Source organism: Fibrobacter succinogenes (assembly GCF_902779965.1).
Classification (GTDB): domain Bacteria; phylum Fibrobacterota; class Fibrobacteria; order Fibrobacterales; family Fibrobacteraceae; genus Fibrobacter; species Fibrobacter succinogenes_F.
On sequence record NZ_CACZDK010000002.1, the window covers coordinates 57672 to 173014 of the forward strand.

93 protein-coding genes and 2 tRNA genes (2 of these 95 cut by a window edge) are annotated in these 115343 nt (G+C 46.1%); 62 read left to right on the top strand and 33 right to left on the bottom strand.

The genetic code is table 11. From position 1 onward, the window contains the following. From HUF13_RS01145 to rpmB, 3 genes are all read left to right on the top strand, one after another. Positions 1 to 947: the 3' portion of a glycosyltransferase N-terminal domain-containing protein gene (locus HUF13_RS01145; protein WP_173473426.1), read on the top strand. It extends 232 nt beyond the left edge of the window; 947 of the gene's 1179 nt are visible here — the last part of the coding sequence; its start codon lies off the left edge, out of view; its stop codon occupies positions 945 to 947. Positions 948 to 959: 12 nt separating this feature from the next. Then, positions 960 to 1892 (top strand): 4-hydroxy-3-methylbut-2-enyl diphosphate reductase, encoded by a 933-nt coding sequence (gene ispH / locus HUF13_RS01150; protein ID WP_173473427.1) that lies wholly within the window; start codon positions 960 to 962, stop codon positions 1890 to 1892. Between the two features lie 67 nt (positions 1893 to 1959). Next, positions 1960 to 2181 carry a 50S ribosomal protein L28 gene (gene rpmB, locus HUF13_RS01155; RefSeq protein WP_072830039.1) on the top strand — a complete coding sequence of 74 codons (222 nt, stop codon included), beginning with the start codon at positions 1960 to 1962 and terminating at the stop codon, positions 2179 to 2181. Positions 2182 to 2450: 269 nt separating this feature from the next. Here rpmB and HUF13_RS01160 read toward each other — a convergent pair whose 3' ends face one another. Both HUF13_RS01160 and HUF13_RS01165 read right to left on the bottom strand, forming a co-directional pair. Continuing rightward, the gene (locus HUF13_RS01160) at positions 2451 to 3098 is read right to left on the bottom strand and encodes a PolC-type DNA polymerase III (RefSeq protein WP_173473428.1); all 648 of its coding nucleotides are present in this window, start codon (positions 3096 to 3098) and stop codon (positions 2451 to 2453) included. 12 nt (positions 3099 to 3110) lie between these two features. Beyond that, complete coding sequence (locus HUF13_RS01165) at positions 3111 to 3587, bottom strand: lysophospholipid acyltransferase family protein (protein ID WP_304038683.1); 477 nt, start codon at positions 3585 to 3587, stop codon at positions 3111 to 3113. 171 nt (positions 3588 to 3758) lie between these two features. Here HUF13_RS01165 and HUF13_RS01170 point away from each other — a divergent pair. Beyond that, positions 3759 to 3831: transfer RNA gene (locus HUF13_RS01170), tRNA-Cys, on the top strand. 294 nt (positions 3832 to 4125) lie between these two features. Here the strand turns inward: HUF13_RS01170 and HUF13_RS01175 are convergent. Further along, entirely contained in the window at positions 4126 to 4779 is a 654-nt protein-coding gene (locus HUF13_RS01175; protein ID WP_173473429.1) for a hypothetical protein, read from the bottom strand. 149 nt (positions 4780 to 4928) lie between these two features. On the opposite strand from HUF13_RS01175, the gene HUF13_RS01180 reads away from it, so the two are divergent. Next, positions 4929 to 5591 carry a DNA alkylation repair protein gene (locus tag HUF13_RS01180; RefSeq protein WP_072830045.1) on the top strand — a complete coding sequence of 221 codons (663 nt, stop codon included), beginning with the start codon at positions 4929 to 4931 and terminating at the stop codon, positions 5589 to 5591. Between the two features lie 83 nt (positions 5592 to 5674). Here the strand turns inward: HUF13_RS01180 and HUF13_RS01185 are convergent, their stop codons facing one another. Both HUF13_RS01185 and HUF13_RS01190 read right to left on the bottom strand, forming a co-directional pair. Then, complete coding sequence (locus HUF13_RS01185; protein ID WP_173473430.1) at positions 5675 to 5818, bottom strand: hypothetical protein; 144 nt, start codon at positions 5816 to 5818, stop codon at positions 5675 to 5677. 383 nt (positions 5819 to 6201) lie between these two features. Beyond that, positions 6202 to 7236 carry a CofH family radical SAM protein gene (locus tag HUF13_RS01190; RefSeq protein ID WP_173473431.1) on the bottom strand — a complete coding sequence of 345 codons (1035 nt, stop codon included), beginning with the start codon at positions 7234 to 7236 and terminating at the stop codon, positions 6202 to 6204. Between the two features lie 363 nt (positions 7237 to 7599). On the opposite strand from HUF13_RS01190, the gene HUF13_RS01195 reads away from it, so the two are divergent. From HUF13_RS01195 to HUF13_RS01255, 13 genes are all read left to right on the top strand, one after another. Continuing rightward, positions 7600 to 9045: an esterase gene (locus tag HUF13_RS01195; protein ID WP_173473432.1), complete on the top strand. Its 1446-nt coding sequence runs from the start codon at positions 7600 to 7602 to the stop codon at positions 9043 to 9045. Between the two features lie 421 nt (positions 9046 to 9466). Further along, positions 9467 to 10882, top strand: coding sequence for a hypothetical protein (locus tag HUF13_RS01200; protein WP_173473433.1), 1416 nt, complete (start codon positions 9467 to 9469; stop codon positions 10880 to 10882). Positions 10883 to 10922: 40 nt separating this feature from the next. After that, positions 10923 to 12323, top strand: coding sequence for an ATP-binding cassette domain-containing protein (locus tag HUF13_RS01205; RefSeq protein WP_173473434.1), 1401 nt, complete (start codon positions 10923 to 10925; stop codon positions 12321 to 12323). 42 nt (positions 12324 to 12365) lie between these two features. Next, entirely contained in the window at positions 12366 to 12746 is a 381-nt protein-coding gene (gene crcB / locus HUF13_RS01210) for a fluoride efflux transporter CrcB (protein ID WP_173473435.1), read from the top strand. Between the two features lie 130 nt (positions 12747 to 12876). Continuing rightward, on the top strand, positions 12877 to 13455 hold the full coding sequence (locus tag HUF13_RS01215; RefSeq protein WP_173473436.1) for a DJ-1/PfpI family protein: 579 nt from the start codon (positions 12877 to 12879) through the stop codon (positions 13453 to 13455). A gap of 283 nt (positions 13456 to 13738) precedes the next feature. After that, a complete protein-coding gene (locus tag HUF13_RS01220; RefSeq protein ID WP_173473437.1) occupies positions 13739 to 14866 on the top strand; it encodes an Mrp/NBP35 family ATP-binding protein in 1128 nt (375 codons plus the stop codon). After that, entirely contained in the window at positions 14863 to 15159 is a 297-nt protein-coding gene (locus HUF13_RS01225; RefSeq protein WP_173473438.1) for a DUF971 domain-containing protein, read from the top strand. Before HUF13_RS01220 ends, HUF13_RS01225 begins: the two co-directional genes overlap by 4 nt. Before the next feature lie 57 nt (positions 15160 to 15216). Further along, positions 15217 to 16065 (top strand): RNA polymerase sigma factor RpoD/SigA, encoded by an 849-nt coding sequence (locus tag HUF13_RS01230; RefSeq protein WP_072830344.1) that lies wholly within the window; start codon positions 15217 to 15219, stop codon positions 16063 to 16065. A gap of 24 nt (positions 16066 to 16089) precedes the next feature. Then, positions 16090 to 17811, top strand: a complete 1722-nt coding sequence (locus HUF13_RS01235) for a lipopolysaccharide assembly protein LapB (protein WP_173473439.1) — start codon at positions 16090 to 16092, stop codon at positions 17809 to 17811. 26 nt (positions 17812 to 17837) lie between these two features. After that, complete coding sequence (locus tag HUF13_RS01240; protein WP_173473440.1) at positions 17838 to 19754, top strand: tetratricopeptide repeat protein; 1917 nt, start codon at positions 17838 to 17840, stop codon at positions 19752 to 19754. 3 nt (positions 19755 to 19757) lie between these two features. Further along, the gene (locus HUF13_RS01245) at positions 19758 to 20183 is read left to right on the top strand and encodes a septal ring lytic transglycosylase RlpA family protein (protein ID WP_173473441.1); all 426 of its coding nucleotides are present in this window, start codon (positions 19758 to 19760) and stop codon (positions 20181 to 20183) included. A gap of 217 nt (positions 20184 to 20400) precedes the next feature. Next, positions 20401 to 20637: a hypothetical protein gene (locus HUF13_RS01250; protein WP_173473442.1), complete on the top strand. Its 237-nt coding sequence runs from the start codon at positions 20401 to 20403 to the stop codon at positions 20635 to 20637. A 142-nt stretch (positions 20638 to 20779) separates the two neighbouring features. Then, positions 20780 to 21067, top strand: coding sequence for a GIY-YIG nuclease family protein (locus HUF13_RS01255; protein WP_173473443.1), 288 nt, complete (start codon positions 20780 to 20782; stop codon positions 21065 to 21067). A 222-nt stretch (positions 21068 to 21289) separates the two neighbouring features. Here the strand turns inward: HUF13_RS01255 and prmC are convergent, their stop codons facing one another. From prmC to HUF13_RS01270, 3 genes are all read right to left on the bottom strand, one after another. Next, positions 21290 to 22270: a peptide chain release factor N(5)-glutamine methyltransferase gene (gene prmC / locus HUF13_RS01260; protein ID WP_173473444.1), complete on the bottom strand. Its 981-nt coding sequence runs from the start codon at positions 22268 to 22270 to the stop codon at positions 21290 to 21292. A gap of 60 nt (positions 22271 to 22330) precedes the next feature. Beyond that, the gene (gene prfA, locus HUF13_RS01265; protein ID WP_173473445.1) at positions 22331 to 23398 is read right to left on the bottom strand and encodes a peptide chain release factor 1; all 1068 of its coding nucleotides are present in this window, start codon (positions 23396 to 23398) and stop codon (positions 22331 to 22333) included. Between the two features lie 225 nt (positions 23399 to 23623). Beyond that, positions 23624 to 23971 carry a hypothetical protein gene (locus HUF13_RS01270; protein WP_173388611.1) on the bottom strand — a complete coding sequence of 116 codons (348 nt, stop codon included), beginning with the start codon at positions 23969 to 23971 and terminating at the stop codon, positions 23624 to 23626. A 181-nt stretch (positions 23972 to 24152) separates the two neighbouring features. On the opposite strand from HUF13_RS01270, the gene HUF13_RS01275 reads away from it, so the two are divergent. The 6 genes from HUF13_RS01275 (at position 24153) to HUF13_RS01300 (ending at position 31084) form a co-directional block, all read left to right on the top strand. After that, entirely contained in the window at positions 24153 to 25220 is a 1068-nt protein-coding gene (locus tag HUF13_RS01275) for a hypothetical protein (RefSeq protein ID WP_173473446.1), read from the top strand. A gap of 2 nt (positions 25221 to 25222) precedes the next feature. Next, positions 25223 to 26023, top strand: coding sequence for a tRNA (N6-threonylcarbamoyladenosine(37)-N6)-methyltransferase TrmO (tsaA, locus tag HUF13_RS01280; protein WP_173473447.1), 801 nt, complete (start codon positions 25223 to 25225; stop codon positions 26021 to 26023). Between the two features lie 225 nt (positions 26024 to 26248). Continuing rightward, a complete protein-coding gene (locus HUF13_RS01285) occupies positions 26249 to 28699 on the top strand; it encodes an HD domain-containing phosphohydrolase (RefSeq protein ID WP_173473448.1) in 2451 nt (816 codons plus the stop codon). Positions 28700 to 28772: 73 nt separating this feature from the next. Continuing rightward, complete coding sequence (locus HUF13_RS01290) at positions 28773 to 29516, top strand: hypothetical protein (protein ID WP_173473449.1); 744 nt, start codon at positions 28773 to 28775, stop codon at positions 29514 to 29516. Positions 29517 to 29533: 17 nt separating this feature from the next. Then, positions 29534 to 30265: a hypothetical protein gene (locus HUF13_RS01295; RefSeq protein ID WP_173473450.1), complete on the top strand. Its 732-nt coding sequence runs from the start codon at positions 29534 to 29536 to the stop codon at positions 30263 to 30265. Positions 30266 to 30271: 6 nt separating this feature from the next. Further along, complete coding sequence (locus HUF13_RS01300; protein WP_173473451.1) at positions 30272 to 31084, top strand: hypothetical protein; 813 nt, start codon at positions 30272 to 30274, stop codon at positions 31082 to 31084. Positions 31085 to 31086: 2 nt separating this feature from the next. Here HUF13_RS01300 and HUF13_RS01305 read toward each other — a convergent pair whose 3' ends face one another. Both HUF13_RS01305 and HUF13_RS17205 read right to left on the bottom strand, forming a co-directional pair. Then, entirely contained in the window at positions 31087 to 32202 is a 1116-nt protein-coding gene (locus tag HUF13_RS01305) for a sugar nucleotide-binding protein (RefSeq protein ID WP_304038685.1), read from the bottom strand. After that, positions 32181 to 33044: an NUDIX hydrolase gene (locus HUF13_RS17205; protein WP_304038687.1), complete on the bottom strand. Its 864-nt coding sequence runs from the start codon at positions 33042 to 33044 to the stop codon at positions 32181 to 32183. Before HUF13_RS17205 ends, HUF13_RS01305 begins: the two co-directional genes overlap by 22 nt. A gap of 355 nt (positions 33045 to 33399) precedes the next feature. On the opposite strand from HUF13_RS17205, the gene HUF13_RS01320 reads away from it, so the two are divergent. The 4 genes from HUF13_RS01320 (at position 33400) to HUF13_RS01335 (ending at position 36055) form a co-directional block, all read left to right on the top strand. Then, on the top strand, positions 33400 to 33738 hold the full coding sequence (locus HUF13_RS01320; RefSeq protein ID WP_173473452.1) for a TIGR02147 family protein: 339 nt from the start codon (positions 33400 to 33402) through the stop codon (positions 33736 to 33738). Positions 33739 to 33746: 8 nt separating this feature from the next. After that, positions 33747 to 34562 carry a TIGR02147 family protein gene (locus HUF13_RS01325; protein WP_173473453.1) on the top strand — a complete coding sequence of 272 codons (816 nt, stop codon included), beginning with the start codon at positions 33747 to 33749 and terminating at the stop codon, positions 34560 to 34562. A gap of 12 nt (positions 34563 to 34574) precedes the next feature. After that, complete coding sequence (locus HUF13_RS01330) at positions 34575 to 35423, top strand: hypothetical protein (RefSeq protein WP_173473454.1); 849 nt, start codon at positions 34575 to 34577, stop codon at positions 35421 to 35423. Positions 35424 to 35554: 131 nt separating this feature from the next. Further along, positions 35555 to 36055, top strand: a complete 501-nt coding sequence (locus HUF13_RS01335; protein ID WP_173473455.1) for a hypothetical protein — start codon at positions 35555 to 35557, stop codon at positions 36053 to 36055. Between the two features lie 280 nt (positions 36056 to 36335). Here HUF13_RS01335 and HUF13_RS01340 read toward each other — a convergent pair whose 3' ends face one another. After that, positions 36336 to 37640: a polysaccharide deacetylase family protein gene (locus tag HUF13_RS01340; protein WP_173473456.1), complete on the bottom strand. Its 1305-nt coding sequence runs from the start codon at positions 37638 to 37640 to the stop codon at positions 36336 to 36338. 430 nt (positions 37641 to 38070) lie between these two features. On the opposite strand from HUF13_RS01340, the gene HUF13_RS01345 reads away from it, so the two are divergent. After that, positions 38071 to 39378 carry an adenosylhomocysteinase gene (locus HUF13_RS01345; protein ID WP_173473457.1) on the top strand — a complete coding sequence of 436 codons (1308 nt, stop codon included), beginning with the start codon at positions 38071 to 38073 and terminating at the stop codon, positions 39376 to 39378. 8 nt (positions 39379 to 39386) lie between these two features. Beyond that, positions 39387 to 40202, top strand: a complete 816-nt coding sequence (locus HUF13_RS01350; protein WP_173473458.1) for a hypothetical protein — start codon at positions 39387 to 39389, stop codon at positions 40200 to 40202. 416 nt (positions 40203 to 40618) lie between these two features. Here HUF13_RS01350 and HUF13_RS01355 read toward each other — a convergent pair whose 3' ends face one another. Both HUF13_RS01355 and HUF13_RS01360 read right to left on the bottom strand, forming a co-directional pair. Further along, complete coding sequence (locus tag HUF13_RS01355) at positions 40619 to 42004, bottom strand: MATE family efflux transporter (protein ID WP_173473459.1); 1386 nt, start codon at positions 42002 to 42004, stop codon at positions 40619 to 40621. Positions 42005 to 42182: 178 nt separating this feature from the next. Next, the gene (locus HUF13_RS01360; protein ID WP_173473460.1) at positions 42183 to 43061 is read right to left on the bottom strand and encodes a GGDEF domain-containing protein; all 879 of its coding nucleotides are present in this window, start codon (positions 43059 to 43061) and stop codon (positions 42183 to 42185) included. A gap of 356 nt (positions 43062 to 43417) precedes the next feature. Between HUF13_RS01360 and HUF13_RS01365 the strand changes: the two genes are divergently transcribed. Further along, the gene (locus HUF13_RS01365) at positions 43418 to 48181 is read left to right on the top strand and encodes a fibro-slime domain-containing protein (protein WP_173473461.1); all 4764 of its coding nucleotides are present in this window, start codon (positions 43418 to 43420) and stop codon (positions 48179 to 48181) included. Positions 48182 to 48323: 142 nt separating this feature from the next. Next, entirely contained in the window at positions 48324 to 48686 is a 363-nt protein-coding gene (locus tag HUF13_RS01370) for an SPOR domain-containing protein (protein WP_304038688.1), read from the top strand. 270 nt (positions 48687 to 48956) lie between these two features. On the opposite strand, the gene HUF13_RS01375 is transcribed toward HUF13_RS01370, so the two are convergent. Beyond that, on the bottom strand, positions 48957 to 53039 hold the full coding sequence (locus tag HUF13_RS01375) for a hypothetical protein (RefSeq protein WP_173473463.1): 4083 nt from the start codon (positions 53037 to 53039) through the stop codon (positions 48957 to 48959). Between the two features lie 34 nt (positions 53040 to 53073). Continuing rightward, positions 53074 to 53958, bottom strand: coding sequence for a glutamate--tRNA ligase family protein (locus HUF13_RS01380; protein ID WP_173473464.1), 885 nt, complete (start codon positions 53956 to 53958; stop codon positions 53074 to 53076). Between the two features lie 164 nt (positions 53959 to 54122). On the opposite strand from HUF13_RS01380, the gene HUF13_RS01385 reads away from it, so the two are divergent. Both HUF13_RS01385 and HUF13_RS01390 read left to right on the top strand, forming a co-directional pair. Continuing rightward, entirely contained in the window at positions 54123 to 54710 is a 588-nt protein-coding gene (locus tag HUF13_RS01385; protein ID WP_173388593.1) for a hypothetical protein, read from the top strand. Positions 54711 to 54716: 6 nt separating this feature from the next. After that, complete coding sequence (locus HUF13_RS01390) at positions 54717 to 55301, top strand: PolC-type DNA polymerase III (protein WP_173473465.1); 585 nt, start codon at positions 54717 to 54719, stop codon at positions 55299 to 55301. Between the two features lie 171 nt (positions 55302 to 55472). On the opposite strand, the gene HUF13_RS01395 is transcribed toward HUF13_RS01390, so the two are convergent. From HUF13_RS01395 to HUF13_RS01405, 3 genes are all read right to left on the bottom strand, one after another. Beyond that, positions 55473 to 57008: a glycoside hydrolase family 3 protein gene (locus tag HUF13_RS01395; RefSeq protein ID WP_173473466.1), complete on the bottom strand. Its 1536-nt coding sequence runs from the start codon at positions 57006 to 57008 to the stop codon at positions 55473 to 55475. A 134-nt stretch (positions 57009 to 57142) separates the two neighbouring features. Beyond that, positions 57143 to 59671, bottom strand: a complete 2529-nt coding sequence (locus HUF13_RS01400) for a DNA topoisomerase III (RefSeq protein WP_173473467.1) — start codon at positions 59669 to 59671, stop codon at positions 57143 to 57145. A 2-nt stretch (positions 59672 to 59673) separates the two neighbouring features. Then, positions 59674 to 60804, bottom strand: coding sequence for a glycosyltransferase (locus HUF13_RS01405; protein ID WP_173473468.1), 1131 nt, complete (start codon positions 60802 to 60804; stop codon positions 59674 to 59676). Between the two features lie 452 nt (positions 60805 to 61256). Between HUF13_RS01405 and HUF13_RS01410 the strand changes: the two genes are divergently transcribed. The 8 genes from HUF13_RS01410 to HUF13_RS01445 all read left to right on the top strand — a co-directional run bounded on the left by HUF13_RS01410 (position 61257) and on the right by HUF13_RS01445 (position 69940). Next, positions 61257 to 63068, top strand: coding sequence for a GGDEF domain-containing protein (locus HUF13_RS01410; protein WP_304038690.1), 1812 nt, complete (start codon positions 61257 to 61259; stop codon positions 63066 to 63068). Between the two features lie 133 nt (positions 63069 to 63201). After that, the gene (locus HUF13_RS01415; RefSeq protein ID WP_173473469.1) at positions 63202 to 63729 is read left to right on the top strand and encodes a DUF177 domain-containing protein; all 528 of its coding nucleotides are present in this window, start codon (positions 63202 to 63204) and stop codon (positions 63727 to 63729) included. 2 nt (positions 63730 to 63731) lie between these two features. Further along, complete coding sequence (gene rpmF / locus HUF13_RS01420) at positions 63732 to 63920, top strand: 50S ribosomal protein L32 (protein WP_014546669.1); 189 nt, start codon at positions 63732 to 63734, stop codon at positions 63918 to 63920. Between the two features lie 14 nt (positions 63921 to 63934). Beyond that, positions 63935 to 64918 (top strand): phosphate acyltransferase PlsX, encoded by a 984-nt coding sequence (gene plsX / locus HUF13_RS01425; protein WP_173473470.1) that lies wholly within the window; start codon positions 63935 to 63937, stop codon positions 64916 to 64918. A gap of 821 nt (positions 64919 to 65739) precedes the next feature. Next, the gene (fabG, locus tag HUF13_RS01430) at positions 65740 to 66468 is read left to right on the top strand and encodes a 3-oxoacyl-[acyl-carrier-protein] reductase (RefSeq protein ID WP_085491094.1); all 729 of its coding nucleotides are present in this window, start codon (positions 65740 to 65742) and stop codon (positions 66466 to 66468) included. Positions 66469 to 66515: 47 nt separating this feature from the next. Further along, positions 66516 to 66755, top strand: coding sequence for an acyl carrier protein (gene acpP / locus HUF13_RS01435; protein WP_014546672.1), 240 nt, complete (start codon positions 66516 to 66518; stop codon positions 66753 to 66755). 420 nt (positions 66756 to 67175) lie between these two features. Next, positions 67176 to 67988 carry a ribonuclease III gene (gene rnc, locus HUF13_RS01440; protein ID WP_173473471.1) on the top strand — a complete coding sequence of 271 codons (813 nt, stop codon included), beginning with the start codon at positions 67176 to 67178 and terminating at the stop codon, positions 67986 to 67988. Positions 67989 to 68119: 131 nt separating this feature from the next. Beyond that, positions 68120 to 69940, top strand: coding sequence for an extracellular solute-binding protein (locus HUF13_RS01445; RefSeq protein ID WP_173473472.1), 1821 nt, complete (start codon positions 68120 to 68122; stop codon positions 69938 to 69940). 203 nt (positions 69941 to 70143) lie between these two features. On the opposite strand, the gene HUF13_RS01450 is transcribed toward HUF13_RS01445, so the two are convergent. Then, positions 70144 to 70935: a transporter gene (locus HUF13_RS01450; protein ID WP_173473473.1), complete on the bottom strand. Its 792-nt coding sequence runs from the start codon at positions 70933 to 70935 to the stop codon at positions 70144 to 70146. Between the two features lie 153 nt (positions 70936 to 71088). Next, positions 71089 to 71910, bottom strand: coding sequence for a hypothetical protein (locus HUF13_RS01455; protein WP_173473474.1), 822 nt, complete (start codon positions 71908 to 71910; stop codon positions 71089 to 71091). A gap of 192 nt (positions 71911 to 72102) precedes the next feature. Here HUF13_RS01455 and HUF13_RS01460 point away from each other — a divergent pair, with 192 nt between their 5' ends. From HUF13_RS01460 to HUF13_RS01470, 3 genes are all read left to right on the top strand, one after another. Then, positions 72103 to 77364, top strand: coding sequence for an InlB B-repeat-containing protein (locus HUF13_RS01460; RefSeq protein WP_173473475.1), 5262 nt, complete (start codon positions 72103 to 72105; stop codon positions 77362 to 77364). A 45-nt stretch (positions 77365 to 77409) separates the two neighbouring features. Then, the gene (locus HUF13_RS01465) at positions 77410 to 79002 is read left to right on the top strand and encodes a DASS family sodium-coupled anion symporter (protein WP_173473476.1); all 1593 of its coding nucleotides are present in this window, start codon (positions 77410 to 77412) and stop codon (positions 79000 to 79002) included. Positions 79003 to 79277: 275 nt separating this feature from the next. After that, on the top strand, positions 79278 to 80318 hold the full coding sequence (locus HUF13_RS01470) for a hypothetical protein (RefSeq protein WP_173473477.1): 1041 nt from the start codon (positions 79278 to 79280) through the stop codon (positions 80316 to 80318). Between the two features lie 86 nt (positions 80319 to 80404). Here HUF13_RS01470 and HUF13_RS01475 read toward each other — a convergent pair. The 3 genes from HUF13_RS01475 to HUF13_RS01485 form a co-directional block, all read right to left on the bottom strand. Further along, positions 80405 to 80478: transfer RNA gene (locus tag HUF13_RS01475), tRNA-Val, on the bottom strand. A gap of 88 nt (positions 80479 to 80566) precedes the next feature. Further along, on the bottom strand, positions 80567 to 81070 hold the full coding sequence (locus tag HUF13_RS01480; RefSeq protein ID WP_173473478.1) for a hypothetical protein: 504 nt from the start codon (positions 81068 to 81070) through the stop codon (positions 80567 to 80569). A 165-nt stretch (positions 81071 to 81235) separates the two neighbouring features. Next, positions 81236 to 81694: a hypothetical protein gene (locus tag HUF13_RS01485; protein WP_173473479.1), complete on the bottom strand. Its 459-nt coding sequence runs from the start codon at positions 81692 to 81694 to the stop codon at positions 81236 to 81238. A 71-nt stretch (positions 81695 to 81765) separates the two neighbouring features. Here HUF13_RS01485 and HUF13_RS01490 point away from each other — a divergent pair, with 71 nt between their 5' ends. Continuing rightward, a complete protein-coding gene (locus HUF13_RS01490) occupies positions 81766 to 82662 on the top strand; it encodes an A24 family peptidase (RefSeq protein WP_173473480.1) in 897 nt (298 codons plus the stop codon). A gap of 224 nt (positions 82663 to 82886) precedes the next feature. On the opposite strand, the gene HUF13_RS01495 is transcribed toward HUF13_RS01490, so the two are convergent. Next, positions 82887 to 84182: an efflux RND transporter periplasmic adaptor subunit gene (locus HUF13_RS01495; RefSeq protein ID WP_173473481.1), complete on the bottom strand. Its 1296-nt coding sequence runs from the start codon at positions 84180 to 84182 to the stop codon at positions 82887 to 82889. 93 nt (positions 84183 to 84275) lie between these two features. Here HUF13_RS01495 and HUF13_RS01500 point away from each other — a divergent pair, with 93 nt between their 5' ends. The 4 genes from HUF13_RS01500 to HUF13_RS01515 all read left to right on the top strand — a co-directional run bounded on the left by HUF13_RS01500 (position 84276) and on the right by HUF13_RS01515 (position 89287). Beyond that, positions 84276 to 85205: a cation diffusion facilitator family transporter gene (locus HUF13_RS01500; RefSeq protein ID WP_173473482.1), complete on the top strand. Its 930-nt coding sequence runs from the start codon at positions 84276 to 84278 to the stop codon at positions 85203 to 85205. A 294-nt stretch (positions 85206 to 85499) separates the two neighbouring features. Next, positions 85500 to 86333: an aldo/keto reductase gene (locus tag HUF13_RS01505; RefSeq protein WP_173473483.1), complete on the top strand. Its 834-nt coding sequence runs from the start codon at positions 85500 to 85502 to the stop codon at positions 86331 to 86333. A 191-nt stretch (positions 86334 to 86524) separates the two neighbouring features. Further along, complete coding sequence (locus tag HUF13_RS01510) at positions 86525 to 87991, top strand: hypothetical protein (protein WP_173473484.1); 1467 nt, start codon at positions 86525 to 86527, stop codon at positions 87989 to 87991. Positions 87992 to 88219: 228 nt separating this feature from the next. Then, positions 88220 to 89287, top strand: a complete 1068-nt coding sequence (locus HUF13_RS01515) for a hypothetical protein (protein ID WP_173473485.1) — start codon at positions 88220 to 88222, stop codon at positions 89285 to 89287. Positions 89288 to 89366: 79 nt separating this feature from the next. On the opposite strand, the gene HUF13_RS01520 is transcribed toward HUF13_RS01515, so the two are convergent. Together HUF13_RS01520 and HUF13_RS01525 are read right to left on the bottom strand one after the other, a co-directional pair. After that, positions 89367 to 91595, bottom strand: coding sequence for a fibro-slime domain-containing protein (locus HUF13_RS01520; protein ID WP_173473486.1), 2229 nt, complete (start codon positions 91593 to 91595; stop codon positions 89367 to 89369). A gap of 175 nt (positions 91596 to 91770) precedes the next feature. After that, entirely contained in the window at positions 91771 to 92712 is a 942-nt protein-coding gene (locus tag HUF13_RS01525) for an aldolase catalytic domain-containing protein (RefSeq protein ID WP_173473487.1), read from the bottom strand. A gap of 511 nt (positions 92713 to 93223) precedes the next feature. Here HUF13_RS01525 and HUF13_RS01530 point away from each other — a divergent pair. Next, positions 93224 to 95371 (top strand): glycoside hydrolase family 9 protein, encoded by a 2148-nt coding sequence (locus HUF13_RS01530; RefSeq protein WP_173473488.1) that lies wholly within the window; start codon positions 93224 to 93226, stop codon positions 95369 to 95371. Between the two features lie 103 nt (positions 95372 to 95474). Here HUF13_RS01530 and HUF13_RS01535 read toward each other — a convergent pair whose 3' ends face one another. The 3 genes from HUF13_RS01535 to HUF13_RS01545 are packed head-to-tail and all read right to left on the bottom strand — an operon-like array spanning position 95475 to position 99071. Beyond that, entirely contained in the window at positions 95475 to 96962 is a 1488-nt protein-coding gene (locus HUF13_RS01535) for a hypothetical protein (protein ID WP_304038692.1), read from the bottom strand. A 48-nt stretch (positions 96963 to 97010) separates the two neighbouring features. Continuing rightward, positions 97011 to 98186 carry a protein kinase gene (locus HUF13_RS01540; protein WP_304038694.1) on the bottom strand — a complete coding sequence of 392 codons (1176 nt, stop codon included), beginning with the start codon at positions 98184 to 98186 and terminating at the stop codon, positions 97011 to 97013. A 51-nt stretch (positions 98187 to 98237) separates the two neighbouring features. Continuing rightward, entirely contained in the window at positions 98238 to 99071 is an 834-nt protein-coding gene (locus tag HUF13_RS01545) for an LOG family protein (protein WP_173473490.1), read from the bottom strand. 130 nt (positions 99072 to 99201) lie between these two features. Between HUF13_RS01545 and HUF13_RS01550 the strand changes: the two genes are divergently transcribed. Then, positions 99202 to 99402 (top strand): hypothetical protein, encoded by a 201-nt coding sequence (locus HUF13_RS01550; RefSeq protein WP_072830187.1) that lies wholly within the window; start codon positions 99202 to 99204, stop codon positions 99400 to 99402. A gap of 103 nt (positions 99403 to 99505) precedes the next feature. Here the strand turns inward: HUF13_RS01550 and HUF13_RS01555 are convergent, their stop codons facing one another. Both HUF13_RS01555 and HUF13_RS01560 read right to left on the bottom strand, forming a co-directional pair. After that, on the bottom strand, positions 99506 to 100099 hold the full coding sequence (locus tag HUF13_RS01555) for a hypothetical protein (RefSeq protein ID WP_173473491.1): 594 nt from the start codon (positions 100097 to 100099) through the stop codon (positions 99506 to 99508). 123 nt (positions 100100 to 100222) lie between these two features. Then, entirely contained in the window at positions 100223 to 102796 is a 2574-nt protein-coding gene (locus HUF13_RS01560) for a TIGR03960 family B12-binding radical SAM protein (protein ID WP_173473492.1), read from the bottom strand. A gap of 91 nt (positions 102797 to 102887) precedes the next feature. Here HUF13_RS01560 and HUF13_RS01565 point away from each other — a divergent pair, with 91 nt between their 5' ends. The 10 genes from HUF13_RS01565 to HUF13_RS01610 all read left to right on the top strand — a co-directional run bounded on the left by HUF13_RS01565 (position 102888) and on the right by HUF13_RS01610 (position 113375). Next, positions 102888 to 103121 (top strand): hypothetical protein, encoded by a 234-nt coding sequence (locus tag HUF13_RS01565; protein ID WP_173473493.1) that lies wholly within the window; start codon positions 102888 to 102890, stop codon positions 103119 to 103121. Next, positions 103114 to 103530, top strand: a complete 417-nt coding sequence (locus HUF13_RS01570) for a putative toxin-antitoxin system toxin component, PIN family (RefSeq protein ID WP_173473494.1) — start codon at positions 103114 to 103116, stop codon at positions 103528 to 103530. Before HUF13_RS01565 ends, HUF13_RS01570 begins: the two co-directional genes overlap by 8 nt. 101 nt (positions 103531 to 103631) lie before the next feature. After that, entirely contained in the window at positions 103632 to 104987 is a 1356-nt protein-coding gene (locus HUF13_RS01575) for a GGDEF domain-containing protein (protein WP_173473495.1), read from the top strand. A gap of 496 nt (positions 104988 to 105483) precedes the next feature. Beyond that, entirely contained in the window at positions 105484 to 105972 is a 489-nt protein-coding gene (locus tag HUF13_RS01580) for a type IV pilin protein (RefSeq protein WP_173473496.1), read from the top strand. A 106-nt stretch (positions 105973 to 106078) separates the two neighbouring features. Then, entirely contained in the window at positions 106079 to 107875 is a 1797-nt protein-coding gene (locus HUF13_RS01585; RefSeq protein ID WP_173473497.1) for a sulfatase-like hydrolase/transferase, read from the top strand. Then, complete coding sequence (locus HUF13_RS01590) at positions 107872 to 109551, top strand: hypothetical protein (protein ID WP_173473498.1); 1680 nt, start codon at positions 107872 to 107874, stop codon at positions 109549 to 109551. The genes HUF13_RS01585 and HUF13_RS01590 overlap by 4 nt, the downstream gene beginning before the upstream one ends. Beyond that, positions 109538 to 110185, top strand: a complete 648-nt coding sequence (locus HUF13_RS01595) for a hypothetical protein (RefSeq protein WP_173473499.1) — start codon at positions 109538 to 109540, stop codon at positions 110183 to 110185. Before HUF13_RS01590 ends, HUF13_RS01595 begins: the two co-directional genes overlap by 14 nt. Before the next feature lie 158 nt (positions 110186 to 110343). Then, complete coding sequence (locus tag HUF13_RS01600; RefSeq protein WP_304038698.1) at positions 110344 to 111291, top strand: Rpn family recombination-promoting nuclease/putative transposase; 948 nt, start codon at positions 110344 to 110346, stop codon at positions 111289 to 111291. A 68-nt stretch (positions 111292 to 111359) separates the two neighbouring features. Beyond that, positions 111360 to 112508, top strand: coding sequence for a glycosyltransferase (locus tag HUF13_RS01605; protein WP_173473500.1), 1149 nt, complete (start codon positions 111360 to 111362; stop codon positions 112506 to 112508). After that, complete coding sequence (locus tag HUF13_RS01610; RefSeq protein ID WP_173473501.1) at positions 112509 to 113375, top strand: glycosyltransferase family 2 protein; 867 nt, start codon at positions 112509 to 112511, stop codon at positions 113373 to 113375. Here the strand turns inward: HUF13_RS01610 and HUF13_RS01615 are convergent. Next, positions 113352 to 114302 (bottom strand): glycosyltransferase family 2 protein, encoded by a 951-nt coding sequence (locus HUF13_RS01615; RefSeq protein WP_173473502.1) that lies wholly within the window; start codon positions 114300 to 114302, stop codon positions 113352 to 113354. The genes HUF13_RS01610 and HUF13_RS01615 overlap by 24 nt on opposite strands. A gap of 2 nt (positions 114303 to 114304) precedes the next feature. Next, positions 114305 to 115343: the 3' portion of a glycosyltransferase gene (locus HUF13_RS01620; RefSeq protein WP_173473503.1), read on the bottom strand. Its footprint extends 104 nt past the window's final position; 1039 of the gene's 1143 nt are visible here — the last part of the coding sequence; the start codon falls outside the window, past its right edge — the gene reads right to left on this strand; the stop codon is at positions 114305 to 114307.

The window sequence follows — 115343 nt, forward strand, 5'->3', positions numbered from 1 at the left end:
CAACGCAAAAAGTCGAAGTGCTCTCGTATATCAAGGATTCCGGAGTCGATGTAGCTGCGTGTATTGCGCCTGCCGATACGCCTGCGACGATGAAAGGTTTTATTTCGGCGGTGAGGCCGCTCGGGCTTGTTCTTGCTGAAAATGAACTTTGGCCGGGGTATCTTTCTTCGATGTTGCGGATTTCAATGCGTCCATCCGTGGCTGTTATTTCGGGACGTTTCCATAGGGCGATTCCTGGAATGGATTATTCGGCGATTGGTTTTGCGAGTATGCAGACTGGGTCGGATCTTTCTCGATTTTTTAGCGTCTCTGCGCGGTCGAACAATTCCCGGATGATGATTGGCGGCGACTGGAAGCTTTTGCCGTGGGTGCGCTCGGGCGAGGCAATTGTAGCTCCAGAAAACCCGACTGTCGATACTTCGTTTATCTCGATGCACATTCAGGAATGGCCGAGCCTTGGTCGCATGGTTGATTCTTCGGTCAAGCGCGATGAAGCTGTGGTGCTTGTGCCGCGTCGTCTCTCGGAAGTGGCTGGTTTCCGCAAAGTGCTGCGTGAACAGAATGTTGCAGTGGTCGATTGGCCTAAAGTGCAGAAAGGCGCTGTTTCTATTGTTTCGCAGTTTGGCGTGACGAAGGATGTTTTTGCGATTTCGAAATCGGCGGTTGTGGGGGGTTCGTTTGCTCGTGGCCTTGGCGTCCATGATTTTTGGGAACCTCTCCAGCGGGGTGTTGCGACTTGTGTTGGACCGTTTGCCGAAGGGCAAAAGGAAACGGTAACGACACTTGTTCGTGAAGGTGTTATCGCTCAGTTGCAATCGGTGGATGATTTTTCTCAGCGGAGCAGGCCCGATGTTCGCTTGGTGCAGACATTCCTGGCTCATGAAAGTGCTAAGATTAGCGATTCGTACCAGCAATTGATTGAATTTTTGAAAAATTTGTTAAAGTAAATTAGGTGAATTATGAAAAAACTCATTTTGGCTACACCTCGTGGATTCTGTGCCGGCGTTGATCGCGCTATTCATGTTGTCGAAAAAGCTGTCGAAAAATTCGGTACGCCGATATATGTCCGTCATGAAATTGTGCATAATAAGTTTGTGGTGGAAACGCTTAAGAGCAAGGGCGTTGTTTTTGTCGATGAACTGAACCAGGTGCCGGAAGGTTCCGTTGTGATTTTCTCGGCTCATGGTGTCGCTGAAAGCATTTATGAAGAAGCTGAGTCTCGTCATTTGAAGGTTCTTGATGCGAGTTGCCCGCTGGTGCTCAAGGTTCACTTTAGTGCAAAAAGACATTTCAATGCTGGTCGCCATATCATTTTGATTGGGCATGCGGGGCATGCCGAGGTGATTGGAACGCTTGGACAGCTCCCGGAAGGTGCGATTACGCTCATTCGTAACGAGGCCGATGCTGAAATGGTGCAAGTTCCAGAAGATAAGGAGCTTGCCTATATCACGCAGACGACGCTTTCTGTAGCCGAAACGCGCAAGATTATTGATGCGCTTAAAAAGCGCTTTCCGCATATTATTGGTCCTGAAGCGGGCGACCTTTGCTATGCGACGGGGAACCGTCAGGCGGCAGTTCTTGAACTTTGTTCCAAAGTCGATATGCTCTTGGTCGTCGGTGCGAAGAATTCGTCAAATTCGTCGCGTTTGATGGAGTTGGGGCTTGAACAGGGACTTCCGAGCCACCTCATTGCCGATGTGAACGATCTTGACATGTCTTGGTTTAATGGTGTCGAAACGGTCGGACTTTCGAGCGGAGCGAGCGCACCTGAAGTGCTGGTTCAGGGCGTTGTCGACTTCTTGAAGGCTAAAGTTAAGGGCCTTCAGGTCGAAAATCTTGTAAAATTAGTGGAAAATACCAAGTTTAACTTGCCAAAGACATTGCAAGATTAAACTTTAGCCTTGACAATTTTGAAATTTTTAGCTAAAATTGCTGCCTGTAAAAACAACGGAGTTTAATATGAGCCGCATTTGTGAAGTCACCGGCAAGGCCGGTCTCGTGGGTAACATGGTTTCCCACTCTAATCGTAAGAAGTTGATCAAGCAGCTTCCGAACCTCCAGAAGAAGCGCTTCTACATTCCTGAAGAAGACCGCTGGGTGACCCTCCGCGTTAGCGCCGCTGGTCTCCGCACCATCAGCAAGCTTGGCATCCAGGCTGTTGCTCAGGAACTCGGAATCTAATTTTTTAGATTAAAGGTTTAACAAAAGCCGCTATGCAACGCATAGCGGTGTTTTGTGTATTCTGGGAAAGGTGAATGCGCGGCCAAAATGCGGCGTTGGGGCGCATTTCTCACTACAAAAAAGACCCTCGATTGCTCGAGGGTGACGATTATGCTTTGTCACTTTTTCTCGTTATCTTCGCAGAGACGAGTTTTTTTAGATCTTTCGACTTCGGTGCATGCACCTTCGCTCAGAATGACGTTTCCGCGTCACATCCTACTGTCTACTTCCTACTTCCTAATGAACTGCGGGACGCCTTTGTACTTGGCCATGGATTGCATGATGCTCCCCATTTCCCATTCCTTCTCTTTGAGACGGCGGCGGAGGAGGGCGACGAACACTTCCATGAGCATTTCGCAGTCGTACACGGAGCGGTGCATCTTTTCTTCGTCGATGGTCATCGAGATTTCACCGCGTTTCATGAACATGTTGGCCATGAAGCCGAGCTTGTGGTTCGCGAGTTCCGGCATGATGGTTTTGGAAATGGCGAGGCTGTCGATAACGGGGTTGCCCGGTGTGAACTGCGGGTTCTGTTCGTAGGCGGTGCGCAAGAAGCTCGCATCGAAGTTTGCGTTGTGGGCGAGCAAAATGGAGCCCGGGCCGCAGAATGCGGTGAACTGCTTGAGGGCTTCGCCGACTGGCGGTGCGTTTTCGACCATCTTGTCGGTAATGTGGTTCACGTTGGTGGCTTCGGCGGGAATGAGCATGTTGGGCTTTACGAGCGTGTCAAATTCCGAGATAAGTTTCGGCACGACGCGTCCGTTTTTCACCTCTACAGTGAACTTTACGGCGCCAATTTCAATGATTTCGTCTTTGCGGTTAACAAGACCAGTCGTTTCTAAGTCGAATGCGACGAATTTTGGAGGTAATGCGATCACGGCTGTGTTTCCTTATTTTGAATAATTTTCGGGCAAAAGATACTTAATTTCGATGTCAATAGCTGTCAAAGGGAGAGGAATAATGAAATTATCCCATCCGTTTAAGCGAAAATGCTTGCCATACTTGATGCAAAAAAGCCAAATGGGGCGGCCGCTTGCCTTAGAAAGCCAAAGTGAGCCCGGTTTTACCTGGAGAGCGGGGCCGTGCGGACCGTCGAGTGCCATGCCGACAAAGCGGCCTTCTTTGAGCGATTTGAGCAGGTGGCGCACGTTTGTTGCCCCGTGCGTGTCGGAACCGCGGGTGACTTCGTAATGGAGTTGCTTGGCGGCTTGGGCGAAAAATTCCCCGTCGCTTGATTCCGAGACGAGAATGTGTACGTTCTTGTCCTTGAAGGCTGCGCAACTTGCGAGCAGGTCCTTGTGCCACAGTCCGAGGATGCCCGGATGGAAATCCTCGGGCACGCGAAGGCGGATGCGGAGACTTCTCATCCAGAGGGCGCCGAGCGCGGCGAGTAATTTGGTCTTAATCGAGGACTGTTTCACGCGTAAAAAATAGGTAATGGAGGGGGTCTAGACAATAAAAATGAATTTTTTTTGACTTTTTTTACTTTGAACCCTTGTATAAGTTCAAATAAATACTTATATTGCGTCTGCAATTATGGCGACGTACCCAAGTTGGTAAGGGGCGAGTCTGCAAAACTCTTATTCGGCGGTTCGAGTCCGCCCGTTGCCTCTGAAAAGACCTTCTGTGAAAGCAGAAGGTCTTTTTGTTTGTTTTTGCGGCGCCGCATTGGCAATGCCGCGCACTCAATAAAAAATGCCCGCATGAAGCGAGCATGTCTTTTTATGAATTATCTTGCCCATACCTCAAAGCTATACGAAACTTAGAACTTTAGTTCTCTAGTTGAGTTATGCTCTTTGAGTAGAAGCGACCCCAGAGCGCGGACCGCGACCTCACTGCCATCTAAATTTTTGTTTTTCAGAACCGCAGCGAAGCCACAACTTCTTACTTCCTACCGTCTACTTCCTACTCCGCCGTAGGCGGCGGAAGCGGATTCTTGCGGGGGCGGCCACGGGGACGCTTGACCGGGATTTCGGCTGCGGCTTCCGGGTGCAGTGCTTTGTTCTTTGCCATCAGCGCTTCGCGGATCTTTTTCGCGCGTTCTTCGATGCGCTGGCGGGCGAGGTCGGCCGCCGATACGATCACGGTCTTTGGCTTGTCGCCGGGCTTTACCCCGAACGAGCCCTTGAGGACGCGGCCAGAAGGCGGCTTAGGCGGTTCCGAAAGGACGCTCTTGAGCACGCGTTTTGGGGTTCCTTCGGGCGCTGCTTGTGCAATAATCTTCTTGACTTCGGCGTCTTCGGCCTTTGGTGCGCTTGCGTTTGTGGCGATTTTCTTCAAGATGCTGTTGATTTCGGCGTCTTTTTCGGCTTCGCGCGATTCGGCTGTTTCCGGTTTGTTGTACTTGGCTACGAGCGAATTGAACTTGGCGTTTTCGTTTTTTTCCTTGAGCGCCATACGCTCACGCTTGGACGGACGCCTTGCTCCGTTGTGCCTTTTGCCAACAAACTTTTTCTCTTTGCTTTCCGAGTTTCGGATAATTTCTTCGTCGGAAAGACCACGCAATTCGGGCGGAACTTCAGTGATTTGAAGAGCCTCTTTTTTAGTGGAATCAGTCATGATTTATGGGTCTTTTAACTGTTTTTTGGCTTTGTCAAGTTTTTTTTGCATTTTTTTTGCAAAAAATCTGAGAAAAATTTAAAAAAAATTGAAAAAAATGCTTGTCAAGGTCTAGAAAAAAAATTCTTTATGGACTATTTTTGGTGTACATGCTTCGGTTTACACAAGAAATATCTCTCGCTTTGCGCTCTATCGCTAATGAAGAAGAGTCGCATGAAATGTCTAAGAAGGCTAGGGAGCAATTTGAATTTCTCGGAATCAGATTGGTTCCCCGCCGTGAAGTCACGTACCCAATTTTCGACAAGTACCCGCCAAAGGACGGGGATGAACTTGTTTCGAGAGTTGAGGATATGTGGGCACAGCCGTATAGGGAATTCCAGTACGCGGCCTGTGACTACTTGTTCCGTCATCGTGTGCTTCTCGGTGGCCAGCACCTTAATTTTTTGAAAAAGCTCATTAAGACCAGAGCTTGGCGCGACACGGTCGATACCCTCGCTTCTTGCGTGTTGGGGGATTTGGCGCTCCGCTTGCCGGCTTTGCGTACAAAGATTGCGTCATGGATTCGCGATCCGAACATCTGGGTTCGTCGTAGTGCAATTATCTTCCAAGTGCAGTACAAGGACCGCACGGACTGGCCGCTCTTGCGTCAGTTCTGCCTCACTTGCGCCAAGGACGATGATTACTACATCCGCAATGGCATTGGTCGTGCACTTTCGGAATACGCACGAATTAATCCGACGGAAGTACGCCGCTTTGTTCAAGACAACGCGTTTGCCGAACAAACTGCTCAGGAAATCCTGCGTTTAATCTAGTTTTGGTTCTATATCAGCAACTTTTAAAGACTCTCGAAAGGGAGTCTTTTTTTTGTCATCCTCCGAAGGAGGATCCGTAAAGGCTATTTCTTTTCGGCTTTTTTCGCCTTTTCCTTTAGCGGAAAGGCGAACTTGCCTTGAAGAACGCAACCTTTGGCACCGGGGTCGCATTCCTGTTTGCGTTTTTCGCAAAACGTTTCGTTGAGGTATTTACATTCCCAGCTCATAAGCACTCCTTCTTAAAGTGGCTTGTCGCGCTCCATTTGATGTGGCATCTCTTTTAATTTAATCAAAAAGTAGGGGAATATCTTAATTTTTTTCATCGCTATCCTCGCGAATGCGAGGATTCATAGCATTTGCCGCGGTATCTGTTTGTGGACGCTGCGACACTCGTTTGGGAGGAATGTTGGGCCATCTTGAGGTGGTTTGCGATTCTCGCCTTAATCAAAGTTGCGCTCCTGCGTAGCGCGTTTTGTGGCGGCTCGGTCATGGCAAATTGAGCAAGCTCATCTGCCGCGACGCTCGCCTTAATCAAAATGGCGCTCCTACGTAGCGCGTTTTGGTCGGCTCGATCATGAAAACAAGCAAGCTTGTTTTCGCGATTCTCGCCTTAATCAAAATTTAGACTTCTGCGATATGGTGTAAATCCGGCGTTTTTGATGAATGCTTCGGCTTGCTCGATGGTCGTGAGGCCGTGATTCTTAAGCACGTTCTCTTCGATGACTATGCTGTTGATATCGTCGGCGCCGGCGTGCAACCCGAGTTCGCCGAGCGAAAGTCCCATGCCGAGGAGCGACACTTCGATGTGCGGGATGTTGTCGAGGTACAGGCGGCTGAGCGCAAGTAGCTTGAGGTATTCGTCGCCGCGCACATGGCGAATGGGGAATTTGTCGGTTTGCGGTTGAAACGTCCAGACGACAAAGCTCTTGAAGCCGCCTGCGATATCTTGCGTTTTTCGAACGTATTCCAAATGCTCAATGACTTCTTCAGCGGTTTCGGCGCTGCCAATGACGATGTTTGCGCTGCCGGGGAGGCCCTTCTTGTGGCAGGCGGCAAGCGTATCGCACCACTGCTGCGCGGGGAGCTTCTTTGGACTCAAAATTTGACGCATGCGATCGGAGAGAATTTCGGCGCCTGCGCCCGGGACAGAGCTGAGGCCAGCTTCTTTCAAAATGTCGAGCAGATCATCGAGCGCCATGCTGTTGAATTCGGCTATGCGTACAAGTTCTACCGGCGAAAAACCGCGCACCTTGACGCCCAATTCCTGAGTGAGCATTTTCAGAACATCGGTGTAATAGCTAAGAGGAATTTCCTTGTTGACGCCACCTTGCAGAAAAATTTGGTCGGCGCCTTTGGCTTTTGCCTCACACGTTTTTTGGCGGATTTCGTCTAAACTCAAAACGTATGCTTCGGGGCTGTGGACGCTGCGGCAAAAACTGCAAAAACTACAAGTCACTTCGCAGACGTTCGTGTAGTTCACGATGCGGAATGCGGTGTAACCCACGCGGTTCCCGGGAAGTTTAGCATGACGCACTGAGTCTGCCGCCTCGACGACTTCTGTCCACGGCACGTTTCTCAAAATTTCGAGACCTTCCGCTGGTGTCAATCGTTCTTGAGCAATAGCTTTTTTTAGCAAAGAATTCATTGGTTAAATAATAGAAAAGGTTTTAGGTTACAGGTGTCAGGTATTAGGAAAAAAACATGCACTTTGTGCATCTGTATAAGGCTGTTTCGCCACGAATAATAATCTAACTCCTAACCCCTAAAACCTAATACCTAATGCCCCATTGACTAATTATCCATGATACCGTGTTCGCGCCTTGTGACTTGGCGCACGGATGAAGATATATTACAAGTAGGTTTAGTTAGGTAGAACACTGATGTGTTCATGCTTGGTTTTGCATAGCCACGCTGTTGTGTGGCGTATCTCCTTGCGTGTTTCAAATCAGTTTGGAGGACTTATCCCATCGGGAAAAGAGTTAGGAATGATACAAAAGGAGAACAGGGTATGAAACACCTCGGTTTAAAATGTGCTGCTATGGCTATCGCTATGGTGGCTTCGGCTCAAGCTTTTACTCTTACGGGTAAAGTAAGTGATGAAAGCGGCAAGGCTATTGATAAAGCCTCTGTTGAACTTTTAAAAAACGCTCTCAAGACAACGACTGATTCCAAAGGCGAATTCAAAATCGTCAAGGAAGATTCTACAATCGGTATTCGCACTGTCCGTCCGAGGCTCGGTTACGTGAGCGTGATGAATGGAGTTTTGTCGTATTCGCAGAGCACAAATGAACCTGTCCGCGTGCAGATCTTTGATGCCGTGGGTACTCGTGTCTTGAACGAAACTGTTTACGGCTCGGGCACTTTAGATATGCAGTCTGTCGTGCGTTCGCAGGGGGCGTATTTTGCCCGCGTGAGCGTTGGCAGTGCACAGAGCAACTTCCGTTTCACATCTAATGGTAATTACAAAGCCTCATTCGGTGAAGCTGTTGCTCGTGGTCTTGCGAAAGAAGGCGAAGGCGACGAACTTCGCGTGATTGCTACGGATTATGATACGTTGACAGTTGCTCTTTCTAATTTGGATACAAACGTTACGCTCAAGCTCAAAAAAACGGTCAAGCAGCCGGAATACGCTTACGGTTGGGGCCTCAAGAACGATCCGGTTCCTACACGCGGTTGCGGCAAGGATACCAAGCTTGATTACAAGTATCGTGGCGATAAGCCTTACATTGAATTCAAGTGGAGCAAGGGCACTCGTACCGTGCGTATTGATATCCCGAAGAGCTATGACAAGAATAAACCGTACAAACTCATTTTCGGTATGCAGTGCATGGGAGGCTGGGCCGGTGGCGTGCAAGACGAAGGCTACTATGGCTTGAAACCGCTTGACAAGAACGAAACTGCAATCTTCGTTGCTCCGGAAGGTAACGGAAACCAAGCTCCGTGGGACCAAAACGACTACATTCTCTTTGATGAACTTTTGGCCATGCTCGAAGACAGCTTCTGCATTGACTCTTCCCGCGTGTTCTCGACGGGCTTTAGCTATGGCTCCATGTTCAGTAACGGACTTTCTTGGAACCATCAGGATGTGCTCCGCGCTGTTGCCGTGTACGAAACTGCCGAACGCAACATTTGGCTTCCGCAGCGTAAGCAGATGGGCATTGGCTGGATGGGCGTGCTTGGCCTCGATGATAACCTCTGCACTCCGGAAATGGGACGCAATGCCCGCGACATTATCTTGACGCTCAACTCCGAAGGCGGTAAGGCAAAGAATGAGCGCGCCGAAGAAGCTCAGCGCAATGCCGCTCACAAGTGCTATGACTACACGACTGTCGAAGAACGTTTCCCAGTTCGTTGGTGCACTCAGTCCGGTGGCCACATCTGGGACCACAAGGACCCGGGCCAGCAAAAATCTTGGGTGCCTGAAACCACTTGGGATTTCTTCAGCAAGTTCTAAAAAATTCCTCCTCACTAAGCTCCCGGTATAACAGCCGGGAGTTTTTTTTTGTTGAATTGTCCCTCAAAAAAAGCCGCGAAAAAGCAAAAAATTGAAAAAACGGCGTTTTTTACGTAAAATTTTGGCTTTTGGGGCACTTTTTTACGTAAAATTTTAACGTTGTCTGTATTTATTTGGCTGGTTTCATAATTTTTGCGCTGTATAACGCCCGAAAAATGACGTTAAAATGCTTTTTGAGTGGAAAAATGGGGGCGAAAAATGAAAAATGGTCATTGAAATTCAAGAATTTACTTACTTTGTACGAAAAATTACGTAAGATTTGGGCTGAAATTAACGTTTCTTACGTAAAAAAAGAGCAAAAAATCATTTTTTCGAAAATGTAAGGCTGTTTTTCTTTTGTTTGAATTGTAATTTGGGGAATATGAAAAAAATTTTGAAAATGCTGCTGGTCGTTGCCGCACCGCTTTTGCTTGTGGCTGCGTTTTACGGGTATCATTTTTATTGTGCAAAATCGTTAGAAAAAATGAGATATTCGGATGCGGATGTCTCTGCAGTCGATGCGGAACGTGCCGTAAGTATACTTATCTATTCAATGGGTTTGGATAAGGGCATAAAATGCGAACCTACAGGATTAATTGAAGAAAATGTGAATGATTATTTGGAAGCAGGGATGACTGCAGATGTATATGAGTTGGACACTATTATGGATCGCCGTATCGAAAAGGAACATGATGATTTAGGTAGAACGTCAATTGCTGTGTATAAGAAAAAACGTGATACTGGGTGCTTTGATAAAGTGAATTCTGTTATACTAAATGAAAATGCAGATTCCTTGTTTGGTGTGACTTGTAGTCTTTTTCCGGATAAAAATGTGCGACAGAAATTTTATGTTGGAAAGCGTCGTAATGGTATTGTGACAGAATGTGAAATTTATTATCGATATGAGCCTAGTTTTAGTATGCCATTGAATTTGAACAGTGTGCAGCGGATGGAACTAGATTCTGTTTCTGGAAGAATAACCAAGTTTATTTCAAAAAAAGGAGAACGTATCCCTTATAAAATAAGGAAACTTTACGACTGGTTCTATTACGATTCGTTCATGTATGATGATTTGCTTCTAGACGCTAAGATGATTTTTGATAGCTTGGGGCGCCTTGTAAAATCAAATATGAAAGGAAAAGTTTTTCGTTATGAGCATTTGACGAATGATACCGCAAATCATAATGTGAAAATTTATAGTGAGTCTGGGAAAAATATCGGTTTTTACAAGAGGTCCTTTGATTACAATGGAAACCTGCAGACTGTACGGTATGGAACAAATTTTTATGAAGTGAATGAAAAGCGCTATTATGAAAATGGCAAGTTAATCAAAGAAACATCGAACGAAAATCGTTTTTATTTTAGCTTGCGTTCTCGGGTGAGACTTTTTGATTCTATGGAAAATGAAATTTTGGATTCCTCTTTTTATGAGCATACTTTTTTGCCGGGAACAAGATTTGGGGCTCGCTCGTATGTGGTCAAACGTGAATATGAAAATGGAAAATTAAAAAAGGACGAACGCTACGAGGAAATGTTTAGAAGGCCGTTGTCTTTTATATTTTCTTCAATGAAATCAAAGCAAATCAAAGAAGTCAAAAATTTGAGATTTGAGTATGATCAAATGGGAACGTTGATGTCTATGGTTGATGTTTTGCATGGGAAAAAAGTTCTCTTTTCGAAAGAAATGCAAGATAGTCTTCCGATGTGTTCTGATGATTTTTTTCGGTATTGGGGAATGAAAAAGTGCGAAAAAGGAATGGAAAATTCGATTCAAATGAAACCGTGGATGCCGAAATAAAATTCGCCGAACTGCAATCCTTTTTTCTACATTTGCGGCCATGGAATTCAAACGTTTTGAAGCTCTTATCGAGATGTTCCCGCAGGTGCAGATTTTCAGCACCGAAGGCGAGGACTTGGACCGAGTCATCACTCATTTCTTGAACCAACGTGAAAAAGTCTCCACGATGTCGGAGGCCTTGCAGCGCAAAATCCAGCACGCTCTTGCTCCGTTCTTCCAGCAGCGTTTTATCAGCTTGCACGATGCGGAAGCCCCGCTGGTGCGCAATCTGCTGTTGGATAAGAAGTTCTTTTTGCAGACGGACCGCTATATTGACGATATGGCGTGGCCGCTGACCGACCCGGAAAAGCTCGGCGAAGCTTTGAACATTGCTGACCTTGCCGAAGGGATTCTCGACCGCAAACTCTTGAGCCTTTCGAACGGTGAACTCCGCCGAGTGCTCCTCGCTCGCATGTGGATGGAAAAGCCGGAATGGGTTTACTTCAATGACTTGTTCGGCGGGCTTGATCCGGAGTACCGTGCACATTTGGCGGGCTCTGTGGCTGACCTTGCAAAACGTCCGGGCTTGAAAGTCGTGGTGCGCCTCGCTCGCGAAGATGAACTGCTCCCGGAAATACCGGCGTTTGTTTATGCGGACAAGACGTTCACGCAGTACGCGGGTGAACTCCCGAAAACCGCTGGAACCCCGAAGTTCAAGAAAGCCGAACTCAAGGATTATGAGATTGTTTCGCTCATACCTCAAAGCGAGCTTGCGAGCGACCCCATAGCCCATACCTCTTCAGAAATTCTCTTTGACCTGAAGCATGTGAATGTTCGCTTCGGCGATACGGATGTGCTCAAGGATTTGAACTGGACGGTTCGCAAGGGTGAACATTGGGCGGTGATGGGTGAGAATGGTGCAGGCAAGAGTACGCTTCTTGGCATGCTTACTGCTGACCATCCGCAGATTTACAACAACGACATTACGCTCCTCGGTGAACGCCCAGGGCATGGCCTCAACATTTGGGACCACAAGGCAAAACTCGGATTCTTTTCGCCGGAAATGGCACTCCAGTACCGTGAAGATTTGAGCCTTCTGGATGTGCTTTGCACGGGATTCACACCGAACCTCTGCCGTGCCGAAAACATTACGTGGGAAGAGAAGGCAAAAGCCCGCGAATGGCTGAACTACCTGGGTTTTGAAGATACCTCGATTTCAATCCGCAAGATTTCGCCCATTGATAAGCGCTTGGTGCTCATGGCGCGAGCCGCCATCCGCCCGCCGAAAGTGCTTTTGCTCGACGAACCGACGCAAGGCCTCAAGGGCGAGTATCGCGAAAAGTTGTTCCACCTGTTGCAACTGCTTTCGAAGGAAACAACGATCATCTTGGTCAGCCACTACGAAGAAGAATGGCCACCTTGCATGACGCACCTCCTTAGAATGCCGAAGTTCTCGCTGTAGTAATTTCACTTCTAACTTCCTACTTCCTACCGTCTACTATTTATGTCCTATCTATGCGTTGCTCTTGGCGGTGCTCTCGGTAGCGTGCTGCGCTACTTCCTTTCGGTTGTGATTCCGAAGTCATCGGGAATTGCGGCTGGTTTCCCGTGGCCGACGTTTGTGGTGAACGTTCTCGGTTGCCTTTGCATCGGGATTTTCTCGGGACTGTTCCTCAAGTGCGGATCGCTTTCGCCGAACCTCAAGCTGTTTTTGGTGACGGGCTTCTGCGGTGGCTTTACCACGTTCAGCACCTTCGCGAACGAGAACCTCGCACTGCTGCAATCTGGAAAAATCGGAATGTTCGCGGTCTACGCGCTTGCTAGCTTTGTGCTTGGTGTAGCGGCCTGCGCCGCCGGCCTTTACCTCATGGGTCTCAACCGTTAAATTTATTTGTTAAAATTTGTATACAAACGTGCACTCTTGTAACGTTGGATGTATTTTGTAGCATTGGTCCTATGCTGTTTATAGGAGACAAAATAACATTCTTAAAATAACGTTTCTTAAGGAGTGCGTAATGGCAAAGAAAGTCTTGCTTCTCTGTGGCGATTTTACCGAAGACTACGAAACCATGGTCCCGTTCCAGTCGATGTCTATGCTTGGCTATCAGGTGGATGCTGTGTGCCCCGATAAAAAGGCCGGCGAAACTGTGGCTACTGCAATTCACGATTTCTTGGGTGAACAGACTTATTCTGAATCCCGTGGTCATAACTTTGCCCTTACGGCGGATTTTGATGCGGTGAAGGTCAAGGATTACGAAGGTTTGTTCATTACGGGCGGTCGTGCTCCGGAATACATCCGTTTGAATCCGCAGGTCATCAAGATCGTGAAGGAATTTTTCAAGGCTAAAAAGCCTGTGGCGGCTATTTGCCATGGTCCGCAGGTGCTTGCTGCGGCTGGCGTGCTGAAAGGTTACAAGGCAACGGCTTATCCTGCTGTTGGCCCGGATATCACTCTTGCCGGTGGTAAGTATGTGGCTGTGAACGCCGACGAAGCCGTTGTGGACCGCAACTTGGTTACAGCTCCGGCATGGCCTGGCGACACTGCTATTGTTCGCGAATTCGTGAAACTCATGGGTGCAAAAATCAAGATTTAATTTTCGCGCGCTTTTGCATTTTTAAGGCGCTAAGAAATTGCTTTCTCCAAAAAGACAAGTACCATTGGTATCTGTCTTTTTTTTGTCATTCGGAATCCGAAAAATTCAGTCATAAAAAGTCTTGGATCTTTCGCGTTGCTCAGGATAACGGACTGCGATTTGTTAAATTAAAGCAAAAACATTTTTTATCCCATACCTCAAAGGTGTAGCCTCCTAACCACTGTTTACTAACCACTAACCACTTCTTACTTCCTACTGTCTACTTCCTACTTCTAACTAGCCTATGCAACTGAACGAACAAAATATTTTAAGTGCTTTGCGAGCGGTCCAAGATCCTGACTTGCACAAGAATATTGTAGAACTAAACTTTGTTCAAAACCTGAAAATTGAAGGCACTAAGGTTTCTTTTGATTTGCGCCTTACGACTCCAGCATGCCCGATTCGCGACCGTTTCAAGGACCAGTGCGTTGCTATTGTGAAAAGCCTTGGTGCAACCGAAGTCGAAGTGACGCTCACTTCTACGCAGGGCCGCGTGGGCGATGACAATTCCGCAGCTAAGGCTCCGCAGAATTCCCATATTGGCGAAGTGGCGCATGTGGTTGCTGTGGCGAGTGGCAAGGGCGGTGTTGGCAAATCAACCGTGACGGCGAACCTCGCCATGGCGCTCAGCCTTTCTGGAGCCCGCGTGGGTATTCTCGATGCAGACATTTACGGCCCTTCCATGGGCCTCATGTTCGGGATTGATAAAGCGCCTGAAGTTTTCGAAGACAATACGATTGCTCCGGTCGAAGCAAAGGGCGGCATCAGCATCGTCTCCATGTGCATGTTCGCGGATTCTGACAAGGCGACCATTTGGCGTGGACCGATGGTATCGCAGATGATCCAGCATTTTATCCATCATGTGCGCTGGGGCAAACTCGATTACCTTCTCGTGGATTTTCCTCCTGGAACAGGTGACATCCAGCTCACGCTTACGCAGAACTGCCCGATGGCTGGCGCTGTTGTTGTGACGACTCCGCAAGAGGTGGCTCTTGCCGACTGCCGCAAGGGGCTTGCCATGTTCGATAACGTTGGCGTGCCTGTAATCGGCGTTGTCGAGAACATGAGCTATTTCATTTGCGATGAGTGCGGAAAGCACCACAACATTTTCCCTGCCGGTGGTGGTCAGAAAATTGCTGAAAAGTGGGGCGTGCCGCTCATTGGCAAGGTCCCGCTAGAACCTGCCGTTGCGGGTTGCGGCGATGAAGGTACTCCTGCTGTGCTCCGTTATCCGAACTCCGAATCGGCGAAGGTCTTTATGGATACAGCAGAAACGGTGGTCCGTACGCTTGCCGTTTTTGAATCCGAGGGCGATGGAGTTCTCAAAAACTTCAATTACGATTTCGAACAGCTACCCGTGGAGGAAGTATGATCCAGCCAAAGAAAGTTTTCAGAACAAAAGACGGTAAACTTGGCTTTGAATGGAATGATGGAACTCGCACCGCATGCAGTGTCCGCAAACTCCGCTTAGCTTGTCCGTGTGCGCTCTGTGTCGATGAACATACTGGTGAAAAACTCTTGGACGATTCGACCGTTCCCTTGGATGTAAAGCTTGAACATATCCAGTCGATTGGTCGCTATGCAGTAGGTCTTTCTTTTAGCGATGGGCATCGTTCGGGAATTTACCCATACGATAAACTCAAGGAATTGACGGAAACTGCATAAAAAACCATATTTTAAACTGTCAATGGCGGTCTGTCCAAGACAAAAGGTGTTGTTTTTATGAGTGATTTTAACGAAGCTCTTTATTTTCGTGACTTGAATAGGTATCCTACGCTGACTCCGCAGGAGGAATCGGCGCTGTTGAAAATCATCAAGAACGGTGAAACCGAAGAAATTCGAAAGTCTGCCTTGCAGCGCCTTATCCGCGGTAACTTGCGATTTGTGGTGAGTGTCGCCCGCAAGTACCAGGGCCGCGGTCTCTCGCTTTTGGACCTGATCAACGAAGGTAACCTTGGTCTATTCAAGGCTGCTAAGCGCTTTGACATGGACAAGGACGTGAAGTTCATCAGCTACGCCGTGTGGTGGATCCGCCAGTCCATCCAGAAGGCTTTGTTCGAACAGGTGGGCGCAGTCCGCATTCCGCCTAACAAGCTCGCTCTTGTGAACCGCTTCAAGCGCGCCTTGATGCAGAACGGCGGTGACTACGATAAGACCATTTCGATGGAAGAATTTGCACCGTACGAACGCGATATCGTCGAAGTCATGGAAAAGATTGTGGATATCTCGCTCGACGCTCCGATTGGCGATGATGCCGGTGTTTCCAGTGCTGACTCCGTGAGTACGCTTATGGACGTGCTCGGCAGCGACGGCAACCAGGACGAAGACATGGAACGCGAAGAGCGCAAAAAGCTCATCCAGGAAACGCTTTCGTCACTTCCGCAGCGCGAAGAAGAAATTCTCCGCATGTTCTACGGCCTCGATACCGTCGAAGACACTACGTTAAAAGACATTGGCGAAGATTTGAAACTCAGCCGTGAACGCGTTCGTCAGATTAAGAACAAGACTTTGCGCCGCTTGCAGAAGAGCAAGGAACACAAAGAAAAACTGGCTGACTTTTTGGAAATTTAATTGGAACTCTAAATAGGGATTCTGATGTCGAACACCTCATCTGCTTCTCGCACTGCTGCGTACCTGTTTCTGTTTTTTTTCTTTGGTGCGTTGATTGCATATGGTGGGTACAAGCTTTACAATAAATATGGTCCTTCGAAAGTTGTAGTGGGGGAAATCCCGTTTGGGCTTAAGGCTGGCTCGTCTATTTTGAACGGTGATGCTCCGGATTTCAAGGCGGATGTCGAACGACTTCCTGTGCAGGCTCAGGCTGAATTTCGCCGTGCGGGGGAACTTTCTCGGAGCGGAGCGACCAAGGCCGCTTACGAAATTTACGATGCGCTTGTGCTTTTATACCCGAATGTCGATGCGGCTGTTTGGGGCGAAGTCAATACGTTATTCCACATGGACTCCGTAACGGAATCCATGCGCGACCGCGCCGATCTTTTGATTGGACGCTTGATGTCGCGTTACCCGAGTACGGGAATCAGTTTTTATCTCGATAGCCGTAAGTCGTTGTTGGCTGGGAACTTGACTGTAGCACTTGAACTTGCCAAAATGGCAAGCAACCGCTCTCCGTCCATTTACGAAATCAGATTGTGGTATGCAGAGCTTTTGCTCAAGAATGGAAACATGAGCGAAGCGGCAAGCGAATGCCGTGCGGCCATCAGCCTTTCTTCGGGCGACTCGCAGCGTGCCTTTGAACTTTTGGCAAAAATCTATCACGACGAAGGGGTACTGGACAGTGCGTCTCTCGTGATCGATTATGCATTGACGCAGTTCCCGCTTTCTTCGGATTTGCTCCTTTTGCGTGGATACCTCGCCGAATACAATGGCAAGTTTGACGAGGCTGAAAAAACGTACCAGCGCATAATTGCGTTCCGTCCCGATTACGAAAAGGCCCGCCGTGCAATGGCGACTATTGGTGAAAAGACCGCTCCAGGGAAGAATGGTTCTTATGCCGGGTCCTCCAGGGACCGTGCACAGGTGGCATGCGACATTCTTGCACCGCTGGTAGAACGTTATCCCGAGAATTTGCCGCTCCGCGAAGCCCTGGGTATTGCTTATACGAAAGCTCACATGTTCGACATGGCCCGCCGCGAGTTCAACTACATCCTCAAGAACGACCCGGAATACCCGGATATCAAGTCTCGGATAAGTGAACTTGAACAAGTCCGTAAAGTTGCTATTGAGGAATACAATAACGGGCTTACCGCCAACTTGAACCGCGCCATTGATAGCCTCCGTGAATCGATGGCTCCCGAAAAGAAACATGATTTCTCGACGAAACTTGGACATTATCTTGTTCGTTACGGTGCTTCTTCGCAGGAATTCTTTAGAAAGTACTCCCCAGCGAATTTTAAACAAGTGAAACGCTTTGTTTGGCAGGAATCTTTCTTTGAAAATCCTTACCACCACACTTATACGGTCGTTTTTGATTCGCAGAACCGCTTTAAAGAAGTTCATGTGGTTGTTTATGATTCCGCTTCGAGCTCGAATCATTTGGGCGTCGCTCCAGAAATTTTCTCGCGCTTGCTCAAGCAAAATTCTAGAATCTCGGGTATCAGCAACAACACTGGCGAAACCGATTGCGGCAACGGGGTTGTCTTGGATGCTGCCGTTTGGGAAACTCGCGATAACTTCGAAATCCTTGCCCGTATCGTCGGAAAACCGGCCGAAGTGCGCATGGTTCGCCTTGATCGCAAAACTTTGCCCCCGTCAGGCATGAAACTTTGCGATTATCTGCCGCTTCTTATGGAATTTTAGCTCGCAATTATCTATTTTGTAGCTATATGTTCCGTGCTCGTTTTTTAGCTCTTATTTTTTTCGCTGCGTTGTTGGATGGCTGCACTTGCTGCGCCTACTTGAATCACATGTTCAATGCAGAACGGCTTTATGAAGAAGCGACGGAACTGCGTACCGCCCGTTTGGATAGTGTTCCCGACGAAACCCAGTCCTACCCGGGTGGCGATGAATCTCAAAAGTACGAAAAAATTATTGAAAAAGGCTCCCGCGTGCTGGAGCGTTTCCCCAAAAATAAGAAGCGTACTGCCGAAGCCGTTTTCCTCATTGCTGAATCTTACAGGCATAAAGCCGATTGGCCCAAGGCTATTACTAAGTACGACGAATACGAACGCTATTTTGCCGATAACGATTCCATGCGTGCCGTGGAATACCAGCGTGCCTACTGCCTTTATCGCAACCAGGAGTTCAATATTAGCCGCTTTGCGCTAGAACCCGTAGTGGCCGATAAAAATCACCCGTATTATTTCCAGGGCTTGAACCTCCTTTCGCTTTTGGATGAAAAATCCGAAGCTCCGGAGCAGGCGATTGCCGCTTTGGAAGCTGTGCTTGCCGATACGAGCGGAACCCCTTACATGAAGGGCAAGGCTCATTTCCGTTTGGCAGGGCTTTACTTCAAGATGGAAAACTGGGAAAAGGCGCACCATCACTATAACGCCAAGGAAATCGAAAACTTGAACGATCGCGAACGCCAGACGGCGGGCGAGCAGTCGGCAGAATGCCTTGTGAACAGCAAGGAATACCTCAAGGCCGCTGATGAATTTAAGCAGCTTTACAAGAACGAAGCTTATGCAGATAAGCGCTCGACATATTTAGTCCGCATCGGTGAAACGACGCTTTTGGCCGGGCGCAATGCCGATGCTTATGTGATTTTCAATAAGGTCAATACTGAGTATCCCAAGACAGAACCGTCTTCGCGCAGTTACTTTAACATGGGCGATTATGAACAGACCAAGACGCTGAATTACGACCTTGCCATGTCTTATTACGACAGCAGTTATATTGCAAGATCGATTAGCGAATATGGTAGAAAGTCCCGTGAACGCCGTAACGCATTGAGAAACCTCGTTTCTATGCGTGACCGCAACGAGGAAATTCTTCAAAGCAAAGATTCTGTCCCCAATATGAAGTCGTTCTTCAAGAACGAGTTTATGATTGCGGAACTCTTTTTGCTCAAGCTTTCCGAGGCGGATAGCGCCCTTGCAAGGCTTACGAATGTGATTGAAAAGTCCGACGACACGGCAAGCGTGATGCGTGCTTCTTATGCACGAGCTTTTATCTATGATGAATTTTTGCATGATCCGGATACGGCCGAAGAACTGTACAAGGAAATTATCGAGAAGTATCCGAATACCGAATATGCCAAACAAGCTCAGGCAAATATTGGCATGCGCGTGACGATGAAAACGCGTGAAGACGAAGCTCGTGATCGTTACATGGAGGCAGAAAGCCTGTGGACTGTGGCTTCGGAAATGCCGGTGAACAAGATGGAGTTGGTGGACTCCGCTTATGCCTCTGCGTTTAATGCTTTCGATAATGTCTATAAAGATTATCCGCAGACGCAGTCCGGTGTGCAGGCTCTTTACATGAAGGCCATTTATTTCCAGATGAACCCGGAACGGTTGGACAGCGCTGTCGCCATTTATCGGCAGCTCCGTGATTACCATGGCCAGACTGCATGGGGGCAACGTGCTGCTTATGTGCTGAATACGCGCCTTACTACAACGGATGATGACCTCGCCAAGTTGCGCAAGCGTACAGCAAAAACGATCGAGAATTTGGAAAAGAATTCTGCAAAATATTACGAAGATTTGAAAGCCAAGCCCGAAGAAAAGAAAGCTGAAATCATAAACAAAGAAGACGAAATCCTCGAAAATACGTATAACAGCATGTACGATTTTGAGTAGGCTATGGTTTCCCGCGGTTTTCTTGTAGTTCTTTTGTGCTTGCTGTTCGCCTTTTCGGGGTGCAGTGGCGCCTCGCACCGCAAAGGCTATGTTCGCGTGACAAAATCGTCTCGTGTTCAGAAAAAGGCTGAAATCGGTTACACTTTTTCGGGTGATGCCAGTTATTATGGCAAGGGTTTTGATGGAAAGAAAACTGCAAGCGGTGAAATCTTTGACCGAGATGATTTTACATGCGCGCATCGTTCGCTCCCGTTCGGGACAAAGTTAAAGGTGACTCGCATAAAGACGGGCGCTTCTGTTGTTGTGCGTGTCAATGACCGTGGACCTTATGCTAAAAAGCGTGTCTTGGATTTGAGCGAAGCCGCGGGGAAAGTTCTCGGTTTGGATAAGGCTGGCCACGCGCAGGTCACTGCGACTGTGATAGAATAGTTGTTGCGAGTGTAAATACCGCGCCCACCGTCATCCTCCGTTAGGAGGATCCATACAGTTCTGAATACGCTTGTATATTCTTTGAATCCAGCCAAGGAGTTGGGGCTTTAGCCTCGTCCTGTCAAATTTTTTTATAAAATATGAAAATGTCATCTTCTGACATCTTGTGATTCTATATTAGTGCACGTAATAACACTAAATGCCAAAAGGTGAAAAAATGAATCGCAAAGTAGTTAAAGTAAATAAGCATGTAGTCGAAATCCCTGAACAAAACCTTTGGGATATGCCTTCGCGAGATTCCGGCTTTTCCATTTTCAAACGCCGCATTGGGGAACTGATGCAATTGAACGGTAACGACGATACCGCAATAGACGACGATGACTTGATTTCGTTTTACCGTATGGGTGAAAGCGAAACATTCGTTCTCTCAGCTCTCGGCTGCACTGGATATTGATATTGTGCCGTCATCCTCCGCTAGGAGACTCCCTTCAAGGCGAGCGTCGCGGTCATACTTGTATGGACATGACCGAGCCTAAGGGGAGGGGCTTTTTGCCCCATCCATACAGTCCTTATTAAATTTCAAAAAAAGAGTGTATATGAAAAAGGGGTATGCATATATTTTATTCAGTCATCGCAAAGGAACATTGTATGTAGGTGTGACTTCTGATTTAAAAAGACGCGTGTCTGAACACAAAGGAAAAGTAAAGCCTGGTTTTACCGAAAAATATGATGTTGATAAATTAGGTTACTACGAAGAATATCCTTCGATAAGGGATGCTATAGAACGAGAAAAGAAATTAAAACATCTTTATCGTTCAGAAAAACTGAAATTGATTGAGTCTAGCAATCCTAATTGGGGGGATTTGTTTTATAATCTTTTTTAGCGCAATATGAACATTATGGATTCTCCTTCGGAGAATGACATATTCGCCGTCATCTATGCATTGAAAGAGTCCAAACGGAATGCAAACCGTCATTCTCGAAGCGGAATTCCTCGACCTGTCATCCTTCGTTAGGAGACTCCCTTCAAGGCGGGCGTCGCGGTCATACTTGTATGGACATGACCGAGCCTAAGGGGAGGGGCTTTTTGCCCCATCCATACAGTCCTACTTCGCCTTGTAGCTTACAAAGCGTACGTTGTTGCAAAAGTCTTTGTGAATGCCTGTAAATTCCAACCACGGATATTTTTCGGCTTCGGCTTTGAGCATTTCGCCCTGTTCCGATCCGATTTCAAGCAAGATTGAAGCGCTGGGCTTGAGTTTGCCTTCGGTCTGTTGCAAAAGCTTGCGAACAAGGTCAAGGCCATCGGCTCCGCCGAACAAGGCAAGTGCTGGGTCGTACTTTGCGACTTCGGGTTGGAGTTTGTCCTTTTCGCCGTCCGGAATGTAGGGGAGGTTGGCGATAAGGCAATCGATTTTTGGTAAGGTCGCTGAGCTGGTATGCTGAGCCTGCCGAAGCACTGCCGAAGCGCCGGTGGCGTTTGCGATAACGTCTGCGGTCACGGCGTCCAGCAAGTCTCCCTGTGCGAAGGTCAATGTGCTTGCGGCGGTTTGCGAATCCGCGCTTTCTGCGTCAGAATTGCCCGCGAGGCCGTTCGCTTCAGCATTTGTACGTGCGAGCGTCAAAGCGTCTTCGGAAACGTCTGTTGCAAGAACGCGCGCGCCCTTGATTTCCTTGGCGCAAGCAATCGAGATTGCGCCTGTGCCCGTACCGATTTCAACGATGAATGGATTCTCGATGCCTTTCAAGCAGTCTGCCGCCATGTCCACAAGCGATTCTGTTTCCGGGCGCGGGATAAGCGCACGGCGGTCGCACTTGATAATGAACCCGCGGAAGCTTGTATCGCCGATGATATGCTGCAGCGGCTCACGCGTTGCCCTGCGGGCAACCATCGTGCGAAGCACGTCCAGCTCTGCTGGCGTGAGCGGCTTCTCGAAGTTCAGGTACAAGTCCATGCGGTTCTTCATCTTGAGACCGTAGCTGATGATGTACTCGGCATCGAGACGTGCATCAGGAATGCCCTTCTTTTCAAAGAAGACTTTGGTGCGGTTCAAAATTTCAAGAACTGTCATCTGCGGCTGTGGCATTGGACTTTCCTTATGGACGGGGCTTTGTCATTCCCGCCTCCGAGCGGGAATCTCCCTTACTTATGCGTTGAACTTTCCGAGCTTTTCCTGGGCGTTCGCCATCTGGAGGCCGTTGATGATTTCATCAAGTTCGCCTGTGACAACCTTGTCCAAGTTGTAAACGGTGAGGCCAATGCGATGGTCCGTCACGCGGTTCTGCGGATAGTTGTAAGTGCGGATCTTGGCAGAACGGTCGCCAGTACCCACCAAAGCCTTACGGTTTGCTGCTTCTTCCTTTTCCTTCTTCGCGATGACCGCGTCAAGAATCTTGGAACGCAACATTTCCATAGCGTGCAAGCGGTTTTGCAACTGGCTACGTTCGGTCTGGCAGCTCACCACCACACCTGTCGGGATATGCGTCAAACGCACGGCGGAGTCCGTCTTGTTGATGTACTGACCGCCTGCACCCGAAGAACGGTAGGTATCCATGTGGATGTCGGCTTCGCGGATTTCCACGTCGACTTCTTCAGCTTCCGGGAGGATTGCCACCGTTGCCGCAGATGTATGCACACGGCCCTGCGTTTCCGTTTCCGGCACGCGCTGCACGCGGTGAACACCACTTTCGAACTTGAGCGTTCCATAGACGCTGTCGCCTTCGATGAATACGCGGATTTCCTTGTAGCCACCCACCGTGCCTTCGCTCAAGTCCTGGATGGTCATCTTCCAGCCCATCTTGTCGCAGTAGCCGCGGTACATGCGGAACAGGTCGCCTGCGAAAAGTGCGGATTCGTCACCGCCCGTACCGCCACGAATTTCGAGCGTTGCGTTGCGGAAGTCCCACGGATCCTTCGGCACCATCAAAATTTGCAATTCGTCTGTCACTTCGGGGAGCTTCTTTTCGATTTCCGAAATTTCAGCCTTTGCCATTGCGACCATTTCTGGGTCGGAATCGCCGAGGGCGGCCTTGTATTCGTCAAGGTCGTCCATCATCTGCAGGTATTCCTTGGCCTTCAAAACAGCCTTTTCGATACCCTTGTATTGCTTGTGGATCTTGTTGTAACGAGCCTGATCTCCGAGAACATCCGGATTTCCGAGTTCCGATTCCAGTTCTTCGTACTTTTCAATGAGTTTTTTTGCCTTTTCTTTCATCGTGCCCAAAGATAGAAAAAGTGCGCAAGGCGAGTGAAGCGGGGTTGCTTGCAAACCCATTTTCGAGCCGTAGCCACGGACGCCAAGGGCGTCAAAAAGTGAGCAAGGCGAGTGAAGCGGGGTTGCTTGCAAACCCATTTTCGAGCCGTAGCCACGGACGCCCAAGGCGTCAAAAGTGAGCAAGGCGAGAGATGCGGGGCTGGCTTTTTTACTTCCTCTAGCCGCTTAAATCCCGTCGAGCAAACTTCCGACGATTGACCCGGCGACATCGACGGCGGCGCTTGCAGCAGCCCCCGCGGCATCAGCAGCTGCACTCGCGGCAGAACCGGCTACATCAGCGGCAGCGCTTGCCGCGGAACCTGCGACATCCATGACCGTATCGACGGCGGCTCCGGCATTGTCGATGACCGAATTCGCGATAGGCTTGGCGACATTGATGACTTTGTCGAATGCGGATTCAAAGACTTCGTCTATAGCGTGATCCGCTACGGATTCAAAAAACTGCCCCACAATAGATTGATCGTTAGAGGCGGTTTGCGTCTGATTTTGAATTTCAATAGGATCGTTTTGCATATAATTTGAAATTACGAAATTTTGATTGTTAAGTTGTATTTCTCCCTGTAATTTTATGTAAATCAAACCCTTCAGTACATCCTCGCTGATGCCGTTTATAGGTACAAAACTTCGCATCCATGGTTTGCTTTGCTGTAACGTTTTTGTATATTTCTGACAGCACCGTTAAATTGGAGTTTAAATGCACAAGTTAGGAGTTCTTGCCGGAGTCTTTTCTATTTTGAGTTTTGGTGTGTTGGGGTGCAGCGAAAATCCGGCAAACATAATAGATACAGAAGGTGGGGTGAAAGGCGAAATTTCTTCGTCCTCGGTCCAGGATTCCTTGGACTCCGGCGAAAATTTGAATTCCCTCACCGAAAAAAATTCTTCCAGTTCCGTAAAGAACACTTCAAGTGAAGTTGGACAAACCTCTAGTTCGGTTAGTTCCTCTTCTTCCGAAGCCGTAAGTTCTTCTTCTCGTCCTTTTGTAAGGACTTTTATACCTGAATCCTCAAGTTCCGATGCTCCTGTCGAAACAAAAAGTTGGTATGGCCATACAACATACACAACTGCAAAAGTTGTTGCCGCCAATGCAGATGAACTCGAATGCAACGAGTCTACTGTTGCTGACAATTTGAATGGCTATGACGTGGCGTATGAATTTAATTTACAGCGCGATTTAGGGCGAGATTCTTTTGGCAAACATCCTGCGTATATCGACAATACGGTTAATCCGGTATCGGCTGAATGCGGAAGCATTATTTTTGACGGCTTGAACGGACTGATAATTCCTTTGGATGAAATTTTTAAGAGCAGAGGCTTTGTTGCCGAAGTTCGCTTTATGCCTACAAAAGAAGGCAATATGGCGAATATATTTGTGGCAGAACCTCCTGGATCTGGCAAAACAGGGTGGCAAATACGATTGGATGGCACGGACGTGGTGTTCCATATGCGAGACCCGGAAGTTCGTAAGCAAAAAAATTGGGAATCCATTACCTTGGGCGAAGTTTCACTGAATGAGTGGCATGTTGTCCGTATTAAAATATTCCCGAAAAAATCGGAATTAACAGGGAAAATCGCCTATACATTCAATGCGTTTTTGGATGGAAAAATGCGACGCTCGTCGGAATATAATGCCGATGTTTCTAACATCGAGTATGGCTTAGGAATAGGCTATGATTCGATGTATCAAACCCTCCATAACGACCGTTACTTTACGGGTAAAATCGATTATATCCGCTACGGAAAAATCACCGAAGACGGTCTGTAAAAATGATTCCCATCGGTACATTTTTTGGTGATGCCGTTTACAAGTATGACGCTCCTCGACAGGGGCGCCTTTTTGCCGGACATCCGGGCCGAATTGTGCTGAATCCGGGGCAGAATTTTGAGATGGCGCTTCGCGATCTCGACGGCTTCGAACGCATTTGGGTGATTTTCCTGTTTCACGAAAACGCTGGTTGGCGACCGACAACGCGCCCGCCGGTGCCGCCGAAAGGCAAAGACCGCGTAGGCACTTTTGCAAGCCGCAGCCCTTACCGCCCGAATCCGATTGGGCTTTCCTGCGTTCGCTTGTTGAAAATTGATGGACTTACGTTGTACGTAGACGAAGCGGACCTCTTGAACGAAACGCCGATTCTCGATATCAAACCGTACGTCCCGATGGCCGATGCATTCCCGAATGCAAAAGCGGGCTGGGTCGAAGAACAAGTGGGCGACCTGTGGACAATCGAAGAATCCGAAGATTTTGCCGCACAAAATCACTGGATTGCCGAACGCAGCGCTTTTGACTTGCTCAGTTTTGCCCAAGTGCAACTTTCTCGCGGAAATTTTTCGAAGGATGTTTTCGACAGTTCGCGCCGTCGCTTGACGCTGGATGAAAATGTAAAAACAGGAATCCTTGCTTACCGCACGTTCCGCATCCATTTTTGCTATGACGAATCTTCGCGCACGGTCTGTTTGCAAAAAATCGCAAGCGGCTACACTGCCGAAGACCTCAAAGAAAATTCCGAAGATAAGTACGGCGACAAGCAACTTCACCGCGATTTCGTGAAAATTTTTGCGATTCCTTAAGTTCATGGGTTGTGTGTGCTGTAATCCAAATCAGAATATTACTTGTGAATACGCCACGCGAAAACATCTCTTGTGGGTGGTTTTTCCTTTAAAAAACGTATTTTTGAATGCTTTTTGCGGGTGATTCAGCGCACAGATACCATTCTGTGAATTTTCGTTTTTCCTATTGGGCAAAAAAAGATTAATTTTCTAATACAATGACTTAATAATGTTCGGGAGCGCATTATGGAAAATGGAAGTCTGATTACTTTTATTTCAATATCGATTGTTGTTGTTGCGGCTGCACTGTATGTTGGGGTAGCTTCGATTAAATCCAAAAAAAGTGAATTTAAATGGATTGCAACCAGTGCTGGCTTGGGTGTTTTGTCGGTTGTATTTTACATCTGCCGGATTTTTGTCGAAGAACGCGGTTTGTTTATGGCGTTTTCGTCACTTTGCTTTATTTGCATCCCGTTGTCGTTGTATTTCTATATGCGATTCGTGAATGTTTACGCCCTCACGTCAGATGTTTATTGGATCCGTTTGCTGCTTCGAGTCTCTTTTATTGCAGTGCTTTTTGATGTAGTTGTCTGGCTTGTGAATCCGTTTTATGCTTGGGTTTTGGAGTGCGAATTGGAAACGGGCTTCATGAATTATCAAATAGTTTACAAGGGCGTCCTTTATTATTACCACCATTTGATATGCCGGTTGATTTTCCTTTTTTCGATGGGACTTTTATTTTACCGATTCTTACAAGCCCCGAGGGTTTTTCGCAAGCGTTATCAAGGTGTAATCATCTCGGTGGCGTTTTTCATTATGTTGAATTACTTGCTTGACAAGTTTATTGCCGTCAAACTTGAATATTCGATTCATTTCTATTGTTGGCTTCCCGTTTGCACGTATTTGTCTTGCCGGTATGCGGTAATGGACATGTTGAATTACTTTAAGGACAATGTGTTTGAAAATATTGAACAGGGAATTGTTCTGTTTGATTTCAAGGGTTCGCTGATTTTCCACAATCTAAAAGCCGAAAAACTCCTTGTCGGTATGAAGTTCCGCGAATCGCTTCACCAAGACGATTTTTTAAAAATGCTCGACTTAAATCTTGTGGATTCTGGCGATGCCTGTTCGATGCCTTGTTACGTTGCGCAAAGTGGAAAAATAATGCGCTGTGATTTTCGCAAGATTAAAGAGAAAAAGGGACAAACAATAGGTATTTTGTTTGTATTCTCTGATACGGTGATGAAGACGGACTTGTTGACTGGCTTCCGTAGTTGGGATAGTTTCGTGGTTTTTGCGACAAAGGATTCAGCAGAATTCTCGTACCCAATGACTGTGGTCCTTTGTGACCTCAATAACCTTTCTAGCTTGAACAGTGCTAAGGGGCGCAATGTTGGTGATGGCTTGTTGCGCGATTTTGCTACGGCTCTAAAAAATAATTTCCCAGAAGATTCTTATTTTGTTCGTGGTGAAGATGCAAAGCTTATCGTTCTCTGCGCCCGCATGGAACTTAGCAAGATCGATAAAATCATGAAGCAAATAAAACCTTTGATTAACTGCAAGTTCCAATATGCCGTTGACGAGGTCTTGTCGCAGAATTCGAGTATTATTGATGCTATAACCTCTGCAAGACAAACGCTAAACCAGAAAAAGTTGATGGATAAGGGCTCTGCGCATTCCGAACTTTTGACTTCGCTCGAAAGGGCCTTGCAAGAATGCGATAGCGATACCGAAGCGCATGTCCGCCGTACCCAGCGCATGGGAGCGGCCCTCGGAAAACGCATTGGACTCACCGATAAACAACAGAGTAGCCTTTCGCTCCTTTGCTTGCTGCACGATATCGGTAAAATTGGTGTGCCGCTCGATATCTTGAACAAGCCGGGTAAGCTAACTGACGAAGAATGGAACTACATCAAGACTCACGTGCACAAGGGCTACCAGATTGCAAAGAGTTCCAAGGGCCTGAACGAAATTTCCGATATGATTTTGCACCATCATGAACGTTGGGATGGCAAGGGCTACCCGGATGGACTCAAGCAAGAAGAAATCCCGCTGCTTTCTAGAATTATTAGCGTTGTCGATGCGTTCGATGCGATGGTGAGCAATCGTTCTTACAGGGCCGCAAAGTCTGTAGACGAGGCCGTAGCCGAGTTGGAACGTTGTTCTGGAACGCAGTTTGACCCGATGCTAGTCAAGGAGTTTGTGCCGATTTGCCGCAACATGGTCGGGAATGTTATCCCTGACGAAGACAAGGTGAGGATGCCGGCAGACGTTGTGGCCGAAAAGAGCAGGGCCATGAAGTCTAAATTTAACGGGACTGAGCATAATGTCCATCCGGTGATGTATAGCCATTATGTATTGAACTCGCGCAATGAAATTATCAAGATCGATGATAATTTTGAAACGATGACAGGCTATTCTTGGGATGATATCAAGGACAAAACAATGGAACAGCAAGATTTGATTCCCGATGAAGACGTGACGGAATACCTTTGCTTTGTCTCGGAAGCTTTGGCGAAAAAGCCCATTGCGTATTGCGAACATCGCCTCAAACGCAAGGACGGTAAGATTATTAACGTGATTTGCTTGGGCAAGGTCGTTTACGATTCTGCAAGCCACGAAACTCGTTCCGAAATTATTGTTTCGAATAGTCCGGAATCTTCAGCTAAGCCTAAGCTTCGAAATAAAGCCGTTTGATGCTTGAACGTCAAATCGTTACAAATGATTTTTTATATTATGCAGCGAAATCATTTGTAATGGATTTGAGTTTATGAAAAATATAATCGCAATTCTCGTTCTTTGTGTCGCAGGAATTGCTTCTGCTGATTCCCCTTCTGTTGGCAAGACTGTTGCTCACGAACACCGTGGCTTTTATAGCAATATGTCGTTCGCTTTTGCTCATAATTGGTACAAAAATAGCCGTGAAGATTTTGGCCGCCGTTATGATTTTGATGGAACGCTTAAATATGTAGACTATTATGATTACAGTGGTTATACCTTTCCGATGTCGGAATTTAAGTTCGGTGTCGGTATAGGGAACCTTGCTGCAATTCATTTTGTATTCAATATTGGATTTATCTCCGGTACAATGGACTATAAGTATGAGGTGTACCAAAGGCCGTGCCCTCTAGGGGTTAAATGTGCAGAAATCTTGGACGAGTCCCGCAATATCGACGAAAAATCGAAGGATGCATATAGCTTTAGGACATTCTTTGGTCTGGGATCGACCTTCTATCCTATTCAAGATAAAACATCGCCTTTGAACGGACTTTTTGTAGGCGCTTCTGTTGGATATACGCTTTTCGCTACCATGATAAATGCGTGTAACGAAGAGGCTACAGGGAATGGTGGCGTGAGTTTTCAATTGGAACTTGGCAAGGAATGGTGGATAAGCGACCATGTTTCTATGGGCTTTGGTTTGGGCTTCGCTCATACCGGGTTAATTTGGCAAACTGTTGATTCGCATAGTTCCGATAACGTGTTATCACTTTCGTTCCGTTTAACGCATGGCTAGTATCTGGGGATGAATTTATGAAAAAAGTATTTGCAATTCTTGTTTTGTGTGCTGTAGGCCTTACGTTTGCTCAGTCCCCCTCTTTAGCGGAGCCCGCTCCGCGAGAACATCGTGGCTTTTACAACAGCATGTCTTTTGGCTTTGCTATGAATTGGTTCGATAATAGCATGGAAGACCTTGACAAAGATGGTGACAAGATAAACTATCGCGATATTCATTTTTATGAGTATTTCGGCACCACCAGTATGCTGGGTGAATTTAAGTTTGGTTATGCTCTCGGTAATTTGGTGGCGCTTCATACAGTCTTTAACATAGCCCTTTATAATGGAACGGTCGATCATTATGAGGAACATTATCGTTCTGTTTGTAATAGTGAGGGAATGTGCATTGAAATTCCTAATCCAGATAGGCGTGATGACGAAGTAACTTCTAGCGATGGATATAACATTAGGACTTATTTGGGCTTTGGTGCGACTTTCTACCCGTTCCGCGACAAGAACTCTCCGCTCAATGGAGCTTTTGTAGGCGGCTCTGTCGGATCCATACTTTTTGTTGAGGTTGGCTCTAGAGAATCTGGAAATGGCGGTGTCGGCTTTGAATTGGAATTAGGTAAGGAATGGTGGTTGAACAATCGTCTCTCTATCGGATTTGGGCTTGGCTTTGCTCATTTCGGTCTTGTGTGGAGCACCGTCGAATCTCATCGTTCCGACAATGTTTTGTCTCTTTCGTTTCGTTTAACGCGTGGGTAATTGACTATGAAAATTTTTAGTAAATTTATCTGTATTTTTGCTTTTGCTGCTGTTGCTCTTGTGCATGCTGATGTCGTTGAAAATAAAATGGCGTCAAGTGCGGGAAAGTCTATTTTCCCGAGAGAACATCGCAGCTCCTATTTTAGCGTTAATTGGGGGCTTTCGTATTTGAGTTCCGAAAGAATATCTTCCGATTTTGGTTTCTCTTCTTCTATAGGATCTACCAGGCTTGATGGGCGATATGAACGTTTAGAACAATACGGACAACATGACGAACAAGAGAGTTTTAGCGCTTGGGGATTTCCTACTTTAGACATTCGCTTTGGAAGGGCTTTTGGAAACATGGTCGCGGTGCATTTCTCCTTTGGTGGTGGATTGTTCAGTGGCGAAGGAAAAAGGCATAAGCAAGACTATGCTGTGCACAGAAGTGTTGTAGATAATGTTATCGAGTCCGAAGAAAAGGAACTTAATGGAATCATGGATGAAACAATTGATTCCTATGGAATCTATGGCTCGCTTGGATTTGGTTTTACCGTTTATCCGATCCGTAACCCAGCTTCTCTATTGAATGGGCTTTTTGTGGGACTTGCGGGTGGTATTCAAGGCTCTTTGGCAAGAGATGATGTTTATGCTACGGATTATTGTACGGTAGGTGGCGTTTTTACCCGCTATGAACTTGGCAAGGATTGGTGGGTAAGCGATACCTGGTCTGTCGGTGTCGGATTATCTTTTTCTAAAGTTGTATATACCTTCGTGGATGAAGGTGAAAATTCAAAACATCATGTTGTAAGTCTTTTCTTCCGACTGACTCGCGGATAACGCTATAGTTTTGTATCAATCCCGTTGACAAGTAAATTGGTGATGGCTTCGTCGCTTCCCATTTTGCTCTTGTCCGTAATGTTGCGACCAAAGGTTTTGTGCCAGTCGAAACTATCGGGCACAAGCCAATCGAATACCGGCCATGGCTTGATAAAGCCGGGCGGCAATAATTTGTAAAGCTTTTCGGAATTAATCGTCAAGTCGCCGACACGTGGAGGCATTGGGCCGCCTTCGATGCGCGGCACGCCATGTAGGAGCTCGGCGGGGTAGCCGCCGACCGCGTTTACGATTTGCCCTACGTTGTACAGCGAAACGCTACGCGGGCCGCCGCAGTTGTAAATGCCTGCGGGAAATTCATGCTCCAAGATGTATTGTACGGTGCGGCAAAGGTCCGGGCCCGAGAGCGGGTTTCGATATTCGTCCGTGAACAAGGTCGCTGGGCGACCGGGGCGGAACCGGTATGTAATCCAGTCGATTGCGCCGGCGCATCCGCCGGGCGCATAGTCCATCGGGAGCGGCACGCGCAAAATCACGGCGTCGGGCTTGATGGCGCTGATGGCATCTTCGGCTTCGGCCTGGTGCTTGCCGTAATTGTGGATCGGATCTTTCGGGTCGGTTTCGATGTAAGGGCGGTTTGGCTTTGTCTTTTCGTTGCCGCTAAAGACCATGTCGGCGGAAATGCGGATGAGTGTTGCGTTGTAGCGGGCGGCGAATGTGGCGGCATCGACACCTTGGCTTACGTTTAAAAGCCTGCTTCGGGCGGGGTCGCATTCGCAAGCCTTGAGCGCGCAGTTTCCGCTCGCGTCTATGACCGTGCCAAAGCGAAAACGTTCAAAGAGTTCGCCCAAGCGTTCTGTTTCTTCGGCGTCAATTCCAAAAACGTTGTCGCCAAAAACGCAAGGATGTTTGATCGGGCGTATGCCGATAACGCCCGGCACTTTTTCGTGCGCAAATCCCTGGGTCGATGCGGAGTCTGGAACTACCGCGCACGCCCCGTATAGTTTATTGAAGTGCCTGAACAGCGCAAAACCGGGAACGCCGTTCAACCCGAGAATCAAAATCGGGAGTCGAATCGCCCGCATCTTGAGCGGGTATTTTACTTCTGAGTCAGTTTCCACTTGAAGTAGCCTGCAATTTGAAGCGGATGGTCGAATGTGCCGTCTGCAATCTTTGCCTGAAATTCTTCGTCCGTGTACAAGAACGTCTCGATGTCTTCAGTTTCGTCAAAATGCGTTTTGCCCAGGCGTTCTACGCCATCGATAAACACCACATGGAACCTTCCGCGATGCCTATCCGGATTCACCGGAAAATTCCCGACATACATCACTCCGTTATTGTCATTCTTGGCTAAGGTCGCTGCCTGTGCTGAGCAAGGCTGAAGCGAGCCAGCCGAAGCGTCGGCATCGCTTTCAGACGTCATCCTGAGTGGCGAAGCCACGAAGGATCCAGTCATTTTCTTTATCAAGACTTTACTGGATGCATCGGCTGTGCCTCTGCATGACGATGAAGAAACCGTTTCACATCTCTCGTCTCTCGTCTTTGGATTATCGCTTCGCTCTAATCCCAAATGCTGAGCCTCGGTCTTGTCAAAGCTTGCTTTGCCGCGACTCTCGGCTTTTGCATTTGTCGTCTGTAGCCGCGTTGCGGCGTTCTCTCGTCTTACTCCGTACCCGCATTCTTCTTGCAATTCTCTGACGGCCGCTTCTTCTGGCGTTTCGCCTTTATCGATAATTCCGGCTGGGAATTCGAGCGCAATCTTTCCTGTTCCGTGGCGGTACTGTTCTGTCATGACCCATTTGCCTTCTTTTGTGCGGGCGAGAATCAGCACCCAATTCGGTTGCCATAACGTATAAAAGTCGTCGATGACTTTGCCGTTTGGCAATTCGCACTTTTCCTTGGCGACTTTCAGCCACGGTGCGTCTACCAAAAATTCCGAATCCAACAATTTCCACGGTTTCATGTCCAAAATTTAGAAAAAGCATTGTCTCCCTCGGTCTCGTCATCCTCGAAGCGAAGCGTAGGGGATCCATACAGTTCTAATCTTGTCATTCCCCACTTGATGGGGAATCCCCCTCTCGTATTACGTCAAAGAATCTCTCTAAGTTCTAAGCTCTAAGTTCTGCCAGCTAGAATCTTGCAACAGTAGTGATCACTCCCTGATTCATTTATACTTTCTACTGATTCATTAAATTTTAAAAATTTTCGAAATTTTAAAAATTTGCGTATTTCTGCAAAAAATTACAAACTTTGTATCATTTTATCTATTGCGAGATATTTGCGAATGAGGTATATTTGGGTTCTTAAGGAGGTCATAAATGAAACCGATAACCGAATATCAAGATTACCGAAGGTACATGCTTGATTACTTCGAATGGCGAAAGAGGAATTCTGCGTTCTCATGGCGTAAATTCTCCAAGCAAGCCGGGTTCGCATCACCGTCATATTTAAAACTTGTATGTGACGGCAAAGGAGTTCTGAGTCGTGTGGGTGTTCCGCAAGTGGCACGAGCCATGGATCTTTGCGAATACGAATGTGAGTACTTCAAGTACATGGTTGATTTCACAAATGTAACGGACAACGGCCAGAAAAAAGAAGCCTTCCGCAAAATGGAAATGTTGCGTGAGCCGTTCCGTAGAGGTCTTGTTTTATGGTAGGGGGAAGTATGAAACCAATAACCGAATATCAAGATTACCGAAAGTACATGCTTGATTATTTTGACTGGCGAAAGAAAAGTTCTGCGTTCTCATGGCGCGAATTTTCCAAGCTTGCCGGATTCTCATCGCCATCGTACTTGAAACTTGTATGCGATGGCAAAAGCTCGCTGAGCCGCGTTGGCGTCCCGCTTGTGGCTGCTGCGATAGGTCTGAATGAATTTGAACAGGAGTATTTCAAGCTCATGGTCGAATTCACGAATGCCAAAGACGATGACAAGAAAAAAGAAGTGTTCCTCAAAATGAAGGGCCTTGCAAATGAACAGCGTGCTCGAGTGTTGGAAGCTGATGCGTTTGACTACTACGAATCGGCAGTAAATTCCGTTGTTCGTGAACTTGCACCGTTGATGCCTGGCGCACTTCCGGGTGAAATTGCCAAGAAAATCAAGCACACCTTCACGGCACAGCAAGTCCGTGATTCGTTAAAACTCTTGGTAAAACTCGATTTGCTCAAGATACTTGGCGAAAACGTCTACGAGCAAACAGACAAAGTCATTACAGGTTCGGGCGAAGCGCTTAAGCTTGCACTCCGCTCCATGAACGGTCAGATGATTGACCTTGCCCGCGAAGCCATCGAAAAAATTGTTCCGGGTGAACGCAACATCTCGGGCGTAACAATCGGTGTCGAAGATTCGGCCGTGCAACGCATCTCCGAAGAGGTGAACCGTTTCCGCAAACAAGTTATTGCCATCGCCGGCGAATCCAAGAAAATCAACCAAGTTTATCGTTTAAATTTACAGCTTTTCCCACTAACGGAAAAAGTGTAAGGAGGAATACCTATGAATACAAAAAAAATCATTCCGCTTTCGTTCGCGATCATGAGCGTGATGGGCGCCTTTACCGCTTGTTCCGATAATAAGGTGGTGGGGGCTGATGAACAGCCTAGTACCGTGGCGGTGTCGCTGCCGTTAGATGCGACTTCAGCAGAAAAGAGCGCTGCTCTTATGGCTAAGATGAACGAAGTGTCTAGGCCAAATAGGGCGACGGCTGTTTTCCTGACAAGCGCTATTGCTGGGGTTCAAGGGGGACAGTATGTTTTGACTTATGACACGGTTAATGCTCGCCAGACTTATGAAGATGCGATGCAAACTCTGATCAATAATGATGTTATTGATACTTCATACCTAAATGGTAATGGTTGGATATGCTCGAAGACTGAAGATGGAACTTGCGGTAGTTCTTATCGTAAGTTTGGTGACGTATATACAATGCAAGATGAAAATGGTGCCCTGTATGGGGAAATCTTTGTGGATGAGGCTGCTTGGGGAAGCCGGTCTCAGCTGAAAACGATCTATTGTTTTAACGAAGTTCATTGGCTTACTGTAGAGAATGAACTATTCCAATTCGATGAACATTTCCGAATTTCGATTGACAAGAAATATGTTGAGATGGAATTTGAAACACGGGATTCCTTGATTACGGAACAGTTTATTCAAGATTGTGCTGCTGAAAATGGACAAATTTCAAATATGGCAGGAGCTAGGATTACTATTAATGGTGTTACTCAAAAAGATCCTGTAGTGAAGTGTAGTATTTCTAGGGAACAGTATAGATATTCCAATCCTTACCAAAATCCCTATTGGAAAAAATACGCCGCGTATGTTGTCAATAATTGTAAATCGAATTAGAACTAATCCAAGAACTCCTTAAATAAAGCAGGCTCCCGCTCAGTTCAACACCGAGCGGGAGTTTTTAACCCCTATCAACCGAACAAGAAGCCTGCTCCGATCGTTGTGGGCTTTCTTTGAATACAAATTTTATGAATCAGTCCAAACGCATTCTTCTTTTGATTGTAGTGTTGAGTGTTGTTGCGGTATTCTGTGCTTGTTCCGATCAGGGAAATACAGCTCCAGAAATGCTGAATGATATTTATAAAGCTCAATCTGGTAAAGCCTATACTCAGGGATGCATAGGCAGTCAGAAATTTATTGATTCTGCTAATGCTCAAGAATCCTATAATAGATTGATTCAGTCGTTTTTGGAAAATGGTTTTGTCGATTCTTGTATGTCTTGCGAACCGAGTCCGGTTGATAACCCTGATTTTGATCCGCTGTATTACTTTTCTTTTGTCGCGATGAAGGAAGAATCTGGTGTTGTTCATTTGCCAGTGGAAATGACAAGTTTTGCATCATTAAAAGAATTTAGATGTAGTCTGAAATTTGAGCTTGAAAAAAAAACAGCCAAAATCGTATCGGCTTGGTACGATCGCTACAACGGATGGAGTCGTCTTTTACAAGTCGTTGTATACTTACGATTTTGACGATGAAACGGAATTCAAGGCGGATTGTATTATCGAAAACGGCTCTTATTCAGAATCTACAGTAGGGCGGGTTGATCTTGATGATGGAACCTTTAGAGCGAATGCTGTTTGCAAAGTTTTAGCGAAAACGAATGTCTATTATGACCCTTATTGGAAAAAATGGGTTTCAAAGATTATTGATCATTGTAAAACCGAAGAGGAAACCCTCTAAGAATTCCTTGAAAACAAAGAAGCCCGCTCCGATTGGAGCGGGCTTTCCCTAAACCACAATTTTTTTGAATTACTTGATATTCAAGGTCCAAGCCTTGCTGCCGACTTTCACGACATACATGCCCTTGGCGCCAGAGAATACCTTCTGTTCGCAACCGATGCCCTTGGTGGAGCGGACAACGTTACCGAGGCTGTTGAACACGGTGATGTTCAAGCCCTGGGCGTTCTGAACGGTGATGTAGCCGCTTGCATCCACGTATGCTGAGGTATGGCGGTCGTCAAGTGCAACCGAGTGGATTGCGCTTGTGCCGCTGGAGCTCGATTCCTCAATGGCGCTAGAGCTGGAACTTTCCGGTTCTGCACTGGAGCTAGATTCCGGAGCCGGAGCGTCTGCGTTCTTCACGACAATCTTGCCTGCGTTCGGAACTGCATCGAAGTAGATGTAGCCACCATCAATCTTGGATTCGAGGGCAGCACCGTCCTGCGTGACTTCGACCTTCTTCCAATCGCTCTTCACGCGGATAGAAAGCGGATAGTCGTACTTGGAAATGTTGTCTGCAATCGAGTGCTTGAGCTCAAACGTCATCGTTCCTTCTGCACCGCCGTCCACAGCTTCGATCTTGGAGGCCTTGCGTTCCTTGATGTACATGGTTGCGCTGCGGAACGTGGTTACCCAGATATCCTTGTCGTTCTGGTTAGCCCATTTGAGTGCGCCCTTGATTGCATTGAGGTCCGTTGGAGAATAGTTGGCGTTGCCGTTGTTACCTGCGTTTGAAAATCCATGCGTGAGGAACATGACCCAGCCGCCCTTCTGGATGGCTTGCTGCATGGCGCCGGTGAATGCGTTCGTGTTGTTGAAACTGCCGGTACTTCCGGTCATGTGAGCAGGCACTCTGAACCAGTCGCTCGGACCGTCCTTGCCCATGACTTCTTGACCATTTCCGCAAATACGGCCTGCGATGTAGTTTGCTTTCAAGGCGTCCATGCCAGGAACGTTGCAGTTCGGGTAGGCAACCGTGATGGTTCCGTATTTCTGCTTGATTTTGCCTTCGATGCTCTTCTTGGAAGAAGCTTCTTCGCCACTCATGTTCTGACCGTGGGTATTGCTGTGGCTTGCAATTTCATGGCCATTGTCGGCCATCTTCTGGAAACCGCTCCAGTCGGGGTTCCAGTTCACCACCAGGTTGAATGTTGCCTTGTAGCCGTATTCGTCAAAAGCCGGCGCGGCGTGAGTCACATGGTTCGGAGCGTTGTCATCGAACGTGAATGACGTGGCGGCCTTGCGGAAACCAGCCCATGTGCCAATTTCGGCGGTTTGGGCCCAACCCATTGTGCTGCCAAGTGCCAGCGCGAGTGAAATTTTTGTATAGTTCATATCCACACCTTATTTAGATATATTATGTAACTCTAATCTACCATTATCCATTTATAATGGGCATTGTAAATTTTCTTTTTGTTGTATTCTGTTGTAACAGCGACTGCGTCATCCTCGCGAAGCCGAGACAACCATGCAAGGCGGGCGTTGCAGACCGTCATCCTCGCGAAGCGAGAATCCATGATTTCTTAAAAATAACGCAACTCTGCAACAGACCGTCATCCTCGCGAAGCGAGGATCCATACAATTCGTATAACAATGTTTTGTCGAGATATAACCGAGCTGCCTAGGTTGGGGCTTCGCTTGCGGTATTGTATGGAATTTCCTTCGGAGAATGACCGCCAGCTAACCTCAACTCACTCCGAAATATCTAGTAACTAGTGGCTATTAACTAGTAACTAAAAGTACCCAACTAACTATATTTAGCCTCATGGATTTACAGTCGATTCTTTCTTCCGTTCTAGACGAAGTTTACGAAAAAAATGAGTATCCGGCACTTGCCGCGCTCGAAAGCGAATGGGCGTACTCGCGACCGTTTGATGGCCTCCGTGTGCTTGTGGCGACTCCGATTTACCGCAATACGATGACGCAGTATCGTGCCCTTTTGGCGGGTGGTGCTTCAATTTTGGTCGGATTTTCGGGGATGAATGACCCTGAAGTTGTCGAATTTTTAAAAGATTGGGGCATTTCAGTCGTGACTCCGGCGGAAATGCTCGAAGCGGAGTCTCGTGGAGAATTTGTGGACTTGGTGCTCGACTGTGCGGGCCCTTTTGCTGAATTACACCCGAAAATTGGCTTTGTGGAACTCACGCGTTCGGGCGTTCAGTACTACAAAAACGCAAAAAAGCCGGTTTATGTCGCCGATAGCGGGATTGTGAAACGGATCGAAACGTCCCTGGGCACGGGGGACGGCTATTTCAGGGCGCTCGAAAAGCTTGGCTTTGGTAAAAATGCGCCCGATGCAGGCGAAAATGCGTCCGGTGCCGGTTTCGAAGGCGAAATGTTGGTTGTTTTTGGTAGTGGCAAGGTTGGTTCAGGAATTGCGCTTCAGGGCGTGCGTCGCGGTTGTGCAGTTTCTGTTGTGACGGACTTGAAACGTTTCGCGCAGTCTGAAAATGCGGCGGGCTCCGCGCTGTCTTCGGCTGGTTCTGCGGCTGGGGGCGAGTGTGCTGCAAATTCGATGCCAGCGGGTGATTTTTCGGCGGTTCTGGAGCAAAATGGTGTAAATGTTGTCGATTGCCATGACTATGCGGCCGTATCTGCCTTGATTGAAAACGCTGATTTTGTGGTGACCGCAACGGGTGTGAAAAATGCTTTGGCCGCTCCGGAATTGACGGCGGCGCTTCTCTCGACCAAGGCAATTCTTGCTAACATGGGCGTTGAAGATGAATACGGAGAGGCTATCCCTGCCGAAAAAGTGCTCAATGCTAAGGGACCTTTGAATTTTATTCTCGAAGAGCCGACGCATCTCAAGTACATCGATACTTCGCTTGCGCTTCATGCCGCGCTTGCCGAACTCCTTGTGCAAGAAAAATCGTTGGCAGAGCGCGCGAATCTCAAAGGGCGTGCGACTCTTGACGATTGTGAAAATGTCGAAGAGGCTGCGGCAACTTCGGTTGGCCTTCGTTTCCCGCCGCAAGAACTCGAACAGCGTTTGCTCTCCATCGCGATTCAAAATGGCGTTATCGGCCCAGAAATTTGCAGCATGCTCGGCGGCCTTCCCGCCGAAATGGACTAGGTGCGCCGATGACTCCCGAAAACATGAAAAAGGTCGTAGACCTCTGCAATCAAATCTCGAATATCACCTACGAGAATTTGACGAAAATCATCCGTCTGGAACAGACGGGGAGTGCGACCGGCGCCCGCAAACTCGACGACAGCGACCAGAACGATATCGATTCTTGGATGGGCGGGGGCACCTGCTTTAGCATGACGTGGCACCTCTATCAGACGCTCACCGACATGGGCTTTAAACCGCGGCTGGTCATGGGCCACAAGCGCAAAGAAAGGAACATCCACTGCGCGCTCATCTTGCCCGATTCCGATGCAGAAAACAATGTCACTCCTCTTTCGTCTTTCGTCTCTCGTCTTTCGTCTAATGAGTACCTCCTAGATCCCGGTTACCTGATTTTCGACCCGCTCCCGATGCCGCTTCCGCAGCCATTTGGCACTGGCGAAGCCTTTTTCCCGCTTTCCCCGAATTGTGTTCGGCTCGTGCGTCCGACCATGGAATCCATGGAACTCTGGACGGGTGGCGCAGGCGCGCCCATGAAGCTTCGCTTCGAATATCCCGTCGAAGGCGTTTCCGTCGAAGAATTCAAACACCACTGGAACGAAAGTTTCTACCGCGAAATGATGACTTACCCGGTATTGAATCGCCTCGACCGCGAAAAGGGCGTTCAGTATTATTATCAGAAGGGCAACCTCGTCGTCCGTAACGCAACAGGCTCGAAAATGACTAAAATCGAGCCGGCCGACCGCGTTCAAACCCTCAGCGATATCTTCAAACTGTCGCCAGATATCATTGAACGTGCGCTGAATATCTTGGAAAAACGAAAATAAACAAAATTTAATTTGTTTGCACTGTTCTAAAAAGTCCTGATTTTCAAAAAATGACGAATTTTACGTAAAAATCAAAAAATAGCGGCTGTTTTTACGTAAAATTTTAATGTTGTCTGTAAAAAGTTCTGAAAAATGCAAGTTTTGATGGCGGTGGCGTTCGTTTTTTCCCGGATAATCCGCTTTTGGTCTGGAAAACGTCCAAAAACCAGATGGGAAAACTTGATTTTTTAGAAAATTTGGTTAGTTTATATGAAAATTTACGTAAGAAAACGAATTTTTCCTCAATTTCTTACGTAAAAATCGAGCAAAAACTCGCAACAACTCATAAAATCGAGCAAAACCGCTCAAAAGCCGAGCGACAATTCGCGCAACCGCACGAAAACTTGCTGCAATTCGCGCAACCGCGCGAAAACAGTTTATTTCAGCTTCTTGAGTTCGTGCATCATCATCGCCATACCAATGACGGCGGCGCCTGTATCGGCAATGGGCTGTGCCAAGAACACGCCTTTCAGTTCAAAGTAGTGCGGCAAAACGAGCAGGAACGGAATCAACAGGATCACTTGACGGCACGCGTTCAAGAACATGGCTCTGAGCGCCTTTCCTGTTCCCTGGAAAAAGTTTCCCGACACCATGCCGAAGGGGATCATGAAAAATGCGGCGGTAAAGATTCGCATGGCCCAAGCGGAGACCTGTTGCAATTCGAGATCGTTCGGGGCGAACGGGGCCACAAACGCTTCAGCCTTCCACATCACGGCAGCCCAGCAAATGAACATGAACGCGCCCGCATAAATGAACGAGAACTTGAGCGTTTCCTTGACGCGACCGTTGAGCCTTGCGCCGTAATTGTAGCCGATAATCGGTTGCGTTCCGTGGACAAAACCCAAAAGCGGAAGCACGATAATCGAAACCACGCTGTTGATAATGCCGAATGCCGAAATCGCCAAATCGCCACCCGAAAGAACCCCGCTTGGCTTGATGCTGATGTTGCCGTAAGTCGTGAGGCTCCAGGCTAAAATCGCGTTCATAAGGCTGTTGCAAATCTGCATCACCGAAGGCGGCAATCCCAAAATGTAAATCTTGCGCACATAAGCGGCATGCAATTTCATGTGACGCCAGCGGATCTTGATCGGCGAAGACTTTTTCACGAAGAATTGCGTAATCAAGCTGCTGGCGACCAACTGCGAACAAATGGTAGCCCAAGCGGCGCCTTCGATTCCCCAATGGAACTTCATAATGAACAGCCAGTCCAAAATAATGTTGGTCACGGCGCCTGCGATTTCGCGGAACATGGCCGTTTTGGGGTGGCCCATCGAGCGGATAAAGTGGTTCATGCCGGGCGCAATCGTCTGGAATACGGCGCCGCACAGCAAAATGCGCATGTAGCTTTCGGCAACGGGGAGCGTCTGCTCACTCGCTCCGAACAACTTCAGGAGCGGTGTCATGAAAACCTCGCCAAAAGTAAAAGCGAGAATCGCCATGATAATCAAAAGCGAAAACGAGTTGTTTAAAATGATGCTCGCTTGGATGTACTTCTTTTGCCCAAGGCGAATGGCAAAGAGCGTGTTGCCGCCCACGCCGACCATCATCGATAATGCCATGATGAAAAGGCAAATCGGGAAGCAGAGCGTAATGCCTGCAATACCCAAGCTTCCGACGCCCTGCCCCACAAAAAAACGGTCTACAATATTGTAGAGGGCATTCACGCACATGCTGATGATGGCGGGAACTGAAAACTGCAAGACAAGCTTCGGGATGCTTGCCGTGCCAAAGGAATTCAGGCGTTCGGAGTAAAATTCACTCATTGCGCCCAAATATAGCAAAAGGCGAGTGTAGCGCCAATACTTGTATTGGCATTACCGAGCCGAGCTATATGCGTTCCGAAGGAACGCTCAATTAGTAATTTTTTACCATTTTCGGTAGAGCGGATTATGCGTCCGCCGTGACTCCTGTCACCCTTACATTGTCAGGTTTTGCCAGCTTTTAGTCTGTTGCTACTTGATTCTTGCCGCAGTTCTTGGCCACATACAGCAAACGGTCGCTTTCGGCAATAAGCTCGTTTATTTGCGTCACGTTGCTACCTTCTTGCGATACAAGCCCAAGGGAAATCGTCACCGGGATAATCGTATCCATCCACGAGAAAATGTGGCGTTCAATCGTCGAACGCAATTTTTCGGCGCGTTTCTTTGCGTCTTCGGGCGAGATTCCACTCATGAGCAGCAGAAATTCTTCGCCGCCGTAGCGGCAAAGCAAGTCGGAATCGCGCTTTTCATCGTTCAACTGTCGGGCGACTTCTTTTAGAATAAGATCACCGCATTGGTGCCCCCAAGAGTCATTGACTCGCTTAAAGTCATCGACGTCGATCATTATGATGTGGATAAAAGAATTGTTGCGGCGCGCGAATACAAGTTCGCCAGCGGAGCGGTCCATGAACGCCTTGCGGTTTAAAATGCCTGTCAGCGAGTCCATCGTGGCAGCCTCGTAAAGCTCGCGGCTAAACGCCTCTTCGCTCGGGTCCTTGTAGGCGACCTTTAGCACCATCTTGCCGATTTGGAGCCTGTTGTCGGAATCAAGAATTTGTTTGTGAACAAAATTCCCGTCGACGAAGGTGCCGTTTGTACTGCCGAGGTCTTCTACGGTAACGTTCTGGCCGTCAAAAGAAAGGGCGCAATGCCTGCGGCTCACCAGCTCGTCATCGAAACGGATGTCGGCTCCTTGGCCACGTCCGAGAATTATGGTTCCTTTTTCGAGCGGAATCTGCGTGAACTCGCTTTGTGGGTACAGGACTATCAAGTACGGATGAATGACCATTTGGTTGAACCTGATGACGTTGTCGTTGTTGATGATGGTTTCATCTTCCATAATAATCCCTCGCGTTAACGCTTACCCAACACCAAATATAGGATAGTTTCTGGTTTGACGTTCCTGTAACCATTAAGTTCAGTCAACGAAGCTCTGCCAATTAAAACCTATATAATACAATTATGATACACCTTGTCTGTAAGTAAAAATTTACACTGCGCGGGCTGAATTTTAAAACGTAAATTATTTGTTGAAATAATGTGAATAAATACGTTGATTTACAAACATAAATTTTTTTTCACATTTCTTTAATAGAAAAAATTTCCTTTTTTCAATTAAAAAAGTAGATTTCATGCGGTGTAGTATATCGAGGAGGATTGTCTTCTTGATGTTCTGCGTGGTCAGAGAGAACCAAAATGGATAGAAATACAATGAAGAACACAATGAAATCCTTAAAATTATGGGTATTGGGCTGTGTTATGCTCTTTGCTGGTGTCCAAAGTGCATCAGCAGCACTTAAAGGGTGTGAGGGCACCGTTTATCTTAAACTTCCGGATGGCTGGACTACCGCTTTTACAGCTGCCGGTGGCAACTTTAATCCCTTTAAGAAGAGTACTACGTACCCCAGCTGGTATGAAATTTCTACGGCACAAATTGGTGGTACCAATAATCCGGATTTTTTCCACATCTCCGTTGCTAGAGATGACTATGGTCAGGCGGGTGGTATTACTCGTACCCAGATTGGCAAGAACGTCCAGTTTCAGGAAGCAAGTGGTTTTACCTGCAAGGATTTTGGAAGTAAAAACGAACTTTGGATTCAGCCAAGTTTTGATGATCCTACCAAAACCTTCTTCAAGGGCGATGCTCCTCAAGTAAAGTATTTCTATGTCTTCTTGCCGGACAATGGTATTTGGAAGAGTGCTACGCCGGTGATTAATGAAGATGGCAAAGAAAGCCCAATGGATATCGACAACGATCACTGTGGCTGGTATTACAAACGCTATGTTGATGTTAAAGAGCTTCCGACAAAGGTCTTTATCCGTAGGGATGATGATGAAGATATGAAGGAGGCTATCGGTTTCGGTGGCGAAAAAGCTGCCAAAGAAGGTAAAGCTCCTGAAGCAATTGACTTAGAAAAGATGTTTAAAATTTATGACAATCAGTTAGGTACTGATGAAAAAATTCTATACTTTGTTGCTGATGAAAAGCAGGCCGCTGCACTTGATGGTGTTGATTTTGGTTGGTATGTAGCTGACCCTGGAATTTCGGGGACATGCACGTATAGTATTGCTGCTGTTATTTATGATACCGATGCTCAATTGCACCCGGCATTCTCTTGCTATGGTGGAAATGGTGATCCCCAACCGCACGATCCGAATCCAAGTCATGATGAATGCCAAAAGGTGAATCAGACAAACGCTACTAAAGGGGTTGACGAGAAAACGGCTCTTAGGGCTATTTATGAATGTATTGGCGTGACTCCGGGTGTTGTTGAAAAAACTTTGGATAGGGCTACTCAAAAACCGAAACTTTCGGCTGCCGGTAAAAAATGCTTTATTGATGAAAAGTATTTCAATATGCTCTTCAATTATACTGAAGGTGTGAATGAAATGAGTTGCTTTGATTTACCGTTTAATCGTGCTGACGATGGCAAGTGGGAATTTAATTCTGATACCTATACGAGTGGACGTCTTAAGAACCCGACTGTGGGTGGTTTTTATCCTGTAGAAGATACGCAACCAACTGATCTTGAAGAGGCTTTGCCGGGGCAGACTCCTGCTCCGTTAGCTCGAACCAAAAGAAAGGCTGAGGGGCCTGTCCACTATGGTCCTGTTTTCCGTGAAATTGATTCTAAAGAAAACGCTCCTTTAATTGATATTATGTGTAATGGACCCGGTTGGAATAAAGGTATCAAGTGTGATAATCTCTTTGTTGGTAATAACGATGATGAGACAATGGTTGATATGCTGAAACTCCCTACCGGTACGTGCATGTACGGTTGGAGTTGTCCGGATAAGGCTCCTGCGGATTGGACTTTCTTCAAGGACGGTACGGATACTGTTTCTACAGCAGCTAGCGCAAGTTATCGTTGGACTTCTGACCCTGCTACAGATACTAAGGGTAATGGCGGTCGTAACCAGCATTTCTGCTTTGAATCTAAAGGTCAATTCCGCTTTAAGAAGGGCCTCAAGTTCAGCTTCCGTGGTGATGACGATATTTGGGTTTATATTGACTATAAGCTTGCTGTGGACCTTGGTGGTACCCACCTTGCAGCTCCGGGCTATGTTGATTTGGATACGTTTATGCCTGATGCAAAGCTTGATTCGATGTATGATATTCATATCTTCTTCTGTGACCGTCGTACGACGATGAGTAACGTCCGTATCAAGACGAACATGTTCATCGATCAAAATACATCTGCTGACGCAGATCGTGTAGGTAATACTATGAAAGATGGGTATATTCAGTATGAACTTATCTATCGTGAATCAGGCGGTAAAGGCTGTGCTTCTTTAATGAAGAAAGATTCTATAATACGTGGTGATGAAATTCTTAAGAAGAATCACAAGGTTTCTTACATCTTTGCGCACGATAAGGCTGGTACAGACGTTATTTGTTCTGAAGAAATGTTTGCTGCACAAAAGGGTTGTGTGGAACAAAATGGTAAATACCTGATTGATATTTCTGACCTAACTCATCCGATTGTATATGGAGACAAGCTTTTGAATGGAGCTCTTCTCCCAGGTAATTACTATTTAATTTATAAGATTGACGATGATAAGGAAATCTTGTGGGATACCCAGATCAAGGGATCTGTCGGTGTGGTTACTCGTAATGCTGTTATTATTGATGGTAGTACTACGAGCTCAGAAATTAAGTTCAAGTCTTCTGCAATGGGGTCTGCAAACGTTCCGACTATAGAGCAGATGATTCCTATCTATATCGGTGCTATTAATGATGAGTGTGGTTCTGATGAAGCTTGTAAGGCTACGAAACCGCTCCAGTTGTTGCCTTCTCCTAATGATAAATATTCCTTGGAGGTTACTGATTCCACTGGTGCTGATGTTTCAAAGATTGTTAATTTCTATCAATTGAGTAAAGGTCAACTCTCTATGGTTAATCCGAAGAATCTCACAATTGGTCCTGGTGGTATTGATACCCTTTATGTTACGATTCCGTTATCTCTATTCCGCAGTGCGAACAGGGAAAATATTGTTGTCAATGTTGCTAAGAGTGGTTTCAAGGCTAAACTTAACTTCTTTATTCCTACACTTGTCTTTGTAGAATCTGATTCTACTTTTGTCACAAAAAGTTCTGATTCTGACGATCAAAAGCCTCACATGATGAATTCTGAAGTTGTTAAGTTCTACCTGGTCGCTCTTGATGGAAATACTCCGTGTGGCTCCAGATGTAATTTTAATGTGACCGCTAATGGTTCTAAGACTTCTGCGGGTTTGATTGTGGATTATGGTGAAAGTACGGATAGCACCATCAAGGTTGTTGATGGCCGTGCTACGATTTCTATCATTTCGACGAAAAAGTTCGAATCAACGATGCCGTATGCTCAATGTGGCACGCCCAGCTGTAATGGTACGGCGACAGTCCATGTGAAGGGTCCGAACTTATATATGGAGGCTCTTTATGTCAACTTGCAGTTTGAAGAACCGCCGGTTCCGACCCCGATTATGGCTGACATCTTTGACGTTCATGGAGAACTCCCGACTTCCAAGATGAATATTGGTAAGGAAGGTGATGGTTACTTTAGCATGCAGACGGAATACCTTGATGGTATCGGTGACTCACTTGCTGTTTACTACTATCGTAAGTTCCATAAAGACTCCCTCCCGGAAAAGATTGCGGTCTTCTGGGATGAAGATGAAAAGGACTCTGTGGTGTTTGAAAAGGCCGAAGTTGCAGCCGGTGCTACTTGTGGTGCAGCCGCTGGCCTTGCCGACTCGCTTTGCTCTCCTGTAATCACGTTGGGTGGTAAGAAACTGTCGAAGAACGTGAAAACAGCGGGTACTGGAAAATTCAAGTCTTGGGCAACGTATAAATATAAAGGAAAGACTGTCACAGAGCCTTTCACATGTAACTACGTTCTAGACCGAATTGCTCCAGTTATTATCTCTGCTAGAGCTTCGTCAGATGAATCTTCTGCTAAACTTAAGATTGAGTTCTCTGAACCTGTTCAGAAGACTACGGATGGTATCAGTAAGGGTGATGCAGTGCTTTCGTTCTACATCAATAATGGCAAGAATCCGCAGTTTACTGAATATATTCCGTTGAAAACGGGTGCTTCGATTCCGGCTGAAGCTCGTACGGGTGTCATGAACTTGTTCTATAACCCGGATGGCTTGTTCCCGCAATCTGGTGACTATATCCACTTCGGTAGTATTGCTGGTGTTGGATTCTTTACGGATTCGTCTAACTATGCGAAAGTAATTCCTGGTTCTGATACTCTTCGTCCGGCGGACGATGCTGATTACAAGTGGAATGTGGCTCCTGGCTATAACGCTACAGAGCGTCGCCCGTCACCGTGGGTTTTGATTTCTGGTGAAGTTAGCTCTTACGCTGTCAGAATTATTCCTTCTGCAGTGGGTGGCATTCCGAGAACTCCGAGTGAATCTGCTGATTTGGATCCGTTTGATATCTTTACTTATGACGCTACCAAGGATGAAACTGACTTTAGAAATGATATCCGTGGTGGTCAGGGCGAATTTACTAAATACGGTTTCGTTCCTCAGGGCTGGTTTGTCAAGAGCGATATGGGTGCCTTGATTGAATCTAAGGAAGAGTATGTTGACGTCGATAAGAAGAATGTGTTCTTTAACTATGAATTCTCCTTGTATACGAACTTGGGTACTCATGTCGGTACAAAGAAGGGACGCATCTACTGCGATGACGACAAAAACAAAGAAGTCAATAATAGATACTTCTTTGGTGGTGCTGGTCAAGACTGCGTTGGCAAGCGCATGAACTTCTTTGTCCTGTGGAACATGAAGTCTGGCAAGAAGCGCTTGGTGGGTTCTGGTGCCTATGTTTCGAAGCTTAAGACTTACGTGCAGCTTGACAACTTCGGTAAGAAGAACAAGTTCGACAAGAGCGAAATGTGGGGCGTCCGCCATAACGCAAAGGTGCTTGGCAGCTACTTCCCGATTATCAAGACTAATAATCCGTAATAGCGCTCTTTAATGATTTTTTAAAGTCTCCCTTCGGGGAGGCTTTTTTTATCTACCGTCTCAGTTTTAAAGTCTATATTTGCACTTTATTTCTATATTTAAAGACATGCGAAAGTTTATAATTGCAGCTTCTTTATGCGCTATGGCTTGGGCCGGATCGCCAACTGATATGGATTCTCTTTTCCGTGGTAACGAGTACAAGCCGACGCTTAGTGCATCGCTTCGCGATACGACGAGTTCTGTAGTGCCTGCCAAGGTCACTGGCAAGAATGACAAGGGGGATGGTTTCTACATGCTTCAGTTCGAAGCTGTTGGCGATTTTGACGCCGCTCAAAGGCGCAAGGCCCAGCTCTCTGCAAGCACCGGCTATACCATCCAGGTTGTGTTCGATACGCCGTTCTACAAACTTCGCGGTGGTGGATGGAACAAGCGCAAGGTCGCCGAAGACAAGGCTCGTGAGCTCTCTGCGTATAACATCAACGCTTTTGTCGTGAAGATTCGATAGCGCTAGTCTGAGCGCTTAATGCACAAAGAGCAGGTTCTTGACCTGCTCTTGTTGTATTTGTTCTCCCTTGTCATTCCCGCCTCCGAACGGGAATCTCCCTTCTATAAAAGAAAATGCCCGCTTTTGCAGGCATGACATAGGAAAAAAGCATCCTTATTACATAGTCTACTGTCTACTTCCCACTGTCTACTTCCTACTTCCTACTTCCTACCGCCTACTTCCTACTGCCTACTTCCTACTGCCTACTTCCTACTTCCCACTTCCCACTATTTACATCACGCCGAGTATTTGCTTCATGCTGTGGTCGTCGAGCTTGATGAGGGCGCGTTCTTCTGGTGGCACGTAAGCCATCTTGCGCTCGTTGTCGGGCCTCTTGGAGCGGTCGCGGAGCACAATTTCTTTGTTCGTGCGCGAATAGAAGAATGGCCCTGTCTTGATGAACTGTTTTTGGTGCAGAGCCTGCTTAATGGCTTCGTTCAAGGCGGCGGTCATCTTGGGTGTTGGATGGTCTATGTGGTGCAGTTCCAGAAGTCTCAGCACCAACAATTCCCCATGGATAGGCGATTCGCTATCGACGTAGAACTTTAGCTGCTTGATGAGCTTGTCTATCGGCTGTTCTTGAATGTCCGAAGAATCATCGCCAGCATAATGGACTACTTTATAGGGCTCTGCTTGAACTCTGCTATTTTGTTCCGCCTCATCGAGAGAATCGTCTTCTTGTGGTGGCGGTGCGACGCTTTGCTCAATCGCTATCGTTGCGATGAGGTTTTCTCTTTCATCGGCATTTGAAATGTTCCAAAGCGGGAGCCACATGTTCAAAACGGTCCAACCGAACCTCGAAAGCATGGTCGGGCGAATGTATTCGCGGTCTTCGATGGATTCGTTGTAGGTGCCATAGTTACAGTCACTTTCAATAACAGCGAGATAGTGCTTGGGATTGTTGGCGTCAATGACAACCGGCCCCACTGGAATGTTGCCCGGTGCAATATAATCTTTAAACGCAATAGATTCTTTTTTGAGCGCTTCTTTAATTTGTTCGTTGAATGTGGATTCTTGCGCGGTTAAATCTATTGGCGCGTTGTCAAAAGATGGTTTTGTTTTGAGCGACTGGACCCATTCCTGGAATAGGCTTGGCTTTGCGTTTGTTAGTTTTTCGGCTTCATCGTTCGTCATGAACAAGCAAAGGCTTTGCTTTGCAAGAGTTGTGCAAATGGCAAGCTTGCTGATTTCGCTAGCGCCTTTTTCGCTATTGGCGTCTGCACATACGAATATGACGTCTCGGTATAAATCAACGGCGCGTTCAACGGTCTTGATGTAGAATTTGTTTTGCAAATTCCCTTGAGTAAAGAACCTTTGGGCGTTCTGATTTTTTTCGAAAAGCTTTTGCAGCGCCGCTTCAATTTCTTTGCATTGCGATTGGTTCGATGCGACAATGCCGAGAGTTTGGCCCGGATTCTTTGTGGCGTGTTGTACCGCTTTTTCCGCAATGGCCGCAATCTTATCTTGCGCCAATTTGAGCGTTTGCAGCTTGTTTGTTGTGTGTACCGAATTCGGGAATTGTGCTATTTCGTTGTAGTAAATTCGATTATTCGCGAAACTGAATAGCGTTGGATTTGCGTACTGCGCTGTGTACCCGATAACGCGTGTGGGAACACCTTTTCGGAGCGATGCCGAAAGTACGTTGTCCTTAAAGAAAATGGAAGGCGACGAAATTTCCATGTTGCAGGCGTCTATTGAGAGTGCTTCCAACATGGGTGCATATGGATTTCCTAAAAGAATAACTTTTTTCGAATGATAAATTCCAGGCATGACTTCGGCAATGGTCATGCAGTCGGCATCCAAGAATAATGTTACATCGAAGGTTTCAAAATTTGAATCGTAGGATTGAGCTAAAGTAATGTTCTGGAACGAAGCGGGATTTTTTTCGGCGACTTCGTGTGCGGCACGGAAGTTCGCGTTGCAGAATTGATCCAGCAAGGTCCTGTATTGCTTGCTCTTCTGTTTTCGATTTTTCGAAGATTGGCTGAACAACTCCGGACATCTTGTGCTTGCGGCCTGCATTTGGCCATTTGTCCAAGCGCGGATAAATGCCAAGGGAAGATCCTTGTTCGCGTTGTTTGAATCTTCCACAAATTCTGCGAGATTTTCACATGGCGAGTCGTTGATGTTTTCCATGTGTTCGCGAAGTTGCAGATAAACGTTTTGCTTGTTCCATTGCGTTGCCAAACGTTCTATTTGGCCAAACCACAAATCTACACTCGGAATTTCCAAGGATTCGGTTAAAATAAGTGATTTGCTGATGCTTTGGATTTTATGTTGTAGTTCCTTAACTCGTAACCGGATGTTGTCAAAGTCTTCGAAGAAAGGCTTGAACAAATACCATTTTTCAAGTAGCTGCATCAGGTAATCGTATTGATCGCTGTTCTTGATGCGTGCGCGGAAGACGTAGTATTGTCTGATTTTATCAGCTAGATCGTTCCAGTCTGTTTTTTCAAATTTCCAGTCTTTACCCAGCAAGCGTGCGGCAAGTACAGAAGAATCCTTGTATTTGCGCTTGTATTCCTGAATTTCGATAAGCTTGTTTATTTCCTCAATGAGCATGTCATCGGAGGTGATGCTCTTGGGATTCTTGAATACGCTGAGCAGAAGGCGCTTGGGTCTGCGGTAGTGGTCCGAAAGCGATTTGAGAGTGGAATTGAGACTTTCGGCAAATTCGTCACGAGCCGCAATAACGTTCTTGTCCACGGCATCGTCGGTGAATACGTCAGAACCTTTACGTCGGTAATCGGTCCAGCGAGCGCCTGCACTGGGAAACTCGTTCAGATCGTCTTGATAGGCGACCCATCCGCTTGAATGCAAGTTCCATTCTTCAAAAGCGGGAGTGCCGTTGTCGAAATATTTCTTAAGTACTTCTATCAATCCCAGAATGTCGGCAAGCCTTGTTCCTGATGGATAGAGATTTGATTTGATAATGTTATCCGAGAACGGCTTGATGGCTTCGATTAAAAGTTTAGCTTGTTCAAGTTCCTTGCCGATAGCGTTTTTGCGTTCTTTCGAAACGGCGGGCAACATGATTCCTTGGAACGCATTGTAGATTTCTATTCCGTTTTCGCTGAAGAATAGTTCCTCTATCTTTTCAAGGCTCGAAAGCATGGACTTGAATTTGTCGTAGCGGACATTTTCGATGCCCGTGAAAAGTTCGCTTTCGAATTTTGTTTTAAACGGTTTTAAATTCGAAATCTTGTCAAAAAGCTCCGAGAGCTTTATTCCGCTTGGCTTGAGCGGAAAGTTGACGGAGTCGTAGTAGGTGCGTAGCTTTGAACGGATCTCGATGAGCGAGTTCTTGAGTGTGCTGCGCTCGGGGCCCTGGAATGAACGATATGGCGGTTTCCAGGTGTTATCAAAATTGAATTTTGTGATGGCCCTGCGGCTTATAACGCAAACTTTTTTCTTTTTCAGTAAACAATCTGCGGCGATGTTTACTGCCACTTTCGCTTTTTCTGCACCGGGAAGCGTTTGTATGGCAAAGGCAAAGTTTTCGTCGTTAAGTGCGTCGATGACGGCCTTGTTTGTTTGCGAATCTGTTATGTAAGGAAAGTAATGATCGACTGGATTGAAAATGTGATCGTAGGGAACGTTGTCGAATAGTGAAGGATGTGGCAAGAATCCTTCGTTCCCGATAGTCGCTATGAAAAATGCGTTGTTTGCTGCTTTCGATGTTGTCCAACAGTCGTCTATGAGTCTCTTCTTGAGAAGCAGGCTGTTGGTGCTGTAGAACGTGATGCAGAAACCATTGCGTGTAAATTGCCAATCGTTTCTGGGGGCAATCCTTTTTTCGAGTGTGTCAAAAAATTTTTGAAGATCAAATGTTCCGTTTTTGTAAAAGTCTTCTGCAAGCGGATACTTGATTCTTTTGTCGAGGGCTTGGAGCGCAATGTTTTCGACGGGCGCACGAGCCGAAATGGCTACGGTATCGTGTCCAGCGTCGTAGGTCAGTGGAACCAAGAGCGCAGGGGCGAGCATTTTATCACCATGCTTGATAAATCCCTTGGCCATGAACAAGTCTTGGTTGCAGAAATCTTCAGTTTTTGATTTTAATATTTTGCGGAACGCTTCGAGGTCGGCGGTTTGTTTTTCTTGATTGTATTTTGTGGAAATAGGAAAGAACTGCGCCAGCGCACGAGGCTTTTGTTCTTTTTGCCAAGCTTCGAAAAAATCGTCTCCGTTGTCTAAAAGTAACGGGGATTGAATATGGTTCTTTTGCGTAAAACAGAGTAGGCGGTCTTTGCTGTCAAAGGCGGCCGCTTCTTCGCGAATATTTTCTATAGTAGTAGACACAGACGTTGCAGTCATACCACGAATATAAATTTTTTTTTGCAATTTGCGGTTATAGCCGCTCCATAATTATAGACATTGCGTCAACGAGTGTGATGGGTTTATCACTTTCGGTCATACGAGCCTTGTAACAGACGCGTCCGAAAAGCATTTCGGGAGTGATTCCCGCCTCCTTGTCTTGCCTTAGGCTGTGGGCGAGTTCCCGCTTGGAAAGCTTCTTGTTGTTCTCGTCGACGATTAACGGGTGGTGCAGGTAAATCGGGCGTTCTGTGCGGCCTAGAGCTTCCATCAAAGCGATTTGTCGGGCCGTAGAATTGCGGATATCTTCGCCACGTACGATATGTGTAATATTTTCGTCAATATCATCGACGCACACGGCAAATTGGTAGGTCCATTGGTTGTCGCGATCGCGGATAGGGAAATCCCCGCATTGGAGTTTAGGGTTCTCGTGGAAGTCTCCCAAACGGAGGTCGTGCCAGTCGATGAATTTATCAGGAACGATAAAGCGCAAATTGTGCGGCACAGTATCGATACTTCCGACTTCCGACTTCCGACTTCCTACTACATTAAAGCACTTTCCCTGATAAACTATCTCACCAGTTTCGCTTTGAGGATTCTCGGCGAGGAGTTGCTTGCGACTGCAATAGCATGGATAAACTAACGACTTTTCTTCGAGTTTTTGCAGCGCTGCCTTATAAATCTCGTTTCGCGCACTTTGTATGCTTTCGGAATCATAATGAAATCCCAACCAGGCTAAATCTTCGCGGATGCCCTCGATATAAGCGGGACGCGCTCGGCTCTGGTCGTGGTCTTCTATTCTCAAGTGGATCTTTAAGTTCCATTTTTTTGCCGCTGCCCACACATAAAGTGCCGAAAGCAAATGGCCTTCGTGGAGGTAGCCTGTGGGGCTTGGAGCAAATCGAATTTTTCCTGACATGTTGCATTTGTAAGACACATCACAAATATAAGTTGTAAAATTGTTACTAAAGTCACATATTTTCAATGAAAAAACGTAAATATTTTGTTTTTTTCGAAAAAAACGATTTTGTTATGTATATTATTGCAGTAAAAAGGGATGTCTCCCTGGAATACGGAGTAATTATGGGTGGAATGAAACTTCTTTCTAGAGCCTGCACGGCTCTTGTCTTTGCGTTTGCAGTTGATGCGTTCGCAGCGGATGTCGTAGCGACAGCTTCTAATGGAGCGATGGTCGTTTTACATGACAACGGTCGATGGGAATATCATCAGAACAACAGTAAAATTCGCGACGTGCGTGAAAGTGCTATCCCCGAAGATGCTAAATTCAATGTCATGGTTGAATACGAGACTCCGGAACGTGCGCGCAGAAATGTACGACTTGCAATGGAAGCGGAATTCGCTACGGAAGAAGAAATCAGGGATAGCCTGAGAAATGTGCCGAAGGGCGGCTACATTTATTTTCAGGTGAAGACTTCCCAAATCAAGAAGGGCATGCCTCGCAAGTTGACATATAGCTTGTACGATGGCAGTAAAAAGCCTATATTCAAGAAAACAGCTTTTGATACCGAAGCAGTCCCGAGCGAACAGAGAGGTGTTTCTAATTTGCTCGTTGTTCCTGTTTATGGCCACCCCAAGTCCAATGTTATGTTGGCTCGTGTCGAGGCTCGTGACGGGATGGAAACGCTGGATATCGATATCCCCGTTAGGTAATTTGCATTGCTAAAATTTGCGGTAGTCGATCTGGAAACGACCGGCGGACATGGTGAAGATAATCGGATAATGGAAATCGGAATCGCCCTGATGGACGGTTCCAAAGTTGTTGGTACGTATCACTCGCTTGTGGACCCTGGGCAACCGATTTCGCCGTTTGTCCGAGAACTGACGGGGATTACCGACGAGATGGTCGAAGGCCAACCGCAATTTGGCGCCATTGCAGAACATGTGGCGGAACTTTTGCGGGACCGCATTTTTGTGGCGCACAATGTTCTGTTCGATAACAAGTTCATGACAGCGGAATTGAAGCGCTGTTGCATCAAGTTTAACCCGCCGAGACTTTGTACGGTGAAGCTTGCGAGAAAAGTGTTCCCCGGGCAACCGAGCTATAGTTTACACAAACTAACAGAATCGTTGGGCTTGCCTGATTTTAATCACCACCGTGCACTTGACGATACGATGGCTGCGGCTGCTATTTTGAAAGCTGCACTTGAAAAAGTAGGTGAGGCTGGCGTTATGAAAAATGTGGTGAACTTGTCGAATGCGAAAAAGCAAGCCGTCGGCGCCGCAAGTGTGTCGTCATGCTGAGCTGTGAGGTTGCTCGCAAGTTCGCTTTGAGTCGTGAGTAACAATGTCACCCTGGAGCACCGCGATAGGGTCTATTATTTCTTGTCTGCATGGATCCTATCAGTCGCCTATGGCTCCTTCCAGGATGACAATGCAATCGTCATTCTGAACCCCGAAGGGGTGAAGAATCCATTATTTCTTCAACAGACCCATTTTATACTTGAGCTTTAAAATGCGGGCGGCGGATTCTTCGATGTGGCGCTTGTATTTGGAATTCTTTTCGGAAAGCTCCATCATGATGTCTAACATGTCTTTTGCTTTGGACGTGTAAGAAATCATGAGCATATCGTTACCTGCGTCAATGAGAGCAGAGACGAGGCGCTTGAAATCTTTATCTGGGTAGGCTTTGCGCGGTGAAATTTGCGTTTTGCCACTGGCCCAGGTGCGAAGCGAAGTGCCCCAGATGTCGTCGGTAAGCGTGACCATGTCCGGGAATCCGCGACGGGCCATTTTTACAATGTTGGCGTCAAAGACGGCGGGACGGCTGGAAATGCGCAAGAAGTGAACGCTTGACACCATCGTGACGGGGATGTCTTTGGATAGCGTTCTGAAAAAGCTTATGTTCTTGTCAATGGTTTCTTTGGGCGAGGCGCTGATAGCGATTTGCGAGTCACTGTTGGTCCAGGAGTCGTAACCGGGGAAGTGCTTTGAAACGCAGACGATGCCGTTGTCGCGCATGCCGTTGACAAATGCTCTTACTTTATATGCGTTTGATGTGTCGTTGCCCCACGAGCGGCGGCCCTCTTCCATGAAAGAATTGGATCCGCGGTGGTCCTTGGACGGGTCCAAAACAGGCGCTAGATTCATATTGATCTTGATGCTTTTTAGGGTTTGTCCGATTTTTGTAGAAATCTTGCGGATTTTTACGGAATCCATATAGCGCATTTCGCGGGCGCTTGGGGTGTTTCGCCAATGGTCGGAATACGATGACAATCGGTTGACGAGACCGCCTTCTTGGTCGGTGGCGACTAACAGTGGAATTTTAATGTTGCTGTCGATGTGGTTCATTCGCTCCATGTAACTGTCAACACTGCGGAGGTGCTTGCCAGTGATGAGTACGCCGCCGAGCTCGTTTTCAATGACGAATTGGGACGAGGTGAGGAACACCATAATCATTTGCCCCGCTTTTTGGCGGAGATTCATGGATTCCCATAAAGGCATAAGTGCGTTTGGCAAACCGTAAGGATTTTTGCCTTTGTAGGCGGCGCTTGACGACGATGTTGCTGCTGAAGATGAGCTAAACTGCGCGGCACTTGACTGCGCTGGGCTAGATAACTGCGAAGCGCTTGATTGCGCTATTGTTGTGGAGGACCGCGTCGCACTTGAGGATTGCACAGAACTTGAAGACGGCGCGCTTTCGGCGGAAGATTGCGCGATGGATGAAGAAGACTGTGTGGTTGCCGAAGATGAACTAAATGGCGCGGCACTTGATAACTGCGCTTTGGCCGATGAATACTGCGCAATGGCAGATGAAGACTGTGCTATTGCCGATGAAGACTGAGCAAAACTTGCAGAGTCTTTGATGGCGCGGATTGGCGAAGTGGCTTGTTGTTTGACGGAATCTGCTAATGGATTTATGAGGGTAAAGCGGCTTTCGGGCAAACCGTCAGAATGGGCTATCGAAAAAGCTCCCAAAAACGCAATGATAAATAAAATCCTTAGGTACATGCTTTAGAGGTATGAGGTATGGGGTCGCGACTTTGTCGCTTTGAGGTGAGAGATGTTTAAAAGTCTTGTGAATTTTGCCTTTGACTCAGAGTGCGAAGCACGACCTCATTCCTCAAAGGCTCGTAGAGCCGACCTCACTCCTCTTTTTTCTTCACGAATCGGCGCGGTTTGAATTCTCGTGGCGGGAACTCAAATTTGAGCTTGCCTTTGACAAGTGTGAGGTAAGCATCAAACAGGCGGCGAGTCTTGTTGCTGCGGAAACCCTTGATAAGCGAAGTCTTTTCGCCGGCGAGCAATTTCTTGATTTCGTCCAGCGGGAGTTCCTTGCCCAAAAGAATTTTTGGGAGCGTGATGCCGCTCGGTTCCTTTTTTACGTAGCTTTCGGAGACATAACCCGTGAGCGTTTCGTAGACGTCGGAACCGTCAACAGGTGACTTGCCGATAACTTCACCGAGTTCAATTTCTTCGGGCTTTTCGTCAAAGACGAATTCGATTTTGTTTTCGTCGTTGATGGTCAGCACTGCAGAAAATTCGGCGCCCTTCTTACTGCGGAATCCGGTAAGCGGTCCGATTTTGCGCTTGGTCAAAAGCTCGATGATTTCGCTTTCGCTAAGGTGCTTGCCGCCGACAATCTTTCGGATCACGATGCCATCTTCTGTCCTGTAGCGGCTCACTGTTTCGAAGACTTTTTTGCCGTTCACGGGGCTAAAGCTTGCTTCGTTTTCGGTATCGTCTTCCTTGAATCCTTTGATGTTTTTCACCATGGTCTTGGTCATTTCGACGATGCCGTTCATGAACGCTTCGCGCGATTCCTTGCCCTTGCTGATGAGGTCCATCTTGTATTCCCATTCGCCGGTGAGTTCTGGGCTGGTGAGGGCTTCGCAGTTCATGGCAGAAAGGACTTTGATGAGGTCGAATGCCTTTGCGGTCGGGATCATTTCCTTGCCGTCGCGGATAACGTACTTGTCGCTCACGAGCTTTTCGATAATGGCGGCTCGTGTGGCCGGCGTTCCAAGGCCGCGTTCCTTCATGGCGTCGCGCAGTTCGTCATCTTCGACGAGCTTACCGGCGCTTTCCATCATCGACAAAAGCGTGCTTTCGGTGTAGTGTGCAGGCGGCTTGGTGAAGTCTTCCTTGGCGTCAATTTCGAGCGTCTTGGCGGTGTTGCCGTTCAGCTTCGGGATGTTGGAATCTTCGTCGGATTCCTTGCCGTATATCGCTTTGAATCCCGGATCCACGAGAATCTTGCCTTCGGTAATGAACGTTTCATTTTCGACGGTTGTGATGCGGGTTGTGTTCAAGTACTGTGCCGGCGGGAAGAATACAGCGATAAAGCGCTGGCAAATCATCGTGTAGATTTTTTCTTCGGCTTCGCTTAAGCCCTTTGGTGCAACACCTGTCGGGATAATGGCAAAGTGGTCCGAAATTTTGGAATTGTCAAAGACCTTTGGCGTGCGCTTCACGTAGTTCTTGTCGAGCGCTTCCTGGGCGAACTTGGCGAGCGGGCCTTCGATTTTTCCGAGTGTTGCCTTCACTGGTGCCACGTAGTCTTCGGGCAGGCAGCGGCTGTCGGTACGCGGGTATGTGGTCGCTTTGTAATGTTCGTAAAGCGATTGCGCAATCGAGAGCGTCGTCTTGGCGCTGAATCCAAAGCGATTGTTTGCTTCGCGCTGGAGCGTGGTGAGGTCGTAAAGCTGTCCGCATTTTTGCTGGCTCGGGGCGGTGGTCTCTTCGATGGAGCCAGTCTTCCCCTTGCACTTCGCGAGGATTTCTTGAGCGCGGGTCTCGTCAAAAATCTGCTTGATGCGATCCTTGCCGTTTTCTTTATCGGTGGCGAACCACTTGCCTTGGTAACCGGCGCCTGCGTTGTCGAATTCGGCTTCGATGGTCCAGAACTTTTGCGGTTTAAAGCGGTTGCGTTCTTCTTCGCGCTTTACGATGATGGCTAGTGTCGGCGTCTGCACGCGGCCGCACGGCGTAATCTGGAACCCGCCCATGGAACTATTGTAGGCGGTGAGGCCGCGACTTCCGTTCATGCCTACAAGCCAGTCGGCTTCGCTGCGGCAAAGGGCGGCGTTGCGCAAGTTCACCATGTCTTCTTCGGTGCGCAGGTGCTCGAATGCATCCTGGATGGCTGCTGGCGTCATGCTCTGCATCCAAAGTCTCTTGAACGTCTTGCCCTTGAAGTTCCCCTTGAGGATGTAATCCACAATGTAGTAGAAAATCAGTTCACCTTCGCGGCCCGCATCGCACGCGTTAATAATAGTCGTCACGTCCTTGCGCTTGATGAGTTTTCCTAAAGCGCTGAGGTGCGCCTTGGTGGTGGGGAGGGCTACAAGCGGGAATTTTTCGGGGAGCATGGGGAGCGTTTTCATGTCCCATGCTTTGTAGCGTTCGTCAATATCTTTGGGATCGGCAATTCCAACAAGATGGCCAATCGCATGGCTAACGATGGTCGAATCACTTTCGTAGTAGGCGGTTTCTTTCTTGAATGTCTTGGCGCCGAGTACTTTGACCAAGTCTGCTGCTACGCTTGGTTTTTCTGCGATAATAAGGGTCTTGCCTTCAGCAGCTGGTTTTGCAACTCTTGTTGCTGTCTTGGTGGCGGTCTTCTTTGTAGTGGTCTTGGTTGTCGCCTTTGTTGTCGTTTTAGTCGTTGCCATTTTTATTTCCACTTGAATCGTCCGAACAGTCCGAACAGTACGGCCAGTACGGTAAAGGGGGCGTGTATGAATTCAACTGGGATGCACCACTTGAGGAGGTGTTCTTGCTTGAATATTTTGAGCCCGCGAATAATGAGTACCATGTCGCCGATGCATTTGCAAATTATCGCAATCAATGTGGCGACGAATATTTTAAAGCTGAATATCGAAAGCACCGCAGTTAAGCAGAGCATTACGAGGAACATGAATACCATCGAAAGTACAAAGACGATTTTCGGGGTATAGTAGATAGTCTTTGATGCCCAGCGTTTGCGTTGTTCCCAAAGAGCCTTGAGCGTTTCCTTGCCGCTTGTGGTGACGAACGTGGTGGGTGTGATGCAGTAGCGCATGGCCCAAGGGCGGTCAGCGGCGAGTTTTTGCATCAACAGGTCGTCGTCTCCGCTTTGGATTTTGATGACGCCTGTGAATCCATTCACGCTCTTGAAAAAGCTTTTGCGGTAGGCGAGGTTATTGCCTGTACTTGTGAGCGGGAGGTGCATGGCGAGGCCTGCGGTCCCTGCGATGCGGTAGATGAGCGTTTCCACTGCCTGCATGCAAATAATGAACGGCGATTTGCTGTCGGTTGGGATGTAGGAATGCCCTGCGACAAGTTCAATGCCAGGCTCGAATTCCTTGACGATGCCCTTAATCCAAGAAGGCTGCACGATGCAGTCCGCATCCGTAAGACAAAGAATTTCTCCATCGCATGCGTCGATGAGTTTGGAGAGCGCTTGCTTTTTCGGGCTCACGCCTTCGGGGAGGGAATCAATTGTTAGGACATGCAGTTTGTCGAACTTAGCTTCATATTCGGCGAGAATCTTCGGGGTGTCGTCCGTCGAGCGGTCGTCTGCCACCCAGACCTCCCATTCGCCTGCGTAATCTTGCGCCAAAACGGAGTTGAGCGTTTCGCGGATGCCCTCGGATTCGTTGCGGGCTGCAATCAAAACGCTCACCTTCGGCTGCGGTTCTGCATCGGCATAGCCTTCGCGCACTTGCCCGAGTGCACGATAAAAGCGCACTTCTAACCCGAGATAGAAGAGGGCAAGGGCTGCCAAAAGCCCGATAATCACGTATGTCAAAACCGTAAGGAACATTTTTCTTCGGCAAAATGTAATAACGTTTTTTTGAAAGTCAAAATCTGAGTGTGCGTTTGGTCGCAGATTTTTGCACCCGTAATATAATGGTAAGAATTTTTGTGTTTTACTCTATAAATATATAGATAAGTGAACAAATGTTCATTTTCCAGTAGAAAACGGACATCGATACCTCTTTGTACGTCTGAATGTGCTACTTTCAATGGCTCCAAGACTCGTTCAATTTTGATCACGTTTTGGAATCTGAAAAATGGATGTCGCGTAGTCCTTTGAAAAAAAAACATATGTGATGATTCTCACATCGTAATTTCAAAGTTCCATATATATGGAATATCACCCAAAAAACTGCGTTTTTGTTTACGTTTTTCCAACTTTTTACGAACTTTTCTCCATTTTGGTTTTAAAATGTTAGTTTTCATCTTCAAATAAAAATTCGGAGTCTGGGGTGACTTATGGAGATGCTTCTTAACTTTGATGATGCCGCAGCAGCGCTTTCACTCGATTACGTGTGCGTGTTTTATGTCGATGTCAAGACAAGTGACTACGTCATGCTTGATTTTTACGGAAAGCTTGCTAAACTGAATTTACAGCATACCCATAATTTTTGGGCCGATATTTCAGCCATTTCGGATGTCCTTGTGTATTCCGAAGATAAAAATTCCTTTATGGAATTGGTCAAAAGGGCTTCGGTCGGGAATTCTGGTCAAAATGACCAAGTCATTAACTATAAGGGTCGCCTTATGGTCGAGGGCGAAGCCGTATGGTTCATGATCAGGGCTGCTATTACGCATTCTCGTGGCCGTGACTTTTTCTTTATCGGTGTAGGTAACATCGATAAGCAGGAACGTGAGCAGATTGAACTGAAAAGTAAAGCATCGAAAAGCGAAACTTATAGCCAGATAGCAATGGCTCTTTCATCTCGATTTGATGCCTTGTACATGGTGAATTTAAAAACAAATCATTTTGCGATGTACAAGTATGAACGTACGTTCAGTGAATTGAAGGTTGGACTAGAAGGTAATGATTTCTTCAGCAGGATGATTAACGATGCCGCTAAGTTTGTTTATAAGGATGATTACGCGTTGGTGGCGGAATCCCTTAAAGAGGAACGCTTGTTGAAGGAACTGGACGAATATGGCACTTTTACGTTGACATTCCGTTCGAATTCTGCAAAAGGGCCGGTTTATGTAAAATTGATTGCTGCATATACCGACAAAGAGCATGTTGCCATAAGCATTACCGATGTGGATGCGCAAGTTCGTCGTGAACAGAGCCTTAGAACCACGATTTCTCAGAATGAAGTCTATGGACAAATCGTAATGGCTCTCGCAGAACGCTACGATGCTTTGTACATGTTGGACTTGGATACGGATCACTATTCGCTGTACAGGTCTGAACGCATGTTCAGTAAGGTGGATGTTGCCGATGAAGGTGAAGACTTCTTTAATCAGTTGCAGAAAGATGCTGAGCAAGTTGTCTATGCCGAAGATGTTCATCTGGTACAGTCCGCTCTTTTAAAGGAATCTTTCTTAAAGGAACTCGATGAAAACGGCATGTTCATGCTGAAGTATAGGCTGAATTCGCCAACAGGACCAATCTATGTGAGCTTGGAAGCTGTTTATTCAGACAAGAAGCATGTTGTGATCAGTGTGACCAATGTCGATGCTCAGGTGCGCCGCGAACAACGAATCAGGGCCGAAGCCGAAGAAGCTCATCAGAAAGCCTGTCGAGATGATTTGACGGGAATCAAGAATAAGAATGCTTATGGCGAGTTTGAACGCCGGATGAATAGTCAGATTATGTCTGGTCAAATCGGACCTTTTGCTATAGCAGTTTGTGATGTGAACGGACTCAAGACCGTGAACGACACGCTTGGGCATAAAGCCGGCGATGAATATATCAAGGCCGCTTCGAAGATTGTTTGCGATACGTTCAAACACAGTCCTGTGTTCCGCGTCGGTGGCGATGAATTTGTAGCTATCTTGAAGGGCGATGATTTTGAATCTCGCGATGACCTCGCCAAAACGTTTATGAATATCGCAAAACACAATGCCGAAGAAGAAAAGGTGGTTGTCGCTTGTGGCATTTCCGTTTTCGATAAAATGCATGACAATAGCGTTTCGGTGGTGTTCGAACGTGCTGATGCCCTCATGTACAAGAACAAAATTGCGCTGAAGAGCTGCCGTGAAGAAATCCTGAATGCGGCAAACCGCGCCCGCGCCATTGATACCCAAATGACGGCCGAGTTTAGTATAGTTTCTTGAGTTGCTAGGGCTGCTTCGCGGCAGTTGTGAGTTTCAACTAGTAACTATCAACTATTAACTAGTAACTCATAACTAGTAACTTATAAACACTAACCTTGACCCAATTTCCCCATTTTACTACATTTGTGCCACTTTGAGAATAGATATCGCACAAAAACTTACTGATTCCGAAGACCAACGAGTGGTCTGGTCCCATGCCGACGCTCCTGAAATCTTCGACGAACTGCACCTCAAGGGCGATCTGGTAGCCGAGGTGCTGGTTAGCCCCGAAGGCAACGGCAAGTGCCTTGTGACTGGTACCCTCTCTGGAGTGCAAACACTCACCTGTGTCCGTAGCCTGGACCTTTTTGACCGTCCGTTCAAAACCGAGATTGTTGTCGAGGTGGAACGCGGTGCATGCGCCCAGCAGGAACTCCATGACGACGACGATGACGTTTTCGCCTACACGATTCCGCAGACACAGGACTTCGTAGATGTTTCCGAGTGCGTCCGACAGCTGGTGACCCTACAGGAACCCATTGCGCCCGTGAAAAATCCTGACGAAGATTTTATCTTTGTAACAAACAATCAAGCTGGCGATGGTGCCGAAGCTGAAAAGCCTCTCGACCCCCGCTGGGAAAAACTCAAAGCTCTTAAGAGCAAAATGGAAAACAGGAGTTAAAAATGGCAGTACCTAAAAGAAAAACCTCGACCGCCCGTCGTGACAAGCGCCGCACCCACTGGAAGATGGAAGTGCCGGCTATGGCTACCTGCGATCATTGCGGTTCCGTAAAGCGTCCGCATCGCGTGTGCCCGGTTTGCGGCTTCTACAACGGTGTGGAAGTTGTTGATATGAAGGGTGCCGAAGCTTAATCTAGGAGGAATCCGTGATCAAAGTTGCACTGGATGCCATGGGTGGCGATTACGCCCCGAGTGTTTGTATTGAAGGCGCTGTTAACGCAGTCAAGAAAAACCCCAATATTCATGTGGTTCTCTGCGGACCGGAGGCCGAGGTCAAGGCTTCTCTCGAGAAGCTTGGCTATGCCGGCAACCAGATTTCCGTGGTAGATGCCCCGGATCCCGTGGCGATGGATGAACATCCTGTCATGGTGGTCAAGAAGAAGCAACATTCTGGCTTGGTGACTTGCGTTGCCTTGCAGAAGAAAGGTCTTGTCGATGCTTCCGTCAGTGCCGGTAACTCTGGCGCTATGATGGCGAGCTGCCTCATGATTCTCGGTAAGTCTTGCGACGAGTTCTCTCGTCCGCCTATCGGGGTTGCACTTCCGACAAAGGATCGCCGCATTGTGTTGGTCGATGGCGGTGCTAACGTTGATGAACGCGCTTCTACTCTTGTTGACTTCGCTATTGCAGGTTCTGCATTCGCCGAAGCTTTCCTCGGAATCGAAAATCCGAAGGTTGGGCTCTTGAACATGGGCGAAGAAGAACACAAGGGCCCGGCAGTTCTTCAGGAAACATACCAGCTCCTCAAGTCTGCTCCGGTTAACTTTATGGGCAACATCGAAGGCCGCGACCTCATCGCAGGCAAGGCTGACGTTGTTGCAACTTCTGGCTATACGGGTAACGTCGTGCTCAAGCTCCTGGAAGGCTTCTTTGAAATGCACCAGGAAATGTTTGGCACGATCGATACTCCGGCTGGCAAGCGCTTTGCCGAAATGTGGGACTATCGTGCCACGGGTGGCGCTTTGTTGCTCGGCCTCAATGGTATTGGTATCATCGCTCATGGCCGTTCCGATGCTATTGCAATCGAAAAGGCTGTGGATGCAGCAGCCAAGTATGCCGAAGCTGACGTTGCTAACAAGGTTAACGCACGCCTCGCTGCAATCAAGTCCGAGGAAGCTCCTAAAGCATAGCTTTTGTCTGCATTAAGACTTTAGTTGCAATTAGACGGATCTAGTGAACGCTAGGTCCGTTTTTTTTAGACGAAAGAACGCCCTTTGGGCTACAGACGAGAGAGTAGTGATTTAGCACTGTCATCCTGAACGTAGTGAAGGATCCAGTGAAATGGGCTATGGGCACGGACCTACGGTCTTTTGACGTCTTCGGCGTCTGCGGCTGCACTCGGTCATATCGTCAAGCAAGCTTGACGCTGCGACGCTCGTTTTTGCACGCTTCTGAGGTATGAGGTTTAGAATCGCACCATTGGTGCCTAACTTCATCCCCAAAAGGCTTGTGAAACAAACCGAACTCATAGCTCAAAGCCTTGCAAAGCAAGGCGACCCCACCGCCTACTTCCTACTTCTAACTTCCTACTAAGTTCTACCAACTAAGTTCTGCCTACCATTAATCACTATTAGAAATCACTGGATTCTTCACTCCACTTTGTTCCGTTCAGAATGACGCGTCCTTTCTACTGCTTACTGTCTACTTCCTACTTCTAACTTCCTACTAAGTTCTACCAACTAAGTTCTGCCAACCATTAATCACTATTAGAAATCACTGGATTCTTCACTCCACTTCGTTTCGTTCAGAATGACGCATCCTTCTTACTGCCTACTAACCCCTAACCACTGTCTACTTCCTACTTCCTACTTCCTACTAATTTATTATCTTGAATAACAAATAAATATGCTTTGGACGAACCGTCTGGCACCGGTGGTGTGACGGCTATTCTAAGCTTAAATCATTTGTATTCACCCATGACAGTTAATGTCATACAGGAGGTCAATTTATAATGCCTACGAAGTCTATTGTGACTGGCGCATCTCGCGGTATCGGTCTTGCCATTGCAAGAGAACTTGCGGCTCGCGGTTCTGATGTTGTGCTTATTTCCCGCGGCGGCTGCCCGGAACAGGCCGAAGCGATTGCAAAGGAATTCGGCGTCAAGACGTTCACATTCGCATGCGACGTGAGCAACTCCGAATCCGTGAAGGACGCTTTCAAACAAGCTATCGACGCACTGGGTGGCGTGGACTGCCTCGTGAACAACGCTGGCATCACCCGTGACGGTCTCGTACTTCGCATGAAGGACGAAGATTTCGATAACGTTATCGCAACGGACCTCCGCTCGACGTTCCTTTGCACCAGAGCCGTCCTCAGAACTATGATGGGCGCCCGCAAAGGTAGCATCGTGAATATCGCAAGTTTGAACGGTATCAGAACTCAGGCTGGCCAGGCCAACTACGCAGCTGCTAAGGCAGGCGTTATCGGCATGACCAAGTCCAACTCCATGGAATTCGGCTCTCGCGGCATTACTGTGAATGCTGTTGCTCCGGGATTCATCGATACGGACATGACGGCTGCCATGAGCGAAGAAACCCGCGCAAAATATGCCGCCCAGATTCCGCTTGGTCGTCTCGGTCAGCCGGAAGATGTCGCTAAGGCTGTAGCATTTTTAGCTTCCGACGATGCCAAATACATTACCGGACAGGTAATTGGTGTCGATGGGGGCTTGAACGCTTAAAAACATTTTATTAAATTTGGACAAAACTTTTTCCCATGGAGAAAAAAATGAACGAAGAAATTTTCAAGAAGGTCACTGACGTGATCGTTGCTAAGTTGGAAGTCAAGGCTGAAGATGTCAAGCCCGAATCTGAATTCGGTAATGACCTCGGTGCAGACTCCCTGGACCGTGTTGAACTCGTTATGGCTCTCGAAGACGAATTCGATGTCGAAATCCTCGATTCCGACGCTGAAAAGTTCCAGAAGGTTTCTGACGTTGTTGCTTTCCTCGAAGCACACAAGAAGTAATCTAGTTTTACTTTAGCCCGCAACAGTTGGGCAAAGATTGAGCTTTGGGTCCCCGGTTCCGCCGGGGATTCTTTTTTTACCGTCATCCTCGGAGCCTGTCATCCTAGAACTGTCATCCTCGGAGCGAAGCGTAGGGACAACTTCAAAAGGCGAGCGTTGCAGCTATGCTTGCATAGATATAACCGAGCCTAAGAGGTTGGGGCTTGCCCCCATCCATTATTTCTTGAACTCGCTTTTATTCCGGCATCGCCTTCTCGTTTATGAAAAGGAGGTGCTCGTTCTATGACGGATCGATTGGTGACTGTTGGCAAAAGACCTTGACCACAGACCAAAATCAGTTTATCTAGTAACTCAGAACTGGTAATTAGGAACTAGATTTTTTAATTTATGTCTGCATTTTAACCATATAAGGAGAATCTGTTGGAAGATCAAAATCTGCTCCACAAAATCCTAAAACTCTGGTTTCGCCAGAAGTCCGGTGACGGGCTTGAGGCTAAGCTTGGGTATAGGTTCCGCGATCCTGAACTGCTGGCTCATGCTCTTGTGCACCGCTCGTTTCTTGTCGGCAAGGATGTGCCTTACGCAAGCAATAACGAACGTTTGGAATTTTTAGGTGATTCTGTGCTCAACATGCTCACGACGGAATACTTGTACAAGACATATCCGTTGGATCCGGAAGGCGAGCTTTCAAAGCGCAAGAGCGCGATTGTTTCTGGACATGCCTGTGCTCAGTCATCCAAGGAATGGAATCTCAGCGAGTATGTGAAAATCGGAAAGTCCGAAGCCAAGATGGGCGGTCGCGGTAAGGAAAGCATTCTTGCAGATGCCTACGAAGCTGTGCTTGGCGCCGTGTATCTCGATGGTGGCCTCGAAGAAGTCCGTGCTATTTTGAACAAGTTTCATTTTCCGCGCGTACAAGAAATCATCAGCGCGACCGATTTTGTGAATTACAAGAGCGAACTTCTGGAATTTTGCCAGGGCAAGCTGCGCTGTTCTCCGGAGTACGTGATTGTCGGCGAAGAAGGCCCGGAACACCAAAAAGTGTTTACGGTCGAAGTGGTCGTGAACGGCAAGACTTATGCTCGCGGTCAAGGCCCGAACAAGAAGAAGGCCGAACAAGAAGCGTCTCGCTTATCGCTCGAAACGCTCAAGGCTGAAGCCGCCGAAGCAGAACAGAAAAAAGCCGAAACCCCGAAAATCAAGCAGCCCGCACACCACGTTGGATTGCCGTGATTTTAGTAGACTGTAGGAAGTAGACCGTAGGAAGTGGTTCGTATGTAGAGCCTGCGTTGTCACCCCGGCTAGAGCCTATGTTGTCATGCCCGCCTCCGAGCGGGCATCTCCTTTTTATTATCTTATCCTGCATGAAAACTTTCTCCCTCCGTACTTTACTTGCACTGCCGATGGCGGCGGCTCTCGCTTTTGCTCTTTCCGCCTGCAATGAATCCGGCGATTCTAAATCCGGCCAATCTTCGAAAAAAGGTACCGCCGTTTCCGAAGCGGATTGCCCGATTCTCCCGCTCGATTCTACTGCGACTGGCGAATTCGACCCGATTGCTTCCAAGGATGCCCGTGCTTGCGGCTCCATTACGCTTTGGGGCTCCGCCATGCCGAAGTCCTTCAATATGTGGGAAGACTACAACAGCTTTTCTGCCGAACTCATGAACATGATGTTCGAACCGCTCGTGAGCTTGCACAGTACCGAAGATAAGGAAGTCGGGATTCTCGCCGACAAGTGGGAAGTCTCTGAAGACGGCAAGACGTTCACGTTCCATGTCGATCCGCGCGCCAAATGGAGTGACGGCAAAGCTATTACCGCTGAAGACGTGCAGTTCTATTACGACGTCATCATGGACGAGAAAAACCTCACGCCGATTTTCAAGGTGGGCCTCAGCCGCTTTGACCGCCCCGAAGTCGTCGATAGCTTGACCGTCAAGATGACTGCGAAGGAATCGCACTGGGGTAACTTCTGGGAAGCGGCCGGCATGCTCGCATTCCCGAAGCACGTTTGGGGAGGCAAGGACTTCAACAAGATCCGCTACGAATTCCCGGTTGTGTCTGGCCCGTATATCATCAAGACGTTCCGCGAAGACCGCTTTGTTGAACTCCAGCGCCGTAGCGATTGGTGGGGCTTCAAGAAGAACTGGAACCACGGCAAGTACAATTTCCAGAAAATCCGCTACCGCTTTATGAACGACCAGACGAAGGCGCTCGAAGCGTTCAAGAAGCAGGACTTTAACGCCTATGCCATCTATACGAGCAGCATCTGGATGAAACAGACAGACTTTGATGCTGTCAAAAAAGGCTGGGCAGTCAAGCAGCGCATTTACAACAAGGAACCGATTGGTTTCCAGGGCATGGCCATCAACCTCCGTAAGCCGCAGTTCCAGGATGTACGCGTCCGCCGTGCACTCTCGTACCTCTTGAATCGCGAAGCGATGAATGAAAAGTACATGTACGGTCAATACTTCCTTTTGAATAGCTACTATCCGGACCTTTGGGCCAATAACCAGAACCCGACGGCGCCTGTCTATAGCTACAATCCTGAAAAGGCTCGTGCGCTTTTTGCCGAAGCGGGTTACAAGGTGAACGCTCAGGGCGTGCTCGAAAAAGACGGCAAACCATTTGCCATCAACTTCATCACGAGTCAGGAAGATTTGCGACACCTCACGCTGTTCCAGGAAGACCTCAAGAAGGTGGGCGTTGTGGCGACCATCGAACAGATGTCGCAGAGCACACTCCGTAAGCGCTTGGACGATGCGGACTTTGACCTTTACTGGGTGAACTGGGGCGCAGGCCGCCTCCGCGACCCCGAAGCAAGCTGGATTTCTACAACCGCATTGCAAAAGGGAACGAACAATCTCGCTGGTGTTCAGGACGCGATTGTCGATAGCCTCATCAATTTGCAGAAGACGGAATTCGACCTCGCGAAGCGCAATGAAATCCTTAAGGCGCTCGATAACCGTCTTGCAGAAATCGTTCCGTATGTGCTGATGTGGCAATGCGACCACCACCGCATCCTCTACTGGAATCGCTACGGCATGCCCGAAAAGGTGCTCGACCAGTTCAACCGCGAAGACGCAATTCCGGTTTACTGGTGGGTCGATCCGGTCAAGTCTGCCGCTCTCGATGCTGCGATGAAATCCGGCGAAAGCCTCCCCATCCCGCCGTTCGATATTAGATAGTAGGACAAATGCATAAGGTGAGCGCCGCGGTCAAGCTTGCTTGGACATGGTCGAACCGAGCATTTGGTACTTGAGCGAAGTGAAAGTGCAAGTAGACAGTAGGCAGTAGGATGTTGCGCTTCGCGCGCAGTTCTCAAATCTTGAAATGCAAAAGTCCCGGCTTGGCCGGGACTCTTTGTGTTTAAGAAACAATTTTAATCAGATTAGAAACTTGCCGCGATTGTTGCTTCAAGCGTAACCGGTATTTTGTCGTTGCCGTTGAAATATGCTAGGTAGTCTTTGCCAAAACCCAAAGAAACGTTCAAATCGAGTGAAAGTATATTGTTAATGGCGTAGGTTGCACCGATGTACGGGAAAATACCTATGTCACCGCTTGTCTTTGACGTTTCTATTTCTATGTCTGTGTTTTCATCTACTTTTACATTATTTTTCGGGTTACCCAAAGCAACCTTGAGCGAAAAGCCAACGTAAGGAGCTATTATTTCAGATACATTCGGGTCTAATTCTGCAATGAATTTCATTTGCATAGGAGGTCTAATCTTGTCTTTACCCTCAGTTGACATAGAAAGACCAAGTTCTGTTCCGAGAGCTACTTTCCCGAAATCTTGGGAGTACTGACCACCGAAATAGAACTCAAAACCGTCATTGTCCGAATATTTACCCGTTGGGAAGCTGACATCGAGGAATGCTGCGACGGTCGGAATAATTTGGTAACGTGCGCCATACGTCAAGTTCATCATGCGTTCTTGGTCTGCATCTTTGCCGTCCAAACGAGTCACGACGGCGAATGGGAGGTCTAGCCAAAGTTCCAAGTTCTGAATAGGAACATAACGACCTCTAACGGATACGTCTAGCTCTTTCCATTTGTCCTGAATCGTGAAGTCGTGGACTAGCTTGGCTTCGCCGCTATTTGCTTTCGGAACCGGGAATTGGCTGAATGTCGCAAAACTGGATGTGGCGAGCATGGCTGCGCCCAGCAAGATTTGTTTTAACATATTGACTCTCCTTGTTTCATTTGATTTTAATATAACAAAATATTACAAAAAGATTACGAAAATGTTTGATGGAATTTTTCGAAAAAAATAAAGCTAGCCCTTGATGTGGGCTAGCTCACAGAATTTTTTCAGCCGATTGCGGCAAAGTCTCTGTTAGAATTTGAATTCAAAATCCATGGTAAATCCGATGGCATCGCCTTCCATTGCAATTGAGGGGAGTTTGAGTTCTTCGCTGTTTTTCCGATGATTTAAATCTTGGGAGCGGACGATAACACTGCCATTAACAGAAATGTTTTGGGTGATGGCAAAGTTTGCTCCAACCCAAAATTTCCATTGATCCGACCAGTCATCGCGTAGGTCTTTGTCGTTATATTCGGATTCAAAAAGGCGTAACCAGAATTGTGTGCCGACTAAAAGAGTTAATGGAGCGGATGGTAACTTGTAGTCGAATTCGCCACCCAAGCGGAGTTCAAGGCCTCTTTCTAGATCGTCGTGTTCAAAACCCCAAAATAAGCCTGCTTCAGCACCGTATGAAGCGCCATTGATGGCTTGGATTTCTTTATGGTGTTGGGCGCCAAAGTAAAGAGATATTTCTCCTCTGCTGGGGGGCGTTCCCTTGCCTTTTTCACGTCCGATAGGTAGATTGAAGTCCAAGAAGAAGTACAGTTCCGGATCCAATGCGTAGCGTGCACCGATGACCAAGTCTCGAAGACCGTAACCGCCTTCCTCGCAGCTGTCGCATTCCCATTCTCCCCAGAACTGGAATCCGAAACTCTGTAGAGATAACTCAAATTTAGGTGCTACAGTCATTCGTGCGCCGACCTTGAGGCCCATTTGGGACCAATCATCGTCCCAGTCGTAATAAAGCCCTGCTTTGGCAGAACCCCGCCCCTCTTCCAGAAGTCCAAAATAATCCCAAGTGGCAAAGCTGGATGTAACAATCGCAGCGGCGAGAAGAATAACCTTTTTTATCATTATAACTCCTATGAAATGCCCAGAAGGCTATTATCAATTTAGTAAACCTATAGCCTTGGAGCAATTAAATATTTGTAAGCAAATCAACATAACCGTGTTCGGGCTCACAAATGTTATTTTTTTATTGCGTCACGGTTGCGAATTTCGCCACAAAAATTATTTTTACCATAGAAAATTTTCTAGAAGGTCGATATGGAGAATCTAAAACGTTTGCTAGTTCTCGCTGCTATGTTTCTTCCGATGTCCGCTTGGGCAGCGCCGTTTGATTCTGGTTCTGAAAAAAAACATATAAATCTTTACTATAAAAGTGAGGCCCTTTATATTGCTCAGGAAGATAAAGCTTGCACTGTCGGAAGTTCTACAGTCGACGACGGTACTTGTGTCAAAACCGCTGAAATAAAATCAATGCTTCCTGTTCGTGGTGCATTTAATAATGTGGTTTCCGGGAAATGGGTGTTGGGGACAGCGAACACAGACCAATACCAATCGAATGAGCTCAATCTTAAGACAGACATTGACTTTGGTCAGACTCTTGATGCGGATGGAAAATGTTCGGAAAACCATAATTTTTTGTCTTTTGGGGGCCTTACCTTTAATGGACGGAACCACACGATTTCGAACCTTTGCCGTGTTGATAATGGGGCCATGGACCAGTATGTTGGATTATTTGGGGAAATAAATGGAAAAACTGTAAAAAATCTAAAAATCTCAAATGTCCATTTTGTCAATACAAGCGAGGATCCTAAAAAAACGGAAAAAGGTGAATATCTGGCTTCTGGCGCTCTCGCTTATAAAATTTCCAATAATAGTACTGTGACCAATGTAGAATTAGAAAATGTAGATATTCAAGCACCGCTTGCTGGTGGTTTAGCTGGGTATATTGAAGGCTCTACGATTAAAGGGGTTAAGACTGGTAGCCCGTTTATTAAAGCAACTCAAGCGGCTGGCGCTCTCGCTTATAAAATTTCCAATGGTACTGTGACCGATGTAGAATTAGAAAATGTAGATGTTCAAGCACCACTTGCTGGTGGTTTAGCTGGGTATATTGAAGGCTCGACTATTTCGAGTATAAAAATGGTGGATGAAGGTTCTGTTATCAAGGTAACGAATGTACGTCAAATTGAAACCGGTTATGTCGGAAGTTCAGTTAATGGCAGTGATATAAGAGTATTTAGTCCATACAAGGTGCTGTTGGGCGGCCTTGCGGGTGCAGCCTTTTTTACAAATTTCAAGAATATCGATATTGCAGTCCAAGTGGAAAATAAAGCTGTTGTAGATTTGTCTGCTTTGGGTGGCCTTGTTGGTAATTATGTTTATGCGCCTTTAAACAATCAATTTTCTCAGGTTTCTGATAGGAATTCGGCGATTACTAATGTGAATATTCACGGATACGCCAATGGTGATGATTATATCAAGCCTGTGGTTTCTGGTGGTATCATTATGGGCGGTATATTGGGAGCTACCAAAAGACTTGATGAAAATAATTCCCCGATTGTAGAATTAGCTGTTAGTAAATCCTCTGTGACGAACTTGGATATCACGCAAAGTAAGATTAAAATCAATGATGCTGATGTATCGCAACAACTTTATTTTGGCGGCATTGTCGGGAATGCCAATCTTTGTAGTGGTGGTATTTTGCTGGTTAAGGAATCGAATGTTAAGAATGTAAACATTGAAGAATCGATACAGGGTAATGCTCCATTCCAATATTATATGGGTGGAATTGCTGGTTATGCATCTTGTTATCATATAAGTAATTCCGTTGACCAAGATGACTTGTATTTGACGCTTCAGAAAGATACAGCTTCGGGTAACATTAAGTTGTCTGGGGGCTATAGTAAAACTGGAAAAACCGTCTCGAAAGTTCGTGCTTCTGCTGCTATTGGTGGCCTTGTTGGTAATGCCATTCTTTCTCTTAAAGAAAATGGAATATCAGAAAACGAGTCCAAGGTTTCGATTGCTTATGATGCCAAAAGAACTGCAAATGAGAACTTGGATTCGGTGCTTGTAGGGGGCATTTTTGGTGTTGCCTCAATTTCTGAAGGTTCTACGGTCCGTTTGTCTAAACTATCTTATCAAGGCTCGATTGATATTGATGATGATGGTATTTCGGCTCGTGTGGGCGGCATTGTGGGTAAATTCCCGTTGCTTCAGTCTGGTATTCCTAAGATTGATTTCCACGATGTTCATGTGGAGGGCGCTTCTGGGAAAGCGGTTGTGGCGTATAGTGGTGAAAGTACAGCTTCTAGTATAAACTCATCGTCGGTTGGTGGTATTTGTGGTGCATGTCAATCGCCCAGAGAAATAAGCAAGAGCTCTGTCAACGGGGATTTTGTGGGTACTTCTGGAAATCAGGCACCGCCTAAAAAAGCTTTCCATATTGGTGGCTTGATTGGTTCAGCTTTTGTTAATGAACCTTTAATCGTGAAAAATAATTACTTTATGGGTTCTATTGAAAATAAATTCAATAAGAGCGGAGGCGAGGGTAAGGTCGGTTATCTTTTTGGTTATCTGACCGGTGATGGCTTGGGCGTCAAACCTCAAGTAACTTCGAATTTCCATTATGGTGATGATAATGTTGGCGCCATTGGTTATTTTGAAAATTATGGTGAATTTGCCAATTCCGTGTATTTGGATGAATTGGAAAAATTCGAAGCAAAAAGCAATGTTCGCAATGGTAATAAAGTTGATTTGAACGATGATGGAAATGGTTATGTTACAGAAGCTTATATGAAGTCCAAAAATTTGGCTATTCTTTTGAATAGCCCTTGGTCAGATGAAGAAGATCAAGTTTGGACGTTTGGAACTACAAATGATTTCCCGTTTTGGGGAACTCCTGCCATGTCGACTTATACCGTTCGCTTCTTGGATGCTGATGGGAATCAGATCGGGGAGTCGCAAGAGGTGCATTTTGGCGCTGCCGCTGTAGCTCCGGAAGCCCCGAAAATTGTCGGTAAATGCTTTGATGGCTGGAGTACGTCATTCAATAAGGTGATGGCGTCGATGGATGTTGTGGCTACATATAAAAATGGAGCTTGCAAGTATCCTGTTGCGTTCTATGACTTGGAGGGGAACCTCTTGGAAGTGAAGGCCGAAGACGGAACTACATTGTCTAATCCTCAGGAAGTGGAAGAAGGTAAGTCCGCTATTGTTCCGACGAATAATCCTAAACCGACGGCTGATGGTAAATGCTTTGATGGTTGGAAACAAGATTTTAGCAATATTACCGGTGAATTGAACGTTTATCCGGAATTTAAGACTTGCGAATATACCGTAAAGTTTACCTATTTTAAAGTGGATGGGTCTGGAGAGAAAATAACACAAACTGTTAAGTACAATGAGAGCGCAACGCCTCCGAGTTCCGATGATTTCCCGCAAAAAACAAACAATGGTAGATGCTTTACTGAATGGGATCCTACAGTAGACTTTACTCATGTGAAAGACAATTTGACTGTTACTGCCCAATATGAAATTTGCAAATATACAGTCAAGTTTATGTACACTGATAATCATGGCGTATCCCAGATTCTAAAGACGGAAACCGTTGAACATGGTAGTAGTGCCGCCGCACCTAAAGATGACGAATTCCCGCAGAAAATCGATGACCAATGCTTTGCAGGATGGAAACCTGATTTTAGTCATGTGACTAATCCGCTGAATGTTACGGCTCAATATAAGACTTGCGAGTCTTCTAGCAGCTCTAGCCAGCAACCGTCTGGTTCCAGCTCTAGTAGCGCCACGAGCAGTTCTTCTTCCGATCAGAAGAGTAGCAGTTCAGGCACTCCTACGCCGAATTCTAGCTCTAGCGTAAGCTATATCGCTACAATAACAAAGCCTTCGGCAACGCAACAAGACAATGCTCTCCGCATGACGTTCAATGATTTGCAGGCTGACAAGCATACCAAGGTGGACTATCACATCGTTGTTGAATCGAAAACGGGTACATATCTTGATACGGTTGTTAGTGGTAAGGATATCGAAAGCATAAAGAACGGCACCTGGCGACTTTCTCCGGCTCCAGCTGGCGAATATACGGTTATTGTTGTTCTTACGGATGGTCGCGATTCTGTCCGCTATGACGACTTCCTCTTCGAAGGTGAAGACGAATTTCATGTGGATTTGCTTCCGAACACTTGGCAGACTTATTCGCTGAGCGCCTTCTGCCAAGATAAAGGTGACGATTGCAAGAACAAATTGAAGGAACACTTTGCTCGTAAGGCCGAATTTGAGGATAGCGAAGAATGCCGTCACAAGAGGGAAGAGCTCGCGCAAACTCCGGATGACGAAGATTTCCGTGAATATGTAGAAGAAAATTGTCCAGAAGCAATGGAATCGCAAGACGATGCTACAACCACTGCGTTCTGGTGGGATGAATCGAGCCCTGTTGGCGATTACTGGCAATATCGCAAGTTTAATGTAGATCAAGACTTTGATTCTACACGTGGTTATTGGTACGGACCCATTGTCAGGGAACCGCTCAAGCTCAGCTTGCAGACGCCAAACATGAAAGATGAAATCGTCTGGAAATTGGAAAACAAGTATTCTGGCTGGAACTTGGTGGCTAACCCCTATGGTTGGTATGTCAAGCTCCCACAAGAAGAAGGCGTGACTTTTGCGAAGTGGTATCCGGATGTGAGCGGATACGATACGATCAGTGTGCTTGGTCCTTACGAAGCTGTTTGGGTCAAGACCGAAAAATCTAGGGAATTGCGCATTCCTTTGAAGGCTGCGATTGTCTTCGAAGATGAATGGAAGTCTCCGCCGCTCCTCAAAAGTGCAACGTCTGAAAGCTGGAATTTCCGTGTAGAGCTTACGGATAAGAATGGCAAGCGCGATGCTTGGAACGAACTGGCTGCGGGTGATGTGGCTTCTTCCTTGAGCGAACCGCCTGCAGGCATGGGCGACCACGTGAATCTCTCCATTGTCGAGGGCAAGCAGCGCTTGGCCAAGAGCGTCAAGAAGAATGGCGAAGATTTCGAATGGAATCTCGAAGTTAGCGCTACGACAACTCGTGATGGTAAATTGAACTTTGTCGGGCTCGAAAAAGTTTGGGCAAAGGGCTTGCATGTTTATGCAACGATTGACGATGAAACTGTCGAAGTCGTAAAAGATAGCCCGGTGAATGTTAAACTTTCGTCGAAGGCGAAGAGTGTTTCTGTTCGAGTAACCAAGAGTGCAGTAGCTGCGCAAGTGGCTAAGAATCAAATTTCGGGCTTCCGCGTGAACCAGATGCAAAATGCCTTGAACGTGGGCTTTGATGCTGTTTCGAAACTTGCTGGTGCTAAAGTCAAGGTAAGTGTCGTGGGTGTTGATGGCCGTGTGGTCGCAACGAGTGGACTTGTTGCTCATGAGGGCACGAACTCTATTTCGATGAAAAAGCCGAAACAGGGCCTTTATTTCGTCCGCCTCAAGGTCGGAAGTCAGAGTGCCGTCTCGAGAATCATGGTGCGATGATTCAGTCTAGCCGAACGGCGCGATAATTACTAAATTTGCGCCGTTATGACAAAAGCAAAACTCATCAAACTCATTATTGCATCGGTGCTCGCCATCGCTGCCCTCTTCGTCCCGTACGAAGCCCTTGGCTTCGTGGGTGACCACGCGTTGAACCCTCTCGAAATCCGCGTCATCGCAATCTTTGTGATGGCTGCTCTTTTCTGGATCCTTCAACCGTTCCCAATCTGGTCCACCTCCATGTTCGTCATCGTGCTGATGATCCTCACGCTTTCTAACTCGGCTCTTATCCCGTTCCGCGTGGAAGGTGTTGAACCGCTCAAGTTCAAGGCAATCATGGCTACGTTTGCCGACCCGATCATCATGCTCTTCTTGGGTGGCTTCTTCCTTGCTTCTGCCGCTTGCAAGTACAACATGGACAAGAACCTTGCCCGTGTGCTCCTCAAGCCGTTCGGAAAGGATCCGAAGTGGGTGCTCCTTGGCCTCATGATCATCACTGCCGTGTTCTCCATGTTCATGAGCAACACCGCAACTGCTGCCATGATGCTTGCTATCCTTGGCCCGGTGCTCAAGTTGTTCGATGCCAATGACCGTGGTAAAGCCGCTTTTGCCCTTGCCATCCCGCTCGGTGCAAACATCGGTGGTATGGGTACTCCGATTGGAACGCCTCCTAACGCTATTGCCCTTGGCGCTCTCCAGTCCAGCGGCTTCAACATCTCGTTTGGCCAGTGGATGGAATTTGGCGTTCCGTATGTGATTGTCATGATGGTTATTGCTTGGATTTTGCTCCTCAAGCTTTATCCGATCAAGATGAAGGAAATGAACCTCGATATTGAAGGTGCCAATGGCTTTGACAAGAGCCCGCGTGCTATTATCGTTTACGTTACCTTCGCAGTGTGCGTACTTTTGTGGGTGACCGGTAAGAATGTCCATGGTCTTAACGACAACGTGATTGCTATGATCCCGATGGCTGTGTTTGCATTGACGGGCGTGATTACCAAGAAAGACCTCAACGAAATGAGCTGGGACGTTCTTTGGCTCGTGGCTGGTGGCTTTGCTCTTGGCCTCGGCTTGCAGCAGACTGGCCTTGCAAAGGATCTCATCAACGCTATTCCGTTCAACACTTGGTCTCCGTTCGTCCTCATGGTCGGTTGTGGATTCATTTGCCTCTTCATGGCTAACTTCATGAGCCACACTTCTACCGCAAGCTTGCTCGTGCCGATTTTCATCGTCGTTGCCATGAGCTGCAAGGAAAACCTCGCTCCGCTCGGTGGCGTAACTTCCTTGATGGTTGCTGTCGCTTTTGCAAGCTCCCTCGGTATGTGCCTCCCGATTTCTACGCCTCCTAACGCTCTTGCCCATGCAACCGGTTACACGGATACGCATGGTATGGCTATTACGGGTATCGTAATGGGTGTCGGTGGTCTTGTGCTTTCTTGGATCATGATGTTCGGTCTTTCCAAGATCAACTTCTTCGAAGATCCGGCTGAAGTTGCCGCTGCTCCGGCTGCTGTTGCCGCCCCGGCTCCTGCCGCACCTGTTTATGCAAAGCCGGCTGAAACAATCGCTGAACCGGCCACTGTCGCCATCCCGGCTGACTCCGCCGCTAAGGTTGTTGTTGATAGCGCTGCCGCTAAGTAATTGAAATGTCGCTCCGGCTTTCAGGTCGCTAAGTCGGTATCTGAAGCCTGTCGAAGCTCTGCTGAAACGCCGTGGTTGACATTAACGAAAATCGCTCGGGTTCATCCCCGGGCTTTTTTTGTATTCACAACATCTGTTTGTAAAAAGTCTTTCACAAATTTCGCCATTTTGAATAAGATGTTATCTTCATTCCTGTCAAAATAACCCAAATGGGTTATTGTAATGTAAGGTTGCTGTAAGTAAATTCTAAACAACCTAAACAAAGGAAAAATAAAATGGCTAAAAAACTGAAAAAAAGTGGAAAAATTTCTGTAGAAGACTTGCTCCCGGGCGATATTTTGGCGTTTAAGGGTGACCCTAATGATACTATTAGTAGCCTTATCATGGATTTTACGAAATCCGATGTTTCGCATGGTGCAATCTTTGTTCAGAAGCAGGATAATGTTCTTGCTGAAGCTGGTGGCGATGGCATCCATGCTCGCCGAATGAAAGACAATGCTGACGCTCGTGAAGCATATGTGATGCGTCATAATAAGGCTGGCAAATATGGTGTTGAACCTGTTGTACCGATTGCTAAGGACTATGTACTCCAAAACCTTCCGTATCCGTATTCTGACTTGATTCTTTTGGGCTTAATTCTTATCTTCAAGCATCCGATCACAAATCAGTTTCTCTCTCGCGTTGTTGTAGAATTCTTGTGCTTGGTTGCCGCAGAACTTAAGACAATTATTGAAAAAGAGAAAACGCCTGGCAAGCATACCATGGTGTGCTCTTCCTATGTTTACCAGTGCTATTTGGATGCATCCAAGAAGCATCCGGCTCTCAAGCTCAAACTCAAGGACGCTGACGTTGGCTTTAATGATCATCCCCTTATCGGTCGCAAGTCTAAGTCCAAGTCGGTCACGCTCTTCGATATGTATGCCAATTACGTCGAATCGCATGAAGAAGAATGCAAGAAGAATTTCAAGCTTAAAAAGTCTGTGGCTCCGAAGAAGCTTCGTTCTAAAGACGAAATCTTGGCCGATTTGAAGAAGCTTATTGCGAAGAAAATCTCCGACAAGATTCCGACACTAACTCCAGAACAATTTTCCACGATTGTTGACATCATTGAAGCCATTAAGGATGTTATCAGTGCATTGGCAACATTCTTCAAGGGCGACCGTGTTTCGTTCTCGGAAATGATGAAGATTGCAAGAGAACAGCAGGCCATGTTTGTAACGCCTAATGATTTGGCCAATCACATTTCAAATGCTACATGCATTGGCACGGTGAAAGTCGAGCGTTACGGCAAAGACTACGATGAAAACTGGAAGTAATTAAGGAATAGCCCGCTCTGCGGGCATTTCTTTGTATTTTTTGTAGCCAACAAAAAAAGCCTCGCATTTTTGCGAGGCTTTTTCAGTGGTCGATACAGAACTCGAATCTGTGACCTCTACCATGTCAAGGTAGCGCTCTAACCAACTGAGCTAATCGACCATTAAGGTAGCCCAATATTAGAAAAAGATTGGGCGCTTGTCAAGGGTTCTTGCGTTAAAATTCAAAAAAAATCCGCAAACGTTTCCTATTATCGGTCGTCCTCTGCTATCCAGTATTGCAGTCTCCCTTTGAACGTTATTGGGGGGAGGCTGTCGTTGCATACTCCTTGCCTACAGTCCTTGAACTGCAAATTGAACGTCGCCGTCCACTTGGTATCGTCTTTTTGGTCTATTGTGGCGTAATTGTTGTTGCCGATAAGGGTCGCTTTGGGGGTTGCCTGGATCTGGAGCCAGGTGTAACTTGCCACGATTGCGTTTTTACCGAGCTTGGGTTCGTTGACCATGATGTTCATCTGGTCCTTGCGTTCGCTGCGATCCATTGGAACTTTAATGAATAAATAATGGTGATTGTTCCTGATATAGGGGATTTCGACGTCGTTTCGCTCCAATTCCTGCGAGATTTCCTCACCGCCATTGATGCTGTACTTGAGGTAACCGCCGCCCTTGACTTCCCAGCTGTCGTTGATGCCGCTGCAAGCGGTCAGGCCTGCAACGATGAATGGGGCGAAAATTTTAAAAGAACTAGAGTGCATTTTATTAAGATAAAAATGATTGTTCAAAATGTCATTCTGAGCGAATGCGAAGAACCCAGTTAAGGTATAAAATAGAAAAACGCCGGGCGCTAGGTCCCGGCGACAGTTAGTTTTTAATAGTCCTTATCACTAACCACTTCTTACTGCCTACTGCGGCTTTGCCGCTTAAGCTCTTCCGTCAACGGAATTGTCTTCGGCCTGAGGCGGTTTGTTCTGCTGAGCAAGGCGCGGATCTTCGAGAATGTATAGCGGAAGTGCGGCAAGTTCTTCATTATCGGCGATAAGGCGTACAATGTACTTGTCTGGACGGGTAAACTGCAAACGCTGCATGTTCAAGATCATGTTGACTGCGGCGGTGTCGAAGCCCGGAGCGACCGGCTGGAGCTCGATTTCGGACTGCATCGGTGGCACAACCGTGTGGCCTACGACATCTTCAATCGAAAGGCTCAATTGGTGCGTTCCTGCTTCGGAGCGCTGGTAGCGCAAACGGAATGCAGCAGAGCATTGCGGAATCACAAGCGGAAACTTTGAGAAAATGCGGTCAAATGCACCAAGGATGTTCATGCGGCCTCCAATATCGTTTGCGGTGGCGGCGTCACAGATAGCGGCAATTTCAATATTCATTAAGGGGTCTCCCAGTATTAGATAAATGTTTAACTAAATTATAATTATATTCGAAAAAAGACGAGGATTTTATGCAAGAAATTCCACTTTGGTACTGGTTAATTGTGTTTTTTGGCCTTGGAGCCTGTGTCGGGAGCTTCTATAACGTCATCGTGTATCGTATGCCGCGCGGAATTTCGCTGATAAACCCGCCTTCGCACTGCCCGCTTTGCAAAAAAAGAATTCCTATCTACTATAATTTGCCGATTGTGGGGTGGCTTTGGCTGCGTGGCAAGACCGCTTGCTGTCATAAGCCGCTTAATGTGATTTATCCGATTGGCGAAAGCCTTTGCGGGCTCCTCGGTGCGCTTGCACTTTATTCGGCATCGGGCTTTGGGACAGACTTGTCGCGGCCTGTTTTATCGCCAGAGACTTGGGCGAATGCCGCTGCTATGTTTTGGCTTTTGCTTGGAGCGTATCCGGTGTGCGCGGTGGATTACAAGTACAAACTCATTCCTGATTCCATCTCGGTGGGCGGTATTGTCGCGGGCCTTTTGATTTCGATCGTGCCGGGCGGCATTACGCCATTCCAGAGCTTGCTCGGGGCTGTTCTTGCTGGCGGTGGACTTTATCTGCTCGGCTGGATAGCTACTAAGGTTTTGAAAAAAGACGCTATGGGTTTTGGCGATGTCAAGCTATTGGCTGGCTATGGCGCCTTGATGGGCGTGACCGGCGCTGTGGAAACTCTTTTGGTGGCTGCAATGCTTGGCGTTTTGGTGATGGTTCCATATGGAATGATTAAGAATAAAGCGGCAAGAGGTAAGGCAAATAGTGCCGTTAATAGCGTTGCAAAAAATGAAAATGAGCCTGAAAACGAAGAGAACGGGCAAATTCCGTTTGGCCCGTTCCTTGCAATCGCTGCCCCCGTCATGTACCTCTGGGGCGATGCCCTGCTTGATGTTTATCTGAAATTTGTTCTTGGGGAGTAGCCATTACGCGTCATTCCCCTAGCGGGGGCTTGACGAGTTCGCCTCGGATATAGAAACATGCAAGCATGTTTCTATATCTCTCGGCTCCAGCGTCATTCTCCGCAGGAGAATCCATAAAGTTGTTTTTGGCACAGTCGCCCCGAACTCGGTCCGGGGCGGCTTTTCATATAAAAAGAGCCCTCGATTATAAAATCGAGGGCCTACTACCAACTAAGTTCTGCCAACTATTTCTTCTTTTTCCCTGGTCTCTGTGGCATGAACGGGCTTTTAGCGCTTGTTTCGCTTACACCCTTTTCCGAAATCGTTTCTTGGCTTGTAACAACGGAATCGCCAACGTTTAGCCCGCGTAAAATCTGGACGTTCACGCCGTCACTTAAACCTATCTTCACGCGGCGCGGTGCTGCCTTTCCGTTGATGTTGATCCACACGTGGTCGCCTTCAAGTCTAGGCTTCTTGTGCTTTTTCTTGGCTCCGGCATTCGGACCGGCCATGCCTGGTCCCATGCCTGGTGGCGGTGGCGGAAAATTGTCTCCAGCTTCGGCTGTCTTCGGGCGCTGTGGGCGCGGCATGTCTTTTGGATCCATCATCGGGGTTCCTGCAGCTGGCGTAAACTTGAGTGCCTTGACCGGAATCGTTACGGCGTCCGTAATTTCTTGCGTGACAATAGTGCAGGTGGCGGTCATGCCCGGCAAAAGCTTTTGTTCCGGGTTCTCAGCCGTGATGACGACCGTATAAGTTACCACATTGCTGGTCGTAGTCGGGTTCAGGCGAACTTCTTGCACGGTGCCGTTGAACGTATCGTTCTGGAATGCATCGACGGTAAACGTGACTCGCTGGCCTGTCTTAACTTGTCCGATGTCGGCTTCGTCAACGGCGGCCATGACTTTCATCTGGCTCAAATCCTTAGCGATTACAAATAATGTCGGGGTGCTCATGGAGGCTGCAACCGTCTGGCCTACATCAACGGCTCGCTTTAAGACAATGCCGTCAATCGGGCTTTTGATGGTGGCGTAGCTCAAGTTCAGTTTTGCCTGAGCGACTTCGTTCTTGCGTTGTTCAACGGAAAGCTTGGCCGCATTTAAGTTGTATTCTGCCTGCTCCAGTTCGACGGCGCTAGCGCTCTTGCTCTCGGCGAGCCTCTTGATGCGGTTGTACGTGCTTTGTTTGTAGTTCAAGTCGTTTTCGGCACTCTTGTACGAAATCGTCGTCTGCTTTAAAGTCGATTGCAACTTGGACTTGTCGAGTTCCGCAATGATTTGGCCTTTCTTGACCTTGGAATTGAAATCCACGTTAATTTTAGCGATGTCGCCAGAAACCTGCGTACCGACTTCCACCTGGTCGACCGGTTCCAACGTACCCGTTGCCGAAATGGTCGTCTTGATAGTGTCCGTGACTACCTTGGTGCTTATGAGTGCACCTGCTTGGCTTGTTGCATCTGTGTTAAAGAAGAATGATTTGACGCCAAAGGCGACTGCCGCGAGCACGGCAATAACGATGATGGTTTTCAAGAGTTTTTTCATAAGCATTAAAAAAATAGAAACATTGATTTTTTATTACAGCAATTTTGATGAATTGGGTGCGCATAAGGTTGCAATTTTTCTAGCTTAAAGGGTATGACTCGCGTACGCAAAAAAGACGACAGTGCAGAAGTCCGCAAGGTAACTTGGGTAGGACTTGGCTGGAACGCTGCACTTTCTGTTGCTAAATTAGTCGTTGGCGTTGTTGGAAATTCCCAAGCGCTTGTTGCAGATGCTATACACAGTGCATCTGATTTTGCGACTGATGTTGCCGTTATCGTTGGGAGCCATTTTTGGAACTCCCCGCCCGATGCTGAGCATCCCTATGGGCATAGGCGATTCGAAACGCTTGTCACTATTGGCATAGGGCTTGCGGTTGCCGCTGTAGGTGTAGGTATTGGGTATAAATCCGTTCTAGCGCTTTTGGCGGGCGAAGTGTCGCATCCGGAAATGTCGGTTGCGATTATGGCGCTCGCGTCCATCCTTGTGAAAGAGGGGCTATTCCGTTACACGCGCAATGCGGGCCGAAAAATCCGTAGCCAGGCGCTAGAAGCGAATGCTTGGCACCACCGTAGCGATTCCTTTAGTTCGATTCCGGTGCTAGTGGCGGTTATTTTTGCCATTTTGCTCCCGGAGATGTGGTTTGCGGATTCCGTTGGTGCGTTGATTGTGGCATTTTTTATTATGCATTCGGCGATTGAAATTGCGGCTCCGGGGCTCCATCAGCTAGTAGATCGCGGCGCGAACCCAGAGATTCTTGAAAATTTACGAAATTTGGCACTTTCACACCCGAAAGTCATTAGTTTGCATGGACTCCGTTCTCGTTACGTTGGAAGTGACCTGCATGTAGATGTTCATATTGTCGTGGATGACCAAATGACTTTGAAAGATGCTCATGACGTGGCCGAAGAAGTGGAACAACGATTGATTGATTCCGACGAAAACGTTGTGGATGCGCTGGTCCATATCGACCCCTATAACGCCAAACGCTATACCCAAGACGAAATTAAGACGATAGATAAGTAGGCGGTAGGAAGTGGTTAGTGATTAGGTGTCAAGGATCAAGCATCAGTTAGGGTTTAAATTAAAAATGAATAATTAAGAATTAAAAATCGAATTACCATTTTTAATTTTTCATCTTTAATTTTTCATTTTATTATCCTGTTTACTTAACCACTGTTTACTAATCACTGTTTACTGTGCCGAAGGCACGTCTTTCACACCTGTAAATATTCCAATGTGGTATTAGGTCATTGACAAAATCATCGCGCGACTTTGTTGTTTGTATTTATATTAGTTTAGTACAAGTTTGGAGGCGATATGGTACTTGAAGAATTTTACAAGCTGAATAATGGTCAGCGAATCCCGAAAATTGCGTTAGGAACGTGGCAAACGCCAAATGATGTTGTTGCAACGGCTGTTGCAGCTGCTATTGAGGCTGGCTATCGCCATATTGATACTGCAATTGCATACGAAAACGAAGCTGGAGTTGGGGTTGGACTCAAGGCTGCGTTAAAGTCTACTGGAATCCATCGTGAAAGTATTTTTGTCACGACGAAGATTCCGGCCGAAGTGAAAAATTATGATGATGCCGTGCGCTGTATCCAGGAATCGATGGATCGTCTAGACGCATTCCATATCGATATGATGCTCATCCATGCACCACGCCCGTGGAGCGAAATGGATTCGACTTCAGGGAACCGCTATTATAAAGAAAATCTCGAAGTTTGGAAAGCTCTCGAAGAGGCGTACGAGGCTGGAAAACTCCGTGCGATTGGCGTATCGAATTTTGAAATTAGTGACTTGAACAACTTGCTTGCTGGAGCGCGTGTGGTTCCGGCGGTGAATCAGATTCGTGTGCACATTGGGCATGTTCCGAAAGATTTGATTGATTTTTGTGAACAGTGCGGAATTTTGGTTGAAGCGTATTCTCCGAATGCGACTGGGCGCCTTTTGAAAGTGCCTAAAATTTGTGCCATTGCTGAAAAGTATCATGTTTCGGTGCCGCAACTTGCAAGTCGCTTTGTGTTACAGCTTGGACTGCTTCCTCTTCCTAAATCTGTTCACGATGATCGCATTCGCCAAAATGCCCAATTAGACTTCGAAATTAATTCGAATGATATGGCAAAATTGCTTAAGCTAGATGGACTATAATAGCCTGTTTTGTTGTATGAAATATTAAAGCGTATTATTATTTATCGTATAAATTCACAAAGCGTATTGTTATTATACGCTTTTTCTTTTTTTTAATAAAATTTGTTTAAAATGTTTTGACTGTTGTTCTTGCAAGTTAAAATTATCTTGGTTATATTATTTCATACAACATTAACTATTAAGGAGAAAAAATGAAAAAAATATATCTTTCAATGATGTTGGCTGCGTCCATGTGCTTTGCTGAATTTCAAGCGGGGCATGTTTACTCAGGAGGGGCTGGTGGCCGTTTCCATTTGAGCAATGATACCAAAAAAGCGGTATCAGGATTTAAATTTTACTATTACTTTAATGGTGCTCCAGGTGCGGAATTTAGTGCTGATATTAAACGTTATGAGGCTGTAAATCAATGGTCTGGTAATTATATAGCGGATAATGCTGTGCTGCCAAGATCTGTCACTTTTGAAAGACTTTCAGGAATTCAATATAGAGCGGTGCTGGATTATAGTAATGTTCGAATTCCTGCTGGTGGTGGGTTCCCACAAAATGGATCGTTCTCTCTTCGAATTTATGATCCTAATGATGAATATGGCGTCGATGATTGGAGTGAATATGGTCATGTACTATTGGGATATGTTATTGAATCCTTGTCTGGACAAGTCCTTTTTAGCATGGATCGCACAATTCCTGGACATGAACATTTGCAAATTGATAATCAAAGAAGAGTTGGTCTTTTGACGGATGAATCGACTTGCTCAGATTATGCGTCTCATAACCCGAGGTCGATAGTCTCGACTATAAAAATTGATGTAGAAAATTCGGGTAATCAAACTAAAATAGCGAGCGGTAATACGCATCCTCTGGGTGTTGAAATACGCGATGGTTATATCAAGTTTAAGTATTGCTCTGTCGCGTATGAAAGGCTTCCGCGTGTTCCTTTTGACTATATAGTTTTGAAGCTTGATTCAGAATGCCCGCAGGGATCGTATCCGTTCACCCGTTATCATGATGCTGAAGATAATAATAACATGAATGAATCGTCGGGGTATATATGGCCTAATATTGTTGATGCTGATGCGGAATTGCAATATTGCTTTGTTCCTAAGGATGTTAATGCTACTCGCAAATATCCGTTCGATAAGAAATATGGCGTTTTCGCTTATCACTCTGGTACAAATATTGCCAGAAGCCAAATTTATATTGATGATGAGGATAGTGGCAATAGTAACTATTGGAACTTCCCTACGGAAACGTATGGTTATCAAACAGACATTGGGCGAATTATGTATGGAACCGCGAATACAAACTATTTTGCAATTAAGTGGACTGGCTCGAACAACGCTATGCTTGCAAAGAGTTCGGGGGTTGCTAGTGCTGATAATATTGCTGTTGAAAATACGCTTGTTGCCGCAGCTCCGCTTGCTCCGGCTGTTAAGGGCATGAACCGTAGTGTTGTTGCTGTAGACCTTAAGTCTGCAGGCGATGTGAAGGTCTCCATTGTCGGTGTCAACGGTGCTGTTGTTGCCAATATTGCAGAAAAAAATCTCCAGGCGGGCTCTCATCAGATCAAGTGGAATGCTGGAATGGTTCCGAGTGGCCGCTATATCGTGAAGGTTGAACAAAACGGTATGGTAAACGCAAAGAATGTGATTCTGAAGTAAGCTCGTAAAAATTTCTTTTTGAATTGAAATGCTTCTCTACATTGTAGGGAAACATTTTTGTATTATACGTTTGTTTACAATAAAAAGACTAAAAAAGTCTATTTTGTACTATAAATGTTGCATTTAGTGTGCTATAAATGTTATTTGTAAAATAAAATGATTTTGTATTAAAAATGAATAATGTTTTTCTATATTTTATTTGCTTATTTAAAATAAAGGAATATAAGTATGAAAAGTAAATATTTAATGGTTGCTTTAGCGCTTTCTGTTAATAGTAGCTTTGCTGCGAAAATAGGTGTTTTGAAAAATGGCGTTAATGTCAAGTGCAATGGACAATTTACCATAGACCTTGATGTGGAAGACGATAATAACCGTACTGGCGTTGTTGAAGGTAAGTATGCTGACCTTCCCAACAGCGGAGTCGTTCTTAGTAGTGGTCACGCGAAGTTTACCTATTGCGTCAAGAATGTCTCTTCTGCTCCAAAAGTCCGTTATGATTATGTTGTGTTGAGACTGGATGCGTCTTGCCCTTCTGGCTCGTATCCGTTTGCTCGTCATCATGATACGGAAGATGATAATAATGCCAATTCTCCTAAGAAATCAAGTGTAGTCAGACCGAGCGTTGTCGATGACAACGCTACATTGGAATACTGCTATGTTCCGAAAGATAGTAAGGCGAGTCGTAAGTATCCTTTTGAAAGGGAGTATGGCGTTTTTTCTAATTATAATAGCGACAAAAACAACATAGCGCATGTCAAAATCAAGATTGATGACGAAGATAACCATCTTAAAGGAGATATGTTCTGCTATCAGACTCAGTTCGGTACGCAATGCGACCAAAGGCGTATGAACAACAATGCAAATTTGATGATTTGGTATGATTCGTTCTATCCGTCGAATATTGATGTAAAGAAAAATGCGAAGAAAATTGTGGAAGACGGAGATAATACTTATTACCATGTGATTAAGTGGAAAGGCGGAGCTTTGGCTAAGTCTGCTGGCGCTTCTGAATCTTTAGACTATTCTCAAATGCAGTATGTTACAGCAGCTCCGTTTGCTCCGGCAATTAAGGGGCTGAACCGCAATGCCGTTGCAGTTGAACTCAAGTCTGTTGGCGATGTGAAGGTCTCCATTGTTGGTGTCGATGGTGCCGTTATCGCCAATGTTTCTGAAAAGAATCTCCAGGCAGGCTCTCATCAGATCAATTGGAATGCTGGAATGGTTCCCAGCGGTCGCTATATCGTGAAGGTTGAACAAAACGGTATGGTAAACGCAAAGAGCGTGATTCTGAAGTAGTTGAATTTATTCTTTATTCATTATACTAAAGAGCTCTCGGTTTTGCCGAGAGCTCTTTTCCGCTTAATAAGATTGCTGCTTATTTTATGTTCACGCGCTTGTAACTTTTTTCGACTTTTACAATGTAGTGGCCTGTGGTTGGAACTTTTACGCGAGTTGCGTTGCTGTTTAACGATCCGACGGAAATGACTTGCCCCTTCATATCCATGATGGCGTATTGCTTTGCTCTGTTAGATTTGTCTGTAGTAATTGTGATTTCTAGAGCGCCTGATTTCATGACATGGAATGTTTTGCTGTTTGCTTTGGTGCTACGCTCTGCGATGGCGGCTTTGCCTTTTACTGTGAATGTTGATAAAATTGTTTGGTTAGAGTCTATTTTGACGATGATGTAATACGAACCTTCGGTTAAACTGTTTAATATTTTGTTTTGGTCTATTACAGGGTGGATTGGGTCGGAAACGTTGATGGCTCCGTCTAGCTGAATGGGTTTTGTTGCAAATTCTGCTTCGCTAATAATGGTCTTAGTGGGGTCGGAACCCGTTGGGTCTGTGGTGAACAAGTATGTGATTGTTCTATCGTGGAATTGATTTTCCGGATTATCGCAAACGAAATCTATGGGCTTTCCGCACTTGTCTTTTGTGATGACTCTGCATTTTTTGAAGAACCTTTCTTCTTTTTTAATTTTAAATACATCTATTTGATAAATATACAAGTTTGTGTTGATGTTTAAGTTGCTTGTTGTCGTGCGGCGGTCGCATGTGAAAATGTCAATGTCGTATTCATTGCCTTCTGTAGCTTTGGGTAAGAATTTATTCAAGTCAACGTAAGCGGGGGCGGCAAGATGTGTTCCGCCAAGATCGACTGCGAGTTTGTTGTCGATGAATACCCAAATGTCATCGTTTCCGCTGATGCTGAATGTCGCGTTCTTTCTGAATTTGAATCGTGCATGAGTTTCAGAGCAAAAATGGTGATTTCTTCCGCCGTTTCCGTCCCCATCGACTTCGGATGTCCAACGGTATGATGCGGCTGCGCCTTGCGCTGGTGAACTTGGTTTTTCTGTACCTGTGACGTAAATGGGTGTTCCTTCGGGCGCTGCATCTTGGAAATCGCAACTCCATCCGAAAATACAATCGTGTTGGCCGAGCTTCAAGCTGTCTCGTATGGCGAGTTCTGTTTCGTAGCCGTCGTCAAAAAGTCCATTGCAATTGTAACCTTTGTCCCAACCGGGACCGCTGCAGAACAGATTGAAAATAGGTGTGTGTTCTGTGGAATCGATTTTGCGGAGCTCTGGACCGTAGAAAATCGGCCCTTCTGCTTTTCGTTTGGTTCGTGCTTCTGGAAGTTGTTTTTGGTTCGGGTCGAAAGTTAGGACGTTTTCGTCGGAATTTTCTACAGGGAAGAAACCTCCTGCAACAGGATTTTTGAGCCCGTTTACGTAGGTGTAATCAGAGTAGAAAGCCCATTTGTTGTCTGAAGATTTGGAAACAAGCATTTCGTAACAGCTCGCTTCGTTTACTCCGTCAGTTTGATTGAACATGGCGGCGAAAGCTTCGTCTGCTTGTGCTCCGAAACATTTTCGTCCGATATCAGTGAGTTCCATCTTTTTCGAAACAGAGTCGAGTGTTGACTTGACCATGCCTTGGGTTACGCCCATGCAGGGCATCTCAGCGGAATCTGAGGTAATAACGGGATATTTGACGTTGGGGTAGAAGCAGGCGTTGGTGTGAGATTGGGCTTTAGTTAGTGCTCCGTTCCAGTTTGGGCCGCAACTGAATGCGCCGTGCAAAGAAGCGTCGGTGTCGTAGATGACGGACGTCAAAATGTATTGGCAGTCTCCGATAATTCCCGGGTCTGTTGTATACCAGCCAAAGTCGATTCCTTGGAGTGAGGAGGCGGTATTCTCGTCGGCGATGAAATACAGTTTTTTTTCATCAGTACCTAACTGTTTGTCATAAATTTTAAATATCGCATCTAGGTTTATTGCTTCAGGTACTTTGCCTGCATTGGCGTCTTTTTCGCCTCCGAATCCGATTGCGTGTGCCATAGTCTCGTCGTTATCGGCGTGAATGAAAACTTTTGAGGGTAGTTTTTCATTGACGTAGCGTCTGTAATACCATCCGCAATTTTCTGGGTCTATTTCGAGTACGCGGTCTTTGCCGTCTTCGTTGATTATAGGGGTGGCTTGAACCCAATATTGGTTTTGCGGTAAGAGTACGTAGAAATCTAGAGTGGTGTCGGACTTGCTTTCAGCGCAGATGGCTGCTGTAAACGCAGAAATTGCGATAATTGTTGCCTTCAGTAATTTCATATTTCCTCCTTGCTTTACAAAAAACTAATCTTGTACAAAATAAATCTATAAAAAACGAATGACGTTGCAAATAGGATAAATAAAAAAAAGTGCGCAGGTGCGCACTTTGTAATGTGGTTAGTATTCGCTTTGCGGCGCTAGGTTCTTGGTGGCCTACTTCGCATCCCCATTTGTACTAGTCGTTAATCATGTGTTCGTAGAACTTGCGGTATTTGTCCTTGTCTTCGGTCTTGCGGACGGCGATAGCGTCTTGCGGATGGCGGTTGAGCATGCCCGTGATCATCTGCGGGATGATGTAACCCCATTCGTACTTGCTCTGCAACGGCAAGAAGAGTTCCTGAATAGCGTCGAGAACCGGGCGCAAATCGTACTTCGGATTCTTGAGGAAGCCGAGGAGGAGCTCGGTGGTGCAGTTGCCAGCGCCGCGGCCCATGCCGGACACGGAACCGTCGAGGTAGTCCACATGGTTGATGATTGCCTGAATCGTGTTGGAGAAGGCGAGCTGCTGGTTGTTGTGACCGTGGAAACCGAACTTCTTGTTCTTCACGATGCCCTTGTAGCGTGCGAGTTCCTTATCGATATCTTCCTGGTAGAAGGCTCCGAAACTGTCGACGAGGTAAAGCACGTCGGCCTTGCATTCTTCGTTGACCTGGTGGAGGGCTTCGTCAAGTTCCGGACCGCGGTCGCGGCTCACGGCCATGATGTTGAGCGTGGTTTCGTAGCCCATGTCGTGGAATGCGTTCACCATGCTGATGCCTTTGTCGATGTTCTTCACGTAGCTTGCCACGCGGAACATCTGGTATGGGCTTTCGGCGGCGGGCTTCACGGCGTCCATGTTGACGCGACCCACGTCGGCCATCACTGCCATCTTCATGTTGGATTCGATGCCGTCCTTGACCTTCCAAAGCAGGTCGTCATCGCAGAACTTCCACGGGCCATATTCCTTCGGGTCGAAGAGTTCCGGGGAGTTCTTGTAGCCCATTTCCATGTAGTCTACGCCGGCTGCGGTAAGAAGGGTGTACAATCTACGCACGAATTCAAGAGAAAAATCGTGCTTGTTGACGAGGCCGCCATCGCGGATCGTGCAGTCGAGAACTTTAATTGTTTCGTAGTACATAGTGGCTGTGGGGTCGCTTCGCTTTGAGGTTTGGGATCGCCGCGAGCGGCTTTGGGGTTGAGGTTAATGTAGCGTTAGACGTCATTCTGAGCGATAAAATCGCGAAGAATCCAATCATATTTCAATTACATCGCAAACATAGGTTTTGATATTGGAATGGTCAATAAATTTTTTGAGGCAATTGAAAAATATTTAATAATTAACGTAAAATTTGCGTTGAATCGCGTGAAATCGTGCTGTTTTTTAGTATTTTTAGGTTGCGAAAGCATCGGGGTGCATTCTTGTCTTGAATCAGTTGCTGTAAAATATCCCAAATAAATTGCAATTTTAGATCGTTTTGGAACGCCTTTGGGTTGAATTAAAAGTGGTTAATTTTATAATCTACGCTAATTATGCGTTGAATGTTTGCTGTTTCCATCTTTTCCTCATTCCCGCCTCCGAGCAGGAATCTCCTTCTCGTATGAGGTTTATTTTACTTTTTTCCAAAGCTTCGTGAATCTATATTTAGCGCATGTATATATATAAGCTTTCCCCGATTTTTTCTGCCGCGGTTTTTTTGGGCGCGAGTGCAGCTTCTGCTGATACCAAGTTTTATTACAACCAGGTGGGTTACGATGTTGACCAACCGATTTCTGTAATTGTCAAGAGCGATAACCTCTCGGATGGCGCTGAATTTAGCGTGATGTCGAATGGTGCTGCCGTGCAGACGGGCAAGCTTTCGGCAGGCTCGAATCCGGACAATTGGCTCAATAACGGTAAGTTCTATGTCGCTGATTTGAAGGGGCTTGCTGCTGGTAAGTACACTTTGCAAGTTTCCGAGAACGGACAACCGCAAAATTCCAGTGAATTTACGGTGGGCGAAAATGCTTTGGCAAAAAATACGCTTGCAACGGTTCTCGATTACTTTTACAATGACCGTGCGGATGACCCAACTGTTGAAGGTTGGGACAAGAGCATGGGTGTTTATAATTCCAGCAAAAAGGTGGATGTTCATGGCGGCTGGTACGATGCCAGTGGTGACGTGAGCAAATATTTCAGCCACCTTTCTTATGCGAACTACTTGAACCCGCAGCAAATTCCGCTAACGGTCTGGTCGCTTGCGTTTGCTTCGGAACGCATCCCGAAATTGCTTGGCTCGACTGCGACAAAGGCAAAAACGACTGATGAAGCGGCTTACGGTGCAGATTTCTTGGTGCGCATGCTCTCGGAAGAAGGCTTCTTCTACATGACTGTTTTTGACAACTGGGGATCGCCCATGGGTAAACGTGAAATTTGTGCGTTTTCCGGTTCCGATGGTATCAAGAGTGCTGATTACCAGACGGCTTTCCGCGAAGGTGGTGGCATGGCGATTGCGGGACTTGCGAGTGCGGCAAGGCTTAAGTTGAAGGGCGATTTTACGAGCGAACAGTATTTGGCTGCCGCAGAAAAAGCGTATAAGCATTTGTCCGAAAAACAGAGCATTGGCGGCGATTGCGCTTACTGCGATGACCACAAAGAAAATATCATCGACGATTACACGGCGCTTTTGGCGGCAACGGAACTTTACGCGGCTACAAAAGACAGCGTGTATTTGAAGGATGCGCGCAAACGTGCAAAGCATCTTGAAGGTCGTTTGAGTGAAGATGGCTATTTCTGGAGCGATGATGCAAAGACCCGCCCGTTCTGGCATGCCAGTGATGCGGGGCTCCCGCTAATTGCGCTTATCCGCTATGCCGAAATTGAAGCATCTATTGGTTATTTAAAAGAAAATAAATTTGATGAAGTCGATGTGTGGTTTTGCCCAACTTGCATTGGGTGCGAATGCAGCAACAGGCTTTTGTCGGCTGCCCATGACGCTATTGCGAAACATTATAGCTGGCTTGTTTCTATTACGAATAAGGTTGAAAACCCGTTCGGTTATGCTCGCCAGACTTACAAGACTCAAGGAGCTGTTAAGGATGGCTTCTTTATTCCGCATGACAATGAAAGCAATTATTGGTGGCAGGGCGAAGACGCTCGCATTGCAAGCCTTTCTGCTGCGGCAATGTATGCAGCTCGTGCTTTGAATGGGAGTATTGCTGATAGTGTGCAGAAATATGCGACGGATCAGCTCGACTGGATTTTGGGCAAGAATCCGTATGCCACTTGCATGATGTACGGCAAGGGAACCAAGAATCCGAAGAAGTATGATGGCCAGTCGGAATATGACGCAACGCTTGAGGGGGGTATTGCAAATGGCATTACCGGTAAGAATCAGGATGGCTCGGGCATTGCCTGGACTGACGATGGCGTTGCTGCCGTGGGCTTTGATGCGATGAAGGAATCTTGGCAGGTGTGGCGCTGGGACGAACAGTGGCTTCCGCACAGCACTTGGTATTTGATGGCGCTCGTGGAACGCTATGACGAAGTCTCGAAGAAAGTGGAACAGCAGAAATCTGCGCTGCCGAAGAGTGTCGCTGCGGCAAGCTTTGGCGTATCGCTTGTCGGCAAGACTCTTTCGATGAACTTGCCGAAATCGGCTATCGGTAGCACTGTCAAAATTTTAGATGTGCGTGGTCAAGTGCAAATGAAAAAAGTTGCGCAATCGCGCAACGAGATAATGAACGTAAGCTCGCTCAATAGCGGAGTTTATTTTGTACAAGTTGGCGGCATGTCTGCCAAAAAGTTCATCGTAAAGTAAGAATGTTTTGACGTTTCCTGAGTCCCGCAAGGACGATGGATTCAGTTAATTCTTGGTAAAATCACTTGTCTTCACCCGCTTACGCGGGCTCCGTCTGAACATTCTAGTTTGTCACCTTGAACTTTTTGGTTCCGGCGTAAGCTTGTTGTACGAGAATGTTCCTGCCTTCTTCCATGAGCTTTTTCGCTTGTTCGGCAAGTTTGTCGTCATCTTTTTCTTTGAGGACCTTTTCCAAGTGTTCCATAGCAACATTAATGTCGAGCTTTGTTTTTATGCGAAGTTCCCCAATATCCAAATGCGCACGGCGTATGAGCATCGCGTCCTTTTCTTTGGCGATTCCTTTTTCGAGTAATACGATGGCTGCTTCGGGAATGTTCTTTTGCTTTGCGGTTGCGCCCCATTCAAGCCATTGCAGGCTTGGGAATTCGGCGTAGCTGCCCGCAATTTTGTTTGCGGCGTCCTTTACGTCTTGGAACTTGACAGGTTCTTCTCGCAAAAGCGCTGTTAGCCCGTATTGGAGTATTCGCGCTGCGTTTTCGGTTTCGCCATTGTTGGCTGCTTCGAGACCCTTAGTAATCATATTGCGAATGCGTTCGCCCGGCGATACGGTTTCTTCGGCTCTTTGTGCGTTGTCTGTTGTTTGGGTAGAATCGTTTTCTGAGCGGTGAGGCATAAAGTAACCTGCGACTCCGCCCAAAGCAAAGAATATGGGGGATTCTACGGCGACTGCATTGAAAATGCCTGGGTTTAAGAACCAGTCGATTGCCATGCTGATGGCAAGGCCGAATTCTGAAATCTTGCAGACATAAGAGGGAATAGCGTCTTTTTCTTTGTCGAATGTGTTTGCTCCCAGCAAGAAGCAGAGCATCAGGCTTACGCCAATGTAGCGTTGCGATGCAAAATGTTCAAAGAACGATGTGTTCACCAGAATATCTACAAAGAACCCGCTTATGATTGTGATTACAATCGCGTATGCATAAACGAATAATGTATTCCAACGTTTTTCAAGTTGAATCAGCGCGAACATGAAGCAGACTGCAAAGAAAATAAAGGACCAAAGGCTAGGAAGGAGCAAACCGCATGTGAAGAAGCTTTCGGAGTTTCCTCGGCTTGGAATATAAGCCCAACGGTAACGGATGAATTTGTCCGTGTAATTGTTAATCCATTTCTTGAGTTCGGCTTCGTATTGCTTGTCGGTCGGGAAGTTGCCGTGTTCTGCAGCATATTGTTCCTTTCCGCCTTGGTTCTCCCACCAATCGAGAAATTCGCCTTTCATTTCTTCAATGCGGTCTTCGATAATCGGTGTGGGATTCTCGACTTTGTAGCGCTCCTTGTAGAGTTCGAACTCTTGCGCCTTGATGGTGTCGTTTGGGGTGAGCCCTACGTTTTTAAATTCTTGGGCGCGTTCCTCGTTCCACCACTTTTCAAATGATTCGTGGATTTCTTTTTTTTGCCTGAATTCTTGGATTTGGGGATCGAGTGTGGTTTCGAAGTTGAATACCCCAATGCCAAAAATTACCAAAAGCGTCAGGTAATGGTGGATCTTGAAAAAACGGAACGGTTTTAGGAGTGTTTTCAATTTTATCTTCATGCTAATGAATATAAACAAATCATTAGTAGATAGTAAGAAGATTAATTGTTAAAAAGCGCGTTTGCTGTACTCGTTTAACTGATTCCACAAAAAATCGGTGTTCACGTCGCGAAATCCGACGGCATTGACCTCTTCACGGAGCTTGTGGGCCATGGTAAACAGGTTCGGGCTTTTATTCATGCGTTCGGTGCTGTCGAATGTGGTGAGCGCGTCAATCCAGTCGTGAATTTCCGGGAAGCGTTCGTCGTTAAACACGTTTTCGCGGCCGTTTTCGATATATTCCATGTAGCGCTTGGTGATAAGTCGGCCTTCTTCTGTGTAGATTTCTTTTGCCTTGGGGTAGAGCTTTACACCGGTCAAGTATTCGTGCATCACTGCGCCAAAGCTAAAGTAGTCTACTGCGCAGGTGATGTTTTCGCTAGATTGGGCGAGTTCGGGAGCGCTGTAGCTAGGCGATGAAAGTCCACCGCCTTCGGTGACTGTCTCGCGCATCTTTGCCTGGGCGTAACCAAAGTCGCAAAGCAAAATCTTGTGGTTGTTCTTGTGCGCTGGGTTCTGGCACAAGAGCAAGTTCCTGGGCTTAATGTCCTTGTGGACGATTTGATAATAATGGAGCTGGCTAATGGTGTTTGCGAGGTAGGCCATTTGGGCGACTCGCTTCACGATTTCTTCGTCCGTAAGCTTGGGCTTGATGACTCTGTCGAGTGAACACCCTTTGATGAACTCCAACTTGAGGTAAGGGTGGCGACCTGCGATGCCGCCGCCATAAGATTGCACCACTCCTTCGATATTTGTTGCGCGGATGAGGTTGTTGATGCGGATTTCATCCTGGAATGCGCTCAGGAGCATGTTCAAACGGTGCAGACGGTTTTTACCAGGTGGTGCCCAGTACTTGCAAATCTTTACGACGATTTCTTTTTCGTCATAGCGCTTTTCGTCGCGCGGGTGTTGGATCCAGAGTTTGGCTCGGTATAGCTGGTTTGTGCCTTCGAGCGAAAGAGGCTCGATGAGCTCGATGCGTTCGGCGTTACCATTGTGCTTGAAGTCCGGGTTATGGTCAAACCACCGCTGGTATTCCGCCATGGTGTAGTTCGGGCGTAGCGCCAAGTTGCGCGAAACCCTGTCTATCGTTTCTGCCAAATTGTTCCAGAACATATATAGAATGTAGAAAAGGAGATTCCCTGTCGGCTTTGGGAATGGCAAAAACGGTGCGGGAAACAGCAAAAACCCGCCTTTAGGCGGGCTTGACAAGGTTATAATAGGCTAAAAAAGCCTTTACATCTCGTCGCTAGCGGGGGAATGGGTGAACGTGACCTGCCCTTCGCTTTGTTCTTCGAGCTTCGATGTGATGAAGTCGTAGGCTTCATCGACCGTATCGCAGAACTTGAACAGCTTGAGGTCTTCGGGGTTGATCATGCCTGCTTCGGCGAAGAATTCCCAGTTGAGCGCCTTCTTCCAGAACTTGGAATCGAAGATAACGACCGGCATCTGCTGGGCGTACTTGTCGGTCTGGATAAGCGTGAGCATTTCGAAGGCTTCGTCGAGAGTGCCGAATCCGCCGGGGAAAATCACCAGTGCACGAGCCATGCGCAAGAACCAGTATTTACGAATAAAGAAATAACGGAATTGCAGATTGAGCTCGTCGTCGATGTAAGGATTGCAATGTTGTTCGAAAGGAAGCTTGATGTTCAGGCCGATAGACGGCGTTCCGACGTCGGTCGCACCTCGGTTGCCGGCTTCCATGATGCCCGGACCGCCACCCGTCATGATGGCGTAACCTTGATGGCGCTTGTTGATCCACTTGCCGAGCTTTGCGGCAAGATCGCGTGCGGCATTGTAGGAATCGGCAACTTTAGACAGGCGGTCTAAGCGGGCCAGTTCCTTCTTATCCTTGCAGCCCTTGCGACGCTTTTTGATTTCGTCGGGCGGGAGTGTACGTGCAGAACCGAAGAACACGATAGAATTCTTGATTTCTTCTTGAGCAAAAACTTGTGCGGGGGAAAAAAATTCAGAAAGAATTCGAATGGGACGTGCTGCGTCGCTTTCCATAAATTCGGCATTGTGGTATGCCATTTGACCCGGTTTTGGGCGGAATTTCTTTGGCGCCATAATACTTAACCTCTTTTTTTATTTGATTTTTAGTAATAATATACGTTAAATCGCTTTTGTGGACCAAAAAGTAAAGTTTTTTTCATCTTACATGGAGTAACTTTTATATATTAATGGTATGCTAGTAAAAATGTGGACAGATAATTTTGTCATAACAGGCGAAATCGACACGTTACGTGACGAGCGCCTCACGGACTATATCCGTGAAAACAAGGACTTTATCGCGGTGACTCAGGTGCGCGTTTGTGACAGGAACGAAAAGGACCTGTTCCGTACGCACTTCCTGAACGTCAGCACGAACCACATCGAGATTATTCTCCCTGCGGAATAGCAGATGCTTTCACTAAGGATTTAGTCAAGGAGCTAAACATGCTCCGTTTTTGTTTATGAAAAGACCGCTCGGAGAGCGGTCTCTTTTGAAAAATGCGATTTAGTTATAACGCGAACCAGGTCACATAGATTCTATAAGCCATAGCGAAGTCAAGACGGCTAGATTTAGAATATTTGCTTTCGCTGAAGTTGTTCATAAATGCAGGTCCAAACTTTCCTGAGAGGATTACATTTGGGGCGATTTCACCGTGAAGTCCGGCCATAATCCCAAAGTCAATTCTAGAAACATCGTCATCCAAGTTATTGTACACGAACTCGCCTCCCAAAGAGAATGGAACGGTTTTCTTGACGAGGATTAAGTCTAATGCCGTACCGATAGAAAAGATTGTTTTAGCACTACCTCCTTTCGTTTCATATCCATCGGTTTTGGTTGTTGTTTCACCACGGTGTATGAATCCAAAGATTAGGCTCCACAATATATTGTTCGTTGGACGGATTGTCAAAGAGACGCCTGCCAAGTCGGCTCCTTGCATCATAAGAAGAAGGCCTGTCAGGTTAAGACCTATACCAAGAGATCTGTTTTCACCAGAAGATTCTTTGGCTGTGTTCTTTGAGACGGGAGTATAATTGTTGTCCTGAGCAAAACTGTAGCTACAGAGGACGAACGCCGTCAGCGCGGCAAGAATCAATTTTTTCATGATGATTTCCCCTTCTAAAACATTTGTGTAATTTAAATATAAGTAAAATGAAAGAAATGGAGGCACGGACGGATAAAATGATTATTCCAATCTCGAATAGAACTTTTTATTTGTGTTATCAGCTCACCATTCTATGGCAATCTTTGCAACGAGGATTCGGCGGGCGGCTTCGTCGAGCTTTGTCGGGTCGTTCTCGACGCCGAGTAATCCTGCAAAGATGATGAATGGGCTTGCCGTTGCTCCTTGGTTATTGCACTTGACGCGGATATAGATTGTCCCATCCTTGATTTCAAGTCCTGCTACCAATTCGTTTAAATCCATCTGCTGGCCTCGGTGGTTTGTAACCACCGGGAATTTTTTCTGTTCGAACTTTTCCATGAGGTCGGCGGGGATGCTTTTTGGCGTGTGGCGGTAGATAATTGCTGTAGGGAAATGCTTGGAAAGCTTTTCCTTGAGCGGTTCTATGTCTACGATCTCCATGCCATGCGGGAATGGAGCGCTAAGTTTTTCAATGGTCTTTTGCTTGCCTTCGGGCGAGATGTCGAGCGGTTGCAGCAAATCGACGCTGATGATTTCGCAGTATGTTTCGAGCCCGAGCGGTAAGGCGCCCATGTTCACAATGCGCGGCTTGGGGCTGAAGCCTTCGCTGAACTTGATAGGGATGCCCGCACAGATGAATGTGCGCTCGAAGAAACTGAGCATGTTCTGGTGCGGGAGAAACCTGCTGATGCCAGTCTTTTTGAACGTAATCTTGTAGCTGTAGCTTACCTTCTGGCTCGGGCGGCGGTCTGCAACGAGCTTCTTGATTTCTTCGGGAGTGCGGCTGGGCGCCTTGTGGCGCACAGGATCGTCCGCGAGGACGATTTCCTGGCCAAAGCCAGGAATGCCGCACTTTTGGCAGTCGCCCCACTTGCAGTTCGGCACTGGTGCCGAAGTCGGGTCAAATGCTTTTTCCCATTCGCGGCGCAAGTATTGCTTGGACGTGCCTGCGTGGATAAAGTCCCAAGGGAACACTTCGTCCTTGTCGCGTTCGCGATAAACCCAGCTTGTGTCATATCCACATTCGTCCCAAACTTGCAGCCACTTGTCAAAATCAAAGCGGTAACTGTCGCTTTCGAAGATAATGCCTTTCTTGTAAGCGGCGTAAATAACAGGCCCGAGCGAACGGTCTCCGCGGCTGTAAACGGCTTCGAGGAAACTCGTTTCCCAGGCGGCCCAGTTGATTTTCACGTTCGGGTGCTTGTAGAACTTTTCGCGCACGTAGCGGATGTGGTTGAGTGCCGTTTCTTTGTCCATAAACGGCGCCCATTGCAGGCTCGTAAACGATTTCGGAATCAATATGCCTATGCTCACTGCAATTTGGATGCCGCGGTTGTACTTGCGGCCGATTTTCACGAGGTTGAAAATGAGCTCGCAGAAAGCCTGCATGTCATCCAGGTTCTCCGTCGGGAACCCGATCATCGTGTAGAGCTTGATTTTGTTGAACCCGCTAGAGAAAGCATGTTCTGCCGCATCGTACATGTCCTGGTCGCTGATGGTCTTGTTGATCATCTTGCGGATGCGTTCGGAACCTGTTTCGGGGGCGAACGTGGCGCTGCGACCGCCCTTGAGCGCGGCAACCTTTTCGGCGAGACTTTGTCCAAAACTGTTGACGCGAATACTCGGGAGGCTTACATCTACGTTGTCGTAAAATGGATCATCAATGATGGAGTCTGTAAGCGATTCGACCGGCTTGTAGTCTGCGGTCGAGAGCGACAAAAGCCCAAGCTCGCGTTCGCCTGTTGCTTGAATGCCGGCCTTTGCAATATCTAAAACATCGTCCGGGTTGAGCTCGCGGCATGGCCTGTACCAAATGCCTGCCTGGCAGAAACGGCAACCCTGTGCGCAACCGCGCATCACTTCCACGCTAAAGCGGTTGTGGACAAGTTGCATGTTCGCAATCAAGTTCTTGATGGGGTAGTCTTTCGGGTCGAGATACGGAATAAATTGACGGCGTACACCGTTAGTTTTTTCGTAGGAACCTTTAGCGGGTTCTTTCGGAACGATAACGCCGTATTCGTTCTTGACTACTTCGCGGAGGCTCGGTACATACACCCCATCTATTTTAGATAAATTCTCTAGAATTTGAGCGCGTTTGAGACCTGCTTTGCGCCCTTCGCCAACGCAACGTACAAATTCAACAATCAGCTTTTCGCCATCGCCAATCATGAACGCGTCAAAGAAATCGGCGACTGGTTCCGGGTTCCCCATGGCGGGGCCGCCAGAGACTACAATCGGGTCTGTCTCAGCGCGGTCTTTTTGCCATGCCGGGATTCCCGCGAGTTCAAGCACGTAAGGTACGTTCGTAAAATTCAATTCGGTCTGGAGCGTAAGCCCCACGACTTCGAAATCCTTGACTGCAGTATAGCTCCCGTGCGTGTATAGCGGAATGTCGTATTTTTTCATCTCTTTAGCCATGTCGTCCCACGGTGCAAAACCCACTTCGCAAAGCAGGTCCGGTTCGCGGTTGAGCACATGGTACAGAATGCGCAGCCCGTTATTGCTCATGCCGATTTCGTAAGTGTCCGGAAACACAAACGCCATACGTGCAAGCATTTTGCTATGGTCTTTGATGACGCTGTTCGCTTCGCCGCCCATGTAGCGGGCGGGACTTTCTACAGCGGGGAGTGCAAGAGCAAGTTTTTCAAGGATAGTCATGTGGATAAATATAGAATAGAATGGGGGAGATGAAACTGGCTCTATTGACTTGCATTTGGGTTTAATGTATATTGGATAGAGAGGTATTGGTATGGCCTTAGATATGACATTGACTGAGATAAACCCAGCTCAGATGTTGGTTTTGAAGTCTTTCGCAAATGTATCTAGCGAAGAAGAATTAAGCGCTTTGATGAAAACGCTTAAGAAATTCTATGCCCAAAGATTAGAAAAGGAGCTTGACCGTTTGTGGGCTGATGGAACGTTAGATCAAAAGAAGTTGGACGAGTTGCAGTCTGAACATCTACGGACTCCATATCGTGGATAAGAAGCTAAAAGTTGTTGTGGATACGAATGCCCTTTTGCAAATGTTAGGGCGTCATAGCAAGTACCATTTTCTTTATGAAAAATTTTTGAATGAAGAATATTGGCTATGTGTATCTAATGAAATTGTGCATGAATATGAAGAAATCTTGGAAATGCTTGCATCACCTGTGGCTGCAAATTTATTCATGAAAGTTTTGGAGTTTTCAGAGAATGTAGTTCGTAAAGATCCGTTCTTTAAACTTAACCTGATTAAGAAGGATCCTGATGATAATAAATTTGTTGATTGTGCGTTTGCTAGTCAAGCTGATTACATCGTGACAAATGATGCTCATTTTTTGGAGCTTAAGCAGGTCAATTTTCCGACTATACAGGTGAAATCTTTAGACGATTTTGCTTTAGATATGGGATAATCTCTGAAAAAATTTCTTTTGAGATAAATCGTACTTTTTTAAGGGGCTGTTTTAATAATTCTTTATTGCCATACCCCATAATATTTTAATATTTTTATAATATGAGTATCGTTAAATATATTTTCTGGTTGGTCGCCTTCTTAATGGGCGTTATTGCAGCTTACGTCGTCCCCGAAGAAACCATGTCTTTTGGGGCGAAATTTGTATTTGTCGGCGCCTGGGGTGCCGTGCTCGGTTTCGTTTTCTATACCGTCTGCCGCAGGCAGATAGAAGCAATCGAAAACGATTTTAACGAGGTGCTGAACAAGCCGCAGCCGAAGGACACTCAGTATGTGTCTGTCCGCTTGCAAGAAGAAAAGAAAAATCCGCTCCCGCCGGGGGCGATTCCTGCTTCCGAAGCGCTTAAAAATCAGCCTGTGCCAGTCTCAATCAAAAAACTCGATGCGGCTGCCGTCAAGGTCGGGTTCCCGCTTGAAGCTTGGAACGCCTTTAAGCTTGGAGTCTTGCGCAACCGTCCGTTCACCGAAGTTGTCGATGCCATGCAGAAGCTTTTACCGGAACTTTTCCCGGGGGCTTCCGGTGTGCTTTATATGTACGGTGGCGTGCAGACCGAACTCTCGCAGATTTTCCGCTTTGGCCCGAACGTGATTAGCGATGAGACCATGACGCCTGCCGAATGCGCAAGCTTTAACACCGGCGATATCGTTGTGACCGATTACAACTCGCCCGATGTTTCGAGCGGCTGCACGCACTTGCACCATCGCCCGAAGGGCATTGCCATTTGCTCCCCGATTGAAGGCCTCGAAGAACACTTTGGCATTCTGACTCTCCAGGTCGATAAGCTCCCCGAAACCGAAACTAAGGAATACTGGCAGGCGAAGGTGAGCATCGTTACGGCTGCGTTTGGGCTCTATGTGGCGAACCAGGACCTGAACATGCGCTTTGAACAGCACAGTATCCGTGACATGCTGACGGGTCTTTTTAACAAACGTTATATGGAAGAATCGCTTAACCGCGAAATCACTGCAGCCGTGCGCCACAAGTCGCCGATTGGCATTGCTATGCTTTACCCAGATGCAATACCTGCCGTGCAGAGCAAACAAGGGCGCCATGCTGTGGAACAGCTTTTCTGGGAACTCGGACAGCGCTTGCCGAACTACATTCGCGGTGAAGACATTCCGTGCCGCTACTCCGATGACGTGTTCTGCGTGATTATGCCGGGTGCCGACCTCAATATTACGAGGAACCGCGCCGAACGCATTCGCAACGAAATCTCGCAGCTCCAGATCGCTTATGGCGACGGAATCCTTGCGACGACACTCAGTATGGGCGTTGCCGTGATGCCGACACATGCTAACGATGCCGGTTCTTTAATCTATACCGCAGAAGCCTCCTTGCATATGGCTATGCAGGCGGGCGGCAACAAGGTCGTTATCGCAGATTCCATAATAAAGTAATTTGCAGCCTTTATAAATATTCTGCCTATATTATATATAGTATGACTCTGGTTCTTTCAGGGAAAGCCTCCTACGGGAGGCATTTTTTTTGTCAAGGATATTTTAGCCCTTCAAAAAGGTAAACACTATTTGCTGTATGTTACTTATGACGAGTATTGTTGTTTGTTTTATTAATGATGTAAAGATTTTATTACGGCGAAAAACGCTAAAATGGGGCTTTTGGGGCCATAATTATTCCAACTTGGAGTAAAAAAACGTAGCGAAAGACTCTTTTTCGTAAAAAAATATCTATATATAGAGCATCGAAATTTGGTAAATAAATCCAATTTTTTGATGGAAATGTGCAATCAGTCACAAAAAAGACCCAGTCATGACACAAACGTGACAAAAGTTTGACAAAAGTATTGCTTTTCTCGAAAAATTAGGTATATTATCCAATGTAAACGAGCGGTAACGCTCACAACAAGAATGTGTAACTAAAACAAGGAGATACACTATGAAGAAGCAAGGTTTTACCCTTATTGAATTGATGGTCGTGATTGTTATCATGGGCATCCTCGCAGCAGTCGCAGTTCCGAAACTCTTCGGTATGATTGCTAAGTCCAAGGCATCTGAAGTCGGCCCGGCAGCTGGTACTTACGTAAAGCTCCAGCAGGCTTACTTCTCTGAAGCAAACAAGGCTGGTGGCTGGCAGTTGATTGGCTACCTTGCTCCGAGCGGTGAAAAGGCTAGCCAGACTGTAAACTTCAAGTATGATGTAGGTGGTATTGAAGCCGCAGCTCAAGATGAGTTGAAGTCTGAAAAAATTGGCTGGACTGCAGAAAACGTTGCTAACTTGAATGAATGCCAGGCTGGTGTTAACTGGAGCGTCACACTTTCTAAGTCAAGTGATGCAACTAAGGGTGCTGATGTTAAATTTAAGTCTGAAGCCAAGGGCGCTGGTTGTGTTGCTCTTACCCCGACTTTCGCTAACATCGGTAAGTAAGGTTTAACCAATAAATCTTTATAAAAGAGATCTCCGATTGGGAGGTCTCTTTTTTTATTAGATTTCAGGTTGAATTAAAACGCTTTAAGAAATACTTTTTGCCAATATGTACAATTATACGTTTCATTTTTTATTGTCCTTAATTTTGGCGGCTTTATTTTCGGTTCTTTTTTGCCATGGCTTTAAAAAGAGGCTTTTGGCTTTTTTTACTATACCTGTTATATTTTACATTTTATTCTACAATTACGATTATGTGCTTTATCTGGGAGGGGCGGCTCCTATTGCAATTTCATATTTTGGTGCGGTTTATGCTTGCCTATTATTTCTTTTTTTGGCGTCATATAAAAATTTTCCCCTTATAAGTGATGGTTTTCACGACCAATTCCGTATATCCGAAATAAAAACAACGGGTTTTTTCTTTTTTAATTTTGTCCTTCAAGTATTTTTGGTTTTATATATTCAGGTTATTCCTTGGGCAATTGACACATTCCCGCTATCTAACATAGAAGCTGTACTTTTTACGCTTTTTGCAGGAACTAATGAGGGCGCAGAAGAATTTGTTCTTTCGTCTTTTTGGAGTAAGGCTTGCAATCCCGCCATAAAGTTCCTTTCTATAATTCTTGTTTGTGAATTGGTAATTTCAATTATCTTAAAACGACAAAAAATAGCTTTACGTTTTACACTTTGGAAAATCAAAGCGATAATTATGGGTCCAACCATAAAAGAATATTTTAACCAAATACTGAAAATCTCAACCATATTTTTATTGGTTTATTGCGCAATTCTCTCTTTTGTTTTGCCGGGAATTGTAATGAGTACTCCTTTCAAAGCTTTATTCCAACAACCTGTTGATTCCGAGCTCTACAGAAATCACTATATCCATCCTGATTCTATTCAAATTTCGTCGGAGAACCCTAAAAATCTGATTGTTATTTTACTAGAATCCATGGAAACAAATTTTGCTCAATACACACCGGAAATTAATTCATTGGAAAAAGAGCATACGAATTTTGCACCCGGTGGAGAAAGCGTATCTGGAACTAGTTGGACTATTGCTGGAATTACAGGGAAACTTTGCGGAATACCTTTGAACATGCCTATGGGGATAGGCGAATATTTAGGCAAATTACCCACGTATTTGCCGGGGGCGAAATGTTTAATGAATGTGCTTGCCGACAAAAACTATAATCAAGTTTATATGCAGGGATCTAGTGGCGATTTTACACAAAAGAGGACTTTTTGGACTGTGCACGGGAACGTGGCTGTTCATGATATTGAATATTATAAAGGTGTTGGAAAAATTCCAAATGATTACCATGTTTTTTGGGGATTTGAGGATAGAAAACTTTATCAATTTGCGAGAGAAGAACTGGATAGCTTATATAAGCAAGGAAAACCTTTTGCTTTGTATATGCTTACGATAGACACTCATCAACCTGAAGGCTACGTGGATGGTGCTTGTGAAAAAGAATTCAAGAATGTTGATGGAAAATTGCCAAAGGCCATTCGGTGTTCTTCTAAGCAACTTTATGATTTTATATCATGGGCTAAAGATCAGCCTTGGTATGAAAATACGGTGATTTCTGTTATGGGTGATCATACGATGTCCGTCTTATCAGTAAAAGCAAATGTTCCGCCACAGGATTCTCTTTATTGGACTAATTTTATAATTAATTCTAGCGTTCGAAAGTCGATGAAGCCGCGTCAATATTCTTCTTTAGACATGTTCCCCACGTTGTTAGAGGCGATGGGTTTTGAACTTAAAAGTCGTGGTATTGCTTTGGGGCGTTCGCTTTTTTCGGATAGTCTTACCATGCTGGAACTTTATGGCCGTCAGACTTTAGACAGTTTACTTCGTGAACGAAGTGTTCAGTACGATAAATTCTTGTTTGGGGAAAAATGAAGTATTCTAAAATAATTGCTGCTTTAGGCCTAAATTTTGTTTTATTTGCTGTTTTCGCCGTTTTAGGGGTTTTCCGCTATGGCGCTCTTGACGATTATTTTATGGCTACCGTTTTGACGGGGGCGTATGGTTCTGAGTTCGATCCGCATTTGGTATTTGTCAATGGTGCGCTTGCCTATTGCTTGATGCCGCTCTATTATTTGTTCCCGAGTGTTGGCTGGTTTTATATTTTTCAGATGGCGACCATTTTTGGAGCGTTTACCCTATTTTCTTATTGCTTGATTCGGCAGTTGGGATTTCGCTTGGGAGTGCCTTTGGCAATGTTGCTGAGTGCTGTTGCCATAGAATTTTACGCATCGGTTTCCTTTACGATTTGCGCGCCATTGCTTGCGGCGAGTGGGGCGATTCTGTTTATTAAAGGAAGCATTCGTGAAAAAACGTTGTGGTTAGCTGCTGGCTGTATTTTGTTGATTTTGGGCGCCATGTTGCGTTTTCAGATGTTTCTATTGGTGATTCCGTTTCTGGGAACTTTGCTTTTGTGGGCGCATTTCCCGTTCAAGGCTGTACCGAAAAAAACGTTGATCGCTCTCGCTTTTTGCGGACTTGCTATTTATGGCGTAAATACATTCGATGAAAATTTGTACAACGATCCAGAATATAAGTATTATAAGGCATATCAATATAAGCGGTCTTTTTTTGGTGATGGCGCTCATTATGATAAAGAAGCTATATCTGATGAACTTGAAGAACGGGGAATGATTCCGCTTGATTTTAAATTGTTGTGTGCTTGGAATTTTTATGACACACAAGTTTTTAGCGCCGATAGCTTGGATGCTATTATCAAGATTGCAAATAGAAATGTTTATGTTGAAAACAAGCAACGTTTACCCGCAGCGGTTGCTATGGGAATTTCCAATGCTTTTACGCGGAATATGGCGTGGTGCTGGTGTTTTATTTGCATATTGATTCTTTTGTTTACGGGAAAAAAGTCTAGGATGTACCCTTGGGGCTCACTTGTGTTGGTTGTGGCTTCGTATATGTATTTGCTGCAATTGAATCGCTTGGTATCGCATGTAGAAATGGGAATCTGGCTTTATGCCGCGGTTATGGGAATCCCGCTTTTACAAAAGGACAATACTGTTGCGGGTGTTTCTAGTAAAATTTCCAGCCGTTTGCCGATAATTGTATCGTTGTTTGCGTTAGTGTTTTTAGCGGGTACGATTCTTTCGTTGCCGAAAGAAGATCGGAATCGCGCCGTTTTTGCTGTGCCCGAAATGTCCAAGGACTGGCGTGAATTTTTGGAGTATGCAAATAAAAATATAGGCGATGTTTATTTGCTTTCTTTTTATCAATATAAGGATCTTGGTCTTGTCAAGAATGCTCCGTATGAGGCTGCAAAGCCTAGTAGCTGGCAGAATATAATCCCGATTGGATATTGGAATATTAACCTGCCGGGGATGAAACGTGAACTTGAAAAACGGGGCGTTGAAAATCCGTTACGTGATATTGTCAAAGACAATGTTTATACAATCGAAATGGGAAATTCTCCTATTTACCAGTTGTTCTACAAAATCCATTACCATAAGAATTTGAGCGTTGATACGGTACAGACGTTTGGTGATTTGATGATTTTGAAATATCGCGAGGTGTCTGATGAAAAAAATGCAGAAGATTAATTTAGCGGTATTTCTAGCGTTCATTGTGTTTGTTATTCCGCTTTCTTATGTTATGGGTTCTGATTTCATGGGGAAACAGGAAAAACCTTGGCACATGCAGGGCGCCATTCACGAAGATTCTCTTTCGCAAGAATATCTCAGTAAATACAAGATCTTAGATAAAGTACCTGTAACGTTGCAAATAGAACGCCACAAAGAGAAACGTGTTTTGATTTTGATCGATGCTTGGGGCGTTCCGTTTGACGAAAAAAAACTGGCAAAAGAATTTGCCGTATTTAAGGATGTTCCGCATGAATACGCGATTCATAAGAGGCTGAAAAATGTAACAGCCCATGCGGAAAAAGTTGAATTTCGGGCGGATTCTCTAGACTCGCTCGTTGTAGTCGATATGCTTGATAGAATTGAACCGTTGTTGATGATACCTGATTATAGAACCATGGCTTTGACGATTCACGGTTCGAAATATGGTTCTGAAGAAATTTTGCAAAATATCTTAAAAGAAATTGCGAAGTTAATAAAAAAATTTCCTGACGTACAATTTATAGTGCAAGGGGCGCATCGACCAATTTTGGGGACTCCCGAAACACGCCGGAAATATTATGCCCACTGGGTTCCGGTGGTGATATTAAATTGATTGTATTGTAAAAATTACAATATTTTTTAGTCCAAAATCTTCATAAAAGCGTGTTAATTATATGGATGGAGAGCGTTTTTCCATTCAAAAAAAATGGAGATTTTAGAGTGAATATAGATGAATAATGCCTGTTTGAAACTTTCGAACAACGAAATGATATTGAAAGTGCCAGAAAACAGTTTGAGGGGCAAAAATATCTTGACCCGAAATGCGACCCGGCGTTTAGGGCTTTGTTTGATAGCGAGGATGCGCTTGTGAATTTTTTAAATGCAATTTTGCACCTAGATGGGGAGAATACAATTCAGTCTCTGACTTACACGGTTCAACAAGAAGAAATATTTCGTTTGCCCGAACCATATCGCGTCAAGTTTGATATCGGAGCTCGAACCAAGGCCGGAAAGCGTATTGATGTTGAAATGCAGCAACTTAAACTGAACGACTATGTTGACCGCATGATGATATATAATGCATTTTTGCTGCTGCGTTCAAAAAACGACTACAACAAGGAAATTGATTTTCGGAATCTTCCTGATGCCCAAAAGAAAAAATACCGTTATAAATTACCCGAAATCTATTCCATTTGGATTTTAGATTATCCTGTTCAGTTTATGGAGAATGTTTATCGTGATGAAGTCTGTCTTTATAATCTGTCTAGCGTTGGCAAAGAAGGTTGTGTTCCAATTTCCACGAAAAATAAGTATATTATTGTAGACCTAACCAAATTTAATAAGCCGAAAGACAAACTCGAAAACGATGAGGATCGTTGGCTTTACATTTTGAAGAATGCCGGTTCTTCAAGTTCACTGCCTGAATTCGATAATCCGACTTTCGAGGACGCCCTAAGGCGAATTGAATGTGACTCGGCAAACGACGAACTCTTAATCAGGCAGGCGAATATGAAAGATTTTCTCTACGCATATAGTGACGCTATTGATGAAAGTTATGAGAAAGGCGTTGTGAAAGGTGTTGAAAAAGGACGTGCCGATAGAGAAAAGGAAAGGGTTGAAGCTATAAAATCTTTACTTGTTCAAAAAGTTGCACCAGATGTTATTGCTAAGGCTTATGGAATTCCTGTTGAAACTGTTCTTAGTCTAAAAGAAAAGTAATCTGATAAAGAATGTGCAATGTGAGAGAATTTTGGGCTTTGACTCAAAGTGAAAAATCTGAAATTTTTATGCTTAATTCTCAAAATATTCGCGTTTGTCAGGTGCTGCACGGAATTGTGGGTGGCGGTTCTGAACAAGTTGTTTTGAACTACTGTTCGCGAATGCGCGACATTCATTTTGATTTGCTGTACCAGTACGAACCGAATCCGCAAATTTTGGAACGTTTCAACGAGGCTGGAATCAATTGCATTCAGATTCCAGACAAGGTGCATCATCCGCTAAAGCATCTATGGATGATGTATAAACTTTTTAAGCGTGGGCATTACGACGTTATTCATTGCCATTTAGATTGGTTTTTGAACAGCTATGTGTGCTTTATTGCAATGCTTGCCGGCGTGAAAAAACGCATTGCCCACCATCACCAGGCATATAGTGTAAGGTCCTTGAGTCAAGCCGAAGGGCCTAGAATAAGGTTGGTGAGCCTGCCGAACCACCTTATAAAGAAACTTCTTTGTTTTTTATTGCGTGTCCCTTGCAAACTTTTCGCGACGCATTGGCTAGCCTGTGGCGAGGCTGCTGCAATTAACGGATGGGGTAAAAATGCCGTAAAGAAAGGTAAGGTAACGATTCTCCCAAATGCGATTGACCCGGAACGATTTAAGTTTAGTGAATGCGCACGCCGTGAGATCCGCAAACAGTACGGAATAAAGGATGATGATTTTGTAATTGGACATGTGGGGCGATTCTATCCGCAAAAGAATCACAATTTTTTGATAGATGTATTTAGTGAGGTCCATAAGCAGAAACCGAATGCAAAATTGTTGCTACTCGGTGACGGACCTTTGCAAGATAATATTCGACAGAAAGTAGGATCTTTAGGTCTTGCAGAAGCTGTTGTATTTGCTGGACTCCAGAAAGATCCTGCTCCGTTCTATAGTGCTATGGATGTATTTGTTTTTCCGTCGTTATGGGAAGGGTTGCCGCTTACGCTCGTGGAAGCTCAATATTCGGGACTGCCGTGCGTGGTAAGTGAAAATGTGACGAAGGAAGTTTTTGTAACCAATTTTTATGACCAATTGAATTGTTTTAAATCGAAAATATGGAAGTCTTCTATAGTCTGTTTTGACTCTGTTAATAGATGCTGCGAAATTCAATCTTCTAAATATGATATAAATGTTCGTTATTGTGAACTGAAAAAAATATATGGGAAAAACTAAATGCAGTCTTTGAAGATTTCTTGCATTATACTGAATTACAATGATGCACTCACAACAATAAATTTGTTGGAGTGTATAAAAGATTATAGTATTTTAGATTTTATTGTTGTTGTTGACAATTGCTCTACAGATGATTCTTGGGAAAAGTTGTTAAGGTATAAGAACGAAAAAATTCACGTAATTAAGGCCCCTCAAAATGGAGGGTATGGAGCGGGAAATAATGTAGGTTTGCGTTATTCATCTGAAATCTTGAATGTGGACTATTCGATTATTGCCAATCCTGATGTTTTATTTAGCGAAGAGTGTATCCGCAAATTCCTTCAATCTTTTCTAGAGGATTTAACTGTTGCTGTTGTTTCTGCTAAACAGTCGAATTCTCCTGATTGCGCATGGAAAAATTGCAGTACAATGCAATATATACTGGCGACGAGTTTATTTTTTGAAGTATGGTTAAAGATTCGTTCTTATCCAAAGAGCTTTTTTGAAGGACAAAATTCAGTTTTTGTGTTTGCTGTTCCCGGCTCGTTATTGATGGTAGATTTGAAAAAAATGCTTAAATATGGCATGTATGACGAAGAATTTTTTCTCTATTATGAAGAACCTGTTTTGGCGCAAAAATTTGATAATGCCGGATTGAAAACGGTGTTGCGATTAGATTGTTCCTATGTGCATAATCATCATGTTAGTATCTCAAAAACATATCGTCGCTGGTCGCAACAACATGCGGTGCTTTTAAAAAGTGCAGAACTGTTTTTAAGAAAATATAAAAAGGCGAGTGCTTTGCAGATGGCGTTCGCTAAGTTGTGGTTTGCATATACAAAATTTGAATTCCTGTTATACGATTTATTGCATAATTCCAAACATTAAAATGCAGAAGACTCTATAAAAAAATAGTTTCCATTTTCGTCTAGGACAAAGTGTTATAGATTCGTAATTTTTTATGTAGAAAAATGCAGTAGCAAATTTATGTTGGTTTTTGGAAAGATTTGAAAAGAACTTAATTGCTTTTTGAACGATTTCTTTTTTTTGTATGTCGTTTGTGGTTGGAAGAATTGCTTGTAGCATGGCTAAATTGTGAGCGTAGATCGTTTTGCGATATTTAGCGGAATGCTTTATGGTTTGTAGTGCATGAAAAAAATTGAATTTTTGATATCCAGTTATGTTTTGTGAATGACAGCGATATTGGAGAATTGTTTCAGGAATGTATTTACAACCACCTCGAATGCAAGCGTTTAATGCAATCCAATGATCATGAAATTTTATGCCTTGAGGAAAGGGTAATATGTATTGTAAAAGATTGTTTGAAAATAGGCTTGCTGTACCTTGGATTAAATTATGGTAGCATTCTCTTTGGAATAGCATGTTGTCTGAATATGGTTTTATATAGATATCCATTGATTGAGATAATGTTTTGTTTAAGGAAATTAGCTTTTCATCAACTAGTTCTGCATTAGCTCCAATGCAGTCGTTTTTGTCAATATTGCTGATTAGTGTTTCTAAATGGTTTTTGTTCCATATGTCATCTTGATCACAGCAAGCGATGTAATCCCCTTTGCAAAACGATAATATTTTTTCGAAGTTTTTTAAAAAACCTATATTTATTTCGTTTTGATATAAAGAAATACGAGAGTCTTTCTCTAAATAAGATTTGATGATATCTATGGTTGAATCGGTGGAATGATCATCACAAATGATTAATTCAAAATTTGTATATGATTGTAATAAAATCGAGTCGAGCTGCTCGCGAATATATTTTTCACCGTTGTATGTTGCTAGTGCAATTGAAATGAGCATGGTTAATGTATTGTTAGATTATATTCTTTTATAATGTTGTAAAAATTTTTACCGATGTCATATTTGTTAATGGCATCAAGTTGCGCTTGATTTCCCATTTCTGCCATTTTTTCCCTGTTTTGATAGCAAAAAACAATTTGATTGGCAAGAGATTGTGGGGCATTATCTTCGTATAGCAATCCTGTTTTTTGATTGCTGATTTGTTCTTGAATTGTTGTGTTTCCGTTTCCTATAATACATAGGCCTGCAAACATATATTCTATTGTGACTCGAGAAAAACCTTCTGTGTGGGAGGGATGAATTCCGATATCGTAATTAGGAAGGATTTTAGATATGTCGTTGTGAAATCCTTTAAAATGAATGGGCAATGTAATGGAAAAATCTTTGATGATTTTCTGCAAATCATTTTTAAAATCACCTACGAAAGAACCATAAAAATCGACAGAAATGTTTTTTGAAATATCATTGGGAAGAAGAGCCAACGCTTTTAATAAAAAATCCTGTCCTTTTAATGGTGCTAAATTTCCTACACAAACTAATTTTAGTATTCCTTCATTTGGATTTTTTTGTTCTAGTTTAATTGGTTTATGTACTCCGTCATAGATCGTTTTTACATTTGCATATGTATTATTTTTTTTGATAAAAGTTTCTAGTTGCTTAGAAACGGTAATTATTGATGTTGAATTATTAATTATGTATTGAGGTAATTTGTATATAATTGGTTTCCAATAATGTTTGAATACTAGAAATTCACGAATTTGCCAAATGTGAGGAATTTTAAGTTTCTTGTGTAAATAGGCTCCAAAGTCAATGGATGACGAATTAGAATGAATTAGTGAAATTTTTTCAAAATGGATGTGTTTTTTTAATTTATGATATGAAAAATAATTTAGAAACGGTCGACAACAGAATGCAATGAGCCATCCTAGCCATCCCATGCCAAAACTGCATGTTCTTGCATAATGTACATAATAGTTTTTTACATTTAATGTGTTGCAGGCGTCATTAAGATTATTGTGAAATTGTGTTATAACTATAGGT

What these genes read in the sequence shown, in the direction of transcription:
- ispH (WP_173473427.1), top strand. Translation starts at nt 960, where the DNA reads ATGAAAAAACTCATTTTGGCTACACCTCGTGGATTCTGTGCCGGCGTT.
- rpmB (WP_072830039.1), top strand. Translation starts at nt 1,960, where the DNA reads ATGAGCCGCATTTGTGAAGTCACCGGCAAGGCCGGTCTCGTGGGTAAC.
- HUF13_RS01165 (WP_304038683.1), bottom strand. Translation starts at nt 3,587, where the DNA reads ATGAGAAGTCTCCGCATCCGCCTTCGCGTGCCCGAGGATTTCCATCCG.
- HUF13_RS01175 (WP_173473429.1), bottom strand. Translation starts at nt 4,779, where the DNA reads ATGACTGATTCCACTAAAAAAGAGGCTCTTCAAATCACTGAAGTTCCG.
- HUF13_RS01180 (WP_072830045.1), top strand. Translation starts at nt 4,929, where the DNA reads ATGCTTCGGTTTACACAAGAAATATCTCTCGCTTTGCGCTCTATCGCT.
- HUF13_RS01185 (WP_173473430.1), bottom strand. Translation starts at nt 5,818, where the DNA reads ATGAGCTGGGAATGTAAATACCTCAACGAAACGTTTTGCGAAAAACGC.
- HUF13_RS01190 (WP_173473431.1), bottom strand. Translation starts at nt 7,236, where the DNA reads ATGAATTCTTTGCTAAAAAAAGCTATTGCTCAAGAACGATTGACACCA.
- HUF13_RS01195 (WP_173473432.1), top strand. Translation starts at nt 7,600, where the DNA reads ATGAAACACCTCGGTTTAAAATGTGCTGCTATGGCTATCGCTATGGTG.
- HUF13_RS01200 (WP_173473433.1), top strand. Translation starts at nt 9,467, where the DNA reads ATGAAAAAAATTTTGAAAATGCTGCTGGTCGTTGCCGCACCGCTTTTG.
- HUF13_RS01205 (WP_173473434.1), top strand. Translation starts at nt 10,923, where the DNA reads ATGGAATTCAAACGTTTTGAAGCTCTTATCGAGATGTTCCCGCAGGTG.
- crcB (WP_173473435.1), top strand. Translation starts at nt 12,366, where the DNA reads ATGTCCTATCTATGCGTTGCTCTTGGCGGTGCTCTCGGTAGCGTGCTG.
- HUF13_RS01215 (WP_173473436.1), top strand. Translation starts at nt 12,877, where the DNA reads ATGGCAAAGAAAGTCTTGCTTCTCTGTGGCGATTTTACCGAAGACTAC.
- HUF13_RS01220 (WP_173473437.1), top strand. Translation starts at nt 13,739, where the DNA reads ATGCAACTGAACGAACAAAATATTTTAAGTGCTTTGCGAGCGGTCCAA.
- HUF13_RS01225 (WP_173473438.1), top strand. Translation starts at nt 14,863, where the DNA reads ATGATCCAGCCAAAGAAAGTTTTCAGAACAAAAGACGGTAAACTTGGC.
- HUF13_RS01230 (WP_072830344.1), top strand. Translation starts at nt 15,217, where the DNA reads ATGAGTGATTTTAACGAAGCTCTTTATTTTCGTGACTTGAATAGGTAT.
- HUF13_RS01235 (WP_173473439.1), top strand. Translation starts at nt 16,090, where the DNA reads ATGTCGAACACCTCATCTGCTTCTCGCACTGCTGCGTACCTGTTTCTG.
- HUF13_RS01240 (WP_173473440.1), top strand. Translation starts at nt 17,838, where the DNA reads ATGTTCCGTGCTCGTTTTTTAGCTCTTATTTTTTTCGCTGCGTTGTTG.
- HUF13_RS01245 (WP_173473441.1), top strand. Translation starts at nt 19,758, where the DNA reads ATGGTTTCCCGCGGTTTTCTTGTAGTTCTTTTGTGCTTGCTGTTCGCC.
- HUF13_RS01250 (WP_173473442.1), top strand. Translation starts at nt 20,401, where the DNA reads ATGAATCGCAAAGTAGTTAAAGTAAATAAGCATGTAGTCGAAATCCCT.
- HUF13_RS01255 (WP_173473443.1), top strand. Translation starts at nt 20,780, where the DNA reads ATGAAAAAGGGGTATGCATATATTTTATTCAGTCATCGCAAAGGAACA.
- prmC (WP_173473444.1), bottom strand. Translation starts at nt 22,270, where the DNA reads ATGCCACAGCCGCAGATGACAGTTCTTGAAATTTTGAACCGCACCAAA.
- prfA (WP_173473445.1), bottom strand. Translation starts at nt 23,398, where the DNA reads ATGAAAGAAAAGGCAAAAAAACTCATTGAAAAGTACGAAGAACTGGAA.
- HUF13_RS01270 (WP_173388611.1), bottom strand. Translation starts at nt 23,971, where the DNA reads ATGCAAAACGATCCTATTGAAATTCAAAATCAGACGCAAACCGCCTCT.
- HUF13_RS01275 (WP_173473446.1), top strand. Translation starts at nt 24,153, where the DNA reads ATGCACAAGTTAGGAGTTCTTGCCGGAGTCTTTTCTATTTTGAGTTTT.
- tsaA (WP_173473447.1), top strand. Translation starts at nt 25,223, where the DNA reads ATGATTCCCATCGGTACATTTTTTGGTGATGCCGTTTACAAGTATGAC.
- HUF13_RS01285 (WP_173473448.1), top strand. Translation starts at nt 26,249, where the DNA reads ATGGAAAATGGAAGTCTGATTACTTTTATTTCAATATCGATTGTTGTT.
- HUF13_RS01290 (WP_173473449.1), top strand. Translation starts at nt 28,773, where the DNA reads ATGAAAAATATAATCGCAATTCTCGTTCTTTGTGTCGCAGGAATTGCT.
- HUF13_RS01295 (WP_173473450.1), top strand. Translation starts at nt 29,534, where the DNA reads ATGAAAAAAGTATTTGCAATTCTTGTTTTGTGTGCTGTAGGCCTTACG.
- HUF13_RS01300 (WP_173473451.1), top strand. Translation starts at nt 30,272, where the DNA reads ATGAAAATTTTTAGTAAATTTATCTGTATTTTTGCTTTTGCTGCTGTT.
- HUF13_RS17205 (WP_304038687.1), bottom strand. Translation starts at nt 33,044, where the DNA reads ATGAAACCGTGGAAATTGTTGGATTCGGAATTTTTGGTAGACGCACCG.
- HUF13_RS01320 (WP_173473452.1), top strand. Translation starts at nt 33,400, where the DNA reads ATGAAACCGATAACCGAATATCAAGATTACCGAAGGTACATGCTTGAT.
- HUF13_RS01325 (WP_173473453.1), top strand. Translation starts at nt 33,747, where the DNA reads ATGAAACCAATAACCGAATATCAAGATTACCGAAAGTACATGCTTGAT.
- HUF13_RS01330 (WP_173473454.1), top strand. Translation starts at nt 34,575, where the DNA reads ATGAATACAAAAAAAATCATTCCGCTTTCGTTCGCGATCATGAGCGTG.
- HUF13_RS01335 (WP_173473455.1), top strand. Translation starts at nt 35,555, where the DNA reads ATGAATCAGTCCAAACGCATTCTTCTTTTGATTGTAGTGTTGAGTGTT.
- HUF13_RS01340 (WP_173473456.1), bottom strand. Translation starts at nt 37,640, where the DNA reads ATGAACTATACAAAAATTTCACTCGCGCTGGCACTTGGCAGCACAATG.
- HUF13_RS01345 (WP_173473457.1), top strand. Translation starts at nt 38,071, where the DNA reads ATGGATTTACAGTCGATTCTTTCTTCCGTTCTAGACGAAGTTTACGAA.
- HUF13_RS01350 (WP_173473458.1), top strand. Translation starts at nt 39,387, where the DNA reads ATGACTCCCGAAAACATGAAAAAGGTCGTAGACCTCTGCAATCAAATC.
- HUF13_RS01355 (WP_173473459.1), bottom strand. Translation starts at nt 42,004, where the DNA reads ATGAGTGAATTTTACTCCGAACGCCTGAATTCCTTTGGCACGGCAAGC.
- HUF13_RS01360 (WP_173473460.1), bottom strand. Translation starts at nt 43,061, where the DNA reads ATGGAAGATGAAACCATCATCAACAACGACAACGTCATCAGGTTCAAC.
- HUF13_RS01365 (WP_173473461.1), top strand. Translation starts at nt 43,418, where the DNA reads ATGGATAGAAATACAATGAAGAACACAATGAAATCCTTAAAATTATGG.
- HUF13_RS01370 (WP_304038688.1), top strand. Translation starts at nt 48,324, where the DNA reads ATGGCTTGGGCCGGATCGCCAACTGATATGGATTCTCTTTTCCGTGGT.
- HUF13_RS01375 (WP_173473463.1), bottom strand. Translation starts at nt 53,039, where the DNA reads ATGACTGCAACGTCTGTGTCTACTACTATAGAAAATATTCGCGAAGAA.
- HUF13_RS01380 (WP_173473464.1), bottom strand. Translation starts at nt 53,958, where the DNA reads ATGTCAGGAAAAATTCGATTTGCTCCAAGCCCCACAGGCTACCTCCAC.
- HUF13_RS01385 (WP_173388593.1), top strand. Translation starts at nt 54,123, where the DNA reads ATGGGTGGAATGAAACTTCTTTCTAGAGCCTGCACGGCTCTTGTCTTT.
- HUF13_RS01395 (WP_173473466.1), bottom strand. Translation starts at nt 57,008, where the DNA reads ATGTACCTAAGGATTTTATTTATCATTGCGTTTTTGGGAGCTTTTTCG.
- HUF13_RS01400 (WP_173473467.1), bottom strand. Translation starts at nt 59,671, where the DNA reads ATGGCAACGACTAAAACGACAACAAAGGCGACAACCAAGACCACTACA.
- HUF13_RS01405 (WP_173473468.1), bottom strand. Translation starts at nt 60,804, where the DNA reads ATGTTCCTTACGGTTTTGACATACGTGATTATCGGGCTTTTGGCAGCC.
- HUF13_RS01410 (WP_304038690.1), top strand. Translation starts at nt 61,257, where the DNA reads ATGGAGATGCTTCTTAACTTTGATGATGCCGCAGCAGCGCTTTCACTC.
- rpmF (WP_014546669.1), top strand. Translation starts at nt 63,732, where the DNA reads ATGGCAGTACCTAAAAGAAAAACCTCGACCGCCCGTCGTGACAAGCGC.
- fabG (WP_085491094.1), top strand. Translation starts at nt 65,740, where the DNA reads ATGCCTACGAAGTCTATTGTGACTGGCGCATCTCGCGGTATCGGTCTT.
- acpP (WP_014546672.1), top strand. Translation starts at nt 66,516, where the DNA reads ATGAACGAAGAAATTTTCAAGAAGGTCACTGACGTGATCGTTGCTAAG.
- HUF13_RS01445 (WP_173473472.1), top strand. Translation starts at nt 68,120, where the DNA reads ATGAAAACTTTCTCCCTCCGTACTTTACTTGCACTGCCGATGGCGGCG.
- HUF13_RS01450 (WP_173473473.1), bottom strand. Translation starts at nt 70,935, where the DNA reads ATGTTAAAACAAATCTTGCTGGGCGCAGCCATGCTCGCCACATCCAGT.
- HUF13_RS01455 (WP_173473474.1), bottom strand. Translation starts at nt 71,910, where the DNA reads ATGATAAAAAAGGTTATTCTTCTCGCCGCTGCGATTGTTACATCCAGC.
- HUF13_RS01460 (WP_173473475.1), top strand. Translation starts at nt 72,103, where the DNA reads ATGGAGAATCTAAAACGTTTGCTAGTTCTCGCTGCTATGTTTCTTCCG.
- HUF13_RS01465 (WP_173473476.1), top strand. Translation starts at nt 77,410, where the DNA reads ATGACAAAAGCAAAACTCATCAAACTCATTATTGCATCGGTGCTCGCC.
- HUF13_RS01470 (WP_173473477.1), top strand. Translation starts at nt 79,278, where the DNA reads ATGGCTAAAAAACTGAAAAAAAGTGGAAAAATTTCTGTAGAAGACTTG.
- HUF13_RS01480 (WP_173473478.1), bottom strand. Translation starts at nt 81,070, where the DNA reads ATGCACTCTAGTTCTTTTAAAATTTTCGCCCCATTCATCGTTGCAGGC.
- HUF13_RS01485 (WP_173473479.1), bottom strand. Translation starts at nt 81,694, where the DNA reads ATGAATATTGAAATTGCCGCTATCTGTGACGCCGCCACCGCAAACGAT.
- HUF13_RS01490 (WP_173473480.1), top strand. Translation starts at nt 81,766, where the DNA reads ATGCAAGAAATTCCACTTTGGTACTGGTTAATTGTGTTTTTTGGCCTT.
- HUF13_RS01495 (WP_173473481.1), bottom strand. Translation starts at nt 84,182, where the DNA reads ATGAAAAAACTCTTGAAAACCATCATCGTTATTGCCGTGCTCGCGGCA.
- HUF13_RS01500 (WP_173473482.1), top strand. Translation starts at nt 84,276, where the DNA reads ATGACTCGCGTACGCAAAAAAGACGACAGTGCAGAAGTCCGCAAGGTA.
- HUF13_RS01505 (WP_173473483.1), top strand. Translation starts at nt 85,500, where the DNA reads ATGGTACTTGAAGAATTTTACAAGCTGAATAATGGTCAGCGAATCCCG.
- HUF13_RS01510 (WP_173473484.1), top strand. Translation starts at nt 86,525, where the DNA reads ATGAAAAAAATATATCTTTCAATGATGTTGGCTGCGTCCATGTGCTTT.
- HUF13_RS01515 (WP_173473485.1), top strand. Translation starts at nt 88,220, where the DNA reads ATGAAAAGTAAATATTTAATGGTTGCTTTAGCGCTTTCTGTTAATAGT.
- HUF13_RS01520 (WP_173473486.1), bottom strand. Translation starts at nt 91,595, where the DNA reads ATGAAATTACTGAAGGCAACAATTATCGCAATTTCTGCGTTTACAGCA.
- HUF13_RS01525 (WP_173473487.1), bottom strand. Translation starts at nt 92,712, where the DNA reads ATGTACTACGAAACAATTAAAGTTCTCGACTGCACGATCCGCGATGGC.
- HUF13_RS01530 (WP_173473488.1), top strand. Translation starts at nt 93,224, where the DNA reads ATGTATATATATAAGCTTTCCCCGATTTTTTCTGCCGCGGTTTTTTTG.
- HUF13_RS01535 (WP_304038692.1), bottom strand. Translation starts at nt 96,962, where the DNA reads ATGAAGATAAAATTGAAAACACTCCTAAAACCGTTCCGTTTTTTCAAG.
- HUF13_RS01545 (WP_173473490.1), bottom strand. Translation starts at nt 99,071, where the DNA reads ATGGCGCCAAAGAAATTCCGCCCAAAACCGGGTCAAATGGCATACCAC.
- HUF13_RS01550 (WP_072830187.1), top strand. Translation starts at nt 99,202, where the DNA reads ATGTGGACAGATAATTTTGTCATAACAGGCGAAATCGACACGTTACGT.
- HUF13_RS01555 (WP_173473491.1), bottom strand. Translation starts at nt 100,099, where the DNA reads ATGAAAAAATTGATTCTTGCCGCGCTGACGGCGTTCGTCCTCTGTAGC.
- HUF13_RS01560 (WP_173473492.1), bottom strand. Translation starts at nt 102,796, where the DNA reads ATGACTATCCTTGAAAAACTTGCTCTTGCACTCCCCGCTGTAGAAAGT.
- HUF13_RS01565 (WP_173473493.1), top strand. Translation starts at nt 102,888, where the DNA reads ATGGCCTTAGATATGACATTGACTGAGATAAACCCAGCTCAGATGTTG.
- HUF13_RS01575 (WP_173473495.1), top strand. Translation starts at nt 103,632, where the DNA reads ATGAGTATCGTTAAATATATTTTCTGGTTGGTCGCCTTCTTAATGGGC.
- HUF13_RS01580 (WP_173473496.1), top strand. Translation starts at nt 105,484, where the DNA reads ATGAAGAAGCAAGGTTTTACCCTTATTGAATTGATGGTCGTGATTGTT.
- HUF13_RS01585 (WP_173473497.1), top strand. Translation starts at nt 106,079, where the DNA reads ATGTACAATTATACGTTTCATTTTTTATTGTCCTTAATTTTGGCGGCT.
- HUF13_RS01590 (WP_173473498.1), top strand. Translation starts at nt 107,872, where the DNA reads ATGAAGTATTCTAAAATAATTGCTGCTTTAGGCCTAAATTTTGTTTTA.
- HUF13_RS01595 (WP_173473499.1), top strand. Translation starts at nt 109,538, where the DNA reads ATGCAGAAGATTAATTTAGCGGTATTTCTAGCGTTCATTGTGTTTGTT.
- HUF13_RS01605 (WP_173473500.1), top strand. Translation starts at nt 111,360, where the DNA reads ATGCTTAATTCTCAAAATATTCGCGTTTGTCAGGTGCTGCACGGAATT.
- HUF13_RS01610 (WP_173473501.1), top strand. Translation starts at nt 112,509, where the DNA reads ATGCAGTCTTTGAAGATTTCTTGCATTATACTGAATTACAATGATGCA.
- HUF13_RS01615 (WP_173473502.1), bottom strand. Translation starts at nt 114,302, where the DNA reads ATGCTCATTTCAATTGCACTAGCAACATACAACGGTGAAAAATATATT.